The sequence below is a fragment of the Pseudomonas putida genome (assembly GCF_005080685.1).
Taxonomy (GTDB): domain Bacteria; phylum Pseudomonadota; class Gammaproteobacteria; order Pseudomonadales; family Pseudomonadaceae; genus Aquipseudomonas; species Aquipseudomonas putida_V.
In genome coordinates this window covers 2,183,449-2,298,791 of the sequence record NZ_CP039371.1, presented here as the reverse complement: position 1 = coordinate 2,298,791, position 115,343 = coordinate 2,183,449, and the positions used below count along the sequence as shown (strand labels likewise).

Annotated in this window: 96 protein-coding genes and 12 pseudogenes (2 of these 108 only partly in view); 63 read left to right on the top strand and 45 right to left on the bottom strand. The window is 64.6% G+C overall.

Features of this window, described 5'->3' with window-relative positions; all coding sequences use genetic code 11:
• Together E6B08_RS10595 and E6B08_RS10590 are read left to right on the top strand one after the other, a co-directional pair.
• Positions 1-2,150, top strand: the 3' portion of a protein-coding gene (locus E6B08_RS10595; RefSeq protein ID WP_136913948.1) for a TonB-dependent siderophore receptor. Its footprint begins 349 nt before the window's first position; the window shows 2,150 of its 2,499 coding nt (coding positions 350-2,499); its start codon lies beyond the left edge, outside the window; its stop codon occupies positions 2,148-2,150.
• Positions 2,151-2,285: 135 nt separating this feature from the next.
• A complete protein-coding gene (locus E6B08_RS10590) occupies positions 2,286-3,317 on the top strand; it encodes a LacI family DNA-binding transcriptional regulator (protein WP_136913947.1) in 1,032 nt (343 codons plus the stop codon).
• Positions 3,318-4,057: 740 nt separating this feature from the next.
• Here E6B08_RS10590 and E6B08_RS10585 read toward each other — a convergent pair.
• Entirely contained in the window at positions 4,058-5,212 is a 1,155-nt protein-coding gene (locus E6B08_RS10585) for an integrase core domain-containing protein (protein WP_136913946.1), read from the bottom strand.
• Between the two features lie 497 nt (positions 5,213-5,709).
• On the opposite strand from E6B08_RS10585, the pseudogene E6B08_RS10580 reads away from it, so the two are divergent.
• From E6B08_RS10580 to E6B08_RS10570, 3 genes and pseudogenes are all read left to right on the top strand, one after another.
• Positions 5,710-7,007: pseudogene (locus E6B08_RS10580) on the top strand (MFS transporter).
• Positions 7,008-7,040: 33 nt separating this feature from the next.
• The gene (locus tag E6B08_RS10575) at positions 7,041-8,201 is read left to right on the top strand and encodes an L-talarate/galactarate dehydratase (RefSeq protein WP_136913945.1); all 1,161 of its coding nucleotides are present in this window, start codon (positions 7,041-7,043) and stop codon (positions 8,199-8,201) included.
• 398 nt (positions 8,202-8,599) lie between these two features.
• Positions 8,600-9,928 (top strand): annotated as a pseudogene (locus E6B08_RS10570) (DUF3100 domain-containing protein).
• Between the two features lie 4 nt (positions 9,929-9,932).
• On the opposite strand, the gene E6B08_RS10565 reads toward E6B08_RS10570, so the two are convergent.
• From E6B08_RS10565 to E6B08_RS10540, 5 genes are all read right to left on the bottom strand, one after another.
• A complete protein-coding gene (locus E6B08_RS10565; RefSeq protein WP_136913944.1) occupies positions 9,933-10,859 on the bottom strand; it encodes an AEC family transporter in 927 nt (308 codons plus the stop codon).
• A gap of 104 nt (positions 10,860-10,963) precedes the next feature.
• Positions 10,964-11,839: a LysR family transcriptional regulator gene (locus tag E6B08_RS10560; protein WP_136913943.1), complete on the bottom strand. Its 876-nt coding sequence runs from the start codon at positions 11,837-11,839 to the stop codon at positions 10,964-10,966.
• Between the two features lie 279 nt (positions 11,840-12,118).
• Positions 12,119-13,276 carry a M20 aminoacylase family protein gene (locus E6B08_RS10550; RefSeq protein WP_136913942.1) on the bottom strand — a complete coding sequence of 386 codons (1,158 nt, stop codon included), beginning with the start codon at positions 13,274-13,276 and terminating at the stop codon, positions 12,119-12,121.
• 4 nt (positions 13,277-13,280) lie between these two features.
• The gene (locus tag E6B08_RS10545; protein ID WP_136913941.1) at positions 13,281-14,798 is read right to left on the bottom strand and encodes an aldehyde dehydrogenase family protein; all 1,518 of its coding nucleotides are present in this window, start codon (positions 14,796-14,798) and stop codon (positions 13,281-13,283) included.
• 3 nt (positions 14,799-14,801) lie between these two features.
• A complete protein-coding gene (locus E6B08_RS10540) occupies positions 14,802-15,692 on the bottom strand; it encodes an NAD(P)-dependent oxidoreductase (RefSeq protein WP_136913940.1) in 891 nt (296 codons plus the stop codon).
• Positions 15,693-15,809: 117 nt separating this feature from the next.
• On the opposite strand from E6B08_RS10540, the gene E6B08_RS10535 reads away from it, so the two are divergent.
• Positions 15,810-16,712, top strand: coding sequence for a LysR family transcriptional regulator (locus E6B08_RS10535; RefSeq protein ID WP_136913939.1), 903 nt, complete (start codon positions 15,810-15,812; stop codon positions 16,710-16,712).
• Position 16,713: 1 nt separating this feature from the next.
• Here E6B08_RS10535 and E6B08_RS10530 read toward each other — a convergent pair.
• The 3 genes and pseudogenes from E6B08_RS10530 to E6B08_RS31090 form a co-directional block, all read right to left on the bottom strand.
• Positions 16,714-18,191 (bottom strand): annotated as a pseudogene (locus E6B08_RS10530) (DASS family sodium-coupled anion symporter).
• A gap of 48 nt (positions 18,192-18,239) precedes the next feature.
• Positions 18,240-19,334: an NAD(P)-dependent alcohol dehydrogenase gene (locus E6B08_RS10525; protein WP_133331606.1), complete on the bottom strand. Its 1,095-nt coding sequence runs from the start codon at positions 19,332-19,334 to the stop codon at positions 18,240-18,242.
• A 226-nt stretch (positions 19,335-19,560) separates the two neighbouring features.
• A pseudogene (locus E6B08_RS31090) lies at positions 19,561-19,896 on the bottom strand (hypothetical protein); the annotation flags it as partial.
• Between E6B08_RS31090 and E6B08_RS31305 the strand changes: the two are divergent.
• Positions 19,826-20,149, top strand: coding sequence for a LysR substrate-binding domain-containing protein (locus E6B08_RS31305; protein ID WP_136913938.1), 324 nt, complete (start codon positions 19,826-19,828; stop codon positions 20,147-20,149). The pseudogene E6B08_RS31090 and the gene E6B08_RS31305 sit on opposite strands and share 71 nt — an antisense overlap.
• A gap of 7 nt (positions 20,150-20,156) precedes the next feature.
• Here E6B08_RS31305 and E6B08_RS10510 read toward each other — a convergent pair whose 3' ends face one another.
• Positions 20,157-20,360 carry a hypothetical protein gene (locus E6B08_RS10510; protein ID WP_136913937.1) on the bottom strand — a complete coding sequence of 68 codons (204 nt, stop codon included), beginning with the start codon at positions 20,358-20,360 and terminating at the stop codon, positions 20,157-20,159.
• A 585-nt stretch (positions 20,361-20,945) separates the two neighbouring features.
• Between E6B08_RS10510 and E6B08_RS10505 the strand changes: the two genes are divergently transcribed.
• Positions 20,946-21,173, top strand: coding sequence for a hypothetical protein (locus E6B08_RS10505; protein WP_136917373.1), 228 nt, complete (start codon positions 20,946-20,948; stop codon positions 21,171-21,173).
• A gap of 130 nt (positions 21,174-21,303) precedes the next feature.
• Here the strand turns inward: E6B08_RS10505 and E6B08_RS10500 are convergent, their stop codons facing one another.
• The 3 genes from E6B08_RS10500 to hpaA all read right to left on the bottom strand — a co-directional run bounded on the left by E6B08_RS10500 (position 21,304) and on the right by hpaA (position 24,135).
• Complete coding sequence (locus tag E6B08_RS10500) at positions 21,304-22,479, bottom strand: Bcr/CflA family multidrug efflux MFS transporter (RefSeq protein ID WP_238349306.1); 1,176 nt, start codon at positions 22,477-22,479, stop codon at positions 21,304-21,306.
• Positions 22,480-22,610: 131 nt separating this feature from the next.
• Positions 22,611-23,033, bottom strand: a complete 423-nt coding sequence (gene hpaR, locus E6B08_RS10495; RefSeq protein ID WP_136913936.1) for a homoprotocatechuate degradation operon regulator HpaR — start codon at positions 23,031-23,033, stop codon at positions 22,611-22,613.
• A gap of 169 nt (positions 23,034-23,202) precedes the next feature.
• Positions 23,203-24,135, bottom strand: coding sequence for a 4-hydroxyphenylacetate catabolism regulatory protein HpaA (gene hpaA / locus E6B08_RS10490; RefSeq protein WP_136913935.1), 933 nt, complete (start codon positions 24,133-24,135; stop codon positions 23,203-23,205).
• Between the two features lie 174 nt (positions 24,136-24,309).
• Here hpaA and E6B08_RS10485 point away from each other — a divergent pair, with 174 nt between their 5' ends.
• From E6B08_RS10485 to hpaI, 8 genes are all read left to right on the top strand, one after another.
• Positions 24,310-24,984, top strand: a complete 675-nt coding sequence (locus tag E6B08_RS10485) for a fumarylacetoacetate hydrolase family protein (protein ID WP_136913934.1) — start codon at positions 24,310-24,312, stop codon at positions 24,982-24,984.
• On the top strand, positions 24,981-25,748 hold the full coding sequence (locus E6B08_RS10480) for a fumarylacetoacetate hydrolase family protein (protein WP_136913933.1): 768 nt from the start codon (positions 24,981-24,983) through the stop codon (positions 25,746-25,748). The genes E6B08_RS10485 and E6B08_RS10480 overlap by 4 nt, the downstream gene beginning before the upstream one ends.
• A gap of 5 nt (positions 25,749-25,753) precedes the next feature.
• Positions 25,754-27,214, top strand: coding sequence for a 5-carboxymethyl-2-hydroxymuconate semialdehyde dehydrogenase (gene hpaE / locus E6B08_RS10475; protein ID WP_136917371.1), 1,461 nt, complete (start codon positions 25,754-25,756; stop codon positions 27,212-27,214).
• Positions 27,215-27,386: 172 nt separating this feature from the next.
• The gene (gene hpaD, locus E6B08_RS10470; protein WP_136913932.1) at positions 27,387-28,310 is read left to right on the top strand and encodes a 3,4-dihydroxyphenylacetate 2,3-dioxygenase; all 924 of its coding nucleotides are present in this window, start codon (positions 27,387-27,389) and stop codon (positions 28,308-28,310) included.
• Between the two features lie 50 nt (positions 28,311-28,360).
• On the top strand, positions 28,361-28,771 hold the full coding sequence (locus tag E6B08_RS10465; protein ID WP_136913931.1) for a 5-carboxymethyl-2-hydroxymuconate Delta-isomerase: 411 nt from the start codon (positions 28,361-28,363) through the stop codon (positions 28,769-28,771).
• 39 nt (positions 28,772-28,810) lie between these two features.
• Positions 28,811-30,118: an MFS transporter gene (locus E6B08_RS10460; RefSeq protein ID WP_136913930.1), complete on the top strand. Its 1,308-nt coding sequence runs from the start codon at positions 28,811-28,813 to the stop codon at positions 30,116-30,118.
• A gap of 18 nt (positions 30,119-30,136) precedes the next feature.
• Positions 30,137-30,940, top strand: a complete 804-nt coding sequence (hpaH, locus tag E6B08_RS10455) for a 2-oxo-hept-4-ene-1,7-dioate hydratase (protein ID WP_136913929.1) — start codon at positions 30,137-30,139, stop codon at positions 30,938-30,940.
• 10 nt (positions 30,941-30,950) lie between these two features.
• Complete coding sequence (hpaI, locus tag E6B08_RS10450; RefSeq protein WP_136913928.1) at positions 30,951-31,754, top strand: 4-hydroxy-2-oxoheptanedioate aldolase; 804 nt, start codon at positions 30,951-30,953, stop codon at positions 31,752-31,754.
• Positions 31,755-31,978: 224 nt separating this feature from the next.
• On the opposite strand, the gene E6B08_RS10445 is transcribed toward hpaI, so the two are convergent.
• From E6B08_RS10445 to hpaR (E6B08_RS10435), 3 genes are all read right to left on the bottom strand, one after another.
• Entirely contained in the window at positions 31,979-32,911 is a 933-nt protein-coding gene (locus E6B08_RS10445; protein WP_136913927.1) for a p-hydroxyphenylacetate 3-hydroxylase reductase component, read from the bottom strand.
• A 75-nt stretch (positions 32,912-32,986) separates the two neighbouring features.
• Entirely contained in the window at positions 32,987-34,156 is a 1,170-nt protein-coding gene (locus tag E6B08_RS10440) for a p-hydroxyphenylacetate 3-hydroxylase oxygenase component (RefSeq protein WP_136913926.1), read from the bottom strand.
• Between the two features lie 189 nt (positions 34,157-34,345).
• Complete coding sequence (gene hpaR / locus E6B08_RS10435; protein ID WP_136913925.1) at positions 34,346-34,768, bottom strand: homoprotocatechuate degradation operon regulator HpaR; 423 nt, start codon at positions 34,766-34,768, stop codon at positions 34,346-34,348.
• A gap of 236 nt (positions 34,769-35,004) precedes the next feature.
• Here hpaR (E6B08_RS10435) and E6B08_RS10430 point away from each other — a divergent pair, with 236 nt between their 5' ends.
• The gene (locus E6B08_RS10430; protein ID WP_136913924.1) at positions 35,005-36,303 is read left to right on the top strand and encodes an NAD(P)/FAD-dependent oxidoreductase; all 1,299 of its coding nucleotides are present in this window, start codon (positions 35,005-35,007) and stop codon (positions 36,301-36,303) included.
• A gap of 144 nt (positions 36,304-36,447) precedes the next feature.
• On the opposite strand, the gene feaR is transcribed toward E6B08_RS10430, so the two are convergent.
• From feaR to E6B08_RS10415, 3 genes are all read right to left on the bottom strand, one after another.
• Positions 36,448-37,389, bottom strand: coding sequence for a transcriptional regulator FeaR (feaR, locus tag E6B08_RS10425; RefSeq protein WP_136913923.1), 942 nt, complete (start codon positions 37,387-37,389; stop codon positions 36,448-36,450).
• 114 nt (positions 37,390-37,503) lie between these two features.
• Positions 37,504-38,088, bottom strand: a complete 585-nt coding sequence (locus E6B08_RS10420) for a DUF3156 family protein (protein WP_136913922.1) — start codon at positions 38,086-38,088, stop codon at positions 37,504-37,506.
• Positions 38,069-39,565: an APC family permease gene (locus tag E6B08_RS10415; RefSeq protein WP_136913921.1), complete on the bottom strand. Its 1,497-nt coding sequence runs from the start codon at positions 39,563-39,565 to the stop codon at positions 38,069-38,071. Before E6B08_RS10415 ends, E6B08_RS10420 begins: the two co-directional genes overlap by 20 nt.
• Positions 39,566-39,834: 269 nt before the next feature.
• Between E6B08_RS10415 and E6B08_RS10410 the strand changes: the two genes are divergently transcribed.
• The 8 genes and pseudogenes from E6B08_RS10410 to E6B08_RS10375 all read left to right on the top strand — a co-directional run bounded on the left by E6B08_RS10410 (position 39,835) and on the right by E6B08_RS10375 (position 49,464).
• On the top strand, positions 39,835-41,322 hold the full coding sequence (locus E6B08_RS10410) for an aldehyde dehydrogenase family protein (protein WP_136913920.1): 1,488 nt from the start codon (positions 39,835-39,837) through the stop codon (positions 41,320-41,322).
• Between the two features lie 182 nt (positions 41,323-41,504).
• Positions 41,505-42,776, top strand: coding sequence for an alginate export family protein (locus tag E6B08_RS10405; protein ID WP_238349349.1), 1,272 nt, complete (start codon positions 41,505-41,507; stop codon positions 42,774-42,776).
• Between the two features lie 327 nt (positions 42,777-43,103).
• Positions 43,104-44,243 (top strand): tyramine oxidase subunit B, encoded by a 1,140-nt coding sequence (locus E6B08_RS10400; protein ID WP_136913918.1) that lies wholly within the window; start codon positions 43,104-43,106, stop codon positions 44,241-44,243.
• Between the two features lie 29 nt (positions 44,244-44,272).
• Entirely contained in the window at positions 44,273-44,695 is a 423-nt protein-coding gene (locus tag E6B08_RS10395) for a RidA family protein (RefSeq protein WP_136913917.1), read from the top strand.
• 55 nt (positions 44,696-44,750) lie between these two features.
• Positions 44,751-46,045: pseudogene (locus E6B08_RS10390) on the top strand (NAD(P)/FAD-dependent oxidoreductase).
• Between the two features lie 277 nt (positions 46,046-46,322).
• The gene (locus E6B08_RS10385; protein ID WP_136913916.1) at positions 46,323-47,546 is read left to right on the top strand and encodes an MFS transporter; all 1,224 of its coding nucleotides are present in this window, start codon (positions 46,323-46,325) and stop codon (positions 47,544-47,546) included.
• 68 nt (positions 47,547-47,614) lie between these two features.
• Positions 47,615-48,649, top strand: a complete 1,035-nt coding sequence (locus E6B08_RS10380; protein ID WP_136913915.1) for a L,D-transpeptidase — start codon at positions 47,615-47,617, stop codon at positions 48,647-48,649.
• Positions 48,650-48,747: 98 nt separating this feature from the next.
• A complete protein-coding gene (locus tag E6B08_RS10375; protein ID WP_136913914.1) occupies positions 48,748-49,464 on the top strand; it encodes a murein L,D-transpeptidase catalytic domain family protein in 717 nt (238 codons plus the stop codon).
• Between the two features lie 6 nt (positions 49,465-49,470).
• Here the strand turns inward: E6B08_RS10375 and E6B08_RS10370 are convergent, their stop codons facing one another.
• Positions 49,471-50,325, bottom strand: coding sequence for a LysR substrate-binding domain-containing protein (locus tag E6B08_RS10370; RefSeq protein WP_136913913.1), 855 nt, complete (start codon positions 50,323-50,325; stop codon positions 49,471-49,473).
• Between the two features lie 85 nt (positions 50,326-50,410).
• Here E6B08_RS10370 and E6B08_RS10365 point away from each other — a divergent pair, with 85 nt between their 5' ends.
• The 4 genes from E6B08_RS10365 (at position 50,411) to E6B08_RS10350 (ending at position 52,777) form a co-directional block, all read left to right on the top strand.
• Positions 50,411-51,334 carry a DMT family transporter gene (locus E6B08_RS10365; protein WP_416194378.1) on the top strand — a complete coding sequence of 308 codons (924 nt, stop codon included), beginning with the start codon at positions 50,411-50,413 and terminating at the stop codon, positions 51,332-51,334.
• 318 nt (positions 51,335-51,652) lie between these two features.
• On the top strand, positions 51,653-51,895 hold the full coding sequence (locus E6B08_RS10360; RefSeq protein WP_136913911.1) for a hypothetical protein: 243 nt from the start codon (positions 51,653-51,655) through the stop codon (positions 51,893-51,895).
• Between the two features lie 157 nt (positions 51,896-52,052).
• Positions 52,053-52,334, top strand: coding sequence for a DUF3077 domain-containing protein (locus tag E6B08_RS10355; RefSeq protein WP_136913910.1), 282 nt, complete (start codon positions 52,053-52,055; stop codon positions 52,332-52,334).
• A 146-nt stretch (positions 52,335-52,480) separates the two neighbouring features.
• Positions 52,481-52,777, top strand: coding sequence for a DUF3077 domain-containing protein (locus E6B08_RS10350; protein ID WP_136913909.1), 297 nt, complete (start codon positions 52,481-52,483; stop codon positions 52,775-52,777).
• Positions 52,778-52,788: 11 nt separating this feature from the next.
• On the opposite strand, the gene E6B08_RS30815 is transcribed toward E6B08_RS10350, so the two are convergent.
• Positions 52,789-52,947 carry a hypothetical protein gene (locus tag E6B08_RS30815; RefSeq protein WP_192938639.1) on the bottom strand — a complete coding sequence of 53 codons (159 nt, stop codon included), beginning with the start codon at positions 52,945-52,947 and terminating at the stop codon, positions 52,789-52,791.
• Positions 52,948-52,996: 49 nt separating this feature from the next.
• The gene (locus tag E6B08_RS10345) at positions 52,997-53,914 is read right to left on the bottom strand and encodes a LysR family transcriptional regulator (RefSeq protein WP_192938638.1); all 918 of its coding nucleotides are present in this window, start codon (positions 53,912-53,914) and stop codon (positions 52,997-52,999) included.
• 331 nt (positions 53,915-54,245) lie between these two features.
• Between E6B08_RS10345 and E6B08_RS10340 the strand changes: the two genes are divergently transcribed.
• The 4 genes and pseudogenes from E6B08_RS10340 to E6B08_RS10325 all read left to right on the top strand — a co-directional run.
• The gene (locus E6B08_RS10340; RefSeq protein ID WP_136913907.1) at positions 54,246-56,441 is read left to right on the top strand and encodes a TonB-dependent receptor; all 2,196 of its coding nucleotides are present in this window, start codon (positions 54,246-54,248) and stop codon (positions 56,439-56,441) included.
• 47 nt (positions 56,442-56,488) lie between these two features.
• Entirely contained in the window at positions 56,489-57,313 is an 825-nt protein-coding gene (locus tag E6B08_RS10335; protein WP_136913906.1) for a TauD/TfdA dioxygenase family protein, read from the top strand.
• 133 nt (positions 57,314-57,446) lie between these two features.
• Entirely contained in the window at positions 57,447-58,370 is a 924-nt protein-coding gene (locus E6B08_RS10330) for an ABC transporter substrate-binding protein (protein WP_238349305.1), read from the top strand.
• A pseudogene (locus tag E6B08_RS10325) lies at positions 58,367-59,350 on the top strand (aldo/keto reductase); the annotation flags it as partial. The gene E6B08_RS10330 and the pseudogene E6B08_RS10325, both read left to right, overlap by 4 nt.
• Positions 59,351-59,435: 85 nt before the next feature.
• On the opposite strand, the gene paaX reads toward E6B08_RS10325, so the two are convergent.
• Positions 59,436-60,365 carry a phenylacetic acid degradation operon negative regulatory protein PaaX gene (gene paaX, locus E6B08_RS10320; RefSeq protein WP_192938637.1) on the bottom strand — a complete coding sequence of 310 codons (930 nt, stop codon included), beginning with the start codon at positions 60,363-60,365 and terminating at the stop codon, positions 59,436-59,438.
• 77 nt (positions 60,366-60,442) lie between these two features.
• On the bottom strand, positions 60,443-61,042 hold the full coding sequence (gene paaY, locus E6B08_RS10315) for a phenylacetic acid degradation protein PaaY (RefSeq protein ID WP_136913903.1): 600 nt from the start codon (positions 61,040-61,042) through the stop codon (positions 60,443-60,445).
• A 279-nt stretch (positions 61,043-61,321) separates the two neighbouring features.
• Between paaY and paaF the strand changes: the two genes are divergently transcribed.
• The 16 genes and pseudogenes from paaF to E6B08_RS10230 all read left to right on the top strand — a co-directional run bounded on the left by paaF (position 61,322) and on the right by E6B08_RS10230 (position 78,154).
• A complete protein-coding gene (gene paaF / locus E6B08_RS10310; RefSeq protein ID WP_136913902.1) occupies positions 61,322-62,095 on the top strand; it encodes a 2,3-dehydroadipyl-CoA hydratase PaaF in 774 nt (257 codons plus the stop codon).
• A 33-nt stretch (positions 62,096-62,128) separates the two neighbouring features.
• Positions 62,129-62,919, top strand: a pseudogene (paaG, locus tag E6B08_RS10305) (2-(1,2-epoxy-1,2-dihydrophenyl)acetyl-CoA isomerase PaaG).
• A gap of 2 nt (positions 62,920-62,921) precedes the next feature.
• Entirely contained in the window at positions 62,922-64,454 is a 1,533-nt protein-coding gene (gene paaH, locus E6B08_RS10300; RefSeq protein WP_136913901.1) for a 3-hydroxyacyl-CoA dehydrogenase PaaH, read from the top strand.
• Complete coding sequence (paaI, locus tag E6B08_RS10295; protein WP_136913900.1) at positions 64,451-64,906, top strand: hydroxyphenylacetyl-CoA thioesterase PaaI; 456 nt, start codon at positions 64,451-64,453, stop codon at positions 64,904-64,906. The genes paaH and paaI overlap by 4 nt, the downstream gene beginning before the upstream one ends.
• Positions 64,899-66,119 (top strand): 3-oxoadipyl-CoA thiolase, encoded by a 1,221-nt coding sequence (gene pcaF, locus E6B08_RS10290; protein ID WP_136913899.1) that lies wholly within the window; start codon positions 64,899-64,901, stop codon positions 66,117-66,119. Before paaI ends, pcaF begins: the two co-directional genes overlap by 8 nt.
• A gap of 113 nt (positions 66,120-66,232) precedes the next feature.
• The gene (paaK, locus tag E6B08_RS10285) at positions 66,233-67,552 is read left to right on the top strand and encodes a phenylacetate--CoA ligase PaaK (protein ID WP_136913898.1); all 1,320 of its coding nucleotides are present in this window, start codon (positions 66,233-66,235) and stop codon (positions 67,550-67,552) included.
• A 271-nt stretch (positions 67,553-67,823) separates the two neighbouring features.
• A complete protein-coding gene (paaA, locus tag E6B08_RS10275; RefSeq protein ID WP_136913896.1) occupies positions 67,824-68,813 on the top strand; it encodes a 1,2-phenylacetyl-CoA epoxidase subunit PaaA in 990 nt (329 codons plus the stop codon).
• 25 nt (positions 68,814-68,838) lie between these two features.
• A complete protein-coding gene (paaB, locus tag E6B08_RS10270; RefSeq protein WP_136913895.1) occupies positions 68,839-69,120 on the top strand; it encodes a 1,2-phenylacetyl-CoA epoxidase subunit PaaB in 282 nt (93 codons plus the stop codon).
• 8 nt (positions 69,121-69,128) lie between these two features.
• Positions 69,129-69,887, top strand: a complete 759-nt coding sequence (paaC, locus tag E6B08_RS10265) for a 1,2-phenylacetyl-CoA epoxidase subunit PaaC (RefSeq protein WP_136913894.1) — start codon at positions 69,129-69,131, stop codon at positions 69,885-69,887.
• Complete coding sequence (gene paaD, locus E6B08_RS10260) at positions 69,874-70,407, top strand: 1,2-phenylacetyl-CoA epoxidase subunit PaaD (protein WP_136913893.1); 534 nt, start codon at positions 69,874-69,876, stop codon at positions 70,405-70,407. The genes paaC and paaD overlap by 14 nt, the downstream gene beginning before the upstream one ends.
• A gap of 15 nt (positions 70,408-70,422) precedes the next feature.
• A complete protein-coding gene (paaE, locus tag E6B08_RS10255; protein WP_136913892.1) occupies positions 70,423-71,499 on the top strand; it encodes a 1,2-phenylacetyl-CoA epoxidase subunit PaaE in 1,077 nt (358 codons plus the stop codon).
• 185 nt (positions 71,500-71,684) lie between these two features.
• Positions 71,685-71,993 carry a DUF485 domain-containing protein gene (locus E6B08_RS10250; RefSeq protein ID WP_136913891.1) on the top strand — a complete coding sequence of 103 codons (309 nt, stop codon included), beginning with the start codon at positions 71,685-71,687 and terminating at the stop codon, positions 71,991-71,993.
• Positions 71,984-73,552, top strand: a pseudogene (locus tag E6B08_RS10245) (cation acetate symporter); the annotation flags it as partial. The gene E6B08_RS10250 and the pseudogene E6B08_RS10245, both read left to right, overlap by 10 nt.
• A 27-nt stretch (positions 73,553-73,579) precedes the next feature.
• Positions 73,580-74,812 carry an OprD family porin gene (locus tag E6B08_RS10240; protein WP_136913889.1) on the top strand — a complete coding sequence of 411 codons (1,233 nt, stop codon included), beginning with the start codon at positions 73,580-73,582 and terminating at the stop codon, positions 74,810-74,812.
• Between the two features lie 24 nt (positions 74,813-74,836).
• Positions 74,837-76,888, top strand: a complete 2,052-nt coding sequence (paaZ, locus tag E6B08_RS10235; protein WP_136913888.1) for a phenylacetic acid degradation bifunctional protein PaaZ — start codon at positions 74,837-74,839, stop codon at positions 76,886-76,888.
• Positions 76,889-77,116: 228 nt separating this feature from the next.
• The gene (locus E6B08_RS10230; RefSeq protein WP_136913887.1) at positions 77,117-78,154 is read left to right on the top strand and encodes an ABC transporter substrate-binding protein; all 1,038 of its coding nucleotides are present in this window, start codon (positions 77,117-77,119) and stop codon (positions 78,152-78,154) included.
• A gap of 127 nt (positions 78,155-78,281) precedes the next feature.
• Here E6B08_RS10230 and E6B08_RS10225 read toward each other — a convergent pair whose 3' ends face one another.
• Genes E6B08_RS10225 through E6B08_RS10215 form a run of 4 tightly spaced genes read right to left on the bottom strand, consistent with a single transcriptional unit; the run spans position 78,282 to position 82,399 of the window.
• Complete coding sequence (locus E6B08_RS10225) at positions 78,282-79,706, bottom strand: efflux transporter outer membrane subunit (RefSeq protein WP_136913886.1); 1,425 nt, start codon at positions 79,704-79,706, stop codon at positions 78,282-78,284.
• A complete protein-coding gene (locus E6B08_RS10220) occupies positions 79,703-81,283 on the bottom strand; it encodes a DHA2 family efflux MFS transporter permease subunit (RefSeq protein ID WP_136913885.1) in 1,581 nt (526 codons plus the stop codon). Before E6B08_RS10220 ends, E6B08_RS10225 begins: the two co-directional genes overlap by 4 nt.
• On the bottom strand, positions 81,276-81,524 hold the full coding sequence (locus tag E6B08_RS31080) for a hypothetical protein (RefSeq protein WP_238349304.1): 249 nt from the start codon (positions 81,522-81,524) through the stop codon (positions 81,276-81,278). Before E6B08_RS31080 ends, E6B08_RS10220 begins: the two co-directional genes overlap by 8 nt.
• Entirely contained in the window at positions 81,491-82,399 is a 909-nt protein-coding gene (locus E6B08_RS10215) for an HlyD family secretion protein (protein WP_238349303.1), read from the bottom strand. Before E6B08_RS10215 ends, E6B08_RS31080 begins: the two co-directional genes overlap by 34 nt.
• 102 nt (positions 82,400-82,501) lie before the next feature.
• On the opposite strand from E6B08_RS10215, the gene E6B08_RS10210 reads away from it, so the two are divergent.
• The 3 genes and pseudogenes from E6B08_RS10210 to E6B08_RS10200 all read left to right on the top strand — a co-directional run bounded on the left by E6B08_RS10210 (position 82,502) and on the right by E6B08_RS10200 (position 86,651).
• Positions 82,502-83,212 carry a CerR family C-terminal domain-containing protein gene (locus E6B08_RS10210; RefSeq protein WP_136913884.1) on the top strand — a complete coding sequence of 237 codons (711 nt, stop codon included), beginning with the start codon at positions 82,502-82,504 and terminating at the stop codon, positions 83,210-83,212.
• A gap of 128 nt (positions 83,213-83,340) precedes the next feature.
• Positions 83,341-85,157, top strand: a pseudogene (locus E6B08_RS10205) (phosphoethanolamine transferase CptA).
• A gap of 315 nt (positions 85,158-85,472) precedes the next feature.
• A complete protein-coding gene (locus E6B08_RS10200; protein WP_136913166.1) occupies positions 85,473-86,651 on the top strand; it encodes an integrase core domain-containing protein in 1,179 nt (392 codons plus the stop codon).
• 819 nt (positions 86,652-87,470) lie between these two features.
• Here E6B08_RS10200 and E6B08_RS10195 read toward each other — a convergent pair.
• From E6B08_RS10195 to E6B08_RS10155, 11 genes and pseudogenes are all read right to left on the bottom strand, one after another.
• Entirely contained in the window at positions 87,471-87,824 is a 354-nt protein-coding gene (locus E6B08_RS10195) for a RidA family protein (protein WP_136913883.1), read from the bottom strand.
• Positions 87,825-87,833: 9 nt separating this feature from the next.
• Positions 87,834-89,006 (bottom strand): NAD(P)/FAD-dependent oxidoreductase, encoded by a 1,173-nt coding sequence (locus E6B08_RS10190; protein WP_136913882.1) that lies wholly within the window; start codon positions 89,004-89,006, stop codon positions 87,834-87,836.
• The gene (locus E6B08_RS10185) at positions 88,999-90,171 is read right to left on the bottom strand and encodes an FAD-dependent oxidoreductase (RefSeq protein WP_265411741.1); all 1,173 of its coding nucleotides are present in this window, start codon (positions 90,169-90,171) and stop codon (positions 88,999-89,001) included. Before E6B08_RS10185 ends, E6B08_RS10190 begins: the two co-directional genes overlap by 8 nt.
• Positions 90,108-90,374, bottom strand: a complete 267-nt coding sequence (locus tag E6B08_RS31300; RefSeq protein ID WP_265411740.1) for an FAD-dependent oxidoreductase — start codon at positions 90,372-90,374, stop codon at positions 90,108-90,110. The genes E6B08_RS10185 and E6B08_RS31300 overlap by 64 nt, the downstream gene beginning before the upstream one ends.
• On the bottom strand, positions 90,371-90,724 hold the full coding sequence (locus tag E6B08_RS10180) for a (2Fe-2S)-binding protein (protein ID WP_136913881.1): 354 nt from the start codon (positions 90,722-90,724) through the stop codon (positions 90,371-90,373). Before E6B08_RS10180 ends, E6B08_RS31300 begins: the two co-directional genes overlap by 4 nt.
• Complete coding sequence (locus E6B08_RS10175; protein WP_136913880.1) at positions 90,714-91,847, bottom strand: NAD(P)/FAD-dependent oxidoreductase; 1,134 nt, start codon at positions 91,845-91,847, stop codon at positions 90,714-90,716. The genes E6B08_RS10180 and E6B08_RS10175 overlap by 11 nt, the downstream gene beginning before the upstream one ends.
• Complete coding sequence (locus E6B08_RS10170) at positions 91,844-92,641, bottom strand: ABC transporter permease (protein WP_136913879.1); 798 nt, start codon at positions 92,639-92,641, stop codon at positions 91,844-91,846. The genes E6B08_RS10175 and E6B08_RS10170 overlap by 4 nt, the downstream gene beginning before the upstream one ends.
• 6 nt (positions 92,642-92,647) lie before the next feature.
• The gene (locus E6B08_RS10165) at positions 92,648-93,520 is read right to left on the bottom strand and encodes an ABC transporter permease (RefSeq protein WP_136913878.1); all 873 of its coding nucleotides are present in this window, start codon (positions 93,518-93,520) and stop codon (positions 92,648-92,650) included.
• Positions 93,507-94,115: an ABC transporter ATP-binding protein gene (locus tag E6B08_RS31475; RefSeq protein ID WP_416194394.1), complete on the bottom strand. Its 609-nt coding sequence runs from the start codon at positions 94,113-94,115 to the stop codon at positions 93,507-93,509. The genes E6B08_RS10165 and E6B08_RS31475 overlap by 14 nt, the downstream gene beginning before the upstream one ends.
• A 42-nt stretch (positions 94,116-94,157) precedes the next feature.
• Positions 94,158-94,579, bottom strand: a pseudogene (locus tag E6B08_RS31470) (ABC transporter ATP-binding protein); the annotation flags it as partial.
• A gap of 68 nt (positions 94,580-94,647) precedes the next feature.
• Positions 94,648-95,568, bottom strand: a complete 921-nt coding sequence (locus tag E6B08_RS10155; RefSeq protein WP_238349302.1) for an ABC transporter substrate-binding protein — start codon at positions 95,566-95,568, stop codon at positions 94,648-94,650.
• A gap of 375 nt (positions 95,569-95,943) precedes the next feature.
• On the opposite strand from E6B08_RS10155, the gene E6B08_RS10150 reads away from it, so the two are divergent.
• The 3 genes and pseudogenes from E6B08_RS10150 (at position 95,944) to E6B08_RS10140 (ending at position 98,655) form a co-directional block, all read left to right on the top strand.
• Positions 95,944-96,879 (top strand): LysR substrate-binding domain-containing protein, encoded by a 936-nt coding sequence (locus E6B08_RS10150; RefSeq protein ID WP_136913877.1) that lies wholly within the window; start codon positions 95,944-95,946, stop codon positions 96,877-96,879.
• A 37-nt stretch (positions 96,880-96,916) separates the two neighbouring features.
• Positions 96,917-97,747, top strand: coding sequence for an alpha/beta fold hydrolase (locus tag E6B08_RS10145; protein WP_136913876.1), 831 nt, complete (start codon positions 96,917-96,919; stop codon positions 97,745-97,747).
• Positions 97,748-97,876: 129 nt separating this feature from the next.
• A pseudogene (locus E6B08_RS10140) lies at positions 97,877-98,655 on the top strand (TSUP family transporter).
• Here E6B08_RS10140 and E6B08_RS10135 read toward each other — a convergent pair.
• From E6B08_RS10135 to E6B08_RS10125, 3 genes are all read right to left on the bottom strand, one after another.
• The gene (locus E6B08_RS10135; protein ID WP_136913875.1) at positions 98,652-99,356 is read right to left on the bottom strand and encodes a ketol-acid reductoisomerase; all 705 of its coding nucleotides are present in this window, start codon (positions 99,354-99,356) and stop codon (positions 98,652-98,654) included. The pseudogene E6B08_RS10140 and the gene E6B08_RS10135 sit on opposite strands and share 4 nt — an antisense overlap.
• Positions 99,357-99,462: 106 nt before the next feature.
• Entirely contained in the window at positions 99,463-100,293 is an 831-nt protein-coding gene (gene nudC, locus E6B08_RS10130; protein ID WP_136913874.1) for an NAD(+) diphosphatase, read from the bottom strand.
• Positions 100,294-100,327: 34 nt separating this feature from the next.
• On the bottom strand, positions 100,328-101,140 hold the full coding sequence (locus tag E6B08_RS10125) for a crotonase/enoyl-CoA hydratase family protein (protein ID WP_136913873.1): 813 nt from the start codon (positions 101,138-101,140) through the stop codon (positions 100,328-100,330).
• 149 nt (positions 101,141-101,289) lie between these two features.
• Between E6B08_RS10125 and nhaB the strand changes: the two genes are divergently transcribed.
• From nhaB to E6B08_RS10110, 3 genes and pseudogenes are all read left to right on the top strand, one after another.
• Positions 101,290-102,792, top strand: a complete 1,503-nt coding sequence (gene nhaB / locus E6B08_RS10120) for a sodium/proton antiporter NhaB (protein WP_136913872.1) — start codon at positions 101,290-101,292, stop codon at positions 102,790-102,792.
• Between the two features lie 71 nt (positions 102,793-102,863).
• Complete coding sequence (locus E6B08_RS10115; protein ID WP_136913871.1) at positions 102,864-103,409, top strand: lipocalin family protein; 546 nt, start codon at positions 102,864-102,866, stop codon at positions 103,407-103,409.
• 56 nt (positions 103,410-103,465) lie between these two features.
• Positions 103,466-104,426, top strand: a pseudogene (locus E6B08_RS10110) (ribonuclease Z).
• Here E6B08_RS10110 and E6B08_RS10105 read toward each other — a convergent pair.
• From E6B08_RS10105 to gnd, 3 genes are all read right to left on the bottom strand, one after another.
• On the bottom strand, positions 104,423-106,228 hold the full coding sequence (locus E6B08_RS10105; protein WP_136913870.1) for a glycoside hydrolase family 15 protein: 1,806 nt from the start codon (positions 106,226-106,228) through the stop codon (positions 104,423-104,425). The pseudogene E6B08_RS10110 and the gene E6B08_RS10105 sit on opposite strands and share 4 nt — an antisense overlap.
• Positions 106,229-106,308: 80 nt before the next feature.
• A complete protein-coding gene (gene zwf, locus E6B08_RS10100; RefSeq protein WP_136913869.1) occupies positions 106,309-107,826 on the bottom strand; it encodes a glucose-6-phosphate dehydrogenase in 1,518 nt (505 codons plus the stop codon).
• Positions 107,823-108,824 carry a phosphogluconate dehydrogenase (NAD(+)-dependent, decarboxylating) gene (gnd, locus tag E6B08_RS10095; RefSeq protein WP_265411750.1) on the bottom strand — a complete coding sequence of 334 codons (1,002 nt, stop codon included), beginning with the start codon at positions 108,822-108,824 and terminating at the stop codon, positions 107,823-107,825. The genes zwf and gnd overlap by 4 nt, the downstream gene beginning before the upstream one ends.
• 188 nt (positions 108,825-109,012) lie before the next feature.
• Here gnd and E6B08_RS30810 point away from each other — a divergent pair, with 188 nt between their 5' ends.
• From E6B08_RS30810 to malQ, 5 genes are all read left to right on the top strand, one after another.
• Positions 109,013-109,180: a DUF6026 family protein gene (locus E6B08_RS30810; RefSeq protein WP_192938636.1), complete on the top strand. Its 168-nt coding sequence runs from the start codon at positions 109,013-109,015 to the stop codon at positions 109,178-109,180.
• A gap of 134 nt (positions 109,181-109,314) precedes the next feature.
• The gene (locus tag E6B08_RS10090; protein WP_238349301.1) at positions 109,315-110,154 is read left to right on the top strand and encodes an alpha/beta hydrolase; all 840 of its coding nucleotides are present in this window, start codon (positions 109,315-109,317) and stop codon (positions 110,152-110,154) included.
• Positions 110,155-110,888: 734 nt separating this feature from the next.
• Positions 110,889-112,448: a glycogen synthase GlgA gene (gene glgA, locus E6B08_RS10085; protein ID WP_136913867.1), complete on the top strand. Its 1,560-nt coding sequence runs from the start codon at positions 110,889-110,891 to the stop codon at positions 112,446-112,448.
• Positions 112,449-112,462: 14 nt separating this feature from the next.
• A complete protein-coding gene (gene treZ / locus E6B08_RS10080) occupies positions 112,463-114,205 on the top strand; it encodes a malto-oligosyltrehalose trehalohydrolase (RefSeq protein WP_136913866.1) in 1,743 nt (580 codons plus the stop codon).
• Positions 114,202-115,343: the 5' portion of a 4-alpha-glucanotransferase gene (gene malQ / locus E6B08_RS10075; protein WP_136913865.1), read on the top strand. It continues 928 nt past the right edge of the window; the window shows 1,142 of its 2,070 coding nt (coding positions 1-1,142); the start codon lies at positions 114,202-114,204; its stop codon lies off the right edge, out of view. Before treZ ends, malQ begins: the two co-directional genes overlap by 4 nt.

Here is a 115,343-nt window from a genome sequence, read left to right as displayed (position 1 = left end):
ACAACGTCTACGGCCTGGAGCCGCTGGCCGATGGTTCTGCCGCGCTGAATCTGGAGCCGTTGAACATCAACGGCCTGCAGGACGCCGCTACCACCGAGGGTTCGGGGAGCTACACCTCCAGTGCGGTGACCATCGGCAAGGGCACCCAACGCCTCAAGGACATCCCGCAATCGGTCAGCGTGGTCACCCGCAAGGCAATGGACGACCAGCGCCTCGACACCCTCGACCAGGTGCTGGAGAAGACCACAGGCATCACTACCTACCAGAGCCCGTCCGGCGGCAAGTACATCTACTCGCGCGGCTTCGAGGTGGAAACCATCCAGTACGACGGCGTGCCGCTCGACCGCCGCTACTACGCCATCGGCAGCAGCTTCACCTCCGACACCCTGCTGTACGACCGCGTCGAGATCCTGCGCGGCGCCACCGGCCTGCTGCAAGGCAGCGGCAACCCAGGCGCGGCGATCAACCTGGTACGCAAGCGGCCCAAGGCCGAGCCATCGCTGTCGCTGATGGCCAGTGCCGGTTCCTGGGACACCTATCGCCAGTCCATCGACGCCAGCGGCCCGTTGACCGAGGACGGCAAGCTGCGTGGTCGCCTGGTGGCCGGCCACGAGGACCGCGACTACTTCTACGATACCGCCGAAAGCCGCAAGAACGTGCTCTACGGCATCCTCGAGTACGACCTGACCGACGCCACCACCGTCGCCGCTGGCGCCAGTGTCGAAGACCTGCACTCCACACCGTTCTTCGGTGGCCTGCCACGCAACAAGGATGGCAGCGCCGTGAACGTCGGCCGCTCCACCTTCACCGGCGCCGACTGGAACAAGTGGAACAACAAGCAGACCACCTATTTCGCCGACATCACCCACGACTTCAACGAAGACTGGCGCCTGAAGGCCTCCGGTAGCTACATCCGCGAAACCAACGACATTCTCTACAGCTTCGGCCGTGGCGCGGTCGACCCGGCCACGGGCGATGGCATGCAATCGCGTGCCTACCTGTACGATTTCGAGAACATCAACACGGGCGCCGACATCAACCTCACTGGCAAATGGCGCGCCTTCGAACACGAGCACGAAGTGGTGGTTGGCGCCAACGCCAGCGACCTGCGCACCGACGACCTGCAAGGCGGCCTGCTCAACCTCGGCCCGATCAACATCTACGACCCGGTTTCGCCACGCGAGCCCACCGAGGAGGAGATGCTGAGCACCTCCTACGCAGGCAGGTCCAAGGCCAAGATTCGCCAGGATGGCATCTACGGCGTGGTGCGCTACAAGCTGACCGACCCATTGACCCTGGTACTGGGCGCACGGGTCAGCAACTTCGAGTACCACTATGACCTCGATCGCCTGGACACCCCCTCCCGGGCCAAGGAAAGCGGCGAAGTCACCCCATACGGCGGCCTGATCTACGCGCTGAACGAGCAGTGGTCGGCCTATGTCAGTTACGCCGACATCTTCAAGCCGCAGACGGTACTGACCGAAGACAGCGCCCCGCTCAAGCCCATCGAAGGCACCAACTACGAGATCGGCCTGAAAGGCGAGCTGCTCGATGGCCGGGTCAACACCAGCTTCGCGATCTTCCGCGTCGACCAGGAAAACCGTGCCCAGTACGACTACGCCTCGGAGTGCGGCCAGCTCGGCCTGGACAACTGCTACGTGGCCGGCGGCAAGGTGCGCGCCGAGGGCTTCGACGCGGAAATCAGCGGTGAAGTGCTAACCGGCCTGCAGCTGTTCGCAGGCTACACCTACACCTCCACCAAGTACCTCAACGACCCAGGCGATGACATCGGTTCTGCCTCCGGTTCCACCTTCAACACCTATACCCCGCGCCACCTGCTGCGCTTCTGGGGCGACTACAACCTGCCGGGCGAGCTGAACCCGTGGAGCGTGGGCGCCGGCGCCAACATCCAGAGCAAGAACTACAACAGCAACTTCGGCGGTACCGGTGGCGTGGGCGACATCGAGCAGGCGGGTTACGCCATCTGGAACGCGCGCCTGGCCTATCAGATCAACAAGAACTTCAACGTCGCGCTCAACGGCAACAACCTGTTCGACAAGAAGTACTACTCCTCCATCGGCTGGTTGAACGCTAGCAACCAGTACGGCGAACCCCGCAACTACACGGTGACCCTGCGCGCCGATTTCTGAGGCCATGCCAGGCGATGGCACCGGTGCCCTCGCCTGGCCGGTCGGTTCATCGCCCGCGTGCGCTCGGCACGGCGCTTTGGTAGATTCGTGCCCCACGTGGCAATACGTTGCCTCCCACACGCACGCGGAACCGGCATGGCAAAGAAACCTGGCGAATCGTCTTCCAACTCCCCTTCCAGCCCGACCTTGATCGATGTCGCCAAGGTCGCCGGGGTGTCGCCGATCACCGTCTCGCGTGCCTTGCACCGCCCGGAGGTGGTCAGCAAGGCGGCGCGGGAGAAGGTCATGGCCGCCGTGCGCGAGGTCGGCTACGTGTCCAACATGCTCGCCGGCAGCCTGGCCAGCAACAAGAGCCGCCTGGTGGCGATCCTGCTGCCGACCATCGCCAACTCGATCTTCGCCGACACCGTGCAGTCGCTGATGGACCGCCTTACCGCTGCCGGTTACCAGACCTTGCTGGGCCTGACCGGTTATTCGGCGGAGCAGGAAGAAAAGCTCATCGAAGCCCTGCTTGGCCGTCGCCCCGATGGCATCGTGCTGACCGGTACGCTACACACCGAGGCCAGCCGCCGGCGCCTGGCGCAGTCGGGTATCCCGGTGGTGGAATCGTGGGACCTGAGCGACGACCCGCTGGACATGCTCGTGGGCTTTTCCCACGAGGCCGTGGGCGAAGCCATCGCTCGCCATCTGTTGGGCAAGGGCTACCAGCGCTTTGCCGTGGTCAGCCTTGGCGATCCGCGAGGCCTGCGCCGCTGCAACAGCCTCGTCGCCGAACTGGGCCGACATGGTTGCACGGACATTCCCACGCAGATCCTCACCCCGCCGGCCACCCTCGAGGTAGGCCGTACCGGCTTGCGCCAACTGCTTGAAGACGGCCAGCAGCCGCAGGTGGTGGTATGCAGCTCCGACACCATCGCCCAGGGCGTGCTCGCCGAAGCCGCCAGCCGTGGCCTGCGCGTGCCCGAGGACCTGGCGGTGATGGGCTTTGGCGATCTGAGCAGTGCTGCCAACGTGCACCCGCCGCTGTCGACCGTGCGCGTCGATGGTACGCGTATCGGCGAGCAGATTGCACAGGCGCTGCTCGAACGCTTCCGTTATCCGGACGGCCGGGGTGAACCTGTGCGGGTTGACACCGGGTTTTCTCTTATCGATCGCCAGAGCACCTGATTTTTTGGTTCTTCACGGATTGTTGGGGAGTTGGATTGGATTGGATTGGCTTGGCTTGGCTTGGCTTGGCTTGGCTTGGCTTGGCTTGGCTTGGCTTGGCATTTAGATCGTGAGCTGATCCATTGTGTGTAGCGGCGCTACTGGCCCCTTCCGCCTTTACGGCGGGTCCCTTTTTTCTTGGAAAAAGGGACGCAAAACCGCACGCTCCTGCATCCGGCCCTCCGCTTCGCTACGGGTCCCCTCGCTACGGCGCCTTCCGGGCCCGCGCGGCCTACGACTTGCTCCGCAAGTCTACATCTCGCGCCTTCGGCTACGCCGAAGGGTGCTGCGCACCTGGCCCTACAGGCGCCTACGCTCGGCCTCCTGACGTCGCGAAGTTAGGGGCGGCGCCTGCAATGGCGTTATCTTCGAAAGAGACACCGCGCTATCCGCTACAACACAAAGCGATAGGTAAACCGCGAGAGCGCAGCGATTCGCCTGCCGTTGCTCTGGCTGTTGCTGTTGATCTTGCTCTTGATCTTGATCTACCCGCGACCTCAGGAGGCCGAGCGTAGGCGGCTGGAGGGCCAGGTGCGCAGCACCCTCCGGCGTAGCCGGAGGCGCGAGATGTAGACTTGCGCAGCAAGTCGTAGGCCGCGCGGGCCCGCAAGCCGCCGAAGCGAGGGAACCCCGAAGCGCAGCGTAGGGGCCGTATGTGGGAGCATGTACGGGTCACCCTCATGGGTTACACAAAAGTTCGTTCACATAGGTGACAACACCTGAAGTCTTACATAACCATCATCGGCTTCTCGCTCATCGACCCTGCCGAGAATGATTGGGCCGAAAATAACATCCCACACCCCATCCCCGACCCGCTCCAGCCCAATGGTCTGGTGCTTGAGCACATAACCTACATAGATCCTCAAACCCCGGCGGTTGACGATGCCACTACAATCAGCTTGCAGGCTCTCGATATGACTGGGGTAAGTCATTTCGGGTAGTTGCTCCGGAAACGGGCGTGGCGAAGGCTGATAACAGGACGCCGGCGTTTTCTGCTTCAGCGCTTCGTGCAATCGCTCGTAATTGTAGTGTTGCCGAAAGCGGTCGAAGTGCCGCTGTTGAGCCTCCCAAGCCACTGCAGGCGGGGATGGAAGCGTACTTTTGAGTGTCCGGTGCATACGCTCGTGCCGACCATTTTGCTCCGGCCTGCCAGGCGCAATACGTTCAGGAATGATGCCCAGGCGCAGCCACCAAATGGACAGCTGGGAGAGGCCTGCGCGTCCTTTACTCGCAAACGGCACGCCGTTATCGGTTCGGATACGTTCAGGTAGCCCGTTTTCGCGAAAGACCTCAGCGAACACAGCCTGTGTCTCCAGGAAGTTCGTGTTGGCCATGCTGTGGCACGCAAGCAAGAAGCGACTGGCGTGATCCATGATCGTCAACGGATAGCACCAGACCCCTGCTCCTGTCAGAAACTGGCCTTTGTAGTCCGCAGTGAATAGCTGATTGGGCGACTCCGCTTTCTCCAATGGCTTGGGATAGACCGCTACACGCTGACGCAGGCGTCGCGGTTTGATCAGCTCGGCCTTCTTGAGGATGTTGTAGATCGTGGTCTTGGAGGGAGGCGCCTGGTCGGGAAAACGCGCCTGCAATGCTGCCTGGATCTTCTTGGGTCCAGGCTCCGTCTGGCCTTGACCACGCAGCTCGATGATGGCCTCGCGAACGGCGACGGGTACAACCCAGTCTTGTGTCAGCCGGCGACGACTGCGCTCCTCCAGGCCCGCCGGGCCCTCTTTCTCGTACCGCTCGACCCATTTGTATCCGGTCTTTCGACTGATCTCGTAGGCCTCGCAGAGGGCGCTGAAGCTAGGCGGACCCTGCAGGTAATCCGCGATGAAAAGCGTTTTCATGTCCATAGGTTTCAGCTCTCACCAAGGCATGGTCAGATCCTCGAAAAACCGACCCTGCCAGTTAAAAACTGTTACCTATGTGCGTGAACTGATTTGTAACCCATGTGGGTGAGTCATACCAGCAAGCGGTTTTGCGTCCCTTTTTCCAAGAAAAAAGGGACCCGCCGTAAAGGCGGAAGGGGCCAGTAGCGCCGCTACATCCCTCGGACCAGCCACCTAATCCCAACGCCCAAACCCCAGCCCCCACTAATCCATGAAGAACCATTTTTTCACCGACACAACGAATGCCCCTTGAATGATTGCGCAATCATTGTAAGATCAAACCCACGGCCCTCTCCCTCCCATGAGCGAATGGCCGTTTTTTCGAAACGGAAATGATTGCGCAATCATCAACGTGATCGCTGCAGTTTCCAACCGTGCCGAACATCACAACAAGGAAAACAACAGTGATCACAGCAACCCCCGAGGTACGCCGGACCAACGTCCGCTACCTGATCCTGGCGATGATTTTCATCGTCACCGTGTTCAACTACGTCGACCGCGCCACCCTGTCGATCGCCGCGCCTGCCATGCGCACCGACCTGGGCTTCGATGCGGTCACCATGGGCATCGCCTTTTCCGCATTCGGCTGGGCCTATACCAGCATGCAATTGCCGGGCGGCGTAATCCTCGATCGCTTCGGCTCGCGCCTGGTACTGGGCCTGAGCCTGATCATCTGGTCGACCTTCACCTTCCTGCAGGGCTTCGTCGACCTGTTCAGCTCGGCGTTCCTGGCCCTGTTCGTGCTGCGCTTCATGATGGGCGTGGCCGAATCGCCGGCCTTTCCGGCCAACAACCGCCTGACCGTGATGTGGTTACCCGCCACGAGCGCGGTTTGGCGACGGCGATCTTCCAGTCCGCACAGTATTTCGCCCTGGCCGCGTTCACACCGTTGATGGTGCTGCTGCTAAACAGCTTCGGCTGGCAACACGTGTTCTTCTGGACCGGCGGCGCCGGCATCTTCATCGGCCTGCTGTGGTTCAAGTTCGTGCATGAGCCGCGCCGCGACAAGCGCGTCAACCAGGCCGAACTGGACTACATCGAAGCCGGAGGCGGCCTGCCCGACATGGGCGAGATCAAGACGCCGTTCAGTTGGGCGCGCCTGCGGGCGATCTCCGCCAACCGCATGATGGTCGGCATCTACCTGGGGCAGTTCTGCCTCACCTCCATCACCTGGTTCTTCCTCACCTGGTTCCCTACCTACCTGATCGAGGCCAAGGGCATGACCTTGCTCAAGGTCGGCCTGGTGGCGGCCATTCCACCTATCGCCGGCTGCTTGGGTGGCATGATTGGCGGCGTGTGGTCGGACTGGATGCTGAAAAAGGGCTTCAGCCTCACCGCCGCACGCAAGACCCCGATCATCTGCGGGCTGCTGCTGTCGAGCAGCATCGTGGTCGCCAACTACACCCAGTCGATCGCCCTGGTGATCCTGGTGATGTCCATCGCATTCTTCGCCAAGGGCGTCGGCAACCTCGGCTGGTGCATCGTCGGTGACGTGTCGCCGAAGCATGCAATGGGCACCAGCGGTGCGATGTTCAACTTCTGCGGCAACATCGCCAGCATCGTCACACCAATCGCCATCGGCTTGCTGGTCAAGCAGGCATCGTTCGATGCCGCGTTGATCTATGTCGGCGCCATGGGCCTGCTCGGCGCCTTCGCCTACCTGGTCATCGTCGGCCCGCTCAAGCGTCTGGACGTCGATGCCGGCGACCAGCCGATAGCCACGACGCACACCTCCCCCACTTCCGATCCAGTTCGCTGAACCTTCACCCACTCGCCCATCAGGAGAGCCCTCATGCTCGCACAAGAACAACAACGCCCATCCGCCGACGGCGACCGCATTGCCCACGTCAAAGTGTCCTCGGTCTTCCTGCCACTGGCCAATCCGATCAGCGACGCCAAGGTGCTGACCGGCAGGCAGAAGCCGATGACCGAGATCGCCATCCTGTTCGCCGAAATCCACACCGAGGATGGCCACAAGGGCCTGGGCTTCAGCTATTCCAAGCGTGCAGGTGGCCCGGGCCAGTTCGCCCACGCCCAGGAAATCGCCCCGGCGCTGCTCGGCGAGAACCCCAGCGACATCGCCAAACTGTGGACCAAGCTGTGCTGGGCCGGGGCCTCGGTGGGCCGCAGCGGCTTGTCGACACAAGCCATCGGCGCCTTCGACGTGGCGTTGTGGGACTTGAAAGCCAAACGTGCCAACTTGTCGTTGGCCCGACTGCTGGGCGCCCAACGCGATTCGGTACGCTGCTACAACACCTCCGGCGGCTTCCTGCATACGCCCCTGGACCAGTTGCTGAAAAACACCGACCTGTCCCGCGAGAAAGGCATCGGCGGCATCAAGCTCAAGGTTGGCCAGCCTGATTGTGCGATCGACCTGCACCGCGTCAGCACCGTGCGCGAGCACCTGGGCGAGAGCTTCCCCCTGATGGTCGACGCCAACCAGCAATGGGACCGGCCGACCGCGCAACGCATGTGTCGGCGCTTCGAGGCGTTCAACCTGGTGTGGATCGAGGAACCGCTGGACTGCTACGACGCCGAAGGCCACGCGGCCTTGGCCCAGCAGTTCGACACGCCGATCGCCACCGGCGAGATGCTCACCAGCGTTGCCGAGCATGCCGAGTTCATCAAGTTGCGTGGCGCTGATTACCTGATGCCCGATGCGCCGCGAGTAGGCGGCATCACGCCCTACCTCAAGGTAGCGGCCATGGCCGAGCAGGCCGGGGTGATGATCGCGCCGCACTTTGCCATGGAGTTGCATGTGCATCTGGCGGCGACCTACCCGACCGAACCTTGGGTTGAACATTTCGAGTGGTTGGAGCCGCTGTTCAACGAACGCCTGGAGACCCGTGACGGGCGCATGCTGGTGCCGACACGGCCGGGGCTGGGGTTGTCGTTGAGCGAGCGGGTGCGTGGCTGGACCGCGCAGGTGGCGGAGTTCGGCAAGCGGCCGTGAACTGAGCCATACATCCCAGTTACCTGGTCCGGCCTCTTCGCGGCAGTTCGGCGCGAAGAGGCCGGACCCAATCCCCTCCCCCTGTTGTACCCTTTGTCATCACGCCAATTGTGCGTTCACCCAAACGCAACGATAAATAAAATCCGTGATATTGGTTCGTTGCCTGGAGCAGCCGATACTCAGGTCACGCCGACTCAGTCACCCCGCAAGGGACTGAACGATGGCGCAACAGAACAGTGGACGAACGCCCGACAAGACGTTGCCAAACACTGCATGTGCGCTCTCGACGCTTCCATCGGTACGGTGGCTTTCGAATCTGCCCTGGGTGTCTTCGACACCCCCTGAAAAACAACAACTCTTGAAGGTCGCCATGACCTTCAGCAGGCCAGGGGAATCACATGCAACATATCCAAGCTGCGTCTTTCGCTGAACACCGAGCGGTGTCGGCCACCGTGAAGCTGTATGTATGGGCCGCCATCATCCTCATCCTCGCCGAACTCATCGGCTCCATCAGTATTCCCGTCGGCCCCGGCAAGGTGGTGTTGCTGCCCATGGTCTGGGCATTGATCCTGGGCGCTGCAGTCGGCATCGCCAGCAAGCGCATGCCCGGCACCATCGGCGTCGATACCCGCGCCCAGGTACGCTCGGCGTCGATCCTGCAACCGGCACTGCTGATATTCATCGCCAAGCTCGGCCTGGTGGTCGGGGGCTCGCTGCCAGTGGTATTCGCCTCTGGCTGGGCCCTGGTGTTCCAGGAGTTCGGTCACTTCGTCGGCACCGTGCTGCTGGGCCTGCCCGTGGCGTTGTTGCTCGGCATCAAGCGCGAGGCCGTGGGCGCGACGTTCTCGGTCGGCCGTGAGCCAAGCCTGGCGATCATCGGCGAACGCTACGGCATGGATTCGCCCGAAGGCCGTGGGGTACTTGCCGAATACCTGACTGGGACGCTGTTCGGCGCGCTGTTCATCGCCATCGTCGCCGGTTTCATCACCAGCCTGAACATCTTCCACCCCAACTCCTTGGCCATGGGCTCGGGCATCGGTTCGGGCAGCATGATGGCCGCGGCCGCCGGCGCCATCGCCGCGCAGCAAACACCGGAAGTCGCGAAGGAGGTGATGACCCTGGCCGCTGCGGCCAACCTGATCACCACCACCATCGGCACCTACTTCACCCTGTTCATCTCGCTGCCGCTGGCGGTATGGGGCTATCGCGTGCTCGAGCCGCTGATCGGCCGCACCACCAAGGCCTCGAACGTGGCCCATGGCCCAAGCCACGACGAAGTGTCGCTGGAAACCATCGAGCTGGGCTGGGCCGGCAAGATCAGCGCCTGGGTCGCCGCCAGCGCTCTGGCGCTGATCGCCAACTACGTCGGCTACAAGACCTTGTCGGGCGATGCGTTCGCCGGCATGGGCATCATGATCTTCGCGGTGTTCGTCGGCGAAGGCCTGTGCGCGCTGTTCAAGCGCAAGCTGCCGGCGGTGTGAATGGTGTCGGTGGTGGCGATGTTCCTCACCTCCCCCGCCTGCCCCTGGGCTGCGGAGATCACCCGCCTGAGCAACTCGGTGAACATGCTCGCGGTGATCACGCCGATGCTGACCTTCGCCGGGCTGTCCGTGGCCAAGGACCTGCCAGCCTTCCGCCGCCTGGGCTGGCGCATCGTGCTGGTGTCGTTCCTGGCCAACCTGGGTACCTTCATCGGCGCGGTACTGATCGCCGAGTTCTTCCACTGACCGTTCAGATGAAGGGCGTCAGGGCGATGACCGCCACCGGTAGCGCAACCGCCGCCAGCACGGTCTGACAGGCGATGATACCGGCCATCAATGGCGCGTCGCCGCCCAGTTGACGCGCCATGATGTACGACGATGAGGCCGTCGGCAGCGCCTGGAACAGCAGCGCGGCGATGGCGGCCTTGCCGTCCAGCCCGAACAGGTGGCACGCGTACAGGGTGACCACCGGCATGACCAGAAACTTCACCACCGACGCATAGCCCACCGGGCGCAGCCACTGACGCACGCTGCCAAGCTCGAGAGCAGCCCCCACGCACAGCAGGCCCAGCGGCAACGAAGCCTGCCCGAGGGCCTTGAGCACCGGCTCGATACCTGCCGGCAGCCCGGTCCCCAGCGCTTGCAAGGCAATCCCGGCAAAGCACGCCACGACCAACGGGTTGAGTGCCACTTGCCGCAGCACCTTGCCGAGCGGCATGCGCCCCGCCGATCCGTACCAGGCGAACACCAGCACGCAAAGGATATTCACGGTAGGCACGATCGCCGCGTTGGCGACCGCCGCCAGGGCGATGCCCTGCGCGCCGAACAAGCCAGCCGCCGCCGACACGCCCACATAATTGTTGAAGCGCACGCCGCCCTGGAATACCGAGGTGAACGCCGCGTCATCGCCCTTGACCAGCGCCCGTGAAACCACCACCAGAATCGCCACCGCCACGGTCGAGAGCACCAGCGCCGAGATCATGCCCTGCACGGGTACCCCGTCGAGCTTGGCGGTGGCCAGGCCATGGAAAAACAGTGAAGGCAACAGCACGTAGTAACCGAGCCGCTCTGCCTGCGGCCAGAAGCTGTCGGCCACGAAGGCACGGTGCTTGAGCCAGGCGCCAAGGGCGATCAGCAGCGCGATCGGCAGCAGCGCCATGAGCAGCGCGTAGGTCATCGGTTACCCTCGGTGCGGTCGGTGAAGGCTTCACCATACGGGGGGCAACCTACGAATAAAATCGATTTAAACTTTCGTGATCAATGAGTTTTTCTGATGAGTGATCAGTGCGGCGCATGCGCCTGGACTGCCTGCGCCAACGCTGCCGCCAGCTTGCGCATCGGTCGGTCCTCGCGTTCGAGCAACACCAGGCGGCGCGTCTTCTGGGGCGTGCCGAAGGGCTGCGCAGCCAGTTGTGGCAGACTTGCCAGGCGCTCCCTGGCCATGGGCACCACTGACACCCCAAGGCCGTTACCGACCATCTGGATGATCGCTTCCTGGCTGTCGAGCTCCATGCTCGTCTGCACCCGCAGGCGCATCTTGCGCAGCTCTCGCTCGATGGTGCGCCCAGCCCAGGCCCGACGTTCGAAGCGGATGAAGGGTTGCGACTGCAGCAGCGGCTGCAGGTCCTGCCCGGTGTAGCTCGCAGGCGCGATGATCCAGAAGCCGTCTTCGTACAGCACGGTACTGACCAAGCCGTAGGGGTGTGGCCGGACGGGCTCGGTGGTGATGGCTACGTCGAGTTCGCCGGCCTCCACACGCGTGGACAGTTCGGCGGACATGCCGGCGCTGACGGTGAGGCGCAAGTTCGGGTGCTCCCTGCCAAGGGCTGCGAGTGCTGCGGGCAGTGCCCCGGCCAGCACGGTCGGCACCGCGCCGATGCGCAGGCGACCGCGCAGTTCGGTGTCGCCGCCGATTTCGCCAGCGATGCCGTCGTACAGGCTGAGGATTTCGCGGGCACGCTCCACGGCGATATGCCCGGCGTCGGTCAGGACTGGAAGGCGACGGGAACGGTCGAACAATGTGGCGTTGAAATCCTCTTCCAGCGCACGCACCTGCAGGCTGACGGCGGACTGGGTGAGGTGCACGGCCTCTGCGGCACGGACGAACGAGCCGTGCTGGGCGATGGCGAGCAGCGTGCGGAGGGCGCGCAGGGACATGGCAGGTTATCCGGAGGGCAGTGAGCTGAAGCTTACCAGCCAGTCGGGCTCAGAGGCGTGCCGTTATTGCACCTGCTGGGCAACCTGCCCGCCGGCGAACACGGGCCAAGCCCGTGCCATAGACCGCGCCGTATTCTTCGCGGGCAAGCCCGCTCCCACCGGACCTTCACGGATGCCAGGGCCGGCGCCGTATCTGTAGGAGCGGCGGTGCGGCGGTCCGATTTACCCGCGAACACCGGCCTGCCGGTGCCATCCGTCGCGGTGTGGAGGTAGCGGGCTTCAGGCCGCCGGCAACAGCTGCTCCACCAACCGGCTCCACACTGCCACCCCAGGCTCGATCACCTGGTCGTTGAAGTCATAATACGGATTGTGCAGCGCCGCAGACGGCTGCTCCCCGTCCACGCCCAACCACACATAGGCCCCCGGACACGCCTGCAGCATGAACGAAAAGTCCTCCGATGCCATGGACGGGTTGCAGCCCCACAGCACGTTCTCCTCGCCGACCGCCGCCACCGCCGCACGTCGTACCTGCGCCGCCGCCTCGGGGTCGTTCTCGGTGACCGGATAACCCACGTTGTAGGTCAACACCCCCTCGACCCCGAACGCCACCGGCAACTGTTCGACGAACTCGCCGATCAGCCCTTGCACCTTGGCACGCACCGGCGTCTGCAGGCAGCGCACCGTGCCCTTGAGCACCGCCGATTCCGGGATCACGTTGATCGCCTCGCCCGCCTGGATCTGGGTCACGCTGACCACTGCCGAATCCAGCGGCGACAAGCGCCGCGACACGATCGACTGCAAGCCCAGCACCAACTCGGCGGCAGCGACGATCGGATCGGCGCCCTTCTCTGGCATCGCGGCGTGGCAACCCTTGCCAGTCAGACGGATCTCGAAGGTATCCAGCGAGGCCATCATCGGCCCTGGGTTGATCACCACCTGGCCGGCCGGATAGCCCGGCCAGTTGTGCAGGCCATAGATCGCATCCATGGGGAACAGCTCGAACAACCCGTCCTCGATCATCTTCTGGGCACCGGCAAGGTTTTCCTCGGCCGGCTGGAAGACGAAGTGCACGGTGCCGCTGAAATTGCGCGTCACGCTCAAATGCTGGGCGGTGGCCAGCAGGATCGCGGTATGGCCGTCATGCCCGCAGGCATGCATGCAGCCGGCATGCCCCGACTTGTGCTGCGGCTCCCCCAATTCCTGGATCGGCAGGGCATCCATGTCGGCACGAATGCCGATGGTCGGGCCGTTGCCGGTGCGCAACGTTCCCACCACGCCAGTGCCGCCCAGACCTCGGTGCACGTCGATCCCGAAGCCCTCCAACAACTCGGCGACACGTTGCGACGTGCGGTGTTCCTGATAACCCAGTTCGGGCTGGGCGTGGAACGCCCGCCGCCAGGCCTGGGCGTCTTCGACAAGGGCTTTCGAGATCTTCATGCAGTTACTCCAGGTTGGCGCCGTAGCCGAAGTTGGCCGCAGGCTTGGCGGCCGTTTCGACCCATACGCTCTTCACTTCGCTGTACTCGCGCAGCGCGTCCAGGCCCGACGAGCGTCCGTAACCGCTTTCGCCGTAGCCGCCAAACGGCGAGCTGACGTGGATGGTCTTGTAGCCATTGACCCAGAAGGTGCCGGCGCGTACCTGCCGCGCCACGCGATGGGCCCGGCCCACGTCGCGGGTCCACACTCCCCCGGCCAGGCCGAAGCGGCTGTCGTTGGCGATACGGATGGCTTCTTCTTCATCCTCGAATGGAATTGCGACCACGACAGGGCCGAAAATTTCCTCCTGGGCGCAGTACATCTGGTTGTTGCCAGCCAGCACGGTCGGGTTGACGTAGTAACCGGCAACGTCCGGCAGCGGCACGCTGTTTTCTCCGACCAGGCGCGCACCGTCGGCCAGGGCGCCTTCGACCATGCGTCTGACGTGGGCGTACTGCTTGGGGTTGTTGATCGGGCCGATCTGGGTTTCCGGGTCGGCCGGGTCACCGATCTTGAATTGCTTGGCGGCCTCGGCCAACGCCTGGGTGAACTTGTCGAAGATCGACGCCTGCACCAACAGCCGCGAGCCGGAGACGCAGCTCTGCCCTGCCCCGGCGAAGATCGCCGCTTGCGCACCCCGCAATGCGACATCCAGGTCGGCGTCGGCGAAGACGATGTTGGCCGACTTGCCGCCGAGCTCGAGCACTGCGGGAATGCAGCGCTGGGCCGCCGCCACGGCGATGTGGCGGCCAGTGGCCGGGGAGCCAACGAACACCACCTTGCGGATGTCGGCTTCGGCGATCAGGCGCTGGCCGATGGTGTGACCGTAGCCGGCGATGACGTTGACCAGGCCTTTCGGCGCACCGGCACGCTCGACCAGCACCCCCACCGCCAGCGAACTCAACGGCGTCAGCTCGGAGGGCTTGAGGATGACCGCGTTGCCCGCTGCGATCGCCGGGGCGATCTGCCAGCCGCAGGTGAAGATCGGGGCGTTCCACGGGGTGATCTGCAGTACGCTGCCCAGCGGCTCGTAGGTCACGTAGTTCAGGTGCGAAGTCGGCACCGGGATCACTTCGCCATGCAGCTTGTCGGCCCAACCGGCGTAGTACTCGAACATCTCCGCGACCTTGGCCACCTCGACGCGGGCATCGCGGATCGGCTTGTTGGCCGTGGCCGATTCCACCTGGGCCAAGGCCTCGGCGTGCTCACGCACCAGCGCGCCAACCTGGTACATGACCCGGCCACGGGCCTGGGCGGTCATCGCCCACCATTGCCGCTGGGCCTGCTTGGCAGCCCTGTCGGCCCTGGCCACCAGGCTGTCGTCGGCGTCGGCGTAGGTCATCAGCAGCGAGTCGTCATGGGCGTTGCGCACCTCGATGGCAGCGCCCTGCCCGACGACGAACTCGCCGCCGACGTAGCTGCCGACGGTGCTGGCATCACCCCAGAACGGGCTCATCAAATCCAGAATATTGGCGGTGCTCATCGATTATTCTCCACGGCCGAACAGTTGGGCATTGGTGCGCTGGACGATCGCGCAGAAGTCTTCGTTGTCGGCCAGGGTCTCGGCGCTGGCCTTCCACAGCTGGGCAACGGTGCGCGACAGCGGCAGATCGAGGTCCATGGCGTTGCACAGGTCGCTGGCCAGGCCCACGTCCTTGCGCATCAGGCCCATGGTGAAGCCCGAGTCGTAGGCCTTGTTGAGCACCCAGGTGGGAAACATCACCTGGCTGGCACCACTGCGCCCGGAACCTGCGTTCAGGCCTTCGATCAGTTTCGCGGGATCGACGCCGGCCTTGGCGGCCATGTTCACCGCCTCGGCGGTGCTGATCAGGTGGCAGGCTGCGAGCATGTTGTTGGCGATCTTGGCGACGTTGCCGGCGCCGACGCCACCGACATGGGTACGCACCCCGCTCATGCCCTCGAGCACCGGCAGGGCTCGCGCCAGGTCGGCATCGTCGGCGCCGATGACCATCGACATGGTGCCGCTGGCCGCGCCTTTCGGGCCGCCCGACACTGGCGCGTCGATGAAGGCGATGCCCTTGGCCCGCAGCTCGGCGGCGACCTTGCGGCTGGCCTCCGGCGTGGAGGTGGTGGTGTCGACGACGATCAGCCCGGCGTTGCCCAGTTGCAGCACGCCCTGCTCGCCCAGGCACACAGCCTCGACATGCTCTGCCTTGGGCAGCGACAGGATCAGCACCTGTACGCTGCGGATAAGCTCGCCACGGTCCTTGACCGGGTTGACGCCCTTGGCCTGCGCCGCGGCCAACGCGCTGTCGGAAAGGTCGAAACCGCTGACCTCGAAGCCCTTGCCTGCCAACGTGGCAGCCATACCGCCACCCATGTTGCCAAGGCCGATTACGCCCACTTTGATAGCCATGTTGTTTTCCTGAGAATGCCATCCGAACCCATGGGTCGAGTATGGACAGCCCACAAGTTCACCAGCAATAATCCAAAAATCAGAATTTTGTTGCGATAAGCGCAACACAGGATAACCATGAGCCTGGTACAAGATCGTCGGATACTGTATTTCTTCGAAGCGGTGAGGCTGGGTAGCGTCAGGGCCGCAGCGGATGCACTGGATGTGGCGCCCTCGGCGGTGAGCCGGCATATCTCGCAGCTCGAACAGGAGCTCAGTGCACCGTTGATGGAGCGCCATCGGCGCGGCGTGAAGCCGACCGAAGCCGGTGAGCGAGTGCTGGACTACTACCGCCAGCGCCTGACCCAACAGGAAATCCTGCTCGACTCGCTGCAGGCGCTACGGGGCTTGCAGTCCGGCAGCATCGTGCTTTCGGTGGGCGAAGGCTTCATCGAAGGCCTGTCGAACGTGCTCACGCAGTTCTCCAGCCAGTACCCGAAGATCGAGATCCTGATAAACGTGTGCGGCAGCAACGAGGTGATTCGCCAGGTAGTCGAGGACGAATCGCACATCGGCCTGGTGTTCAACCCGGCCAACGACCCGAAGATCCGCGCGCACATCCGCCGCCGACAGCCGGTCAGGGTGGTGGTCAACGCCGAGCACCCGCTGGCCGCCTCGAAGAACCCCATCCCACTGGTGGGGCTGGACAAGTACCGGTTGGCACTGCCCAACGTCTCCTATGGCATCCGCCAGATCCTCACCCTCGCCGAGCACCAACTGGGCGTGGCGCTGACACCGACGCTGACCTGCGGCACCATCGCCATGCTCAAGCGCTACGCGATGCAGGGCGGGGTCACCCTGCTGCCGCAATTCGTCGTCGAGGAAGAGCTGGCCCGCGGGCAACTGGTCGCCCTGCCCCTGCACCATGACGTGTTCAGCCAACCCGAGGCGCAACTGATCACCCGCCTGGGCCGTCAACTCGGCGTGGGTGCGAGCCGACTGCTGGCCATGCTGCAGGAGATGACCGCATTCAAGGGATGATTCAGATCCAGCCCAGCCAGCGCCACCAGGTGGCAGCGAACAGCAGCATCAGCAGGTAGCCCACCAGGGTCAGCCAGATGCCGGTGCGCAGGAACTGCTTGGAAGTGAACGTCTCGGTGCCGATGCACACCATGTTTTGCGGGGCATTGATCGGCAGCAGGAAGCCGAAGCTGACCACGTAGCCGAGCAGCATGCTCATGCCCAGCGGATTGATTTCGCCGCCAAGCTGCTGCAACAACGCGATCATGATCGGCAGCATCGCCGAGGTCAGCGCCGTGGCACTGGCGAACCCAAGGTGGATGACGATCAGGAAGCCCCCCAACAGGGCAAACACCCACAGCGGCGACAGCGCTTCGAGCCCCAGGTGGGTCACCAGCAGCTTGGCCAGCCAACCGCCGGCACCGGTGGCCAGCACTGCGCCGCCCAGGCTGATGCCGACGCCGAACACCACCACCGTGCCCCAGGGGATGCGCGGTTGGGCCTGCTTCCAGGTCATTACGCCAAGGCCCGGCAGCATCAGCAAGGCAAGGCCGGCAATGGTCGTGGACGCGGTGTCGAAACTGTGCAGCTTGCCCTCGGTGGACCAGAACGCCAGCAACAGCAGCGACACGCACAGTAGCTTGCGCTCGCTGAGGGTCATCGGGCCGAGCTCGGCCAGGGCTTTGCGCACCGCCTCCTTGCCACCCTCGATGCGATCGGTTTCCGGCGGCATGACCTTGACGATCACCGCATAGAGCACCAACGACATGAGGATGCTCCACGGCGCGCCGGCGATCAGCCAGTCCAGCCAGGTCACCGACTGCCCCAGCAGCTTGTGCATGAAGCCTGCGGTCAGCAGGTTCTGCGCTGCCGAAGTCTGGATACCGACGTTCCAGATACTGGTCGCCTGGGCTACCAGGATCATCAAGCCCCCGCGAACGACGAACGCTTGTCGACCCCGAACGCCGCGATCACGCCCATGATGATCGGCACCACGCACGCCACACGTGCAGTGGCACTGGGCACGATGAAGCTGAGCAGGATGGTCACCACGGTGGCACCGATCAGCACCCGTCGGGTGCTGGCACCGACCTTGGACAGGGTGTACAGCGCGATGCGCTTCTCCAGGCCGGTATGGGTCATGGCCGCAGCGATGAACAACGCCGAAGCCACCAGGGCCAACGCCGAATTGGCGAAGCCGCCCAGGGCCATGGCCAGGGCGTCCTTGGTGCCTATCAACTGCTCGGGATGGGCCAGGCTGGGCGCACTGCCGAGCAGAAATGCCATGAACGCGAGAATCAGGATGGCGCTGACCTCGTAGGACACCGATTCGCTGATCCAGACGATCACCGCGAACACCAGGATGCCCAGCATGCGCTGGCCGGCGACGGGCAAGCCAGGTTGCTCGGGCAGCATCAATACCGCAATGCAGGCCAGCAATCCGAGCAACAGCCCCCAGGGCACGCTGAAACCTTCCGTGCTTCCGACATCCTGCGCCATGCGCCCTCCCTGCCGGGCAGCCATGCCCGGCACGCGACCCTTCGTTGACTATGGCTTGATAGCGATCTTCAGCACACCGTCGCGCTGATGCGCGAACAGGTCATAGGCCTCGACGATGTTATCGAGCGCGTAGTGATGGGTGACCAACGAGCCGAAGTCGGCGCGGTTCGACTCGATCACGCTCATCAACCGGCGCATGCGCTCCTTGCCGCCCGGACACAGCGCGGTGTTGATCTTGTGGTCGCCCAGCCCGGCGGCGAAGGCCGCCAGCGGAATCTTCACGTCACTGGAATAGACGCCAAGGCTGGAGAACGTGCCGCCCGGCTTGAGCACCTTGATCGCCTGCTCGAAGGTGCTGGGCAGGCCCAGGCACTCGATGGACGAGTCCGCGCCCCTGCCCTTGGTGAGCTTCATGATCTCGTCGACCACGTCGCATTGGTTGAAATTCAAGGTGATGTCGGCGCCCATGCTGCGTGAGATGCCCAGCCGGTGGTCGTTGCCATCCACCGCGATGATGGTCGATGCCCCCAGCAACCGCGCCCCGGCGGTGGCGCACAGACCGATCGGGCCCTGGGCGAAGACGACCACGGTATCGCCAATGCGGATGTTGGCGTTTTCCGCGCCCTTGAAGCCGGTGGACATGATGTCCGGGCACATCAGCACCTGTTCGTCGGTCAGGCCATCGGGAATCGGCGCCAGGTTGCCCTCGGCGTCCGGTACCAGCACGTACTCGGCCTGGGTGCCGTCGATCAGGTTGCCAAAACGCCAACCCGCGGTGGCCTTGTAGCCATGGCAGCCGCACAGGCCGCGCTCGATCAGGTAGCTGCCGTCCTGCGAGGGCACGCCGTCCTGGGCGGCATAGGAATTGAAGTTGGGGCAGATCGCCCCGGCGATCACCCGCTGACCCTCGGTGTAGCCCTTGACCGCGCTGCCGAGCTTCTCGATCACCCCCACCGGCTCATGGCCGACGGTGAGGCCCTTGGCGACCGGGTATTCGCCCTTGAGGATATGCACATCGGTGCCACAGATGGTGGTCGTGGTCAGCCGGATGAGCGCGTCGGTCGGGCCGACCTCGGGGATGGGTTTGTCTGCCAGTTCGATTCGACCTGGCTCCACGAAAACCGCTGCCTTCATCGTTGCCATGTTCGTAGCTCCTGAATGAATAGCTGTCCTGTGTCGCGTGGCCCAACCCGCTGAACACTCACCGGGGGCACGGCAGGGCTGTCGCAGACGCCTCAACGAGCTTAGGCCATCTCGCGAAATGCGCTATGCGACCGTGCGTCGCCCTCCCGGGCTTCTTCGCGGGCAAGCCCGCTCCCACAGGAACAGCGCCGCGCTTTGGTTCGGCGTTGATCCTGTAGGAGCGGGTTTACCCGCGAAGAGGCCCGCCAAGCCTCTGCATAACCCGGATGCGCTCAACGCAACCCGCGCTTCGCAGCCCACAGCCCCACGCCAACCCCCACCAGCGCGATCCCGCCCCAGCCACCACGATCCCACCCCGCCCCGCACTCGCGTAAAGCCAAGCCGCCAACACCGATCCCCCCGCCCCACCCAGGAAATAACAGGTCATGTACCCCGCGTTAAGCCGATTTCGCGCCTGCGGTCGCAACGCATAGATCGCATTCTGGTTACTCATGTGCACCAGTTGCACGGCCAGGTCGAGCACCAGCACCCCGATTACCAGCGCACCCAGCGAGCGCGCAGCCGCAGGCCTCGCTCATCAGGTACGCTTCGAGGTGAACCACGTGGAGCTGATGGCCGACTTCGTCATGCGCGGCCTGGCAGCCGGGCTGGTGCCGGAATCGGTGGCGGCGAACGTGCGGGGGGTCGTGGCGATCCCGGTGCAGGACGCGCCACGGCGCATCCTCTATGCCGCCTGGCCCAAGGCTGCGTCGCCTGCGGCGAGCGCTTTCGTGGCATTGCTGCGTGAAGGCATGGACAACAGCCTCGGCAATTGACCCTGTATCACGCCGGCAACGGCCTGCGCAGATAGACGCCCACCACCACCGCTGCCAGCAGCCCCGCCAACCCAGCCACCAGCAGCACCTGGCCGAACCCACTGACGAACGCAGCTTCGGCCAATTGCCCAACCTGCTCGCGCAACGCCGCAGGCACCGGGCTCATCGCCCCCGCGCTGTCACCCCCATCGAAGTACCCCAGAAAGCCCACGCCCTGGCCCGCTCTTTTTCCTCCTGGAAGCAATGGCCGATGCATGCCAGCGCCGAAGTCAGCAGCAGCGCAGCGGGCACTGACCACCCATTCGATGTCCGTCAGGCTGGCGCCAAGCGAATAACCTCCCCTCGGTTGTAGCTGCGATAAAACTTCGTGACAGTAAACCAAGGCTATCTACGCTTGCGACATGAGTGCCTAGAAGATAGAGTCATCGGCGTCGCAGCAAATTCTGCGGCTGGGTTTGGCGACCCGGATAACTTGGCGCAACAGCGCCCCCACACGACTGCAGGCGCTTTTTTTGTGCTCGCAGCCTCGTGCCATGGCGGCTGTGCGTGGGAGGCCTTCGGGCCTGCCGGGTTCCAAGTTCCCGGTTCGCCAACCTACGTACAGCTGCCACCCAATTGTTTGGCGACGATACGTGGCGGCTCCAACCTAAACTTGGAGTTTCATGCATGCCTATCTTCAGTCTTGCCCGGATCCTCGCATTCGTTCGCCGCCGCACCACGGCTGCTCCCAAACCTCACCGTTTTTATCCAATTCACACTGACTCCACTTGCGGCATCAAGGCCGAGCAGGTGCGTCATGACTGATGCGGAGCGACTGGACCTGATTCAAAACTACGCCTGGACGCTTGAACTGCTAGGCGAAGCCCTGGTGCAGCACGATGAGGTGCTGGAATGTGAACATAATCCCCGCCTGAGTTTCCGTAACACTGCAGGAATCCATCAGGCGATTCGTATCATCAGTCGCCTGACGAGTGAGCAGTGTGGACAATTGGAAGCGTTGAAGGAGAACTTTGGCTCCGATTGATGATGGGGTCAGAGGGTATCTCTTGCAGCTTTAGCCGCGATGAATATGATGCGGTGCCTGGCACCGGCTGCGCCGGTGTTCGCGGCTAAAGCCGCTCCTACAGGACAGCCAGTGTCCACAGGGGCAGGTTCTACTTGCCACGCCCCCGCAACCACAGGTAGCACAGCGCAGCCCCCAGCCCCGCGCCCGCGATCACCAGGCACATCGGCCTTGGCGAGCCGTCGGCCAGGCCACCGACCAGCGCGCTGAACCCCGCGCCCATGGCGAATTGGGTCGACACCGCCAGGCCAGCGGCAGCCCCGGCATTGCAGGGGAACAGCTTCAACAAACTGGCCACGCAATTGGCCCCCATCAGGCCCGTGACACTGACATACAGCACCACCAGCGCGACGATTCCACCCAGCCCAAGCAGCCCCAGCCCACCGAAAATACCCAAGCCCAATGCCGCCAACGTGACGATCGCCGCACCCACGCCAAGCATCGCCAACGGGCCGAGCTTGCCGACCAGCCGCGCATTGAGCAGCGTCACCACGATCACCCCGGCGATGTTCAGCGCGAACAGCCAGCCATAGCCATGGGGCGAAACGCCGAAGTATTCGATGTACACATACGGCGATGCGGTGATGAAGGCGAACATGCCGCCAAAGGACAACCCCATGCACAGGATGAACGCCAATGCCTGGCCGTTGCGTGCGATGTGCCAATAACCGGCCAGCGCCGCACCGAGCGAACCTGTGCGTTTGTCGGCCGGATGGGTCTCGGGAATGCACCACACGCTGGCCACCAGGCAGATCGTGGCGAAGCAGAACAGCCCGGCGAAGATCGTGCGCCAACCGTGCAGCAACATCAGGAAGCTGCCAGCCAGTGGCGCGACCAGGGTAGCGAGCATGGTCACCAGGTGCATCAGCGAGAGAATCCGCGCCGCCTCGTTCAACGGGAACAGGTCACGCACGATGGTTCGGGCCAACACTGCGGCAGCCGCGCCCCCCACTCCTTGCAGGAAGCGCCAGGCAATCAGTTGCTCGATACTGCCCGCCAGCAGGCAGCCGATGGTCGCACCCAGGTACAACAACATGCCCCACAGCAGCACTGGCCGGCGCCCGTAGCGGTCGGCGCTCGGCCCATGGAACAGCATGCCCAGGCACAGCCCGGCGAGGAACACACCGATGGTCAACTGCACCCCGGTGGCATCGGCGGCCAGGTCCTGGGCAATGGCAGGCAGGCTCGGCAAGTAGGTATCGATCGACAAAGGGGCGAACGCTACCAGCCCGGCCAACAGGACGATCAGGCGACTAGGATTGCTCAAGCGCGGTGCTCCTCGGATCAGTTCGATAACATCTTAACATTCGTGGCCGACCGAGCCAAAATAGTTAACACTTGAATGAATTGATCGATAGGGTCGTCAGCTCGGTGCAGCTACGAATGACTCGCCGGCGTCTAGGGAGCGATGCGCTTGAGGTCGTTCAGCAACACCATGAGCTGTTCCAGCTTGTCTTCGCCGAACTGCGCCTGGATCTTGCGGTAGTTGGCCTCCATGCCCTCGCGCATCGCCGCGAAGCAGTCCTGGCCACTCTCGGTCAGGGTCACGAACACCCGCCGCTGATCTTCGGGAGACTTGCGCCGGCTGACCATGCCGTCGCGTTCCAGGCGCCCGAGCACACCGGTCATGCTCGGCTTGAGAATGCATGCCAGGTGCGCCAGTTGGTGGCTTTCCAGTTCACCCTGCTGATGCAGGATGCGGATCACCCGCCATTGCTGCTCGGTGAGGTCATGCTCGTTGAGCAGCGGCCTGAAAAATGCCATCGCGGCCTCTCGCGCCTGCAACAGGCTGAGGGTGAGCGAAGGTTGCGTCCGGGTCATCGGTAAAGCCTGTGCAGGTGGGTACGACTGCCAAGATTAGGCGCAACCGCCCCCGGCAGCAACCACCCCGGTACCCTGCCCCGGCCATGGAAAGTGCAAGCTGATCCACGGAAAACCCATTCAAGCCCAGCGGGCAAGGTGCGAGCATCGTCGGCAAACAATCACAACGCTAGCCAGGTGCCCCAACGTGGCCACTCTCCTGCAATTGCCCCTGCCGCTGCCGGTACTCACCCGGCGTGAGATTGGCATAACGGTTGAAGAACCGGCTGAAATAGGCCGGGTCCTTGAAGCCGAGCTGGTAGCAGATCTCGTTCACCGAGCTTGCCGAAAACAGCAGCAGGCGCTTGGCCTCCTGCATCAGCCGTTCCAGCACCAGGCGCTTGGACGGCAGGTCGGCGATGCGCCGGCAGACATCGTTGAGCCGCGCCTCGGTCACACCGATCTGCTGGGCATAGCGCGCCAGCGGCCAGTGCTCGAGGTAATGCGCCTCGATCAGGGCATTGAAGCGGTGGAATATCTTGAGGTCTTCGTGCCGGGCCGGCGTGGCTTCCTGCGAGTTGGGGCACAGCCGCAGCAGGCTGATCATGATCAGCCTGGTCAACGATTGCAGCGCCGCATCGCGCCCCGGATGAGGGCTGGCAAATTCCTCGCTGAGCGCCTCCAGCCAATGTTCCAGGCGCCGCGCCTCGGCCTGGTCGGCGGCGGGCACCTTGGCCAGGGCCACACAGGCCGGACGCACCTGCAGCCCCGGCGGCAGCAGGCTCGCATCGGCCTCGATCAACTGCCACACCAATTGCTGACGCACCGTCAGCACATGCCCGTCACTGTCGGACTCGGTCACGAAGGAGTGCGGCACCGTCGGCGGCGTGAGGAAGAACATCGGGCCCGACTCGATGAACTGCTGGTCGTCCAGATAAACCCGCACCGTGCCCGACTTCACGTAATGCACCTGGAAGAAGCGATCGTGACGGTGCACCGGCATGTTGCGCCCAAAGAACCCGGCCAGGTTGCCGAGCCGGTCGTAATGCACCTCGCTGTCGCTATAGCGCTGGTCGTAGACCTGACCGATGTTGATGTTCGGGATGGGGTGCCGATCGCTCATCACTGCTTGCTCGCTAATCGCTTGACCGAGTTGACCTGGCTCCATGTTGCACCCGCCACGCGACGGAAGCCACAGCCGGGAGCCTTGACGTTCGTTAACATCTTAATTATAACGTTAACACATTAACAATATGACTGGGCAGCGCCTGCTACCCACCACTGTCAGGAGAAAAGCATGAGCCATGCCTTGCATGACGTTGCGAACGGCACCTTGTTCGGCGTTGCGCTGAACTACAACGGTCTGCTGCAGCAACGTCTGGCCGAGTTCGAACAGCCACCGTACAAACAGGCCCCGGTCAAGCCGGTGCTGTTCATCAAGACGCCGAACACCCGTAACGCCCATGGTGCGGATGTGATCTACCCCGCCGGTGTCGAACGCCTGCAGCCAGGCCCTGCCCTGGGCGTGGTGATCGGCAAGGACGCCAGCCGGGTGAGCGCCGCCGATGCCCTGGAGTACGTGGCCGGCTACACCATCGTCAACGAATACAGCCTGCCCGAAGACAGCTACTACCGCCCGGCGGTCAAGGCCAAGTGCCGCGACGGCTTCTGCGCCATCGGCCCGGAACTGGTACCTGTGGCGCAGATCGCCGACCCGCACCAATTGACCTTGAAGCTCTACGTCAACGGCGCCGTGGTACAGGAAAACACCACCGCCAACATGGTCCGCAGCATCGCGCAACTGATCGCCGAACTCAGCGAATTCATGACCCTGCACGCCGGCGACGTACTCATCACCGGCACCCCGGAGGGGCGCGTCGACGTCAAGCCCGGCGATCACGTCGAAGTCGAGATCACAGGCCTTGGCCGCCTGGCCAACACCATCGTCGCCGAGTCGGAGAACCAGGCATGAAGCACGCACGCATCCGTTATGAGGGCAGCGTCCATGCCGTCACCGTCGAGGCCGACAACGCCGTGCGCCTGGCCGATGGCCGCCTGCTGGCCGAGCATCAGGTCGAGTGGCTGCCACCGGCAGGCGGCAGCATGTTCGCCCTGGGCCTGAACTACGCCGACCACGCCCGCGAACTGGCTTTCACCCCCCCCACCGAGCCGCTGGCCTTCATCAAGTCGCCGGGCACCTACACCGGCCACAACCAAGTGACCTGGCGCCCGGACAACGTCGAGTACATGCACTACGAGTGCGAGCTGGTCGCGGTCATCGGCAAACCGGCGAAGAACGTCAAGCGCGAGGACGCCCTGCAGTACGTCGCCGGCTACACCGTGTGCAACGACTACGCCATCCGCGACTACCTGGAAAACTACTACCGCCCCAACCTGCGGGTGAAGAACCGCGACGCCACCACCCCGGTCGGCCCGTGGATCGTCGATGCCGCCGAGGTGCCGGACGTGAGCGACCTGAAGCTGCGCACCTGGATCAACGGTGAGCTCAAGCAGGAAGGCACCACCGCGGACATGATCTTCGACATCCCATTCCTGATCGAATACTTCTCCAGCTTCATGACCCTGCAACCGGGCGACATGATCGCCACCGGCACGCCGGAAGGCCTGGCCGACGTGGTGCCGGGCGACGAAGTGGTGGTGGAAGTGGAAGGTGTGGGTCGACTGGTCAACCGAATCGTCAGCGAAGCTGATTTCTTCAAGAACAACAAGGCATGAGCAGCATGATCAAGCACTGGATCAACGGCCGTGAGGTCGAAAGCAAAGACACCTTCGTCAACTACAACCCGGCCACCGGCGATGCCATTTGCGAAGTCGCCAGCGGTGGTGCCGAGGAAGTCGCCCAGGCCGTGGCCGCGGCCAAGGACGCCTTCCCGAAATGGGCCAACACCCCGGCCAAGGAACGCGCCCGCCTGATGCGCAAGCTGGGTGAACTGATCGACCAGAACGTGCCGAAGCTTGCCGAGCTGGAGACCCTCGACACCGGCCTGCCGATTCACCAGACCAAGAACGTGCTGATCCCGCGCGCTTCGCACAACTTCGACTTCTTCGCCGAAGTCTGCACGCGCATGGACGGCCACACCTACCCGGTCGACGACCAGATGCTCAACTACACCCTGTACCAGCCGGTCGGTGTGTGTGGCCTGGTGTCGCCGTGGAACGTGCCGTTCATGACTGCCACCTGGAAGACCGCGCCGTGCCTGGCGCTGGGCAACACCGCGGTGCTGAAGATGAGCGAACTGTCACCGCTGACCGCCAACGAACTGGGCCGCCTGGCCGTCGAGGCCGGCATCCCCAATGGCGTGCTCAACGTGATCCAGGGTTACGGCGCCACCGCTGGCGACGCCCTGGTGCGCCACCCCGACGTACGTGCCATTTCCTTCACCGGCGGCACTGCCACCGGTCGCAAGATCATGCAGACCGCCGGTTTGAAGAAATACTCGATGGAGCTGGGTGGCAAGTCGCCGGTGCTGATCTTCGAGGACGCCGACCTCGAGCGCGCCCTGGACGCCGCGCTGTTCACCATCTTCTCGCTCAACGGCGAACGCTGCACTGCCGGCAGCCGCATCTTCATCCAGGAAAGCGTGTACCCGCAGTTCGTCGCCGAGTTCGCCGCCCGCGCCAAGCGCCTGATCGTGGGTGATCCTACCGATCCGAAGACCCAGGTCGGCTCGATGATCACCCAGCAGCACTACGACAAGGTCACCGGCTACATCCGCATCGGCATCGAGGAAGGTGCACGCCTGGTCGCCGGTGGCCTGGAGCGCCCGGCCAACCTGCCGGCCCACCTGGCAAAGGGGCAGTTCATCCAGCCGACCGTGTTCGCCGACGTGAACAACAAGATGCGCATCGCCCAGGAAGAGATCTTCGGCCCGGTGGTCTGCCTGATCCCGTTCAAGGACGAAGCCGAGGCGCTGCAACTGGCCAACGACACCGAGTACGGCCTGGCCTCGTACATCTGGACCCAGGACATCGGCAAGGCCCACCGCCTGGCCCGCGGCATCGAAGCCGGCATGGTCTTCATCAACAGCCAGAACGTGCGCGATTTGCGCCAGCCGTTCGGCGGCGTGAAGGGCTCCGGTACCGGCCGTGAAGGCGGCCAGTACAGCTTCGAAGTGTTCGCCGAGATCAAGAACGTGTGCATTTCCATGGGCAGCCATCACATCCCGCGCTGGGGCGTGTGACCCGATCGCGGCATGGATCCTGTAGGAGCGGCCTCGCGCCGCGATGGGGCGCGAAGCGGCCCCGGCAATATCGGCAACGAAGCTGGAATTTGGGGGCCGCTGCGCGCCCCATCGCGGCACGAGGCCGCTCCTACAGCCCCAAAACAACAACAGCGTCTTACCGGAGATTCCCATGGGCAAACTCGCTCTCGCTGCCAAGATTACCCATGTACCGTCCATGTACCTGTCCGAACTGCCAAGCCCGCGCCAGGGCTTTCGCCAGGCAGCCATCGATGGGCATTACGAGATCAGCCGCCGCTGCCGTGAACTGGGCGTGGACACCATCGTCGTGTTCGATACCCATTGGTTGGTCAATGCCAACTACCACATCCTCTGCGGCGAGCACTTCGAGGGGGTCTACACCTCCAACGAGCTGCCGCACTTCATCAGCAACATGCCCTACGCCTTCCCCGGCAACAAGGAACTGGGGCTGATCCTGGGCGAAGCGTGCAATGCCTTCGGCGTCGAGACCATGGCCCACCACGCCACCACCCTGGGCCCGGAATACGGCACCCTGGTGCCGATGCGCTACATGAACCAGGACCAGCACTTCAAGGTGATCTCGGTCTCGGCGCTGTGCACCTCGCATTACCTGGCCGACAGCGCCCGCCTCGGCTGGGCCATGCGCAAAGCCGTGGAAGACCACTACGACGGCACCGTCGCGTTCCTGGCCAGCGGCTCGCTGTCGCACCGCTTCGCGCAGAATGGCCAGGCTCCGGACTTCGCCACCAAGGTCTGGAGCCCGTTCCTGGAAACCCTCGACCACCGCGTGGTGCAGATGTGGGAGAACGCCGAGTGGGATGCGTTCTGCGGGATGCTCCCGGAGTACGCCGCCAAAGGCCACGGTGAAGGCTTCATGCACGACACCGCGATGCTGCTCGGCGCCCTGGGCTGGTCGAAGTACGACGGCAAGGCCGAGGTGGTCACCCCTTACTTCGGCTCCTCGGGCACCGGCCAGATCAACGCGATCTTCCCGGTCACCCCACAGGATGGCTCGACCATCCCCGCCGCGCAGGCCGCCAACCCGGCCAATGTGGTATCCACCAGCCGCCTGTAATCCGCACCCGCCCGGGCGACCGGGCGGCCGCCCTGACGAGGACTCCCGTCATGCCCCACCTGGTTCTGCTCTACACACCCGACCTGGAACGCGATGCCGACATTTCCGGCCTGTGCCGCGCTCTCGCAGACAGCATGCTCGAACAGCGCGACGAAGCCGGCAAGGCCGTGTTCCCCACCGGAGGCACCCGCGTGCTGGCTTACCCGGCCGCACACTGCACGGTGGCCGACGGCAAGGGCGAGTACGGCTTTCTGTACGCCAACCTGCGCATGGGGAGCGGCCGCAGCGCCGCCGTGCACAAGGCAGTCGGCGACAACCTGCTGCAGGTGCTCAAGGCCCGCCTGCACGGGCTGCTGCAACAACGCCCGATCGGCTTGACGCTGCAGATCGACGAAAGCACCCAGCAGGTCTACGACGCCAAGCACAGCACCTTGCACCCGCTGTTCAATCGCCCGGCCTGATGCCGCCCGCTGCCTCATCACACAACAAGTACAAAAACCATGAGCACACTCGAACATGCCTCGCCGGCTCCAACCCAGGCCGAACTGGCCGACGCTACCCATCGCGCAGTCACTTGGCGGTTAATGCCGCTGCTGTTGGTCTGTTATCTGTTCGCTCACCTCGATCGCATCAACATCGGCTTTGCCAAGATGCAGATGAGCCAAGACCTGCAACTGTCCGACACAGTCTATGGCCTAGGCGCGGGCCTGTTCTTCATCGCCTATGCGCTGTTCGGTGTACCGAGCAATCTGATACTCGAGCGCATCGGCCCGCGTCGGTGGATAGCCACGCTGATGGTCGTGTGGGGCGCGCTGTCCACCAGCATGCTGATGATTGAAAGCAGCAGCGCGTTCTACCTGCTGCGCTTTGCCTTGGGTGCTGCCGAAGCCGGCTTCTTCCCCGGCATCCTGGTCTACCTGAACCGTTGGTACCCTGCCGGGCGCCGGGGTCAGGTCACCGCACTATTTGCCATCGCCGTGCCGTTGGCCGGGGTAGTCGGCGGACCGCTGTCGGGGGCGATCCTGGCATTCATGCATGACACCGGCGGGCTTCGCGGGTGGCAATGGATGTTCCTGCTCGAAGGCGCACCGGTCATGGTGCTGGGGCTGGTGGTACTGGCTGCACTGCCAGAGCGCTTCGAGCACGTCCATTGGCTCGACGAACGACAAAAGGCCACGCTGCGTGCGCAGTTCGCCACCGAAGAGCAACGCAAGACCGTAACGTCGCTGGGCGGGATCATCACCAGCCGGGCCATCTGGCTACTGGTGGCGGTGTACTGCGCGGTGATGCTGGCGGTCAATACCTTGGCCTTCTGGATGCCTAGCCTGATCCATGGTGCGGGCATCGGCAGCGACGCCAGCGTTGGCCTTCTCAGCGCGCTGCCCTACCTGGCCGGCTGCGCGTTCATGCTCACCTGCGGGCGCTCCAGCGACCGCCAGCGCGAGCGCCGCTGGCACCTGTGCGTGCCTTTGCTGATGGCCGCCACCGGCATCGCCATCACGGGCCTGGCACCTGCGCAACCCTGGCCGGTACTGGCCGGGCTGGTGCTGGCAGGCATGGGTGCCAGCGCTGCATTGCCGATGTTCTGGCAACTGCCGCCGGCGTTCCTCAATGCCCGCACCCAGGCCGCCGGGATTGCCCTGATCAGTTCACTGGGCAGCATTGCGTCGTTCGCCGCCCCCTACTTCATCGGCTGGGTCCGTGACACCACACAAAGCGCAAGTCTCGCGCTCTACACCCTGGCCGTCTTCATCAGCCTCGGTGGCCTGCTGGTGCTGCGCACCCGGGCCGCCATCGTCAATCCTTGAACGAAGAGAATCCTTGTCATGCTCGATAACGCTTTCATCCAGCAAGCCGCCGACCGTCTCGACCAAGCCGAGCGTTCGCGCGAGCAAGTCCGTCAATTTTCCCTTGAGCAGCCGACCATCACCATCGAGGACGCCTACGCCATCCAGCGCGCCTGGGTCGCAAAGAAGATCGCGTCTGGGCGCAAGCTGGTCGGCCACAAGATCGGTTTGACTTCGCGGGCCATGCAGGTCTCCTCGAACATCACCGAACCCGACTACGGTGCCCTGCTCGACGACATGCTGTTCGACGAGGGCACCGACATCCCCTTCGAGCGCTTCATCGTGCCGCGTGTCGAGGTCGAGCTCGCCTTCATTCTCGGCAAGCCGCTCAAAGGCCCCAATGTCACCGTGTTCGATGTCCTGGACGCCACTGAATGGGTGATCCCGGCACTGGAGATCATCGACGCCCGTATCCAGCAGGTCGACCCCGTCACTCAGGTCACGCGCAAAGTGTTCGACACCATTTCCGACAACGCCGCCAACGCCGGCGTGGTCATGGGCGGGCGCGCCGTGCGCCCTACCGAGATCGACCTGCGCAAGGTGCCAGCGGTGCTCTACCGCAATGGCGTGATCGAGGAGTCCGGCGTCAGCGCCGCAGTCCTCAACCACCCGGCCAAGGGCGTTGCCTGGCTGGCCAACAAACTGGCCCCGTACGACATCACCCTGGAGCCTGGCCAGATCATCCTTGGCGGCTCGTTCACCCGCCCAGTGGCCGCGCGTCCGGGCGACACCTTCCACGTCGACTACGACATGCTCGGCTCGATCGCCTGCCGGTTCGTTTGAGGACTTTGCCATGGACATGCCCATCAACACCTTCAAGCAACGCCTGCGCAGCGGCCAGGCGCAGATCGGCCTGTGGCTCGGCCTGGCCGACGCCTATTGCGCGGAGCTTGCCGCCAACGCAGGCTTCGACTGGCTGCTGATCGATGGCGAACACGCGCCGAATGATCTGCGCGGCATGCTCGCGCAACTGCAGGCGGTGGCGCCCTACCCTGGCCAGCCAGTGATCCGCCCGGTGATCGGCGATACCGCGCTGATCAAGCAGGTACTGGATATCGGCGCGCAGACGCTGCTGGTACCGATGGTCGAGAGCGCCGAACAGGCCCGCCAGCTGGTCAAGGCCGTGCACTACCCGCCCAAGGGCGTGCGTGGCGTAGGCAGTGCGCTGGCGCGTGCTTCGCGCTGGAACAGCATCCCCGGCTACCTCGACCAGGCCGACGCGCAGATGTGCCTGTTGGTGCAGATCGAGAACAACGAAGGCCTGGCCAACCTGGACGCGATCGTCGCGGTCGAAGGCGTCGATGGCGTGTTCATCGGCCCGGCCGACCTCAGCGCGGCCATGGGCCATCGAGGAGACCCTGGGCACCCCGAGGTGCAGGCGGCCATCGAGGACGCCATCGTACGCATCGGCAAGGCCGGCAAGGCAGCGGGGATTCTCAGCGCCGACGAGAAGCTGGCACGCCGCTACATCGAACTGGGTGCGGCGTTCGTCGCGGTCGGGGTCGATACCACGGTACTGATGCGGGGGTTGCAGACGCTGGCGGGCAAGTTCAAGGATGTTCCGGTTGCTGCAGGTGCGGGCAGCAGCGTCTATTGAGTGACTGCCCAGGAACGAGAACGGCGCCTGATGGCGCCGTTTTTGTTGGGGTTGCTTTTACCTTGCTCCAATCCAAGCACCTGACACTTGTGTCGCGATGGGCCGCATAGCGGCACCGGCAGATCAAGTAGCTCCGCCAAACGCGGGGCCGCTATGCGGCCCATCGCGACACAAGGCCGCTCCCACAGGGGCTGGGTCGCCCAGCCTTGCCAAACACGCGGCCCTCACATCTGGATGACCGCCTTGAGCACGGTCTTGAAGGTCTCGAGCTGCTCGGCGCTGAACTGCTCGAACACCTTGTCCTGCTGTTCCTGGGCGATGGTCCACAATGCCTCGGTTTCATCCACGCCCTTGACCGACAATCGCACCCGGCCCTCGTCGTCGGCGATCAGGCCCTTGCGCTTGAGGTTGGCCACTGCCTCCTCGATCTCACGGGCCGGCATCGCCACTTCACGTTGCAGGTCGTTCAGGCTCAGCCCGGCATCGTTTTCCAGCACCATCAACATGCGTGCCTCACTGGTGCGCAGACCGGTGCACAGCTGACGCGGCTGGTAGTCGGCCTGGTAGGCACGCAGGGCCTGGGTCATCAGGTAGTACAGATTGTGCTGCAGGCGGCCCTGGAAGTGACTGCTCGGTGCCTGGCCCTCGCTGCGCTGGGTCATGCGGGTATGCGGCAGCACCATCGAGTAGGCGCCCTGGTGGTACAGCAGCGGCGAGCGACCGAAGTCATCGAAGGCCACCACCTTGCCGACCAGGATCCAGTGGTCGCCACCGTCCAGTTGCTGGTACTTCTCGCACTCAAAGCGCGCCGAGCAGTCGGCGAACAGCGGCGCGCCACCGGCGCCCTGCTCGTATTCGATGCCAGCGAAACGGTCTTCCTTGGGCCGGGCGAAGTTGTTGGAAAGGTCGATCTGGTCGGCGGCCAGGATGTTCACCGCAAAGTGCGACGCTTGCTCGAACACCTCGAGGCTGGTGGAGCGCTTGTCGATGCTCCAAAGGATCAGCGCCGGGTCCAGCGATACCGAGTTGAAGCTGTTGGCGGTCACGCCGACCTTGCGGCCACGGGGCTCGGCGGCGGTGACCACGGTCACGCCGGTGGCGAAATTGCCCAGGGCGCGGCGCAAGGCACGGGTATCGAAATCGGTTGGATTGGACATGCAAGACTCCCAGGCAGGCCCTGCGGCCTGCCCTCATCGTTATTGTGGTTGTGTCGGGATCGGCCAGAACGTGGCTCAGACCATCGCTGGATCGGGCTCCAGGCCCATCAGCTCGCGGCCAAGGATTTGCGCGCAGACGTCGTAGTCGGTGTAGGCGTGGGCACCGGTCATGTGCGCGTCACGGAACAGGCGCTGCAGCTCGTTGCTCTCGAACCAGGCGCCGCCACCGGCCGCCTCCATCAAACGATCGACTGCCTGGATACACATCTTCACCGCGTAGCCCTGGTTGGTGCGCCAGAACGCCAGGGTGCCGCGCGACGGGTATTGGTGGCGCTCGCTGTACTCGGCGATCTCGTCCCAGCTCTTTTCCAGCAGCGCTCGCGCCGCGGCTACCTGATGGGTCGACTCGGCCAGGCGCATCAGCGCCGGGGTGGCAGCACCGACGGCGGCACCGGTGTACGCCCGCACGCGGTTGCGGGTCTTCTCGCGGAACACCTCCAGCATGCGCTCGGCGATGCCGAGGCTGACGGTGGAAAAACCACTGGCGAAGTACGGACGGTACGGAGCGAAGAAGATCTTGCTGTCCGGGTACAGACCGAACCCTGCCGACTTGCCTTCCATCATGTCCTTGGCTTTCTGGATGCGGTGCTCGGGCACGAATGCATCCTTGACGATCAGCGTCTTGCTGCCGCTGCCGCTCATGCCGACTGCGTACCAGTCGTCACGGATTTCGTAGTCGCTGCGCGGCAGCACGGCGAAGCAGTAGTCCTGGGTACCTTCTGCGTTGGGCCGGCGGAAACCGAGGATGGCCCACTCGGCATGGTCGCAACCGGAGCTCCAGCCCATCTCGCCGCTGAAGCTCACCCCGCCCTCGACCTCAGCAGTCCGACCGAACGGCGCGATGCTGCTGCTGGCGGTGGCGTCAGGGTTGCTGCCCCAGACGTCCTGCTGCAGCTTGGGCGAGAACATCGCCATCTGGTGGCTATGGGTGCACAGCAGGCTCATGGCCCAGGCCGTGCTGGCGCACGCACCGGCCAACAGGGCGATGCACTGGGCGAACTCAGGCAGCGAGATTTCCAGGCCACCGAACTGCTTGGGCAGAAACGCGCGGTGCAGGCCGATGCTCTTGAGCAAGGCGATGTTCTCTGCCGGCACGCAGCGTTCCTGCTCCGCCCGGAACGCATTGGCGGCGATGGTCGGCAGGAGGGCTTTGAGATCTTCCAGCAGGGGATTTGGCTTTTTCATGAACGGTCTCTTTATTATTGGATAGTCAGCGCGCAGGCCCAGCACAGCACCAGGCAGCCGAGAACTCTTGATGACGCGTTCAGTATGTGGCGATGAATGAGGCCGAGAAATGCACGTTACGGGGGTAAAATTGCACTTTCCATGCCTTGCTCGAAAGGCCCGCCGCAGGCGTTTCTGGCGCCGAGCGCTTCAGGGCTTGATCTTCTTCATCTCGTCGAGCAGCTGCATCAACTGCTGCAGCTTGTCCTCGCCGAACTGGCCGAGGATGCGGTCGTAGTTGCGGCCCATTTCCTCGCTCATCGCCAGAAACGCCTGCTGCCCCTTTACCGTCAGGCTGATGAACACACGCCGCTGGTCTTCCGGCGACTTGCGCCGGGCAACCACGCCGTCGCGCTCCAGGCGCTTGAGCACACCGCTCATGCTGGGCTTGAGAATGCACGCCAGCTCGGCCAATTGGTGGCTTTCCAGCTCGCCGTTCTGGCGTAGGATGCGAATCACCCGCCATTGCTGTTCGGTCAGGTCATGGGCGTTGAGCGCAGGGCGGAAGAACGCCATGGTGGCCTCGCGCGCCTGCAGCAAGGTGAGCGTCAGGGAAGGTCTTGGTGTGGTCATGCTGGCTCATGAATCGTGATGGAATGCGTGCTGGCGAGTATGCCAGCACGTTCTCATTAATACATTAACCAATTTAACGCAGTGCCTCCCTGGGGGCACGCTGGTTACACTCATTGGCAGGCTCGGGCAAGACGCCAACCGCTCGTCAGGCGCTCAATGAATCCAAGTGCAAGCGCCATCGACAAAGGCGCCATCAACAACGGGTCTATTACAACTCCATTCCAGCAGGCTGCGTCATGATTACCCTCGAGACCCCGACCTACTACTCGGCGACGAAGAAATACAACCTGAGCTTTCCCACGCTGGAGAGCGACATCGAAGCGGATGTCGTGGTCATCGGCGGCGGCTTCTCGGGGATCAACACTGCCTTGGAACTGGCAGAGAAAGGCATCACCAATATCGTCGTGCTCGAGGCCCGCTACCTGGGTTTCGGGGGCACCGGGCGCAACGGTGGGCAGATCATGGCGGGCATCGGCCACGACCTGGAGAAGATCAGACGCAGTGTCGGCGACCAAGGCCTGAAGCAGATCTTCGAAATCAGCGAACTCGGCGCCGGCATCATCAAGGAGCGCATCGCGCGCTACGCCATCGATGCCGATTTTTGCCACGGCTACGGCTACATGGGCTTCAACCGTCGTCAGGAACAAACCTTGCGGGCCTGGGAAAAGGACTTCAAGGCCATCAACGACCGTGACGAAATCCGCTTCCTGGCTGGCGTGGAAGTACGCCAGATCATCGGCAGCGACGCTTACAGCAGCGCCCTGCTGCACATGGGCGGCGGCCACGTGCATTCGCTCAACCTGTTGCTGGGCGAAGCCCAGGCCCTGGTCGGCCACGGCGCCCGCATCTTCGAGCACAGCCCGGCGCTGGAGGTGACCTACGGCGAGCGCATCAAGGTGCGTACAGGTCGAGGCTCGGTGCGTGCCAGCAAGTTGTTGTGGGCCTGCGACAGCTTCCTCAACAAGCTGGAGCCGCAACTGCATGCACGCACCATCAACACCTACGCGTTCCAGTTGATGACCGAGCCGCTGCCGGAGCAACTGATCCAGCGCATCAGCCCGATTCGCGGTGCCTACAGCGACATCCGTCCGGTCATCGACTACTACCGGGTAACGCGCGAGAACCGACTGCTGTTCGGGGCCGCCACACCCTTCGTCGAGCACATTCCACTGGACTTGAAGGCGTGGAATCGCGCACTGATGCTGAAGATATTCCCGTACCTGAAGGATGTGCGCATCGACCTCGCCTGGGGTGGCCCGATGGCCACCAGCGCCAACCTGTTCCCACAGATCGGCACCTTGAGCGAGCGGCCCAATGCGTTCTACGTCCAAGGCTATTCCGGCTTTGGTGTCACGCCCAGCCACATCATTTGCAAGATTCTCGCGCAAGGGATGCACGAGGGGTCGTCGCGCTACGACCTGATCAGCTCGGTCAAGCATGCGCGAATCTTCGGCAAGGACCATTTGCGCCCACTGCTGCTCACCGTCGGCAAAACCGTGCACCAGCTCTCGGGCTATTTCAATGGCCGCCGCTGAGCCTGCGACACGACACAAGACCTGTGGGAGCGGGCTTGCCCGCTGCCTCAGGTACGGCGCAGTGGCTGTGGCCGGGTTATGCCTGGGAGGGCCTATTCGCGGGGCAAACCCACAGCGGCCCGTTCTTCACCCCCGGCCGCTACATCAAACCATCGCCTGCGCCCTGAAATCCTTCGGCGAGCGCTCGAACTGCTTCTTGAACGACCGGCTGAAATGCGCCGAGTCAGTGAAGCCCCACTTGTAGGCGATCGAGGTGATCGATTCGCTGCGATAAAACGGGTTGGCCAGATCGTCAGCGCTGCGTTGCAAGCGAGCCCGCTGGATGTAGCGACACACGCTGTCCCCCTGCTCCTCGAACAGGCGGTACAGGTGCCGCACGGAAATGTTCAGGCGCCCCGCCAGGCTCGCCGGGGTCAGCCCCGGCTGCGACAGGGACTCGTCGATCACCTGCTGCACGTAGTTGCGCAGATGGGCGCCACTGAGGCTGGCAAAGTTGCAGGCACTGGCACCGCCGCGCTCGAAACCAGGTTCGAGCAACGCAATGAAGGCGCTCTGCAAGGCTTCGCCAGTGGCCCCGTCATCACCCGCGCTGCCTTCCTTGCACAGCTGGTCCATCAGCATATGCAGCATGCGACCGCAGGCATTGGTCGAGGAAATCTTGCCGAACATCACGCCATTGCCCTGCACATGCTTGCGCACCTGCTCACGTGGCAAGGCCAGCGAGACATGCTCGATCAGGCCACTGGGGTTGATTTCGCATTGCCCGACCGAGTCCATCAGCAACAGCTCACCAGGCGCCAGGCTCACACTGGCGCCGCCTTGGGCGACGCTGGAATGCCCGGCGCGCTGGAATACCAGAAAGCAGTGCTGGTCATCGTCGAGGGCGGGGTTTTCCCCCAGGCGACGGATCTTGCCGGCGTTGGTACGCAGGTTGGCCACCGGCAGGCCAGCGCGCAGGCCTGCCGACACTTCACCGATGAACAACGAATGATTGGAGGCCAACTGGGTCTCGAAACGGCCACAGATCTGCTGCATGGCCAGGGTCCAGCTTTCCAGTCCATTGCGGTCGGATTGTTGTTGATGCATGGCTGCCCTCGACGCGAATTTTTTTGTTATGGGCGCATTGATAACATGTTAACTATGCGCACACAACTGTCATATTTGGTCGAAAGCAGTAGCAAGGGAAATGCCAGAAAAGCGTCAGATTCGTTGCAGCGCCTCATTCAGCTGGCCCAGGCTGGCGAGCAAGTGTTCACGCTGCTCGGCACTGACCTTGATGTAGCGACGAAACGCCGGCATGCGGTTAACCACTTCGCTGCCGCCCATATGCTCGAGGGCCAGGTGCCATTGGCCGTCACGGCATTCCAGGGTCAGGCGCTTGAAGTCCAGCGGCATCAGCGCTGCCAGCAACGCCTGATGATTCATCAAATGCTCACGCACTTGGGCGAACCGCTGCCTGTCGCCATCGCGGTAGACCACCGCAACGCCAGTACGACGAATCGCACCACTATGGCGCAGTTCCAGGCGCACATCGCCCCCTTGCAGGGCTGGCACGCAAAGCTGGAATTCACAGGTCACCACGTGCATCAGCAGGTGCGCCTGAACGCACTCGCGCACTACCGCGCGCCAGCCCTGCCCGACGCCTTGGAGCACACCGAGCGCCGGTTCCGGCCGCGCCATCGGCAGCGGCCCGAGGTTACGCGCCAGGTGCCCGAGGGTGACCCCAGGCCGGTAGCCTGCCGGCGCACGTGGCGCCAGCAGTCGCTCACGCAAACGTCTGATCATGCTGCAGCTGCTCCACCACATGGCCAGGCTCGGCGGCGAATTCCTTTTCCAGCACGTCCTCGACCCGCGCCGGCTTGAATGGATTGACCTTCTGCACCACCAGCGTCCAGAACAACGCATAGCCAGCAGTGCCGCCAAGCATGATGGCGAACGGCACGTAGATATCGGCCGGATCCATCCCCGGTGGGGTGATGAAGGCCATGCCGATGAGAATACCGACACTCGACACCACCTGCGGCAACGGGAACAGCGGCGAGCGATAAGCGCGAGGCAGATCGGGGCGACGGATACGCAGGATCACCACCGACAGGGTCACCAACAGGTAGGCCGTACTCCAGGCGCACACCGCCGCCAGCACCAGGTGCAGGATGTTGTCCGGGTTGCCGCCCAGGTACCAGGCGTGCAGGCACGGGATCAGCGCCACCACCAGAATGCACACCAGCGGCGTCTTGAAGCGCGGATGCAGGTAGGCGAACACCTTGGGCAGCGCCCCGTCCACGGCCATGCCATAGAGAATCCGCGGCACGCCGGCCATCAGGGTATTGATGGTGGCGGCGCCGGCGAACAGGAAGCCGATGCCGAGCCACACCGGGCCGATGTCGCCCATGACCTGTTCGGCGAAGCGCGGAATGGCCATGGGCGTATCGAGCAGGTGCACGCCGGTGGCGGCATCGAGCACGACGTTTTCCACCTGGCGCTTCATCGCCGCGCCATAGATGAACATGCAGCTGGCCACGCCGAACAGGCCCAGCGCCATCGCCCGCGGCAGCACCCAGGCCGAACGGCGCAACTCGGGAGCCAGGGGCGTGACGAACTCGCAACCGACGAACATGAACATGGCCATGCCGATCAGCGAGAGGATGGTCATCAGGTCGGTGCCCACCAGCGAGACACCGAACGGCCCGTCCAACTCGACCGCCGGAGCGGCGATCAGGCCCAGTACGCCGAACACCATCAAGGTGGTCCACATGCCGAAGGTCAGGATCACCTCGGCGCGGCTGAAAGCACTGACACCAAACGCGTTGAGCACCGCGAACGCCAACACGAAGGCCACGCCCAGCAGCCATGAGCCACCGGCGGACTCGGCCAGGGTATTGAGGTGTTCGAAGTTCACCAGGGCCATCACCCCGGACAGGATCGTCTCGGCGGTGCCGGCGAACACATGCACGATCAGGTACGCCGACAGCGTTCCGGTGATGGCGAAGAAGCGGCCCATGCCGCAGTTGATGTAGTCGTAGACCGAGCCTGTGGTCGGCAGGATCGACGCCGCCTCGGCGAAGGTGGTCGACTGCGCCAGCATCATCAGCGCCGCGATGACCATGGCGATGGCGAAGGCGCTGCCACCGATACCGAAGCCCATGGTCGCGGTGAGGATCACCGGGCTGGCCATGATCAGCCCGACGGTGCTGGCCAGCGCGGTGGGGAAACCGACACTGCCCCGGTTGAGATGCTCGGTGAGCTTGTTGTTGAGTGACATCGTTATGCCCCGGCTGGTTGTTATGGCGTTGACGCGGCAAGCGAACCTGCACGCACGGCTGTTGCTTGCCTCCCTGCCGGGTAACTGTGCGCCGCCCGCGCTACAGCGTCTTGCCCATGGCTGCCGCCCGCCTTGTTGCTGCCTGCCAGGCCGCCTGGCACACAGAGTCATGCCGCTGTCACGGGGACGCAAGACCGGCGCTTGCCGGCCCCCTATGCTCCGAGGCCTTGGCGGCTTGCCGGCCGCTCATCACCTGCCCTGGAGTGACCATGAGCGACATTACCCTTCTTCCCTCCGTCAGCGCCTTCCTCGCTCGTGAGCATGGCCTGTACATCGATGGCGGCAACGTGGCCAGCCACGGCAGCGCGAAAATCGCCGTGGTCAATCCGGCCAACGGCCAGGCCATCGCCCAGATCAGCGACGCCACCCAGGCCGATGTCGACCAGGCCGTAGCCTCGGCGCGCCAGGGCTTCGCCAGCTGGTCGCGCACCAGCCCCGCCGCCCGCGCCGCCGTGCTGTTCAAGCTCGCCGACCTGCTGGAAGCCAACCGCGAGGAGCTGGCGCAACTGGAGACCCTGCAGTCGGGCAAGCTGATCGGTATCTCCCGCGCCTTCGAGGTGGAGCAGGCGGCGCATTTTCTGCGCTACTACGCCGGCTGGGCCACCAAGATCACCGGCCAGACCATCACCCCGTCCCTGCCCTCGTTCGCCGGCGAACGCTACAGCGCCTATACCCTGCGCGAACCGATCGGCGTGGTGGTCGGCATCGTGCCATGGAATTTCGCCACCATGATCGCCATCTGGAAGCTGGCTTCGGCCCTGACCACCGGTTGCAGCACCATTATCAAGCCTAGCGAGTTCACGCCACTGACGCTGCTGCGCATCGCCGAACTTGCCAGTGAGGCCGGCCTGCCGGCGGGCGCGCTGAACGTGCTGACCGGCAGCGGCCCGGTGGGCAAGGCACTGATCGAGCACCCCGGCACCGACAAGGTCTCGTTCACCGGGTCCGTGCCGACCGGCATCGCCGTCGGCCAGGCGGCCATGGGTGCCAAGCTCACCCGCGCGACGCTGGAACTGGGGGGGAAGAACGCGGTGGCGTTCCTGGCCGATGTCGGCATCGACAAGGCCGTGGACGGCATCATCGAAGCCGGCTTCCTTCACTCGGGACAGATCTGCGCCGCCGGCGAGCGGTTCTACGTGCACCGCTCGCGCATCGAGCCGTTGCTCGAGGCGCTGTCGCAGCGTCTGGGCCAATTGAAGATCGGCTCGCCGCTGGACGAGTCGACCCAATTCGGCCCGGTGGCCAACAAGCCGCACCAGCAGAAGCTCGCCGAACTGTTCGCCATCGCCCGCCGCGAGGGCAGCCAGATCATTCACGGTGGGCACATCGGCGAAGGCCCTGGTTGCTTCGTCGAACCCACGGTGATTCTCGCCGACTCGGCCAACGACACCCTGCTCACCCAGGAAACCTTCGGCCCGGTAGCGACCTTTCTGCCGTACGACAGCGAGGAAGAGCTGCTGCACCTGATGAACGCCTCGCCCTACGGCCTGAGCGCCAGCCTGTGGACCAACGACCTGGGCAAGGCCATGCGCCTGATCCCGGAAATCCAGGCCGGTACCTTGTGGGTCAACGTGCATACCCTGCTCGACCCGGCGGTGCCCTTCGGTGGCGTCAAGGCCTCGGGCATCGGTCGGGAATTCGGCTCGGCGTTCATCGACGATTTCACCGAGTTGAAGTCGGTGATGATGCGTTATTGAAGCCCATTGGCCAGGTCGTGCAAACGCCTTGGCAGCCACGGACAAGACCCTGCCCTCCCCGACACGCGCTAATAGGCCGTCGCAGCCAACCGCGACGGCCCCGCCACATCGGGGTGCCCACGAACAACAACGAGGGATGTGCAATGGTCAAACCGCAAACGCTGTCCACCCTGGCCCTGGCGATGTTGCTCGCCAGCCAGGCCGTACCGGCCTATGAGCTCTATGCCGACGATGACAGCCACCTGAACGCCGACATGCTCGCCGTCTGGGGCATGTTCAACAGCCGCAAGAACTACGATGGCACCAGCGGCGGCTCGACCTGGCGCGAGGGTTTCATCAAGTACGGCCTGAGCGGCGATCAAGGCCTGGCCGGCAACGGCACGCTGTATGGTGCGCTGAACTGGGTGAGCTCGGCGACCTGGGGCGATGGCGACGCGGGCGGCTTCACCGACGGCTCCGAACGCACGACCAAGATCGAGGATGCCTACCTGGGCTGGCGCTCGGGGGACCTGTTCCCGGTGCTGGGCAAGGACGGCGTCGACGTCTCTGGCGGTCGCCAGGTCGTGCGCCTGGGCAGTGGCTTCCTGATCAACGACGACGGCCCGAACCTGGGCAATGGCGTGGCCGACGGTGCGCTGGACCGGGGCGGCGCATACTATCTGGCTGCTCGCCACGCCTTCGACCGCACCGCGGTGCTACGCCTCAGCGGCCAGGAGGGGCTGCATGGCAGCCTGTTGTGGCTCAAGTCCGACAACCGCGCCCAGGCCGAAACCGAACTGGCCGCCGGCACCCTGGACTACACCCACGCCCTGGGTACCTTGGGCCTGACCTGGATCCACGGCATCGACGTCACCGACCAGTGGGCCAGCGAATTCCAGAAGGCTCGCGAGGGCATGGACGTCTACAGCGTGCGCGGCGAAGGCAGTGCCGGCATCGAGAATGCCAGCTTCGCCTTCGAATACGCCTGGCAGGACAAGCACGATGGGCCGGAGCAGGCCTGGTACCTGCAGGCTGGCTACACCTTTGCCGACCTGCCGTGGGCACCGCAGGTAACCTACCGCTATACCCGGTATTCCGCGGGTTGGGATTCGCTGTTCAGCGGGCTTTCCAGTGGCTACGGCACCTGGTTCCAAGGTGAGGTGGCGGCTAACTATGCCGGGCCGTTCAACAGCAATACCGGCATCCATCATGTCGGCGTGAAGGCCACACCGCTGGATAACCTCACTGTTGGCGCCCTGTATTTCGACTTCGACACCGTGCGCACCCGCGATGCGCTGAACCTCGACGCACGGGAGCTGGATTTCTATGTGGAGTGGGCGGTCAACGAGCACCTGATCATCAGCCCGTTGGTGGGGTTGTATCAGCCGCGCAAGGACGAGAGCAATGGCGGGAATCAGGTGGGAGGCAACGGCACCAATGTGTACAGCCAGGTGACGGTGGCTGTGCCGTTTTGATGAGGGTTTGCGCTTGAGCCTTGTGGTGGCGCTCGATTTGTGCGGCGCTGCACCGCTCCAGAGCACGCTTCGCGATGCGCCGCGCCGGCGGCGCTCGATTTCATGACCGCCAAAAATGTCATGGCGAGCACCAGCAGCCCCCAGAAAACCATCCCCCATGTCACGCAGCGACAACCCCTCTGGCAGCCTCGCACAAGCTTACCTACCGGTCGTTAGCGACACTGCACATCAGCTTCCCCCACCCGTTAGACCCGCTCTTGCCGGCGAAGCACAACAACACCCGATCACGGCGGTGCCTGGCGCACCGCCCGCGCAGTGAGATCCGCCATGACCTTCGACACCCGCATCGACTTCATCTACCTCTCCGAACAAGACATGATCCGCGCCGGGGTCACCGACATGCCCGCCTGCGTCGACGCCATGGAAGAAATGTTCGGCCTGCTGTACCAGGGCGACTACCGCATGGCCGGCCCGAACAGCGACTCGCACGGCGCCATGATCACCTTCCCGGAAGACTCGCCGTTCCCGCACATGCCCAAGCCCACCGCGGACCGCCGCATGATGGCCATGCCCGCCTACCTCGGCGGCAGCTTCCGCACTGCAGGCGCCAAATGGTACGGCTCGAACATCGCCAACCGCGAAAAAGGCCTGCCGCGCTCGATCCTGATGTTCACCCTCAACGACGCCGACACCGGCGCGCCGCTGGCGCACATGTCGGCCAACCTGCTCTCGGCCTACCGCACTGGCGCGATCCCAGGCGTCGGCGCGCGTCACCTGGCTCGCAAGGACGCCAAGGTCATCGGCCTGGCCGGCCCCGGCGTGATGGGCAAGACCACCGTGGCCGCGTTCATGGCCGTGTGCCCCCTGGTCGACACCATCAAGATCAAAGGCCGTGGCCAAAAGAACCTCGATGAGTTCGTCAGCTGGGTGAAGCAGAGCTATCCGCAGATCGCCACCATCGAAGTGGTGCAAACCCTGGAAGAAGTGGTGCGCGGCTCGGACCTGGTCACCTACTGCAGCTCCGGTGAAGTCGGCGCCCCCTCCAAGTACCCGCTGGTGCGCCGTGAATGGGTGAAACCGGGCGCGTTCCTGGCCATGCCCGCCCCGTGCAGCATCGACGCGGGCATGGAACAGCACGACGTGCGCAAGGTGGTGGACAACACCGGCCTGTACGAAGCCTGGTTCGATGAACTGCCCAAGCCTGCCCACAACCACGTGCCGCTGGTAGGGGTGCGCTTCATGGACATGATCGCCGAAGGCACGCTCGACGCGGCGCAGATCGAGGACATCGGCAAGATCATCAGCGGCGATGCGCCGGGTCGCCTCAACGACGAGGAAATCATCCTCATGTCGGTCGGTGGCATGCCGGTGGAAGACGTCGCCTGGGGCACCGTGGTCTACCGCAACGCCCTCGAACGCGGCATCGGCGTGAAGCTCAACCTCTGGGAAACCCCAGTTCTCTGCTAATCCCGCACACGTATTCACGAGGAACGCACATGACCCAGATCACCAAACTCAAGACCGGTTCCAAGTTCGAAGACATGGCCAGCTACTCCCGCCTGGTGGCGGTGGACAACTGGATCTACGTCTCCAACACCGCCGGGCGCAACCCGCAGACCCAGCAGATCGCCGACGACGTCATCGAGCAACTGCAGCAGGTGTTCGCCAACATCGAGACCGCGCTTGCCGCGGTCGACTCCACCCTGGCCGATGTCATCTGCTCGCGGGTGTTCATCCAGGAGCCGGCCGACGTGCCGCGCGTGATGGAAGCGATCGGCGCGAAATTCCGCGGCATCGACCCGGCCACCACGGTCACCTGCCCGCCGCTCGGCTCGACCCTCTACAAGGTCGAGCTGGAGGTCACCGCCTACCGTGGCGCCTCGCGCGCCGAGGTATCGCTGGTCCGCCTCGGCCAGTGACCGCCCGCGCCGTCACCGTGCAACCGCCTGTTCCATTTGCCACCTGAGTGAAGCCATGTCTCCTGTGATCGACCCTGTACAGACCGCTACCCGCCACCCGGACGCCACCACCGTGGTGATCATCGGCGGCGGCATCATCGGCCTCACCGCCGCACTGACGCTCGCCGAGCGCAACATCCCGGTGGTGGTGCTGGAAAAGGGTCGCATCGCCGGCGAGCAGTCGTCGCGCAACCTCGGCTGGGTACGCAAGACCAACCGCCATGCCCCCGACATCCCGCTGGCACTGGCCGCCGACCGGCTGTGGGCAGACATGCCGCAGCGAGTAGGCTGCGACGTGGGTTACCGGCAGGCCGGGATCATGTTCGTCGGTCGCAACGAGGCGCAGATGAGCCAGCACGAAGGCTGGCTGAAAAGCGTCGAACACCTGGACCTGGACTCGCGCCTGCTGAGCAACCGCGAGATCGCCCAGCTGGTACCTGGTGGGCGTGGCGACTGGGCGGGCGGCCTGTACACGCCTTCGGACGCACGCGCCGAACCGACTCTGGCCTCGAGCGCGATTGCCCGCGCCGCCATGGCCAAGGGCGCGGTGATCGTCGAGCACTGTGCGGTGCGCACGCTGGTGACGGCCGCGGCCGGGTAAGCGGCGTGGTCACCGAGCAAGGCGAGATCCGCTGTGACCAGGTGCTGCTGGCTGGCGGGCTGTGGTCGCGCAAGTTCCTCGGCAACCTCAAGATCGACCTGCCTACCTTGCCGCTGACCTGTTCGGTGCTGCGGACCGAACCGATGGAGGGGCCGACCGACATCGCCGTCGGCGCGCCGGATTTTTCTTTCCGCAAGCACAAGGATGGCGGTTTCATCATCACCCAGCGCGGCAAGCTCGATGCCTTCCTGACCTTGGACCACGTGCTGCTGGGCACCCGCTTCCTGCCGCAACTGCGTGCCCAGCGCGATTTCCTGAAGATCAGCCTGGGCAGGTATTTCTTCAAGGACCTGGCCCTGGCGCGCCGCTGGAATGCCTCGCAGGTGTCGCCGTTCGAGCGGGTCAGGGTTCAGGACCCCGCCGCCAACGCGAGCTTGAACGAAGATGCCCTGCGCAACCTGCGGGCTGCCTGGCCGGTGTTCGAGCAGGCGCGCATCGCCTCGGCATGGGCTGGCACCCTCGACGTGACGCCGGACTCCAACCCTATCATCGGCCCGGTGGCGAGCGTGCCGGGGCTGACCTTGGCCACCGGGTTCTCCGGGCATGGCTTCGGCACCTCACCGGCGGCGGGGCAATTGGCGGCGGACCTGGTGTCGCAGCAGGCGCCGTTGATCGACCCTAGTCCTTATCGGTTCGAGCGGTTTGCTTGAGGGGCTCGGCGGGAGAGATTTTCCGCCCATGAGATCGAGCACCGCGCGGGCTGCGCTCGATCTCATGGGCGGAAAAAATGCCATGACGACCACTCTCTGCTCCACCTCCTCACCTGTAACCCTCCGCCCCACACCCACCCGCTCTCATCGATACCGCTGATGATTACTATCAAAGCGCTCGTCTGCGCCTTCGCCAACACGCCTCATATAATCCCCCGACATTCTCCCCGCTCCACTCGCCTGCCCACAGGCGCCATCCCCCTTGGAACCCGATACCATGCCAAGCCCCGACCAGGCCCATCGCCTCCCCGATCCACAACAACGCAGCGTCGCACAGCAATGGCTGGCGATTCTCTCGGTCGCCGTCGGTGCCTTCGCCCTGGTGACCAGTGAATTTCTCCCGGTAGGCGTGCTCAACGATGTCGCCGCCGACCTGGGTATCAGTGCCGGCCACGCCGGCCTGATGGTGACCCTGCCCGGCATCATGGCCGCGCTCGCCGCGCCCCTGCTGTCGGTGGGCATCGGTGCGTTGGACCGCCGCTACCTGCTGGTCGGCCTGACGCTGATCATGATCATCGCCAACGCCGTCGTGGCCTATGCCAGCGACTTCAACCTGCTGCTGTTCGGCCGCGTATTGCTGGGCATCAGCATCGGTGGCTTCTGGGCCACGGCCATCGCCCTGAGCGGTCGGCTGGCGCCCAAGGGCGTGGGCGTGGCGCAAGCCACCTCGATCATCATGGTCGGCGTGACCCTGGCCACCGTGCTCGGCGTGCCCGTCGGCACCTGGTTGAGCGGCCTGATGGGCTGGCGCATGACCTTCCTGGTCACTGCCGCGCTGGGCATCCCGGTGCTGTTGGCGCAGGTGTTCCTGCTGCCACGGCTGAACCCGGACAAGGCCATTCGTATCAGCGACCTGCCGGCCTTGTTCATCAATCCGCAAGCGCGGGTCGGCCTGATCGCCGTGCTGCTGATCGGCCTGGCGCACTTTGCCGCGTACACCTATGTCGCGCCGTTCTTCAAGGAACGCGCAGGCTTCGATGGCCCGACCATCGGCTCGCTGCTGTTGCTGTATGGCGTGGCGGGGGTGCTGGGTAACGTGTTCGCAGGCTTTGCTGCCAACCGCAGCGTGCGCCATACCCTGCTGCTGGTCGCGCTGATGATCGCCACCAGCACCGCGCTGTTCCCCTACTTCGCCACCGGCATGACCGGCGCAGCGATGCTGATCGCGCTCTGGGGCTTCGCCTTCGGCGCCTTCCCGGCCTGCGCCAGCATCTGGATGTTCGTCGTCGCGCCCAAGGACGTGGAACGCGGCATGCCGCTGTTCGTGGCGATGTTCCAGGTGATCATCGCGCTGGGGTCGTTCTTCGGTGGGCGGATCGTCGACCAACTGGGCAGCTCGGTGTTGCTGAGCCTGGCCACGGCACTGGTCGGTTGCGGGATCGTCACGGTGCTGGTGCTGGGGCGTAACGTCAGCAACAGCCTGGCGGCCCAGCCCGGCTGACGCGCGGGTTTGCCCGATGACGAACGTTCCGACTAAGCTGGCCACAGGGCTCAAGGAGGAACGATTGGATGTCGCATATACCGCTCGCAATGGCACTGCTGCTTGCCGCCGCTTCTGTCGAGGCTGCCCCGCTGCACGTACCCAGCCCGGCCGAACTGAAGACCCAGCTCGAAAAACTCAAGCCCGGCCAGTTTCTCTGGTACCCACAGGTCTCCCCTGTGGGGCCGGTGACCGTGGTGGTCAGCCTCACCGAGCAGCGTGCCTACGTCTATCGCAATGGCATCGCCATCGGCGTCAGTACCGTGAGCAGCGGCAAGCCAGGCCGGGAAACCCCAACCGGGGTGTTCAGCATCCTGCAGAAAAAAGTCGAGCATAAATCCAGCCTCTACAACAGCGCACCGATGCCCTACATGGAGCGGCTGACGTGGGACGGCATCGCCCTGCACGCCGGCCATCTGCCGGGCTACCCCGCCTCCCATGGTTGCGTGCGCCTGCCGCTGGAGTTCGCCAAGAAGCTGTACGAGGTCACCGGTTTCAGCTCGACCACCGTCATCGTTTCCGATACCCATAGCGCACCGGTGGAGGTCACCCACCCCGGGGTGCTGGCGCCCACCGTCAGCGACGGCAAGGCCCAAGGCCCGCTGGTGTTGAGCAATCAGCAGTTCTGGAACGATCCGGACCCAACGTCGGGACCGCTGTCGATCCTGATCAGCCGCGCCGATCTGCGCGCCTACGTGTATCGCGGCGGTCAGTTGGTCGGTTCGGCGCCGGCGCTGTCGCTGGAAAACAGCCGCCGACGCAGCGGCATGGCGGTGTACTCCCTGCTGCAGAAGCCCTCCGCCTTGCCCGTCGAAGCTGCGCTACCGTTACGCTGGTCGGCGGTCGCGGTGAGCAACCCGGAGTACGGGGACACGCCGTATGAGCAACTGGGGGAGCTGAACATGAACCCGGAATTTCGCAGTCATCTACGTGAAGCGATGGACGTCGGCACCATGCTGGTGATCACCGATTGGGCGTCCACACGGGATACCCGCAGCAACGGAAAATTCACGGTGATAGCCACCGATGACAGTGAAGAACCTAAACCATTGGTCAAAAAGTGATCGGCAACTTCATAAAAATCAAGCAAAGTAGCGGCCTTTCGCCTGCAATCTGCTGACCTTCAGCACAGCCCACAGGCGGTTTTTAAATGGGGTAATTCATGTCGTTGTTCGAACCCTTGTGGGGGGCCATGCGGCTCTCAGCGGCCAGTATCGGCCTGTTTTTTCTCGGTGCCTGGCATACCGCCCACGCACAAACCTTGCCTAGCGCCGCCGATCTTCAGCAATTGGCGCCCAATGCCAGCCTTTCGGCCCTGACGCTAGCGCTCACTGCCTACGAGTGCGCCAGCCAAAGCGACGGGGACAAGCTGCTGACGGTAATCGACTACTCCAAGGCCTCGCGGGACAAACGCCTGTGGGTGTTCGACTTGCAAGCCCGGAAACTGTTGTTCGAAGAGTGGGTGGCCCACGGCAAGAACAGCGGCGCCGATGTGCCGACCGCGTTCTCCAACACCCCGAACAGCTACCAATCCTCCATCGGCCTGTACGAAACCGGCCAAACCTACAGCGGCAAGCACGGCCGCTCGCTGCGCCTGCAAGGGTTGGAACCGGGCTTCAACGACAACAGCATGTCCCGGGCAATCGTCATGCATGCCGCCGCGTATGCCGATCCCAAGGTCGTGCCTGGTCTCGGTCGCCTGGGTCGCAGCCAAGGCTGCCCTGCCGTTCGACCGGCCATTGCCGGCAAGCTGATCGATACGCTGCGACGCGGCAGCTACGTGTTCGCCTACTACCCGCAGCAGGACTGGCTGAAAAAGTCCCAGTTCCTCAATGCCCAGAGCTGCCCGGCGGCGAATCAGACGGTCGCCAGCAAATAGCGGGCGTCAGAGCCTGAAGCGTTGCCCGATGATCTGCCCCAGCAGTTGCAGCAGATCATCCGGGCCGCCCCGGCTGGACTTGATGAAAACGATCTCGTGCTGCGCAATCGCTGGCAACCCTTCCAGGATGACCATCCGCTCGCTCACCCTCGCGCGGTCCATCAAGGTGATCGCCATGCCAGTTTCAACGCACGCCCTCACAGCCTGGCTTGAAGGGCTTTCCAGTACCAGGCGCCAGCGGCGGCCACTGGCCTGCAGCGCGCCAAGCATGACCTCCCGGTATGGGCACGCCGCTGCGTAGACCGCCAGAGGCAGTGGATCGTCATGTATCGCCGGCCCGTTCGCCGCACCACTCCAGACGGGCGTAGTGCGTGCCAGCACTTGCTGCCCATCGGCTGGCTGGTCACAGGGAACGACCGCGACGGCAACGTGCAAGCGGCCCCGGCGAACCTGCTCGCGCAGGGTCAGGCTCGGCCCCGTCTTCACCTCCAGCACCACGTTCGGCCGTTGCTCGGCGAACGCGGGCAAGATGTCGCGGATGACATGATCGGCGTACTCGTCTGGCACGCCCAGGCGAATCCGCCCCGCCACTGCGCCGCCCTGCAACTCGGCCAACACCCGGTCGTGGGCACGCAGCAGTTCGCGGGTAGACGCCAACACGCGCGTGCCCAGGGCGGTGAGCATTACCGACTGGTTGTCACGCTCGAACAGCCGCCCACCGACCAAGCCTTCCAGGCGCTGGATGTGCGTACTGATGGCCGCCGGGCTCTTGTGCAGTTGCTCGGCTGCCGCCTTGAACCGCCCGCTACGGGCCACGGCGTGGAACGTGAGCAACAGTTCGATATCCAGAATGGCGCTCATGATTCAATAAACATGAATTACTGTTTCTGGTAATTTTGATTTAACAGATTAGTCGATCCTCCTAACCTGTGCGCATGTACTTGCATTGGACGCCATCATGAGCCTGTCTTCGGTACGCAGCGTCACAACTTGGTCCATACCTCTGGTGCTGCTTGAGCTTGGGCTGGTGTTCGCCTGGAGTTCGGGCTTCGTAGGCGCACGCTTTGCTCTCGACCAGGCGCCACCGATGCTGGTGGTGTTCTGGCGTTCGCTGGTGGTCCTCGCGGTGCTGGCGCCATTCGCCTGGCAACCCCTGCTGCGCGCCCCGCCCCGCACTTTGTGGCACACCGCGGGCAGCGGTCTGCTGGCCATGGCGGGTTATCTTGCGGGCGTCGTGCAAGGCATCGCGCTCGGGGTTCCGGCCGGCCTCGCCGCGTTGCTCGCGGACCTGCTGCCTTTAGGGGTCGCGGTGCTTTCCACCTGTTTGCCCGGGCGCAGACTCGCGCGCGGCACCTGGGCCGGCCTTGCGCTTGGCCTCGGCGGAGTGCTGCTGGTCACCGCCGATGTGCTGAGCCTTGGGTGGGCGCCTTGGTGGGCGTACGGGCTGCCGCTGCTCGGCATGCTGTCGCTGGCCATCGCCACGTTATGGCAGAAACAGTCGCGGGCGGCTGCCAGCCTTGGGCTGCTGCCCACCCTCTGGATGCATTGTTTTGCCTCCAGCTTGGTGTTCGCTGCCCTGGCGGCGATGGAAGGTGGCTTGAGCCCGATGCCCACCAGCGGTTTCGCCATCAGCGTGCTGTGGACCGCGCTGCTGTCGAGCCTGGGTGGCTATGGGCTGTACTGGGCGTGCCTGAAACGCTCCTCGGCCACTCGGGTTGCCAGCGTGTTGTACCTGAGCCCTGCGGTGACATTGGGGTGGGCCTGGGCGATGTTTGGTGATCCGCTGTCCTGGCAGATTGCGCTCGGCACGTTGGTTTCATTAGGAGGGGTGTGGCTGGTAATCCGTGCTGAAGCACGTGTTCATGTTTAAGTAAAAGTCGAGAAAGTGTAAACAGAATCGGATTTAAGCTCTTTTCCGTAGGACATTTCCCAAAGATACTGTTGCGGCCTATTTCCCGTTGCGGCCTGGCCGAGATGCGTTTTAGTCTCGGGGTGTCGTTGCACATCAACGACCGGCTTTGACAGGCCGCGACGGTTTAAGCATATGGCTACCTTCAATGGCGGCTGTACGTGGGGCACGCTTGCGTGCGCCGGGACTTGCTTATTCCACCGGTCTGTCAACCCACGTACAGCTGCCACCCTTCTGTTTGACAGCAGCCAGGTGGCGGCATCATGAAGGTAATAAGCAATGTTGAAGATAGTCCCCGACCCACCGAACAATCCCCACTCTCTCGAAGACACGCTGACGCTGGCCTCCAACTATGCGCTGTGCGCAGAAGCCGTTGCGCAGCAGGCAGCCCTGATGCAACCCAGATCGCCAGTTACGTTACTGATCATGACAGTGATGCATGAACTTGGAAGTCTGAGAAAGTTGATCGAATCAGCTTTGGCCCAAGTCCAGATGCGATCTGATCAGCAGCCTCGCCACTAAGCCATATCACGTTACGCCTGGCCTGGCCTGATCGCGAGCAACCTTGCCTTACATCTCCACCACTCCCTTCCCCTGGTTTTGACAGGTGGGCGTGTAGGAGCCGGCTTGCCGGCGATAAGGCCAGCCCAGGCACCCAAAACTTCAGGGAGATAAAACCATGCCCACGGACGATACCAGCCGCAACTTCACAGTTGGCAAAACCAAGTTCTACCAAGGTGAAAACCAGACCCAGCCCTTGTTCTGCATCGAGCCCGGCATTCCTTGCCACTACGCTCGGGAACAAGCCTCCGAATTGATGGGCTGCGCCCGCGACATGAGCATCGCCGGCGTAATGGACGACAAACCTCAATGCGTGTGGGCTGCGCACTACCTCAGCGCCCTGGCCAAGGCCCTGTTGGATGATGCCGAGTTGGGCATGAAGCGGCGAGATGTGTACTGACTGAGTCGGCCTCTTCGCGGGACAAGCCCGCTCCCACAAGTACAGCGTCGAGCCCAACAGCTGCACGGATGCTGTGGGAGCGGGCTTGTCCCGCGAACACGGGCGCAGCCCGTGCCATCCCCCACCAAACCCGAGGACAAACCACCATGCCACCCTGCAAACCATCCCGAATCCCGCCCCCCGAAGACCCAATACCGCTGCCAACCTTTCGCCCCTGCCAATCCATCTTCACCGTGACGCCCACCACCACCCTCTCCTACGCCCAGGCAGAGGCACAGAAATTGATGGAATGTGCCCGTTACCTGAACCAGACCGGTGTACTGATGGGGGATCGGCGCATGACCGAGGCGTCCTACCACATCAGCGCCATGGTCAAGACGCTGTTGGATGAAATCGAGCAGGGGATGCTGCCTTCGAGGTTGCGGGGCCAATACTACGCCTGACTTCCAGGCAGCTAAAGCGCCTCCCCATCATCCTCGATATCCTGCTCCGCCTCCGCTGCATCCGTGGCATCGGCATCGTTCAACGGAGGTGAAGTAGGTTTGAGCGGGTCGTTGACGAATGGCACCTTGCTTGGACCTTGTTCTTCGAGACCTTCTGTTTCCGGCTGCATGACATTTCCTCCTGTGATGTAGCTTGGAGGTGCTGCAGCGAGTAGCCGTTCAGTTCAGTTGCGGGCCGCTATCCACCTCGCTGATCGCAGCGATCAGCGCCTGGCCATGTGCCGACAAACTGCGACCCGCCCGATAGACCACGCCGAAACAGGTTCCGCCGATGGCCAGCCCCTCGGGCGCGTCACTGAACTCCAGCCGCGCGACCTCGCCCCGGCGTAGCAGGTGCTCGACCACATCCTCCGGCGCGATGCCGATCAGATCCGAGGTCATGACCATCTGCACCAAGACATCGTTGTGCCGGCTCTCGACATTGACCGGTAACGCTCGCCGCCCAGCTCGTTCTGCCAGCAGGACGCGCAACTCCGCCGGCAGCGCGGTGCATCCCAGTGGGTAGTCCGCCAGGGCTGTGAACGTCACCGCATCGGCGAGCAATGGATGCCCGCTACGGCAAAACACCTGAAAGCGCCGCGGCCGCAGGGCTTGTGACACATAGCCCTTGCTGGTCTCGATATGCCGCAGATCAGCCACCAGGAACTCGATCTCGCCATTATCCAGGTGCTGCTTCAACTCGTCCGGAGGCGCCACCTTGAGGTCGACCAGGGTGTCGCTGTGGCGAGTGAGAAAGCGCCCCAGCGCAACCGGCACCAGCCGCGATGCCGGTAGCGGGCCGCAGCCGAACGCGAGGGTTGGCGCTGCCATCTGGTCCAGGCCGACGATGTCCTCGCGCAGGCTGGATACCCCTTCAATGATGGCCCTGGCCCGCTGGTGCATCGCCTTGCCCCGCGGCGTGAGGCGGATACCACGCCCACCTGCCGCGCGCTCGACCAGCGAACAGCCGAGCTGATGCTCCAGCCCCTGGATGCTGCGGCTGAACGCCGACTGGGTAATGAACGACGCCTCGGCGGCGCGGGTGAAACTGCCGTGCTCGGCCAACGCTACGAAGTGGCGCAGTTGATGTAGATCCACAGCCAGTCCCGCAGTCAATGAAAGGGATGCAGACGATGCATATCAACGGGTTCGAAACCTGCAGGCTTCATGAACCTCCTGCCCCAAGGCTACATTAATAACTTTTAGATATTTATATTTTATTTTTATAACAATATCACCAACATCACCCAGACGCCGCGCGCATGGCGCACATGCACTTTTCGGCTTTTACAGCCCGCGCCGCGCATTGCTAAAAACTGCAGCGACACCCCGCAACGGGTGCTGCCTTGCACTGACCCGATCACGGGAAGGCCAGAACAGCCGGAGCACCGGCGTGTTGCAACTGCCAACCCACACCAGGATCGGATCGATGAAGTCTGTAACCAACGCCCTCGGCCTCGGGGCCGTACTTGGCCTGCTGTACCTGCCCGCCGCCCAGGCGGCTGAGCCGGAGACCACCGGCGATAGCGCCAGCCAAGCGGCTCCGGCGCTGAAGAAGATCACCGTGACCGCCACACGTCGCGAAGAGTCGCTGCAAAAAGTGCCCGTGGCAGTGACCGTGGTCGACGGTGAACAACTCGAACGCGAGGGGCGCGCGAATATCTCGACAATCGTTCAGGAAATCCCCACGCTGAACTACCGCAGCAGTTCCTCGAACAAGGACAGCTCGCTGTTCGTGCGCGGCATCGGTACCATTTCCACCTCGCCCGGCGTCGAGCCCAGCGTCGCCACGGTGGTCGACGGCGTAGTCTTCGCCCGCCCCGGGCAATCGACGCTGGACCTGCTCGACGTCGATCGCATCGAAGTGCTGCGCGGCCCCCAGGGCACACTGTTTGGCAAGAACGCTTCGGCCGGCGTGCTGAACATCGTCACCCGGGATATCGACGACACGACCCACGGCTTCGCCGAGTATTCGTACTATGGCGGCAACGAGAACCGCCTGCGCTTCGGCATCGGCGGACGTCTCAGTGAAACGCTGAAGGGCTCGCTCACCACCTCGTGGGGCGATTACGCCGGCAACGTCGAAAACGTCGCCAACGGTCACGATGTCAATGGCTACGACCGCAAAGGTGTACGCGGCAAGTTGCAATTCGACCCCAGCGACACACTCAAGCTGACGCTGATCGGCGACTATAGCGACGGCGAGGACGACACCACCTCGACCTTGGTCATCCCCAGTGCTGCAGTAGCCGCAGCCCTCGGGCCGGTCAACCCAAGCAAGCACAACCGCAAGCTCGACAGCGACTACCGCACCTACGTCGAGGACCGCAACCGCGGCCTATCGCTGCAGGCAGATTGGACCGTGGCCGACTATACCCTGACCTCGATCAGTGCCTGGCGCGGCTGGAATAACGCCCAGTACCAGGACAACGACAGCCTCTCGGCCCTGCCGGTAACCGCCGTACACGACAAGGGCCTGGTCGACTTCGACCAGTACAGCCAGGAGTTTCGCCTGGCCTCGCCCAAGGGTCAGTTCGCCGAATACGTGCTCGGCACCTACCTGTTCCATGGCAAGTCGAAAGAGACCTACCGTCGCCTGAGTGTCAACGACTCGGTGCCAACCACTGGCCGAGCCGACTACAGTGCCACCAACGACAGCTACGCGGTGTTCGGCGAAAGCACCTTCAATCTGCGCAGCGACCTGCGCGTCATTTTCGGCCTGCGCTGGACCCTCGACCAGATCGAATATGACCACCGCCGTATCTCCTCCTCCACCACTGCAGTCAACTCGATCCGCCCTGGCTTTGCCAGCAGCGGCTCGCATCAGGACTCGGGCGTTTCCGGCCGTCTGGGCCTGCAGTACGACATCAACGACAGCCTCACCTCCTACGCTACCTACTCGCGGGGCTACAAGGGGCCGGCCTACAACGTCTACTTCAACATGCAGGCCATCGACGTCGAGCCACTCGATCCGGAAACCTCCGACACCTATGAAATTGGCCTGAAGAGCACGGCCTGGGACAATCGCCTGACCGCCAACCTGGCGCTGTTCCACTCCAAGTACGACAACTACCAGGCCAACGCCTACGACGTGGTGGGAACTTCAGTGGTAACGCGCCTGATCAACGCCGGCAGCGTGATCAGCCAAGGTGCCGAACTGGACTGGGCGCTGCAGGCCACCCGCCAGCTGAAGCTGTCCGGTGCGCTGGCCTACACTCGAGCCCGCATCGACACGTTCGCCTGCCCACCCGGCGCCGTGGCCAACTGCAACATCGATGGCAAGCCGCTGCCGTTCACCCCGGACTGGAAGAGCTACGTGCGCGCCGACTACAGCATCCCTCTGGACAATGGCTGGGATGTCGAGCTGGGCACCGACTACACCTGGCAAAGCGAAGTGCAGTACAGCCTCGACCAGAACCCGACCACCAAGCAGGGTGCCTACGGCATCTGGAACGCCAGCGTGGCGCTGGCCGATTACAACGAAGGCTGGCGCGTCGCGCTGCTGGCCAAGAACCTCACCGACAAGTCCTATTCGCCGTCGCTCTCGGCCGGTGCCAGCACCAGCCGCATCGTTCCCCGCGACGATGGCCGCTACTTCGGCGTGCAACTGCGCAAGGATTTTTGACCCGACGGCGCCCGCCATCGGGCGCCCTTTTTTGCCTGGAGCTTCCCATGAGCCTGCAAGTCCAACCCGTGCACCCCCTCCTCGGAGCCCGCATCAGCGGCGTCGACCTGGCCTGCGTGGACGACGCCACCCTCGCGCAGATCGAGGCGGCGATCGTCGAACACAAGGTGGTGTTTCTCGAAGACCAGCACTGGAGCGCCGCACAGCAGAAGCACTTCGCCGAGCGGCTGGGCGAGCTGCATGTACACCCGGTGTTCGAAGCCGACCCTGGGGTGCGTGAACTGGTGGTGTTCGCCTACGACGACAAGCGCAAGGGCGCCAACGACACCTGGCATGCCGACGTGACCTTCGCCGAGCGCCCGTTGAAATACGGCATCCTGTTCGCCGAGGAAATCCCGCCGCTTGGCGGCGACACCCTGTGGGTCGATACCGAGGCTGCCTGGCAAGCGCTATCCACCCCGCTCAAGCAAACCCTCGAACAGCTCAGCGCGGTGCATACCTTCCATAATTCCTTCAGCCCCGACGATGATGCCGGCATCGAGCGTCTGGAGCGCTCGCGCAGCCTGATGCCCCGGCCCACCCGCCACCCGGTGGTGCGCACTCACCCGGTGTCCGGGCGCAAGTCGATCTACATCAACCGCGCCTTCACCTCGCATATCTGCGATGTCTCGCGAGTCGAGTCCGAGCACCTGCTGGCGTTGCTGTTGCAGCACCTGCAAATCCCCGAGTTCCAGATGCGCTGGGCCTGGAAGACCAACACCGTGGCGATCTGGGATAACCGCAGCACCCAGCACCTGGCCGTGGCCGACTACTTTCCCAACCGCCGCCGCGTACGCCGCGCCGCCGTACTCGAAGAGGCAAGGCCGGTATGAGATCGCTCTTTCGCAAACTCCTGCTGGCCCTGCCCCCGGCCCTCCTCGCCGTGTCCGTGCAGGCCGCCGACGTCACCTTGCGCATCGCCGCCCCGACCTCAGCGCCGGCCCCAAACCCAGCGCCGGGCCGCTGGTGGATGTGCTGCACAGCCGCCAGGTCCTCGAGCAGGCACTGGCCGACCAAGGCGTGGCGGTGAAGTGGTATTTCTTCAAGGGAGCTGGCCCGCTGATCAACGAGGCCATGTCCAACGGCCAGCTCGACGCCGCCTTCCTCGGCGACCTCGCCTCGATCATCGGCCGCGCCAGCGGCGTGCAGACCCGCCTGGTAATGGCCACCGGTCGTGGCATCAACGGCTACCTGGGGGTGACGCCAAGCTCGGGCATCAACACCGTCGCCGACCTCAAGGGCAAGCGCATCGGCATGTTGCGCGGCACCGCCGACCACCTTGCGTTGATCGACGTACTGGCCAGCGCCGGGTTGAGCGAACGCGACGTGCGCGTCATCAACCTGGACTTCAACGCCGTCAATGCCGCACTCGCGGCCGGCCAGATCGACGCCAGCTGGGCGCCGTCGCGGCTGTTCGCCCTGCGTGACAAGGGCGTCATCCAGATCCCGTTGGGCAGCCCCCAGCTGGGCGGCAAGGGCGCGGGCCAGGGCGGCTTGCTGTTCACCCAGGCATTCATCGATGCCCATCCACAAGCGGTGGTCGATGCCGCTGCAGCGGTCGCCAAGGCGCTGGACTGGTTGTCCCGCGAGGAAAACCGCCAAGCCCAGATCGACCTCAGCGCCGAACAATCGGCCTACCCACCCAAGGTCCTTGCCGACAGCCTGAAGGGCGCCGATCTGCGTTTCATCTATTCGCCACTGCTCGACCCCTATTACCTAGGCACGTTGCGCAAGGACGTCAAACTCGCCCATGACGCACGGCTGATTCGCGCCACCTTCGATGTCGACCAGTGGGCGGCCTCGGACATTCTCAGCCGTGCCCTCAAGCAAGCCAACCTGGGCAGCGCCTGGCAACCCACCGACAGCTACCGCTGGAGCACCGCCCCATGAGCCAACCACTGACACCCTACACCCCGGCCTCCGATCGCTATGCCGGCCGCCACTACCGCCGCGCCGGAGCCAGCGGCCTGACGCTGCCGCCCCTGTCGCTGGGCCTTTGGCACAACTTCGGTGACGACATGCCACTGGCCCGGCAACGCGAGATCCTGCGCACAGCTTTCGATCATGGCATCACCCACTTCGACCTGGCCAACAACTATGGCGCGCCCTACGGCAGTGCGGAACGCAACCTCGGCCAATTGCTGCGCCAGGACTTCGCCCCGCATCGCGACGAGTTGATCATTTCCACCAAGGCCGGCTGGGACATGTGGCCCGGCCCGTACGGCCAGGGCGGCAGCTCGCGCAAGTACCTGCTGGCAAGCCTGGACCAGAGCCTGCAACGGCTCGGTCTGGACTACGTGGATATCTTCTACTCGCACCGCTTCGATCCCGACACGCCGCTGGAAGAAACCGCCGACGCGCTGGCCAGCATCGTGCGCCAGGGCAAGGCGTTGTATGTGGGGATTTCCTCGTACAGCGCGGCGCAGGCTGCGCAGATCGCCGAGCTGCTGAGCGCCCGGCAGGTGCCATTGACCTTGCAGCAACCGGTGTACAACCTGCTGGAGCGGGACATCGAGAGCAACGGCGTGCTGGCCGAGGCTGCCGAGCGTGGTGCAGGTGTGGTGACCTATTCGCCGCTGGCGCAGGGGGTGTTGTCGGGCAAGTATGCCCAAGGAGTGCCAGCGGATTCGCGGATCGGCCGGGGAAGCAAGTACCTGCAGCACAGCGCCTTGAACGAGGCGCTGCAGGTACGCATTGCAGATTTCGAGGCGGTGGCGCGCAAGCGCGGGCAATCGCTTTCGCAACTGGCGTTGGCCTGGGCGCTGCGTGATTCGCGGGTGACCTCGGTGTTGGTTGGGGTCAGCAGTCGCGAGCAGTTGCTGGAGAACCTGAAGGCGCTGGAGCAGCTGGGGTTCACCGAGGAGGAACTGGGGTTGCTGGGGTCTGTTTAGGTTGGACTTCGACCGGTTTCGTCTGTGCCGAACCGCCGCGAAGGGGACGGCACAGGCACCCCACTCAATCCAGCTTCAACCCACCAAAGCGCCGATAAAAACTCTCGTTCACATCCGGCAACGGCCCATCCGCCGTCTCCAGCGCACTGCCCAGATACGCCTCCGCCTTGGCGCACACCAACCGATACAGATTCCGGCACAACTGCCGCGCCGCCCGGCCCTCCCAATCCCCGGGCAATAACTCCTCGGGCAACTGCGGATCGCGCAACAACAACCGCCGGTATTCATGAATCAGCAGGGTACGCGCCAGGAAGCAGTCCTGGGCATCGAGTTCGGCCTGCTCTTTCAAACCCTGCCACAACGGCCGGAACAACTGGATGAACTCGCTGTACTGCTGCCCCAATTCGTCGATACGCCAGCTCTCGCGCACCTGCGCGCGCATGGCCTTGGACGCCAGCACCTCCTGGGTGTGGGTTTCGAAGACGATGCTGTCCTCGCTGGCCTCCAGCTCGCGCAGGGTCGCAGCGAGGTCGGTGCGGTCGGCGCGTGGGCAACCCAGCAGGTTGGGCGCCATCGCGCCGAAGCCCTGCCACTCCAGCTCCTCGCGCACCGCCTTGCGCTTGGCGGCATCGAGCTGCGACAGCAGCACCAAGGTCCAGGCGCCATCCCAAGCCGGCTGACTGGGGCTGTAGACACGCTTGAAGGCCTTTTCGAAACGCCGCCGACCGGTGCCGGTAAGGCTGTAGTAGCTGCGCCGGCCAACCTTGTCGGCAGTCAGCCAGCCTTCCTTGGTCAGGCGGAAGATGGACGTGCGGATCAGCCGTTCGTTGATGCCGATCGGCTCCAGCAGGTTGATCAGGCTGCCCAGCCACACCGTGCCGCCGTGGGGTTCGATGGCATCACCATAGAGGGTGATGATCAGCGAACTGGCGCGGATCGGGGTCTGCTCCTGGAAGCGGGTGATCAGGTTATTCAGCGGGGCGAGGTTGCTCATGGAGGAACTGTGCGCGGAGAAAGCCCCGACTATACCTGTGCGGCGGGTCGCCTGGCCATGGCGCGACGCAAGCAGGTTCATGCGCCCGCCTCGCCCTTGGGCCTAAAGCCCCCGTCTCCCATGCGCGGGCGCTGCGCTTCGGCCTCGGCCAGCGGCGGGCATTCGACCATGCTGGCCATGCAGCGCTCGCTCAGGCGCTGGTACTCGGCGGTGCCGCGCTGCTTCCAGCTCAACTCCTGCTCGCTCAGCGGGCGCTTGACCTGGGCCGGGGAGCCCATCACCAGGCTTTGCTCCGGGCACTCGAAGCCGGCCTTGACGAAGGCCGTCGCGCCCACGATGCAGCGTGGCGCGATATGGGCGCCATCCATCACCACCGCGTTCATGCCAATCAGGGCATCCTCACCCACCCGGCAGCCGTGCAAAACCGCGCCGTGACCGACGTGGCCGTTGCGCTCGATCACCGTGTCGCCGCCTGGGAAACCGTGCATCACGCAGGTGTCCTGCAGGTTCGCGCCCTCCTCCAGGACGATCCGCCCGAAGTCACCCCGCAACGAGGCCAACGGGCCTACGTAACAACGTGGACCGACGATCACATCGCCGATCAGGACGGCGCTCGGGTGCACGTAGGCGCTGGGGTGGACGACCGGGGTCAGGCCATCGAGTCGGTAGCAAGGCATGGTCAATCTCCGGAAATGATTTGTAATTTATGGCGATCTTGTATCGCAACATCACCCGCCGTCAATCCAGCCAAAGCCCTTAATTTCACTGATCCACTCAAATAACCCTGAGCTACCTTTCGGCATTAGAGATACATTTTATCTTGGTCGATATTGATTTTGTGTATCACATAGTGCTTATACTGATCCCACCTGGGCACGCTCGGCGCTGCCCCTGCAGACAAGTCCAAGAAAAGCCGGCCAACCCTTGTGCCGTGCGTGCAGCCAGAGGAACCCGACATGCCTCGTTTCATCGCAGTGCAGGCGCCCGAACACGGCGTTCGCCTGATCACCCTGCAACGGCCGGAAGCGCTCAACGCTCTGTGCACCGAACTGCTGGCCGAACTCGCCGCCGAACTGAGCGCCGCCCAAGACTGCGAACACACCCGCGCCGTGGTCGTCACCGGCAGCCGCAAGGCCTTCGCCGCCGGGGCCGACATCCGTGAGATGGCCGAGCGCGACCTGGTCGGCATCCTCAACGACCCCCGCGTCGCCCATTGGCAGCGCATCGCCGCCTTCGCCAAGCCGCTGATCGCCGCCGTGAACGGCTATGCCCTGGGTGGCGGCTGCGAACTGGTGATGTGCGCCGACATCGTGATCGCGGGCACCGACGCCCGCTTCGGCCAGCCGGAAATCAACCTGGGCATCATCCCAGGTGCCGGCGGCACCCAGCGCCTGCTACGCGCCGTGGGCAAGCCGCTGGCCATGCAGATGGTCCTCAGCGGCGAAGCCATTACCGCCCGGCATGCCCTGCAGGCCGGCCTGGTGAGCGAAACCACCGAGCCCGAATTCACCGTCGAGCGCGCCCTCGAAGTGGCCCGCGCCATTGCCGCCAAGGCGCCGCTGGCCGTACGCCTGGCCAAGGAGGCACTGCTCAAGGCCGGCGACACCGACCTTGCCAGCGGCCTGCGCTTCGAGCGCCACGCCTTCACCCTGCTGGCCGGCACCGCCGACCGCGACGAAGGCATCCGCGCCTTCCAGGAAAAACGCCCGGCGCACTTCAAAGGTTGCTGAGCCCCTCCCATCGACTGACCGAGCGAGCCCGCCATGACTTTCGAGCACATTCTGTTTTCCATCGAGGACGGCGTCGCCCTCCTCTCGCTGAATCGCCCCGAGCAACTCAACAGCTTCAACACGCAGATGCACCTGGAAGTGCGTGAGGCCCTCAAGCAGGTGCGCCAGAGCAACGAAGCCCGCGTGCTGCTGTTGACCGGCGAAGGCCGCGGCTTCTGCGCAGGCCAGGACCTGTCCGACCGCAATGTGGCGCCGGGTGCCGACATGCCTGACCTGGGCGAGTCCATCGACAAGTTCTACAACCCGTTGGTGCGCACCCTGCGCGACCTGCCGCTACCGGTCATCTGCGCCGTCAACGGCGTGGCTGCCGGGGCAGGGCCAACATCCCGCTGGCCTGCGACCTGGTGCTGGCGGCCCGCTCGGCGAGCTTCATCCAGGCGTTCTGCAAGATCGGCCTGGTGCCGGACTCCGGCGGCACCTGGCTGCTGCCACGCCTGGTCGGCATGGCGCGAGCCAAGGCCCTGGCCATGCTCGGCGAGCGCCTGAGCGCCGAGCAGGCCGAACGCTGGGGGCTGATCCATCGGGTGGTCGACGATGCCGCGTTGCGCGACGAGGCACTCGCCCTGGCTCGCCACTTGGCCAGCCAGCCGACCTACGGCCTGGCCCTGATCAAGCGCAGCCTCAACGCAAGCTTCGACAACGGCTTCGATGAGCAACTGGAACTGGAGCGCGACCTGCAGCGCCTGGCCGGGCGCAGCGAGGACTACCGCGAAGGCGTGAGCGCCTTCATGAACAAACGCACACCCGCCTTCAAGGGCCGCTGACCATGAATGCACTCGACAGCAATGCCCAGGTCGCCGTGATCGGCGCTGGCGCCATGGGCGCTGGCATCGCCCAGGTCGCCGCGCAAGCCGGCCACCCGGTGAAGCTCTACGACAACCGCCCCGGCGCCGCGGCGCAGGCCATTGCCGGCATCGATCGCCAACTCGGCCGCCTGGTGGAAAAAGGCAAGCTGCAGGCCGAGGCACGCGAAGCGATCGTCGCCCGCCTGGAGCCGGTGGAAGCCATCGACGCCCTGGCCGATGCCCGCCTGGTCATCGAGGCCATCGTCGAGAACCTGCAGGTCAAGCAAGACCTGCTGCGCCAGCTCGAGAACCTGTGCGCAGCGGACTGCATCCTCGCCAGCAATACCTCGTCGCTGTCGATCACCAGCCTGGCCGCCGGCCTGCAACGGCCGCAGCAGGTGATCGGCATGCACTTCTTCAACCCGGCGCCGCTGATGGCCCTGGTGGAAATCGTCTCGGGCCTGGCCACCGCGCCCGCGTTGGCGCACACGCTGTACGAAACCGCCAAGGCCTGGGGCAAGAAGCCGGTGCACGCCCGCTCCACGCCAGGCTTCATCGTCAACCGCGTGGCCCGGCCGTTCTACGCCGAAAGCCTGCGCCTGCTGCAAGAAGGCGCAGCCGACTGCGCGACCCTCGACGCACTGCTGCGCGACGCCGGTGGCTTTCGCATGGGCGCCTTCGAACTGACCGACCTGATCGGCCACGACGTCAACTATGCGGTCACCTGTTCGGTGTTCGAGGCCTTCTATGGCGACTTTCGCTTCCAGCCGTCGCTGGTGCAGAAGGAGCTGGTCGACGCCGGACGCCTGGGGCGCAAGAGCGGCCAAGGCTTCTATCGCTACAGCGACGACGCCGAACGCCCAGTGGCTGGCGAAATGCATAGCCAGGCGCACGCTGGAGCCTGCGTGATCGAAGGCCACCTGGGTGTCATGCAGCCGCTGGTGCAGCGCCTGAAGGACAGCGGCGTAGCCGTTACCGAGCGCGCCGGTAGTGGCCTGATCCGCGTCGGCGACGCCACCTTGGCGCTGTCCGATGGCCGCCTGGCCAGCCAGCGCGCCGTCGAGGACGGCTTGCGCAACCTGGTGCTGCTCGACCTGGCCCTGGATTACCAGGGCGCCTCGCGCATGGCCATCAGTTGGTCTGCAGACACCACCGCCGACGCTCGCGATCAGGCAGTGGCGTTGTTGCAACAGGCAGGCCTGAAGGTGACGGGCGTCGCCGACTTGCCCGGGCTGGTGGTGCTGCGCACAGTGGCCATGCTCGCCAACGAAGCGGCCGACGCCGTGCTGCAAGGCGTCGGCAGTGCCGCCGACATCGACCTGGCCATGTGCGCCGGGGTCAATTACCCGCGCGGCCCGCTGGCCTGGGCCGAACAGATCGGCATCGGCTACAGCCTGCGCGTGCTGGACAACCTGCAACGCAGCTACGGCGAAAGCCGCTACCGCCCATCCGTTCTGCTGCGCCGCCTGCACGCCGAGGGCGCCGCGACCGTCACCGGGAGTTCGAAGCCATGACCGACCTGCAACGCACCCCCGAGGCGCTGGCCCAGGCCTGCGCCGACGCCCTGTTCACCCGCGACCGCGCCACCCAGGCGCTGGGCATCCGCCTGCTGGAGGCTGGCCCTGGCCATGCGCGCCTGAGCATGCCGGTGCGCGCCGACATGATCCAGGGCCACGGCACCTGCCACGGCGGCTTTCTGTTCGCCCTGGCCGACTCGGCCTTCGCCTTTGCCTGCAACAGCCACGACAAGGCCACGGTCGCCCAAGGCTGCAGCATCGACTACCTGGCCCCGGCACTGCGCGATGACGTGCTTTGCGCCAGCGCCGTCGAGCTCAGCCGCAAAGGCCGTACCGGGCTCTACGACGTACGCATCGAAAACCAGCGTGGCGAACTGATCGCGCTGTTCCGGGGCAAATCCTACCAAGTGCGCGGCACAGTGCTCGCGCAGGAGAACGCAGATGAGTGACCACAAGCCTTTCGACGCCCTGATCATCGATGCCGTGCGCACGCCGATCGGCCGCTACGGCGGCGCCCTGAGCCGCGTACGCCCGGATGACCTCGCCGCCGTGCCGATCAAGGCGCTGGTCGAGCGCCACCCGGAACTGGACTGGCAAGCGATCGACGACGTGATCCTCGGCTGCGCCAACCAGGCCGGCGAAGACAACCGCAACGTTGCGCGCATGGCGAGCCTGCTGGCCGGGCTGCCGACCAGCGTGCCAGGCACCACGCTCAACCGCCTGTGCGGCTCGGGCCTGGACGCCATCGGCATCGCCGCCCGCGCCCTGCGCTGCGGCGAGGCCGGGCTGATGCTGGCCGGCGGCGTCGAGTCGATGTCGCGGGCGCCGTTCGTCATGGGCAAGGCGGAGCAGGCCTTCGGCCGCAGCGCCGAACTGTTCGACACGACCATCGGCTGGCGCTTCGTCAACCCACTGATGCAGGCCGAATACGGCATCGACTCGATGCCGGAAACCGCCGAGAACGTCGCCGAGCAGTTCGCCATCTCGCGCGCCGACCAGGACGCCTTCGCCCTGCGCAGCCAGCACAAGGCCGACGCTGCCCAGGCCAGTGGCCGCTTGGCCCAGGAAATCGTGGCGGTGGAAATTGCGCAGCGCAAAGGCCCGGCCATTCGCGTCGAACACGACGAGCACCCACGCGCCGACACCACCCTCGAACAGCTGGCCAAGCTCGGCACGCCGTTCCGCCAGGGCGGCAGCATCACCGCCGGCAACGCCTCCGGAGTCAACGACGGTGCCTGCGCGCTGTTGCTGGCCAGCAGCGAGGCCGCCCGCCGCCATGGCCTCAAGGCCCGCGGTCGGGTGGTCGGCATGGCGGTGGCCGGGGTCGAACCACGGATCATGGGCATCGGCCCGGTGCCGGCCACGCGCAAGGTGCTGGAACTGACCGGACTGTCGCTGGCGGACATGGACGTCATCGAACTCAACGAAGCCTTCGCCGCCCAGGGCCTGGCGGTGTTGCGCGAGCTCGGCCTGGCCGACGACGACCCTCGGGTCAACCCCAACGGCGGCGCCATAGCCCTGGGTCACCCACTGGGCATGAGCGGTGCGCGCCTGGTCACCACGGCCCTGCATCAACTGGAAGAAACCGCCGGCCGCTATGCCCTGTGCACCATGTGCATCGGCGTTGGCCAAGGCATCGCCATGGTCATCGAACGCCTCTGACCAACGGCCTGTTACTGAACGCGACGCCGCCGGTTATGCTGCGTCCATGACACTCACGATAAGCCGCCTGGGACATCAGACGGCCGACGTACAAGAACAATTCGAGTGAAGCCATGAACATGTACCATGATGCCGATCGTGCCCTGCTGGACCCGATGGAAACCGCCAGTATCGACGCCCTGCGCCAGCACCAGCTGGAGCGTCTGCGCTGGAGCCTGAAACACGCCTACGACAACGTGCCGCTGTACCGCAAGCGCTTCGACGAGTGCGGCGCACATCCCGACGACCTGAAATCCCTCGACGACCTGGCGAAGTTCCCCTTCACCGGCAAGAACGACCTGCGCGACAACTACCCCTACGGCATGTTCGCCGTGCCCCAACAGGAAGTGGTGCGCCTGCATGCCTCCAGCGGCACCACCGGCAAGCCGACCGTGGTCGGCTACACCCAGAACGACATCGACACCTGGGCCAACGTGGTGGCCCGCTCGATCCGCGCCGCGGGTGGGCGCAAGGGTGACAAGGTGCATGTGTCGTACGGCTATGGCCTGTTCACCGGCGGCCTGGGCGCCCACTACGGCGCCGAACGCCTCGGCTGCACGGTGATTCCGATGTCGGGCGGACAGACCGAGAAGCAGGTCCAGCTGATTCGCGACTTCCAGCCCGACATCATCATGGTCACGCCGTCCTATATGCTCAACCTGGCCGACGAGATCGAACGCCAGGGCATCGCCCCGCAAGACCTCAAGCTGCGCCTGGGCATCTTCGGTGCCGAGCCGTGGACCGACGAGCTGCGCCGTTCCATCGAACAGCGCCTGGGCATCGACGCCCTGGACATCTATGGCCTGTCGGAAATCATGGGGCCAGGCGTGGCCATGGAGTGCATCGAAACCAAGGATGGCCCGACCATCTGGGAAGACCACTTCTACCCCGAGATCATCGACCCGGTGACCGGCGCGGTGCTGCCGGACGGGCAACTGGGCGAGCTGGTGTTCACTTCGCTGAGCAAGGAGGCGCTGCCGATGGTGCGCTACCGCACCCGCGACCTGACCCGCCTGCTGCCGGGCACGGCGCGACCGATGCGGCGCATCGGCAAGATCACCGGGCGCAGCGACGACATGCTGATCATCCGCGGGGTGAACGTGTTCCCGACGCAGATCGAAGAGCAGGTGCTTAAAATCAAACAGCTTTCCGAGCTCTATGAGATCCATCTGTATCGCAATGGCAACCTGGACAGCGTCGAGGTGCACGTGGAACTGCGTGGTGAATGCCGAAACCTCGACGAAGCGCAGTGCAAGCTGCTGACCGGTGAATTGACCAAGCAAATCAAGACCTACATCGGCATCAGCACCCAGGTGCGCCTGCAGCCTTGCGGCACGCTGAAGCGTTCCGAGGGCAAGGCGTGCCATGTGTTCGACAAGCGGTTGGCTGGCTGATTCGTCGGCTGCCTGTGTGCCCCGGCCTGGTCCGGGGCTTTTTTTTGCCTGCGAGGTGGCGGGGGCGCTTTGCGCCCCAATCGCGACACAAGGCCGCTCCCACAGGAGATCGCATTTCCTTGTGGGAGCGGCCTTGTGTCGCGATTGGGCTGCACAGCAGCCCCCTTTGGCGCCAAAGCGATACACAAATTTTATCCGATACACATAATTATGTTTGACGTTTAATTTTGTATCGCTTACAAATGACTCATGCCTTAGCAGGAGTCGGAACATGTACGCACAGCTAGTGGAAACCGGAGTCAAGCGCGTCAAGTCGCTGGAAGAGATGTCGTTTGAGGAGCGCAACTTCCAGGAAAAGATCGACGCCGAAATCAAGATCGAAGCCAAGAACTGGATGCCCGAGGCCTACCGCCAGACCCTGATCCGGCAGATCTCCCAGCACGCCCATTCGGAAATCGTCGGCATGCTGCCCGAAGGCAACTGGGTCACCCGCGCCCCGAGCCTCAAGCGCAAGCTGCAACTGATGGCCAAGATCCAGGACGAAGCCGGCCACGGCCTGTACCTGTACAGCGCCATGGAAACCCTCGGCGCCGACCGCGACGAAGAAGTCGCCAAGCTGCACAGCGGCAAGGCCAAGTATTCGAGCATCTTCAACTACCCGACCCTGAGCTGGGCCGACATGGGCGCAGTGGGCTGGCTGGTCGACGGCGCCGCCATCGTCAACCAGGTGGTGCTGCAGCGCACCTCGTACGGCCCTTACGCCCGGGCGATGATCCGTATCTGCAAGGAAGAGAGCTTCCACCAGCGCCAGGGTTACGAAATTCTCCTGACCATGATGCGCCACGGCACCCAGGCGCAGAAGGACATGGTCCAGGACGCCATCAACCGCCTGTGGTGGCCCTCGCTGATGATGTTCGGCCCCAGCGACGAACATTCGCCCAACAGCGCCCAGTCGATGGCCTGGAAGATCAAGCGTCAGACCAACGACGAACTGCGCCAGCGCTTCATCGACCAGACCGTGCCGCAACTGGAACTGCTCGGCTGCACCGCGCCGGACCCGGAGCTCAAGTGGAACGCCGAACGCGGCCACTACGATTTCGGCGACATCCAGTGGGACGAGTTCTACGAAGTCATCAAGGGCAACGGCCCGTGCAACCAGGAGCGCGTCGCCACCCGGCGTCAGGCCATCGAGGATGGCGCCTGGGTACGCGAGGCGGCCGTGGCCTATGCACGCAAGCAACAGAACAAGAACGCCGCCTGAACGGCGATTGATGCGGAGATCGAGTATGTCAACCTGGACCCTCTACGAAGTGTTCGTGCGCAGCAAGCACGGCCTGAACCACAAGCACGTCGGCAGCGTGCATGCCGCCGACGCCGCCATGGCCATCGAGAATGCCCGTGAGCTGTACACCCGCCGCAGCGAGGGTGTGAGCCTGTGGGTAGTGCCTTCGGCACTGATCACCGCCTCCTCGCCCGACGAGAAAGACCCGCTGTTCGTCCCCTCGGACGACAAGGTCTATCGCCACGCCAGCTTCTACGAACTGCCCGACGAAGTCGGACACATGTGAGGTTGGCCATGCACAAGCACGATCTGATCCCCTACCTCCTGCTGCTCGGTGACAGCGCCCTGATCCAGGGCCAGCGCCTGTGCGAATGGTGCGGCCACGCCCCGGCGCTGGAGGAAGAACTGGCACTGATGAACGTCGGCCTCGACCTGGTTGGCCAGGCGCGCAACTGGCTGGAATACGCCGCCGAGCTGCTCGATGACGGCCGCGATGCCGACGCCCTGGCATTTCGCCGCGACGAGCGGGCGTTTCGCAACCTGCTGCTGGTCGAGCAACCCAATGGCGACTTCGCCGTGACCATGACCAAGCAGTTCTTCTACGACGCCTGGCATTTGGCCGTGCTCCAGGGCTTGAGCGAGTCCCGCGACGAGCGCATCGCCGGTATCGCCGCCAAGGCCCTGAAGGAAGTCACCTACCACCTGCGCCGCTCCAGCGAGTGGGTGCAACGCCTGGGTGGCGGCACCGACGAAAGCCGTCGGCGCATGCTCGCCGCCATCCCGGCGCTGTGGCGCTTTACCGTCGAACTCACGGCCGGCAGCGACAACGAAGTGCAACTGGCCAACGCCGGCCTCGGCGCCGATCCGGCTGTGGTCGGCGCTGCCTGGCTCAAACAGGTCACGGCGATTTTCGACTCGGTCGAGCTGCCCCTGCCCAAGGCCGCCAGCCACTTCTACCTGAGCGGCCGCCAGGGCCTGCACACCGAGCACCTGGGCCTGCTGCTGGCCGAGATGCAGTTCCTGCCAAGGGCCTACCCCGATGCAACCTGGTGAACTGATCGCCGGGGACCGCGGCGCCCGTGCAGCCCGCGGCGACGACCTCGCTCGGGCCTGGGCAGTGCTGGGCGAAGTCATGGACCCGGAAGTGCCGGTAGTCAGCGTGGTGGACCTGGGGATCGTGCGCGACGTCGACTGGCGCGCCGGCCACCTGCACCTCGTCGTTACCCCGACCTACTCCGGCTGCCCGGCCACCGAGGTGATCGAGGGCGACATCCGCCAGGCGCTGGAACAAGCCGGCTTCGCCGCCCCGGACCTCGAGCGCCGGCTGACGCCGGCCTGGAGCACCGATTGGATCAGCGCCCAAGGCCGTGAACGCCTGCGCGCCTATGGCATCGCTCCGCCGCAAGGCAGCGCCAGCAAGCGCAGCCTGCTCGGCGAAGCCCCCGAGGTGTGCTGCCCGCAATGCGGCAGCGCCCACACCGAACTGCTCAGCCAGTTCGGCTCCACGGCCTGCAAGGCGCTGTACCGCTGCCGCGAGTGCCTGGAGCCGTTCGACTATTTCAAATGCATTTGAGCCGTGGAGATCACCATGAGCCAGTTTCATAGCCTGACCATCAAGCAAGTGCGCAACGAGACCCGCGATGCCGTGTCGATCGCCTTCGACGTGCCTGAGCACCTGCAGCAGACCTTCCGCTTCACCCAGGGCCAGTACCTGGTGATGCGCACCCAGCTGGACGACGAGGAAATCCGTCGTTCCTATTCCATCTGCAGCGCGGTGCAGGACGGCGAACTGCGCGTAGCGGTCAAGCGCGTGCCGGGCGGGCGTTTCTCGGCCTTCGCCAACGAAGTATTGAAGGCCGGCCAGCAACTGGAAGTGATGCCTCCTTCGGGCAGCTTCTTCGTGCCGCTCGACCCGGCGCGCCAGGGCAACTACCTGGGCGTGGCTGCCGGCAGCGGCATCACCCCGATCCTGTCGATCGTCGCCAGCACCTTGGCCAGCGAGCCGCACAGCCGCTTCACCCTGCTGTACGGCAACCGCTCGAGCTCCGGCGCACTGTTTCGCGACAAGCTCGAAGACCTTAAAAACCGCTATCTCGACCGCCTGAACCTGATCTTCGTGTTCAGCCGCGAGCAGCAGGACGTCGACCTGTACAACGGCCGCATCGATGCCGACAAGTGCGGCCAGCTGTTCTCCCGCTGGCTGGACGTGCCAGGCCTCGACGCCGCGTTCATCTGCGGCCCCCAGGCGATGACCGAAACCGTGCGCGACAGCCTGCAGGCCAACGGCATGGCCAAGGCGCGCATTCATTTCGAACTGTTCGCCGCCGCCGACAACACCGCCCGCCGCGAGGCACGTGAAGCGGCGCGCCAGGTGGACTCGGCGCTGAGCCACATCACCGTGATCAGCGACGGGCGGGCATTGAGCTTCGACCTGCCACGCAACAGCCAGAACATCCTCGATGCCGGCAACGCCATCGGTGCCGAACTGCCCTATTCGTGCAAGGCCGGCGTCTGCTCGACCTGCAAGTGCCGGGTGATCGAGGGCGAGGTGGAAATGGACAGCAACCATGCCCTGGAAGACTACGAAGTGGCCGCCGGTTATGTGCTGTCGTGCCAGACCTACCCGGTGAGCGACAAGGTGGTCCTGGACTTCGACCAGCTGTGATTGTGGGAGCGGCCTTGCGTCGCGAAAGGGCTGCGCAGCAGCCCCAGGGATTTCGGCCAAACCATGGATCCAGGGGCTGCTGCGCAGCCCTTTCGCGACGCAAGGCCGCTCCCACAACGACCGTTCACACCGCAATACCCGCGTGACCTCACCAAAACAATTACAACACCCCGAGATCGCAACCCATGACCCCCGAACGCATAGAAAGCATCGCCAACCACCCCGACTTCCAACACTTGGTCCGGCGCAAACGCCGCCTCAACGGCAGCCTGACCCTGGCCATGCTGGTCAGCTACTACGGCTTCGTGCTGCTGGTGGCCTTCTCGCCCAGCACCCTCGGCCAGTCGCTCAGCGGCGGCGTGACCACCGTCGGCATGCTGGTCGGCGTGCTCATGGTGCTGCTGTCCTTCGCCCTCACCGGCCTCTACGTGTACCGCGCCAACAACGTGCTCGACCCGCTCAACGACAAGGTCAAGCAGGAGTGCGCGCAATGAACTGGACCGCCATCTCGATGTTCATGGTGTTCGTCTGCTTCACCCTGCTGGTGACCCGCTGGGCCGCCCTGCGCACCCGCTCGGCCAGCGACTTCTACACCGCCGGCGGCGGCCTGACCGGCATGCAGAATGGCCTGGCGATCGCCGGCGACATGATCAGCGCCGCGTCCTTCCTGGGCATCTCGGCGATGATGTTCATGAACGGCTACGACGGCCTGCTGTATGCCCTGGGCGTACTGGCCGGCTGGCCGATCATCCTGTTCCTGATCGCCGAGCGCCTGCGCAACCTGGGCAAGTACACCTTCGCCGACGTGGTCTCCTACCGCCTGGCGCAGACCCCGGTGCGCCTGAGTTCGGCCTTCGGCACCCTGGCCGTGGCGCTGATGTACCTGGTGGCGCAGATGGTCGGAGCCGGCAAGCTGATCGAACTGCTGTTCGGCATCGACTACCTGTATGCAGTGATGCTGGTCGGCGTGCTGATGGTCGCCTACGTGACCTTCGGCGGCATGCTCGCCACCACCTGGGTGCAGATCATCAAGGCGGTGATGCTGCTCTCGGGCACCACCTTCATGGCCTTCATGGTGCTCAAGCACTTCGGCTTCAGCACCGAGGCGATGTTCGCCAATGCCGTGGCGGTGCATGCCAAGGGCCAGGCGATCATGGCGCCGGGCGGCTTGCTGTCCAATCCGGTGGATGCGATTTCCCTGGGCCTGGGCATGATGTTCGGCACCGCCGGCCTGCCGCACATCCTGATGCGCTTCTTCACCGTCAGCGACGCCAAGGAAGCGCGCAAGAGCGTGTTCTACGCCACCGGTTTCATCGGCTACTTCTACCTGCTGCTGATCGTCATCGGCTTCGGCGCCATCGTCATGGTCGGCACCGAACCGGCCTACCGCGATGCCAGCGGCGCGATCATCGGCGGCGGCAACATGGTCGCGGTGCACCTGGCCCAAGCGGTGGGCGGCAACCTGTTCCTCGGCTTCATCTCGGCCGTGGCCTTCGCCACGATCCTGGCTGTGGTGGCCGGCCTGGCGCTGTCTGGCGCCTCGGCGGTGTCCCACGATCTGTATGCCTGCGTGATGCGCAAGGGCCAGGCCAGCGAGCGCGAGGAAATGCGCGTATCGCGTATCGCCACCCTGGTGATCGGCCTGCTTGCGGTGGTGCTGGGCCTGGTCTTCGAGTCGCAGAACATCGCCTTCCTGTCCGGCCTGGTGCTGGCGGTGGCCGCCTCGGTCAACTTCCCGGTGCTGCTGCTCTCGATGTTCTGGAAGGGCCTGACCACCCGCGGCGCGGTGTGCGGCAGCATGGCCGGGCTGGCCTCGGCGATCGTGCTGGTAGTGCTGGGCCCTGCGGTGTGGGTCAACGTGCTGCATAACGAAACGGCGCTGTTCCCCTACAGCAACCCGGCGCTGTTCTCCATGAGCCTGGCGTTCATCGGCGCGTGGGTGTTCTCGGTCACCGATGGCTCGGCGCGCGCGGCCGAAGAACGGGGCCGCTACCTGGCCCAGTTCATCCGCTCCATGACCGGTATCGGCGCCGCCGGCGCCAGCAAGCACTGATCCATGAACCTGTCGGGTATAACAACAATGAACCGCACGCACTTCACATCGGCCGCCTGCCTGGCCACCCTCGCCCTGCCCTTGTCGGCCTCGGCGGACTTCATCGATGACAGCCACGCCAAGCTGGAACTGCGCAACCACTACATCAACCGCGACTTCCGCCAGAGCAACGCACCACAAGCCAAGGCCGAGGAATGGGGCCAGGGCTTCACCGTCAAGCTCGAGTCGGGCTTCACCGACGGCCCGCTGGGGGTGGGCGTGGATGCCCTTGGCCAGTTGGGCATCAAGCTCGACTCCAGCCGTGACCGGCGCAACACCGGCCTGCTGCCGTTCGGCCCGAACAGCCACGAGCCGGTCGACGACTACAGCGAGCTGGGCCTGACCGGCAAGCTGCGCCTGGCCCAGAGCACCCTGCGCCTGGGTACCCTGCAACCGAGCCTGCCGGTGGTGATGTACAACGATACCCGCCTGCTGGCCTCGACCTTCCAGGGCGGCCTGCTGACCAGCCAGGACATCGACGGCCTGACCTTCAACGCCGGGCGCCTGAGCCGGGCCAACCTGCGTGACTCGTCCGGGCGCGACGACATGGGCTACGGCGCCGCCGTCAGCGACCACCTCGACTTCGGCGGCGGCAGCTACGCCCTGACCGCCGAAACCAGCGTCAGCTACTACTACGCCAAGCTGCAGGACATCTACCGCCAGCAGTTCGTCGGCCTGGTCGATACCCGCACGCTGGGCGAAGGCCTGAGCCTGCGCAGCGACCTGCGCTATTTCGACAGCCGCGAAGATGGCGCCGAACGTGCCGGCACCATCGACAACCGCAACTTCAACGCCATGTTCACCCTCGGCGTGCGCGCCCACAAGTTCACTGCCGCCTGGCAACAGCAGTCCGGCGACAGTGCCTTCCCATTCGTCAATGGCGGTGACCCGTTCACCGTCAACCTGGTGACCTTCAACACCTTCACCCGTGCCGGGCTGGATTCCTGGCAGCTGCGCTACGACTACTCGTTCGCCGCTCTCGGCATCCCCGGCCTGACCTTCATGACCCGCTACACCGACGGCCGCCACGCCGAAACCGCGACCGTCAGCAACGGCCGCGAACGCGAGCGCGACACCGACCTGACCTACGTCATCCAGAGCGGCCCGTTCAAGGACATCAGCCTGCGCTGGCGCAACGTCACCTTCCGTTCCGGCAATGGCCTGACCAACGCCGTGGACGAAAACCGCCTGATCATCGGCTACACCGTGGCGCTGTGGTAACAGCGCCCCCTGGAGGAGAATCACATGTCTATCGCCCCCACCCTGCAGAGCTTCATCGCCGGCCGCTGGCTCGGCCAACACGGCGCGCAAGCGCTGCGCAGCGCCCTGGACGGCCATGTCCTGGCCTATAGCCACGAAGAGCGCCCGGACTTCGCCGAGGCCGTCGACTTCGCCCGCGCCCGCGGCCTGGCCGAGCTGCTGGCCATGGACTTCCAGCAGCGCGCCCAGCGGCTCAAGGCCCTGGCGCTGTACTTGGCCGAGCGCAAGGAGCAGCTGTACGCCCTGTCCCATCACAGCGGCGCCACCCGCGCCGACAGCTGGATCGACATCGAGGGCGGCAACGCCACCTTGTTCGCCTATGCCGGCATCGGCAGCCGCGAACTGCCCTCGGGCAACCTGGTGCACGAAGGCCCGGCCATCGCGCTGGGCAAGCAAGGCAAGTTCGCCGGCAGCCATATCCTGGTGCCACGCGCAGGCGTCGCGGTGCACATCAACGCTTTCAACTTCCCGATCTGGGGCATGCTCGAGAAATTCGCCCCGACCTTCCTCGCCGGCATGCCATGCATCGTCAAGCCGGCCACCTCGACCAGCTACCTGACCGAAGCCGTGGTTCGCCTGATGGACGAATCGGGGCTGCTGCCGGCTGGCAGCCTGCAACTGGTGGTCGGCAGCACCGGTGACCTGCTCGACCGTCTGCAGGGCCAGGACGTAGTGACCTTCACCGGCTCCGCCGACACCGCCGCCAAACTGCGCGTCACGCCCAACCTGATCCGCAACTCGGTGCCGTTCACCGCCGAGGCCGACTCGCTCAACTGCGCCATCCTCGGCCCGGACGTGACCCCGGACAGCCCGGAGTTCGACCTGTACATCAAGGAGGTGGTGCGCGAGATGACCACCAAGGCCGGGCAGAAATGCACCGCCATCCGCCGCGCCATCGTGCCAGCCAAGCATATCGACGCCGTGGCCACCCGCCTGCGCGAGCGCCTGAGCAAGGTGGTGGTCGGTGATCCATCGGTCGAAGGCGTGCGCATGGGCGCCCTGGCTTCCCATGATCAGCAGCGCGACGTCGGCGAGCGCGTGCGTAGCCTGCTGCACAGTTGCGACCAGGTGTTCGGTGCCAGCGATGGCTTCGCTCCGCGTGGCGAAGGCGTGGCCGAGGGTGCGTTCTTCGCCCCGACCCTGCTCCAGGCCCGTGACCCGCATGCCGAAGGCGGCGCCCACGACATCGAGGCGTTCGGCCCGGTCAGCACGCTGATGGCCTACGACGACCTTGACGAAGCGCTGGCCCTGGCCGCCCGCGGCAAGGGCAGCCTGGTGGCGTCCCTGGTCACCGCCGACCGCGCGGTAGCGGCCAAGGCCATCCCGGTCGCCGCCGCCTGGCACGGCCGCCTGCTGGTACTCGACAGCGAAGCCGCGCAGGAATCGACCGGCCACGGTTCGCCCCTGCCGCAACTCAAGCACGGCGGCCCTGGGCGTGCCGGTGGCGGTGAGGAGCTGGGCGGCCTGCGTGCGGTCAAGCATTACCTGCAACGTGCAGCGGTACAGGGATCGCCGAGCATGCTCAGCGCCGTGACCGGTGAATACGTGCGTGGCGCGCAAGTGATCGAGACCGAGGTGCACCCGTTCCGCCGCTACTTCGAGGAGCTGCGCATCGGCGAGTCGCTGCTGACCCACCGCCGCACCGTGACCGAAGCCGACCTGGTCAACTTCGGCTGCCTGTCGGGCGACCATTTCTACATGCACTTCGACGAGATCGCGGCCAAGGAGTCGCAGTTCGGCAAGCGCATCGCCCATGGCTACTTCGTGCTGTCGGCGGCTGCCGGGCTGTTCGTTTCGCCGGGCGCAGGGCCGGTGCTGGCCAACTACGGGCTCGATACCCTGCGCTTCATCAACCCGGTGGGCATCGGCGACACCATCCAGGCGCGGCTGACCTGCAAGCGCAAGATCGACCAAGGCAAGACCAGCCCCCTGGGGCAACCGCAGGGCGTGGTGGCCTGGGACGTGGAGGTGACCAACCAGCTAGGGGAAATCGTTGCCAGCTACGACATCCTGACGTTGGTGTTGAAGAAGGGGTGACCTGCGGGTCGTATGCGAGGGCCGCTTTGCGGCCCATCGCCGGCAAGCCGTCTGCTACGGATTGCCTCATATGCATATGCGAAAAAGGTATTTAAAATCGTTTTTTAAGATTGCTAGTGTTCGCACGCGTACCTGCTGACCAATCAGCGCGCCGCACTCACCTCCAGACCGGGCTCCCCGGCTTCTCGGTATCACGCGCCTGACCTTTGCGTTCGCAGGAATCTTCCAATGCCCCGTTCCGTTGCCCATTCAAGCACCCCAGCAAAACCCCGTCGCCTTGCCACCGCAGTTGCCCTGCTCTGTGGGCTGGCGTCGTCCACGGCCGCCTTCGCCGAGGGCAAGATCAGCATCGCCCAGCAATTCGGTATCGGCTACCTGCTGTTGCATGTGGTCAAGGACCAGCACCTGATCGAGAAACACGCCAAGGCCAATGGCCTGGATGACATCGAGGTCGAATGGCGCACCATCTCCGGGGCCACGGCGATGAACGAAGCGCTGCTGGCCGGCGCAATCGATGTGGTCTCTGCCGGGGTACCGCCGATGCTCACCGTGTGGGATCGCAGCCTGGGCAAGCAGAACGTCAAGGCCGTGGCATCGCTTGGATCGCTGCCCAACTACCTGCTGAGCAATCGTGCCGAGGTGAAGACGCTGCAGGACCTGTCCGAGCGCGACCGGATCGCCGTGCCCGCGGCGGGTGTGGGCTTCCAGTCACGCACCTTGCAGATCGAAACCGCCAAGCTCTATGGCAACGCCGACTTCCAGCACTTCGACAAGATTTCCGTCAGCCTGCCGCACCCGGACGCCACCGCTGCGCTGATCAGTGGCGGCTCGGAAATCACCGCGCATTTCTCCAGCCCGCCATTCCAGTATCAGGCGCTGGAAAACCCCAAGGTGCACAAGCTGATCAGCAGCTACGACATTCTCGGCGGGCAGAGCACCTTCAACGTGCTGTATGCCACGCAGAAATTCCACGACCAGAACCCCAAGACGTACAGGGCCTTCTACGACGCCCTGCGTGAAGCCGAGCAGATCGTCAAGGCCGACAGCGGCAAGGCGGCCGAGACATATATCCGCGTGGAGAACTCCAAGCTGCCACTGGCCTTCGTCAAGAAGATCATCGACGACCCGGAGAACGACTTCACGGTTTCTCCGCAGCGCACCTATATCTATGCCGAGAAACTGCATGAGCTTGGGGTGCTGAAGAACCAGGCAGCCTCTTGGAAAGATTATTTCTTCGAAGAGGCGCAGGCTTATCCTGGCAGTTGAGGTTTGGCTGTGCGGGCCTCTTCGCGGGACAAGCCCGCTCCTACAGGGGTATCACCGTTCCTGAGAACAGCGGGGTACCTGTAGGAGCGGGCTTGTCCCGCGAAGGGGCCCGCACAGACACCCGCAGCTACCCCTCCCACCCCAGCCCCAATGACTTGTGTAACGCCGCAAAGTCCCTCAACAACTGCGCATCCCCCGACACCCGGTTCTGCTGGGCATCGAAGCGGGTGCGCTCGGCGTCCAGCCAATCCAGGGTGCTGGCGGTACCGGCGCGATAGCGCTGGCGGGTCAGCTCGGCAGCACGCTCGGCACTGGCCTGGATACCGCGCAACAGCACCACGTTCTCCCGCTGATGGCCATATCGGGCCAGCGCGCTGTCGGCATCGCGCAGCGCGTCGAGCACGGTGTGGCGATACTGCGCCAAGGCCACGTCACGCCCAGCCTCGGCACCTTCCACCGAAGCCTTGACGCGGCCGAAGTCCAGGGCGTTCCAGGTCAGGCGCGGCACCACCAGCCAGGTGGCGTTATCCTTGCGCGCCAGATGCCCCGGGTCGCCGGCACTGAAACCCAGGTCGCCATACAGGCTCAGTTTGGGAAACCAGTCCGCGGTCTTCTCGCCGATCTGGGCATTGGCCGAGGCCAGTTGACGCTCCGCCGCGCGCACGTCCGGGCGCGCCTTGAGCAGCGCCGCAGGGTCGACCAACGGCACCTGGGCCGGTACGCTCGGTAGCGCGTCAGGCGCTTGCAGGCGAGCGTCGAGCGCGCCTGGCTCAAGGCCACACAGCAGGGCCAACTGGTCGAGCGACTCGACGATCTGCGCCTGCAACGGCAGGCGCTGGGAGCGCGTGGTGTCGGCCTGGGTGATCACCTGTTCGAGCTGCAACTCGCTGGCCACGCCACGGCTGCGCCGCTGCCGGGTCAACTCCAGCACCTGCTGCTCCAGCTCGCTCGAGGCATCGACCAGGGCCAGGCGCTGCTGGCGGTCGCGCAGGTCGACATAGGCCTGCACCACTTCGGCAGCCAATTGCACCTGGGCATCGGCCAACTGCGCGGCGCTGGCGCCAGCACTGGCATCGGCCGCCTCGATGGCCCGCCGGGTGCCGCCGAACAGGTCGACTTCCCAGCTGGCGTCGAAGTCGGCCAGGTACAGGCTCAAAGGCCCACGCCCTCCTCCGCCCTCGCCACCGGTGAACTGCGACACATCTGGCGAGCGCATGCGCAACATCGTCGCATTGGCCGACATTTTCGGGCGCCCGGCGGCCTGCTCGCTGGCAAGGCCGGCACGTGACTGGCGCAGGCGTGCCTGGGCTTCGGCCAGGGTCGGGCTGTCGGCCAGGGCCTGGCTCACCAGCGCATCCAGCCGGGCATCGCCAAGGCCATGCCACCACTGCGCAACGGCAGGTGCGGCAGGCTCGGTGCGGGCGTCATGGGCCAAACGGCTGGCCGCCAGGCTCTTGCCCGCGACTTCGGGCGCGCCCTGATAATCGGGGCCCACCGTGCAGCCGGTGATCGCGGCCAGCACCAGGGTGGCCAGCAGAGTCTTTTGAATCATCGTGCAGCACCTTGCAATTTGCGCGACTTCAGCAGCAGCGCCAGGGGAATGCAGGCCAGCAAGGCCAAGCCCAGCAACAGGAAGGCTTCGCCATAGGTCATCACCAGCGCCTCGCGGGCGATGGTCTGGGCCAGTTGTTCGAGCGATTGCATCTGCGCGTGGACCATGTCGCCGCTCTGGGCGAAAAACGCGGCGGTGCGGCTGGCCATCTGGTCCTGGACCAGCGTGGCGTTGGCGTTGACCGACTCACGCAGCACCGCATCGTGGTAATGCTCGCGGCGGTCGACCAGCACCCCGATCAGCGCCAGGCCAATCGAGCCACCGAGGTTGCGCGCCATGTTGTAGAGGCCGGCTGCGTCGCCGGCTTCGTCGGTCTTGACCGCCGCCATCGAGGCCTGGTTGAGCGGCATCATCGCCAGGATCTGGGCGAACCCGCGAATGATCTGCGAACCCGAGAAATCATGGCCGACGCTGTCAGCGGTGAGCGCCACGTCGAGCAGGCAACTGATGCAGAACAGCGCCAGGCCGATGCTCACCAACCAGCGTGCCTCATAGCGCGCCAGCAGCTTGGGCAGCAGCGGCATCAGCAAGAATGCCGGCACCCCCGATAGCAACATGATCGAACCGGCCTGCTGGGCGTTGTAGCCCGACACGTTGCCGAGAAACTGCGGCAACAGGTAGGAAATGCCATAGATCCCTGCGCCCACCACCGAGACGATCAAAATCACGCTGGCGTAGTTGGCGTTGCGCATCAGGCTCAGGCGAATGATCGGCCGCTTGGCTGTCCACTGGCCGACGGCGATCAGCACGAAGCCGACCACGATCAACGCGGTCAGCCAGAGGATCATCTGCGATTCGAACCAGCGTTCGCGTTGCCCCTCCTCCAGCACCACAGTCAGCGAACTCAGGCCGACGGCAAGCCCGACGATGCCCAACCAGTCGGCTTTGAAAAACTGCTGCAGGTCGAGCTTGTCGGGCTTCAGGCCCGTCCACAACAAGGTCACCAGGGCGATACTCACCGGCAGGTTGAGGAAGAAACACCAGCGCCAACTGGCGTTCTCGGTCAGCCAACCGCCCACCACCGGCCCCATCAACGGCCCCAGCAGCACGGTCAGGCCGAACACGCTCATGCCGATGGGCAACTGGTGTTGCGGCAGGCGGGTGCGGATGATGGTCTGCGCGGTCGGGATCATCGCACCGCCGGCAAAACCCTGGCCGATGCGCCCGGCGATCATGCCGGCAAGGCTGTCGGACATGCCGCAGTACATCGAGAACAGGGTGAACAGCACGGCCATGCTCATCAGGAACCGGCGCAGGCCGAACACCCGCGTCAGCCAGGCGGCGAGCGGGATCATGACGATCTCGGACATCAAATAGCCGGTGCTGATCCAGGTGCCTTCGGTACCGGTGGCGCCGATCTGGCCCTGGATCTGCGGCAGCGCCGAGTTGGTGATGGAAATGTCCAGGGTCGCCAGCAAGGCGCCGAGCGAGCCGGCGGCAACGGCGATCCAGTCGGTCAGCGAGGCATTGCCGGCACGGGCCGGGGCGTCGCCTGCAGTGAGGGTCGCCTCAGCCATGCTTGGCGTCCGGCCCGGTGCGGGTATCGACGTCGACGGTCACCGACAGGCCCGGCACCAGCGCAGGGCGCACGGCCTCGGGAATGTCCAGGACGATACGCACCGGCACCCGCTGGACGATCTTGGTGAAGTTGCCGGTGGCGTTGGAGGGTGGCAGCAACGCGAACTGCGCACCGGTGCCTGGCGAAATGCTCTGCACATGGCCACTCAGTGCCTGGCCCGGCAAGGCGTCGACATGCACGCTGACGGTCTGCCCGGGCGCATGGCGCCAATCTGGGTTTCCTTGAAGTTGGCTGTGAGGTACAGCGACTGCACCGGGACGATGGTCATCAAGCGAGTGCCGGGCTGGGCGAACTGGCCGACCCGCACGCTGCGATCGGCGACGCGACCGGCGATCGGGCTGGTCAGCACGGTATCCTGCAGGTCCAGGTCCGACTGGCGGGCGCTGGCCTGGGACACCGCCAGTTGCGCCTGGGCCTGCTGCAACTGCGCCTTGAGCGTACCGACACGCACCTGCGCGGCGCGCAGCGCGGCCTGCTTGGCGGTGAGCATGGCGCTGTCGCGGGCCAGTTCGTTGTTCAAGGTGGCCAGGCGCTCTTCGGTTTCGGCGCCAGAGCGGGCCAGCGGCGCGTAACGCTGGACCTGGCCGCGGGCATGGCGCAGGTCGGCCTCGGCCCCGGCCACTTCCGCCTGGGCCTGGGCGATGCTGGCGTCCTGCAGGGCGAGTTCGGCTTCGGCGCGGGCGACATCGGCCTGGCGCGCCTTGACCGTGGCGGTCGATTGGTCCGCTGCGGCCTGGTAGTTACCATAGTCCAGCCGGGCAAGCGCCTGGCCGGCGGCGACCTGCTGGTTATCGGCCACCAGCACCTCGGCGATGTAGCCGCCGACCTTGGGCGCGACGGTCATGCTGTCGGCCTGCAGGTAGGCATCGTCGGTGGTTTCGATGAAGCGCCCCACCCAGTACCAGTGCCCGGCCCACGCCAGCGCGGCCAGAGCGGCGAGCGCCCCCAGGCCGAGCAGTACGGTTTTCGGGCTGCGGCGTTTTTCGCCTGGTAGGTCAGGGGCCTTTGCAGGTTGCAGATGGTCTTGCTGACCAAGGGGGCGTTCGGAAGACATGCCGACGGGATTCCAAAATTATTCCAGTTGTAAAAAAATGTATCTCCCGCAGCTTTATGTCAAGTGGTATATTTTCCTACATCATTGTCAGTAGGTGCCCGCATGGCTCGACACAAACCCACTGCCGAAGGCGGCTATCAACGTGGCGAAGAAACCCGCGCGCGCATCGTCGACAGCGCTTTGCGGCTGTTTGGCGAGCGCGGCTTCGAAGGCGCCTCGACCCGAGAAATCGCTACCGATGCCGGCGTCAACGCACCTGCCCTGCAGTACTACTTCGACAACAAGGAAGGCGTTTACCTGGCCTGCGTCGAGCACCTCATCGACCGCATCTGGGAACAACTGGCCGCGCCGGTCGAACAAGTCGAACAGGTACTGGCCGAGCCGCAGTGCAGCGACGAACAGTTGATCGAGGTCTACCTGACGCTGATCGGCGGCTTCATCGCCTTCATTCACGACAGCCCGTCGGCCCGCGACTGGCGCCTGTTCATGGCCCGCGAACAGGCCGGCCTCGGCCCACCGGGCACCCCGCAACTGATGGACGAACGCCTGCACCGGCGCATCGGCCGCGTCACCAGCACCGTGGTCGGACGCCTCACCGGGCTGCCTGCCGACGATGAGCGCACCCTCATCCGCACCTTCGCGATCAACAGCCAGGGCATGGTGTTCCGGGTGCTGCGGCGCCAAGTGCTGGGAGTGCTGGGCTGGGACAGCATCGATCGCCAGCGCATGGAGACGGTGCGCGAAGTGCTGCTCGGGCAGACGCGCCTGACCCTGCAGGCCCTGGTACAGGAACGCCTGGCCGGACGACTCTGAAGCGCCGACGCAGACGATCTCTGTACGCATTTTTGACGGTTTCATCACAATTCGATTGCTAGCTTTGCCCCCCTCGGCCGCAAGCGCCTTTTTGCGCACCACCGCGGCCCTCTGGATATGGGTAAAACGTGTCGACTTCCTCCCCTTCCCGCCGCAAGGTGGACTGGGCCGGCCTGGGCTGGCTGCTACTGTTCTTCTGGTACTTCTCTGGCGTCACCCAGGCGCTGATCCTGTTCAGTGGCACCAGCGGCTTCGCCGGCTTTCGCGACGCCTTCTTCCTCAGCAGCCTGTGGCTGGCCCCGGCACTGCTGCTGCCGCGCTTCACCCGTGGCCTGGCGGCGCTGATCGGCCTGGTGCTGTGGGCAGCCTCGCTGGTGGGCCTGAGCTACTTCGGCATCTACCGCCAGGAGTTCTCGCAGAGCGTCATTTTCGTGATGTTTGAATCCAACAGCGCCGAAGCCGGGGAGTATTTCAGCCAGTACTTCAGCCTGGGGCTGTGCCTGGCCCTGCTGCTCTACAGCGTGGTGGCGGTGCTGCTGTGGCGCCGCGTCCGGCCCTGCACATGCCGGCGCTGCCGCGTGTGGCGCTGGCCGTGCTGCTGGTGGCGGCCAACCTGGTGTACCCGTTCTACAAGCAGATGGTCGGCCAGGAGCGTAACTTCGCCGATGCCCTGGAGAAGGTCCAGCAACGCATGGAACCGGCAGTGCCCTGGCAGTTGGCGGTCGGCTACGCGCAATACCGCCAGCAACTGGGCAACATGCAGAAGCTGCTCGACCAGAATGCCGCCCTGCCGCCGCTGAACGACCTCAAGGACAGCAGCGGCGCGGCGCCGCGCACCTTGGTGCTGGTGCTGGGCGAATCGACCACCCGCGAGCACATGCACCTCTACGGGTATGGACGCCAGACCACGCCCAACCTCGATGCCCTGGCCGCCGCCGACCACAACCTCACGGTGTTCCAGGACGTGGTGTCGCCGCGCCCTTACACCATCGAAGTGATGCAGCAGATCCTCACCTTTGGCGATGAACAGCACCCCGACCGCTTCCTCGATTCGCCATCGCTGATCAACCTGATGAAGCAGGCTGGCTACAAGACCTTCTGGATCACCAACCAGCAGACGATGACCAAGCGCAACACCATGCTCACCACCTTCTCGCAACAGACGGACGAGCAGTACTACCTGAACAACCAGCGCAACCAGAACGCCCGCCAGTACGATGACGTGGTCCTGGCGCCGTTCGACAAGGTGCTGGCCGACCCTGCGCCGAAGAAGTTGATCATCGTCCACCTGCTGGGCACCCACATGGACTACCGCTACCGGTATCCCGCAGAGCTTGCCCAGTTCAAGGACCGCCAAGGCGTGCCGCCGAGCCTGTCCGACGACCAGGTGGAAACCTACAACGCGTACGACAATGCCGTGCTGCACAACGACCTGGTGGTCTCGAACCTGATCAAGCACTACGCCGCGACCACGCCCAACGGCTTCCTGGTGTACTTGTCCGACCATGGCGAAGAGGTCTACAGCAGCGGCAAGCATGACCGCCTGGGGCGCAACGAGGGCGCGCCGACCCGGCCGATGTACACGATTCCGTTCCTGGTCTGGACGTCGCCGAGCTGGCAGCAGGCCCACCCGCGGGACTTGCAGGCGGTCAGCCAGCGGCCCTACAGCAGCTCGCACCTGATTCACACCCTGTCAGACCTTGCCGGCCTGAGCTACGACGGTTTCGAGCCTAGCAAGAGCCTGGTGGGCGAGCAGTTCGTGGCCATGCCCCGTTGGATCGGCGACCCTTATGCCAAGAACGGGCTGCACGAGTTCGACCAGTTGCCGGTAGGTAATGGGCAGCGAGCGCAGCAGTTGGCCAAGGGCAACAAGGCGCCAGGTACTGCGGCCACGCGGGCGTTGAAACCACAAGGACACCCGTCACAGGTGCAAGGCCGAAGCTGAGAGGGGACGACCAAGTGGTGTAGGCGATGACGCCCGCCGTTTGTTTTGGGGTTCCTCACGGATTAGTGGGGGCCGGGCGTTGGCTTGGCTTGGCTTGGCTTGGCTTGGCTTGGCTTGGCATTTAGATCGTGAGCTGATCCATTGTGTGTAGCGGCGCTACTGGCCCCTTCCGCCTTTACGGCGGGTCCCTTTTTTCTTGGAAAAAGGGACGCAAAACCGCTCGCTGGTATGACTCACCCACATGGGTTACAAATCAGTTCACGCACATAGGTAACAGTTTTTAACTGGCAGGGTCGGTTTTTCGAGGATCTGACCATGCCTTGGCGAGAGCTGAAACCTATGGACATGAAAACGCTTTTCATCGCGGATTACCTGCAGGGTCCGCCTAGCTTCAGCGCCCTCTGCGAGGCCTACGAGATCAGTCGAAAGACCGGATACAAATGGGTCGAGCGGTACGAGAAAGAGGGCCCGGCGGGCCTGGAGGAGCGCAATCGTCGCCGGCTGACACAAGACTGGGTTGTACCCGTCGCCGTTCGCGAGGCCATCATCGAGCTGCGTGGTCAAGGCCAGACGGAGCCTGGACCCAAGAAGATCCAGGCAGCATTGCAGGCGCGTTTTCCCGACCAGGCGCCTCCCTCCAAGACCACGATCTACAACATCCTCAAGAAGGCCGAGCTGATCAAACCGCGACGCCTGCGTCAGCGTGTAGCGGTCTATCCCAAGCCATTGGAGAAAGCGGAGTCGCCCAATCAGCTATTCACTGCGGACTACAAAGGCCAGTTTCTGACAGGAGCAGGGGTCTGGTGCTATCCGTTGACGATCATGGATCACGCCAGTCGCTTCTTGCTTGCGTGCCACAGCATGGCCAACACGAACTTCCTGGAGACACAGGCTGTGTTCGCTGAGGTCTTTCGCGAAAACGGGCTACCTGAACGTATCCGAACCGATAACGGCGTGCCGTTTGCGAGTAAAGGACGCGCAGGCCTCTCCCAGCTGTCCATTTGGTGGCTGCGCCTGGGCATTATTCCTGAACGTATTGCGCCTGGCAGGCCGGAGCAAAATGGTCGGCACGAGCGTATGCACCGGACACTCAAAAGTACGCTTCCATCCCCGCCTGCAGTGGCTTGGGAGGCTCAACAGCGGCACTTCGACCGCTTTCGGCAACACTACAATTACGAGCGATTGCACGAAGCGCTGAAGCAGAAAACGCCGGCGTCCTGTTATCAGCCTTCGCCACGCCCGTTTCCGGAGCAACTACCCGAAATGACTTACCCCAGTCATATCGAGAGCCTGCAAGCTGATTGTAGTGGCATCGTCAACCGCCGGGGTTTGAGGATCTATGTAGGTTATGTGCTCAAGCACCAGACCATTGGGCTGGAGCGGGTCGGGGATGGGGTGTGGGATGTTATTTTCGGCCCAATCATTCTCGGCAGGGTCGATGAGCGAGAAGCCGATGATGGTTATGTAAGACTTCAGGTGTTGTCACCTATGTGAACGAACTTTTGTGTAACCCATGAGGGTGACCCGTACACGCTCCTGCATCCGGCCCTCCGCTTCGCTACGGGTCCCCTCGCTGCGGCGCCTTCCGGGCCCGCGCGGCCTACGACTTGCTCCGCAAGTCTACATCTCGCGCCTTCGGCTACGCCGAAGGGTGCTGCGCACCTGGCCCTACAGGCGCCTACGCTCGGCCTCCTGACGTCGCGAAGTTAGGGGCGGCGCCTGCACTGGCGTTATCTTCGAAAGAGACACCGCGCTATCCGCTGCAACACAAAGCGATAGGTAAAGGTAAGCGAGAGCGCAGCGATTCGCCTGCCGTTGCTCTGGCTTTTGATCTGGCTTTTGATCTTGATCTACCCGCGACCTCAGGAGGCCGAGCGTAGGCGGCTGGAGGGCCAGGTGCGCAGCACCCTTCGGCGTAGCCGAAGGCGCGAGATGTAGACTTGCGGAGCAAGTCGTAGGCCGCGCGGGCCCGCAAGCCGCCGGAGCGAGGGAACCCCGAAGCGCAGCGTAGGGGCCGTATGTGGGAGCAAGCGGTTTTGAGCAACTTTTTCCAAGAAAAAAGTTGCCCGCCGTAAAGGCGGAAGGGGCCAGTAGCGCCGCTACACAAAATGGACCGTTCCCAGCCTCACTGCCAAACCAAACCAGCTCCCCACACCCCGTGAAGAACCTTTCTGGCACATCAGCCAGCGGTCAGAGGGGGGGACTTTCCCAGTAGCGAATCCGCCCTAACACACAAAGGCCTTGGCAGCCTGCTTTGCACAGCCTGCCAAGGCCTCGTTCACATCAATGACAACCGTTACAGCGCGCTCGCGATCAACCCGCCGCGACCACGGTGATCTCCACCAGCAGATCGGGGGATGCCAGGCGCGACTCGACCGTCGCCCGCGCTGGCGCATGCCCCTCCGGCGCCCAGGCATCCCAGACCTCGTTCATGCCGGCGAAATTGGCCGCGATGTCCGACAGCCAGACCTGGGCGGTAAGAATGCGGGTCTTGTCCAGGCCGGCCTTGGCCAGGTAGTTGTCGATCTTTTCCAGCACCTGCGCAGTCTGGCCCTTGATGTCCAGGCTGCGGTCGGTGGCGGTCTGGCCGCCAAGGAAGGTGAAGCCGTTGCACTGCACCACGCGGCTCATGCGCTGATTGGTTTCGATACGGGTAATGTCGAGCATGGAATCTCCTCAATGTTGCACGATGGATGGAGCGGGTTGAATGATCGGGGCCGGCGTGGCCCTGGTGAATCGGTCGATGGCGAACGCCTCAAGGTCTATGTCGGAGTGCTCGCCCAGGATGAGCTGGGCCAGGCGTTTGCCGGTGCCAGGGCCCATCTGGAAGCCACTGCCGCAAAAGCCGAAGGAATAGCTCAGGTTGCTCGCCTTGCGACTGCTGCCGATCACCGGCAGGTCGTCGGCGGTGAACGCTTCCACGCCTGCCCAGACGCGGTTGACGGCCAGGTGGCGCAAATGCGGGAACAGGTCGGTGACGGTGCGCGCGCTGGTACCCAACCGGGCCATGTCGACTTCGCCGTGGCGGGCGGGAAAGTCCAGCGAGCCGATTAGCTTGCCGCCAATCACCAGGGTGCCATTGGCGAACTGCTTGAACGACAGCGCCCGGCCAGTGGCGCCCAGCACGGGCTGGCAAAACGGCGCGACACGGTGGGTGACCATCAGCATCAGGCCCTCGGGGTGCAGCGGCACCGCTTCGCCCACCTGGGTTGCCAGGTCCGCTGCCCAGGCACCTGCCGTGACCACCAGGTGTTCGGCGCAGAAGCGCCCTGCCGGGGTGCTGACCTGCCACTGGTTGCCGACCTGCTCGATACCTTGTGCAGGCGTGCCTTCATGGATGTGGACCCCCACGTTCTGCGCAGCCAGGCGAAATGCCGTGACGGCCTTGAAGGGTTGCGCGTAGCCGTCGCCCTCGACCCAGATACCGCCGGTCACATGCCGGGCCATGGCCGGCAGCCGTTCGCGCACCTGCTGCTGGTCGAGCAATTGTTCGTGGTGAAAGCCCAGGGCTTGCAACTGCAATACCCGCTGCCGGCACGCCTGCAGTTCGTCCAGGTTCTCGGCCACCTTGAGCTGCCCGCTGGGCACGAAGCTGGCGTCGTCCCCCAACAGCGCCGGCAACTCATGCCACAGCGCACTCGACGACAACGACAACGGGATCTCGGGTATATGCCGGCCCAGCGTCCGCACACCACCGGCATTCACTCCGGAGGCATGCCGCCCGCAGTACTCGGCCTCGAGCAGGGTCACCTTGACCCCGGCCCGAGCCAGGTGCAGCGCCGTGCTCAGGCCATGGATGCCACCGCCTATCACCAGGACGTCGGCTTGGCGCGATGTCGATTCAATCACCGGCCAGCTCCCCCAAGGTGATGGGTTTGATGGGCGGACGGATACGGTAGTAGCCGACCTCGGCCGCCGAAACGCCGCGGGCATCGGCGATGACTTCCGTCACCGTCAGCCCGCACAGGCGCCCCTGGCACGGGCCCATGCCACAGCGCCCGAACGACTTGGCCTGGTTCGGCCCTGTGCAACCAAGGCCGACGAACCCTCGCAACTGGCCGGCCGTGATTTCCTCGCAGCGGCACACCAGCACGTCGTCGGCGGGGATACGGTTGGCGGGCTTGGGCTGGTAGAGCGCATCGAGAAACGGCCGGATGCGCAGGTTGGCGTCCAACTGGTCGCGCAGCGGCTGGGCGTGGCGGTCTCGTTCGGCCTCCTCGAGCTTGCCCAGTCGGGCAGCGATGCCCAATGCCGTGAGTTGCCCCTGCAGCGCCGCCGCCTGGGCACCACCGATACCAGCACCATCGCCCGCGACGTAGACACCCGGTACATCGAGTTCGCCCCAACCGTCGGTGACCGGGCGGAAACACAACTGCTCGCCGTCCCAGGCATGCCCTGCCCGCAGCGACTGGCTGAACTGGATGTTCGGCACCACGCCCTGATGCAGCAGCACGCAGCGCGTATCGATGCGCCGCGCCTGGCCGGCCGCCGTGAACGTCAGGGCTTGCGCCGCCTCCTCGCCCACGATTGCCAGGTGCTCGGCGCCTTTGTAATGGGCGATGCCTGCACTGCGTAGGCTGCGCATCAAATCCAGGCCCTTGCGCAGGTAGGGCCAGGCACGCAACGCGGCGAACAGGTGACGGCGCGCCCGCCAGTAGTCCTCGGCGCGGGTGGTGTCGACCAGTGCCTTGATCTGCACCCCGGCGCGCAGGTACTGCCAGCCCAGCAGGTACAGCAGTGGTCCGCAGCCCGCCAGCACCACCGGCTCGCTTGGCGCCAGCCCCGCGCTTTTCAGGAGGATCTGCGCAGCGCCTGCGGTCATCACCCCCGGCAGTGTCCAACCACTGATCGGGAACGGCCTTTCCATGGCACCGGTCGCCAGTACCACCGCCCTGGCTTGCAGGGTCCGCATGCTGCCGCCCTGCAGGTAGCTGACCTGGTGCTCACGGGTCACCTGCCATACCGCCGCGCCCTGCTCGACGCACACCCGCGAAGCCGCCAGTGCCTGCGCCAAAGCGTTGCCCTGGGCATAGTCGGGGCCAGCAGATCGCGCCGCGACAACGGCGCCAGGGTGATACCGCGATAGATCTGCCCGCCCGCGCTGCCCTGCTCGTCCAGCAACACCACTTGCATGCCCAGGTCGGCCATGCGGGTAGCCGCCGCCATGCCGGCTGGGCCGGCTCCGATCACCACGACATCGACGTTCCGAGGGTTCATGGCTGCACCTCCACGGCCGGCACGCTTGCCGGTTGATAGATCAGGTCGCGGGCACCTTCTTGCGAGCGGATGCGCATGCCCTCCTGCACTTCGATCAAGCAACTCTGGCGATTGGGCACGCCATCGATTTCCACCAGGCACTCGAAGCACACGCCCATCATGCAATACGCAGCGCGTGGCGATTCGCTGACGGGCGTGGCACGAAACCGCCGGACCCCGGCCATCAGCATCGCGGCGGCCACGCTCATGCCTGCGGGAACGCTCAAGGGTTGGTCATTGAAGCTCAGGCTCACCGAACGCGGCGTGCCGGCTTCGCTGATGACGGGTTTGAACAGTGGATCAGTGAGCATGGGAAAACACCTTGTCTTCGAGGAAGCGCTCGCCTGCGAACGCCTGCAGTTCTTCGGGTCTGGTCGCGCCCATGATCCACGGCGCGATGCGCAAGGCATGGGCGGCGGCCAGGGTCACACCGCTGTGGCAGGTGACCACGAACGCGCCTGGGTGGCTTGCCGACTGCTGGTAGATCGGATAACCATCCGGGCTCAGCACGCGCAATGCCCCCCAGGCCCGGACCAGGCGCACATCGCGCAGCAACGGAAAGGTCGCGATGCCGCGTCGGGCGATCGCCGCGAGCACCTCGCTGCTGGTGCTGTCGTCGAAGCCAACCTCCTCCATGGAGTCGCCCAGCTGCACGGTGCCTTCGTCGGTCTGGCGGACATTGATGGTCGGGTAATCGAGAAATGGCTGCAGCCGCTCGCTGATCAGCACCTGGCCGCGGTTCGGCGCCACCGGGGCATGCAAGCCCACGTGCCGGGCCAGGATGGCATTGCCCAGCCCCGCCGCGAGCACCACGCGAGGTGCGACGAAGCGTCCCTGGCGGCTGACCACGCGAAACTCGCCAGGCGCACTGTCGATCCGCTCGACCTGAACCCCGCTGCGCACCACCACACCCTTGGCCTGTGCCGCGGTGTGCAAGGCACGCAGAAGTTTCAGCGGATTCACGTGGCCGTCCTGGGGCGTGTAGCTGGCGCCCACCACGGCTGGCCCAATCAACGGCAAGCGGGCCTTGAGCTCAGCTGCATCGAGCATCTGGAACGGGTAGTCGCCCACGGTTCGCTGCAGGGTTTGCAAGCGTGCCTGGCGTTCCAGCAGCTCTTCGTCGCTGAAACACATATGAAAGCCGCCGGGCTGACGCAGGTGCACGTCGACACCGCTGTCGGCCAGCAGGGACTGGGCGAAGGCTGGCCAGCGCGTTGCCGAAGAGCGGGTCCAGCGCGCGTATTCGGGCAGGTCATGGCCCTTGCCCTGGACCCAGACCAGGCCGAAGTTGCCTCGCGATGCGCGAAACGCATCATCGCCCTGGTCCAGCACCCGCACCGCAGCGCCACGGCAAGCCAGGCCATAGGCCACGGCCATGCCCACCAGGCCACCGCCGATCACGATCACATCCTGCTGCTGCAGATCCTGGTTCATTTGCCTTCTCCGATCAGCACCCGGTCGAGCCCGACCAGCCGGTCCAGGACCAGCATCAGCAGAACAGTGCCGACGATCAGCACTGCCGACACGGCGGTGATCAACGGGTCGATGGTCTGGGAAATCTGGTTGTACATGGCCACCGGCAGTGTGGTGGTGCCGGGGGTGGCAACGAAAACGGTCATGGTCAGTTCGTCGAAGCTCTGGATGAACGCCAGCATCCAGCCGCCCATCACGCCGGTGCGGATGCGCGGCAGCACCACCCGGTAGAACGCCGTCCAGCGGCGTGCGCCGAGCGACAGCGCGGCGTGCTCGATGTCGCGCTCGAGGCCGATGGTCGATGCCAGGGTCAGGCGCAGCGCATAAGGCAGCACGACGATCACGTGGGTCAGGGCCAGCGTCCACAACGACCCGCCGATCTGCGCCACCGAAAAGAAGCGCAGGAACGCGATGCCCAGCACCACGGACGGAATCATCAGCGGTGACAACAGGAACCCGGTAATGGCGCCCCGCCCCGGAAACGCATAGCGACTGATCGCCAGCGCCGCAGGTATCGCCAGCAGCGTGGCCAGCGTGGCCGAGACCAGCCCGAGCTTGAGCGACAGGTAGAATGCGTCGAGCATTTCCTGGTTCTCCAGCAGCGTGCGGAACCAGCGCAACGACAAGCCATCGGTCGGCAGTGACAGGTAGCCCTTGTCGGTGAATGCCATGGCCATCACCACCACCAGCGGGGCGGCGATGAAGGTGACGAAGGCGATGTGGAACAGCAGCGAGAAAAATCCGTTCTTGTGCATGGCGGCTTACTCGAAGACTTGCTTGAAGCGGCGCTCGGCCAGCTTGCTGCAACCGAGGATGATGACCAGGTTGGCCACCAGCAGAAGCATCGCGATGGCGGCGCCAAGGGGCCAGTTGAGTGTCCCGAGGAACTCGTCGTAGGCCGCTGTCGCCACCACTTTCAGGCGCCGCCCGCCGATGATCGCGGGGGTGGCGAAGGCCGAGGCAGCCAGGGCGAAGACGATGATCGAGCCGGACAGGATGCCGGGCATGATCTGCGGCAGGATGATGCGGCGGAACACGGTCACGCGCGATGCCCCGAGCGACAGGCCGGCCCATTCGACCTGCAGGTCGAGGCGCTGCAAGGTGGCCCACACGGCAATGACCATGAACGGCACCAGCACGTGGGTCAGCGCAATGATCACGCCCACCTGGGTGAACATCATCCGCACCGGTTGCTCGGTGATGCCCAGGGCCTGCAAGGCGTCGTTGATCAGGCCGTTGTTGCCCAGCAGGATCGCCCAACCCAGGGTCCGCACCACCACCGAGATCAGCAGCGGCCCCAGCACCACCAGCAGGAACAACGATCGCCAGCGCGGCGCCATGCGCGCGATGATGATGGTCTCCGGCACGCCGGTCAGCACGCACAGGGCCGTGACCGCCAGCGCCATGGCGCCGGTGCGCAGGAAGATCTCGTGGAAGTACTCGTCCTTGAACACCTCCAGGTAGTTGCCGAGGCTGTAGCTGGGCAAGACCTCGCCGGCCTCGCTGAACAGGTTGAGCGAAAGCAACCCGGTCAACAGCAGCGGTACCAGCAGCAGCGCGACGAACACCAGCAGCGCCGGGCCGCTGAGCATCCACGGCGCGGCGCCGACGTGCTCGGCATCATACCTGGCCATGGGCGACCTCCCGGTCCAGCAGCCGCAGATCGTCGTCGGACCAGTCCAGGCCGACCTCGCTGTGCTCCTCGGGCGGTGGCGCGCCGAGGTTGGGCTGGGTCATGTGGACCACGCCGAAGTGGCTTTCCACGGCGATCAGCCACAGGTTGCCGAGGAACACGCGCAAGCGGATCCGGCCGTTCATGCGGCCCTTGCCCGCCTCGGTCAGGCGGATCTTCTCCGGGCGGATGTAGACGTTCACCTCATCGCCCAGCGAGCGGTCCTCGTGGGGCACGTGCAGCAGCGTGTCCTTGACCTGCACATGGCAGCAGCGCGCATTGCGCGTTTGCACGGCGCCAGCGAAAGCGTTGGTCTTGCCCAGAAATGCCGAGGCGAAGGGCGAATGCGGGCGTTCGTAGGCCTCGAAAGGCGTGTCGATCTGCACGATCCGGCCCCTCTGCATCACGGCGATGCGGTCGCTCATGGTCATCGCCTCGACCTGGTCGTGAGTGACCAGGATCGTGGTGATGCCCAGGTCGCGCTGAATCGCCCGCAGTTCGATGTGCATCTCCTCGCGCAGCTTGGCATCGAGGTTGGACATCGGTTCGTCGAGCAATAGCAGGTTCGGCCTGATCGCCAGCGCCCGGGCAATGGCCACGCGCTGGCGTTGGCCACCGGACAGCGCCTTGGGATACCGCTCCCCAGCCCGGCAAGGCGCACCAGGTCGAGCGCTTCGGTAATGCGCTTGCCGCGCTCGGCCTTGGCCACGCCGCGCATCTCCAGACCGAAGCTGATGTTCTGCGCCACGGTCATGTGCGGGAACAGCGCATAGCTTTGAAAAACGATGCCAAGGCCGCGCTGTTCGGGACGCACATGGGTGATGTCGCGCCCGTCCAGGACGATGCGTCCTTCGGTTGGCTGCACGAAGCCGGCGATGGACTGCAAGGTGGTGGTCTTGCCGCAGCCGGAGGGTCCGAGCAAGGAAATGAACTCGCCGTGCCGGACTTCCAGGTTCAACCCGTCGATGGCGCGGAAGCTGCCATAGGTCTTGACGATACCTTCGAGCGATAGAAATGCCATAGGCTTGCCACGCAGGCCGGGCCTGCGTCTCCAGAAAGTGGTCGGGAAGGGTCGGGAACGGTGCGGCGCTAGCGCTCGACCGTGCGATTCCAGCGCGTCGTCCACTCGCTGCGCTGTTGATTGATCGTCTCCCAGTCGACCTTGATCAAGGCGTTGATCTTGTCCGGACCATAGGGCATGCGGGCAGCGACCTCGGGCGTGAGGGAGACGGTCTGGTTGACCGGCGCGTAGCCGTTCTGCTGCGCCTGGATGGCCTGCACCTCGGGCGACAGCACGTGCTGGATGAACAACTGCGACAGTTCGGGCTGCGCATTGGGGGTGACGGCGCAGGCGGCGATCTGCAGGGCGACGGCGCCCTCCTTGGGGTAGATGAACTTGAGCGGGAAACCGGTGCCTTGCAACGCCACCGCGCGGCCGCTGCCATACACCGCCATGACCACGTCGCCGTTCTGCATCATGCCGTCCATCTCACCCGGCGCCGACACCCAGGCCAGGACGTTGGGGCCGATTTCGTCCTTGAGCGCCTTGAAGCCTGGGTCGATGTCTTTCTCCCCACCGCCGCGCAGGCGAGCCATTTCCACCAGCGTGTGCAAGCCGTAGGTGTTGGTCACCGGCGGCATGCCGAGCAATTGCCTGTAGCGTGGGTCGGTGAGGTTTTCCCAGGAGTCCGGTGGCGTCCAGCCGCGCTTCTTGAAGGCTTCCTCGTTGTAGCCGATGCCGGTGGCGACCACGCCGACACCGGTCGCCTGCGGGCTGATCCGTGCCAGCGGATAGAGGTCCTTGTAGACCGGGGCGTCGTCAAGCTTCTCGCACAGGCCCATCTGCAGCGCCTGGTACATCGGCCCATCGTCCATCAGCGCCACGTTGATCTGCTGGCGGCCTTTCTGCGCCTGGAGCTTGGCCAGGGTCTCGGTCGAGTTGCCGGCGACGTAGACCACCTTGACGTCGTGCTCCTTCTCGAATGTGGGAATGACCTTGGTCTTGTACATCTGTTCGGTGGAACCCCGACACCCGCCACGTACAGCGTTGGCTGCGCATGGGCCATGGCGCTGCCGAGCCCGACGAAAGCCAGGGCGACAGCGTGGGCGAGACGGGTGAGCGGGTGCAATGACGGCGTTGCGAGGTGCGTTTTATAGTTATTCACAGACTATCTCCGAAGTGCATGGGGCAGATCGAACAATGCGTCAGTTGCTTCGGCGTCAATCGAAGCCATGCAGCGGGCTGCATGTTCCCGGGCGAACATCCCGGGATGGCGCATCTTGGCGTGCGCTGTATTGCTGTACTGGAGTATTACGAGGCACCATCCATAGGGTCAAATCACAGTATCCGGGTTAGCTATTCATATTTGATATGCAAGGGTGACCATGAACCTCAGGCAGATAGAGGCATTTCGCAGTGTCATGCGCCTCGGCTCGATGACCGCCGCGGCCGAAGCGCTGTATACCTCGCAACCCAATGTCAGCCGGCTCATCTCGCAACTGGAGCTGAGCACGGGCCTGACCTTGTTCAAGCGTGCCGGCGTACGCCTGATCCCGACCCAGGAGGGCCAGGCGTTCTTTCACGAAGTGGAGCGGGCCTATGTTGGCCTGGACAGCCTCAAGCACTCGGCGAAGAACATCCGCAACCTGGGCACCGGGCGCTTGCGTGTGGCAGGCGTGCCCTCCACCGGCCTGAGCGTGCTGCCGGCGGTGCTCAAGGCGTTCATCGCCTCGCGCCCGGAGTTGACGGTGTCGCTGCACGTCAACTCCTCGCCGACGGTCGAGCAATGGGTGAAGTCGCAGTTCTGCGACATCGGCATCGTCGTGCACCCCGGCGACGTCAGCAGCCATCAGGTCGAGTTGCTCGCGCAAGTGGCCGCCGTGTGCGTCCTGCCCCGGGCTCACCCGCTTGCCGAACGTGCGCATATCACCTTCGCCGACCTCGAAGGCCAACCCTTTATTTCCCTGTGCCATGGTGACGGCACCCGTGCCCAGGTCGATGGCCTTTTCGAGCAGGCCGGGGTCGAGCGGGTGATGGCGGTCGAGGCTCAATACAGCGCGATCAGTTGTGAAATGGTCGCGCTCGGGATGGGGGTGACCCTGGCCCACCCGCTGGTCGCCAGGGACTTTCGCCATCGCGACATCGTGATCAAGCCGTTCAAGCCAGACATTCTCTTCCCCACTTATGTCATCTGGCCCCAGGCTCAGGCCCGAACGCTACTGGCAGAAGAGTTCGTCGACACCTTGAAATCCTATTACCGAAACGCGACGCGCGGTCATGGCGCCGCGCACGATTTGCCAAATACCTCCTATTCTCAATAGCTCGTCGCCACTACCCCCTGTACAGAGGAGCAGGATCATGAGCTACGTGACTACGAAGGATGGGGTGCAGATCTTCTACAAAGATTGGGGCCCGCGTGATGCGCAGGTCATCCATTTCCACCATGGCTGGCCATTGAGCGCCGACGATTGGGACGCGCAGATGCTGTTCTTCCTCGGCCAGGGTTTTCGCGTGGTGGCCCACGACCGCCGCGGCCACGGGCGTTCCAGCCAGGTCTGGGACGGCCACGACATGGACCACTACGCCGATGACGTGGCGGCGGTGGTCGAGCACCTGGGCATCCAGGGTGCGGTGCATGTCGGGCATTCGACCGGCGGTGGCGAGGTGGTGCGCTACATGGCCCGCTACCCTGGCGACAAGGTGGCCAAGGCGGTACTGATCGCCGCGGTGCCACCGCTGATGGTACAGACGCCGGGCAACCCCGGCGGGCTGCCAAAGTCGGTGTTCGACGGCTTCCAAGCCCAGGTCGCCAGCAACCGTGCGCAGTTCTACCGCGATGTCCCCAGCGGGCCGTTCTACGGCTACAACAAGCCGGGCGCCACGCCCTCGGAAGGCGTGATCGGCAACTGGTGGCGCCAGGGCATGATCGGTAGCGCCAAGGCCCATTACGACGGTATTGTCGCGTTCTCGCAGACCGATTTCACCGACGACCTCAAGGGCATCAGCCAACCGGTGCTGGTGATGCATGGCGATGCCGACCAGATCGTGCCCTACGAGAACTCAGGGCCGCTGTCGGCCAAGCTGCTGCCCAACGGCACGCTGAAGACCTATGCCGGCTACCCGCACGGCATGCCGACCACCCATGCCGACGTGATCAACGCCGACCTGCTGGCGTTCATCCGTAGTTGATAGTACTGGCCGCATCGCCGGCATGCCGGCGATGCGGCCAGTACTGGTAACCCATCCGCCCCAGGATTACCATGTAGCGCTTCAGCCCGGCCCTTTGCCGCGCCCCCTCCTCCTGCCCTCCTGAACCCCATGCCTTTCGAACTCACCGTAGAACCGCTTACCTTACTGATCCTCGCCCTGGTCGCCTTCGTGGCAGGTTTCATCGACGCCATCGCCGGCGGGGGCGGCCTGCTTACCACGCCCGCACTGCTGACCGCCGGCATGCCGCCGCACCTGGTGCTGGGCACCAACAAGCTCAGCTCGACCTTCGGCTCGGCCACCGCTGGCTTCACCTACTACAAGCGCAAGCTGTTCCACCCGGCGCAATGGCGCCCGGCGCTGTTCGGCACCCTGGCCGGCGCGCTGATCGGCGCGGTGGTCGCGCACTACCTGCCTGCCGAATGGCTGAACAAGATGCTGCCGGTGGTGGTCTTCGCCTGCGGTCTCTACCTGCTGTTCGGCGGCACGCCCAAGGCGCCGCTGGATGCCGATGCCCCGATCAAGAAGAAGTGGCAGGCACCGCAGGGCTTCACCCTGGGCTTCTACGATGGCGTGGCGGGCCCGGTACCGGCGCGTTCTGGACGGTCAGCACACTGCTGCTCTACCCCATCGACCTGGTCCGTGCCAGCGGCGTGGCGCGCAGCATGAACTTCGTCAGCAACATCGCCGCGCTCACCGTGTTCATCGCCTCAGGCCAGGTGGACTACATCGTCGGCCTGTGCATGGGCCTGTCGGTGATGGTCGGGGCGTTCTTCGGCGCACGCACGGCCATCAGCGGCGGCAGCAAGTTCATCCGCCCGGTGTTCATCACCGTGGTGCTGGCGCTGACCGTGCGCCTGGCCTGGCAGCATTGGTTCGGCCAGGCCTAATGCCACGCCTCACGAGGTGCCCGTGGGCTTTCGTCGACCCGTTGCACGTAGCGGCACAAAGCCTGTAGCAACTGGGCAAAGCGCTTGGCCATCGGCCCATCCTCGGATGGCCGCAGCCAGGTGCTACTGACTTGCAGCTGAATCGACGGCACACCGTGGGCCGAGGCTAAACGGGTTATGGCGTCGCTGCGGCTGGCGTCCAGGTGATTGTCCGAAAGCGCCGGAATACCTTGCTCGTGCAATTCTCCGATCAAGGCCTCCCTGAGCATCTCCCGTCCGTGCAGGGAGGCACCGTTTTGGGTCCTCAGGTCGACGTCATACGGCCGTAAATCGTGACTGGCCTGCAGATCGAGCAACAGCGCTGGCCGGCGCAGCGCGATCAGCCAGGCCAGCAACGCCTTGAAGTCGTCATCGTCGTCGTGCCCTGGGTCCGACCGGTTGCGGTACTGGGTGTAGATCGCAGTCACGCCGCACAGGCTGTGGAGCATGTGCGCCAGGGCTGCGGTGCCCGCCCCGTCCGACACGCGATAGCGCCCTTCGCGCAAGGTCTCGGTTGCATAGGGCGCGGTGACGATGACCGACGCGGTGCCTTCGAGCACTTGCACGCAGGACGCCCCGCGCGGTGCATCCTGCGCTTTCTGCGCATCGATCCTGCGTTCGACCTGCAGCGCCTCGCGCACTACCAGTGGGTCGATGACCATGCAACCTCCTCGCCGTGTGGATCACGGTCTCTGCCTTGTCCAGAGCGGATTCTAGGCAGGGTGAGGCAAGCTTCCTACTGGCAGAAATATCAGGCATGGCGCTTGGCTAGCGCGGCAACTGCGGCTCCGGTTGGCCCAGGCGACGCGCGACGTAAAGGTCGATCAGGTAGCGCGCGATAGAGCGCCCCGCCGGCAACGGCGGCAGTTCACGCACGTTGAACCACCTGGCATCCTCGATCTCGTCCGGCTGCATGACGATCTCGCCACCGGCATATTCGGCATGAAAGCCCAGCATCATCGAATGCGGGAACGGCCAGCATTGGCTGCCGACGTACTGTATGTTGCGCACCTCGACCGCCACTTCTTCGCGCACCTCGCGCACCAGGCAGTCCTCGGCGGACTCGCCGGGCTCTGCGAACCCCGCCAGGGTGCTGTACACACCCGTGACGAAGCGTGGCGACCGGGCCAGGAGGATCTCGTCGCCACGGGTGATCAGCACGATCATGCTCGGTGAGATGCGCGGGTAGCTGCGCAGGTCGCAGGGCTGGCAATACATTGCCCGCTCCCAATGGATCTGGCTCATGGCCTGGCCGCAACTGCCACAGAAGCGGTGCTCGCGTGCCCAGGTGCCGATCTGCGCGGCATAGCCCAGCACTTTATAGGTGTCGAAGTCGCCTTCGAGCATGAACGTACGCAGCCCACGCCAGCTGCAGCCCGGCACCTCGGCGCCAGCGCGCAGCTCGAGCAGGAACACCGGCTCGCCGTCGAAATGGCCGATGCCGTGCTCGCACACCACGTCCAGGTCCCTGCCCTTGAGCCAGTCGCGCGGGAACAGCGCGCCCTCGTCCCCCACCAAGAACCCCGCAGGGCTGCGGGCAACGGCCAGGCCGCCGGGGGTTTGCGGGTCGAGTACTGCGGTAGTCCAACGTGCTGACATAAAGCGGCTTCCTGACTGCGCGTCCGCCGCGCGGTCAGTCGGCGAACGTCGGTTTCTGTTTGCTCATGTGCGCTGCCACGGCCACGCGCAGGTCTTCGGACTGCAGCATCGCGGCGTTCCAGGTGGCGATGTAATCCAGGCCATCGTCGATGCGATGGTCACGCATGTAGCTGAGCATCTGCTTGGTGCCGGCCACGGCAATCGGTGATTTTGCGGCAATCTCGCGAGCGATGGCAAAGACCCCATCGAGCAGCGCGGCCTGATCATCATAGACCCGGTTGACCAGGCCGATGCGCAAGGCCTCGTCGGCTGCCACCTGGCGACCGGTGAAGGCCAGCTCCCGCATCATGCCGTCGCCGATGATACGTGGCAAACGTTGCAAGGTACCGACATCGGCGGCCATGCCCATGTCGACTTCCTTGATCGAGAACTGCGCATCGCTGCTGCAGTAGCGCATGTCGCAGGCCGAGACGAGGTCGATGGCGCCACCGATGCAATGACCCTGGATGGCTGCAAGCACCGGCTTGCGGCACTTGTCCACCGCGGTGAACGACGCCTGCAGGCGCAGGATGGTACTGCGCAGCAGGCGCGCGTTACGGCCCACGTCCTTGCCCATCTGCCCGGCCAGGGAGGCCAGCATCGCCAGGTCGATGCCCGAAGAGAAATGCTTGCCGGCACCGCTGAGCACCACGGCGCGGACCGCATCGGTATCGTCGACCCACTGGAAGATGGCGACGATCTCCTCCCAGAAGGCAGCGTTCATCGAATTGATCTTGTCCGGGCGGTTGATCTGCACATGGGCGATGTTGTCGATCAGCTCTACCTTGAACGCACTGTAGTCGGACACGGGCGGCACTCCTGTGGGGAAGATGGTCTGCAGGGGATGTTAACCCAGCCGGCAGGCCGCGCTTGTGCCAAAAACGGGACTGCCAGCCTTGCCTAAGGCCAGGCGATCGGGCACCGTGCGGCAACGCTGAATCATAAGGATACAACTTCATGTCCCCCTCCCTGCCTGGCGCCCTGGCCCAAGGATTCCTGGGTCAGTCGCCCCGCTGGTACAAGGCGCTCATCGTCCTGTTCCTGATACTCAACCCATTGTTGCTCACGGGCGTCGGCCCGGTGGCTGCGGGCTGGGCGCTGGTGATCGAGTTCATCTTCTGCCTGGGCATGGCGCTCAAGTGCTACCCGCTGATGCCCGGCGGCCTGCTGCTGATCGAAGCACTGCTGCTGGAGATGACCTCGCCGCAGGCGCTGTACGAGGAACTGCAGCACAATTTCCCGGTGATCCTGCTGCTGATGTTCATGGTCGCCGGTATCCACTTCATGAAGGAACTGCTGCTGTTCGTGTTTTCGCGAATACTGCTCGGGGTGCGCAGCAAGGCGGCGCTGGCGCTGTTGTTCTGCGTGCTGTCGGCATTCCTGTCGGCGTTTCTCGATGCGCTGACCGTGACCGCGGTGATCATCAGCGCCGCGGTAGGCTTCTATGCGGTGTACCACCGCGTCGCATCGGGCGCCAACCCACGCGAGGACAGCGCCCTGGACAGCGACCATGGCATCCCGGCGCTGCAACGTGAGGACCTCGACCAGTTCCGCGCTTTCTTGCGCAGCCTGCTCATGCACGGTGCCGTCGGCACTGCATTGGGTGGAGTCTGCACCCTGGTAGGCGAGCCGCAAAACTTGCTGATCGGTCATGAGATGGGTTGGCACTTCGCCGATTTCTTCTTCAAGGTGGCGCCGGTGTCGTTGCCGGTGCTGGCTGCCGGCCTGACTACCTGCGTGCTGCTGGAGCGCTTTGCCCTGTTTGGCTACGGCGCGCGGCTGCCGGAGACGGTGCGACAGGTGCTGGCAGGTTGTGCGGCCGAGGACGATGCGGCGCGTACGCAGGCGCAGCGCCTGGCGTTGTGGGTGCAGGGCCTGGCGGCAGTGATCCTGATCGTTTGCCTGGGCCTGCATGTGGCCGAAGTGGGCCTGATCGGCCTGATGGTCATCGTACTGATTACCGCCTTCACCGGAATCACCGACGAGCACCGCCTGGGCCGCGCCTTCCAGGACGCCATGCCGTTCACCGCACTGCTCGTGGTGTTTTTCGCGGTGGTGGCGGTGATCCATCAGCAGCAACTGTTCAGCCCGCTGATCCACTGGGTGCTGTCCCTGCCGAGCGAGCAGCAACCGGGCATGTTGTACCTGGCCAACGGCCTGCTGTCGGCCATCAGCGACAACGTGTTCGTCGCCACCATCTACATCACCGAGGTCAAGCGCGCCTTCCTCGAGGGCGGCATGACCCAGGCGCATTTCGAAACCCTGGCAGTGGCGATCAACACCGGTACCAACCTGCCCAGCGTGGCCACGCCCAATGGCCAGGCGGCGTTCCTGTTCCTGCTGACCTCGGCGATCGCGCCGCTGGTGCGGTTGTCGTACGGGCGCATGGTGTGGATGGCCCTGCCGTATACCCTGGTGATGGGCGGGCTGGGCTGGTGGGCGGTGACCTACTGGCTGTAAACGGCAGCCGCACTTTTGCCGGCCGTGCGCGGTCGAACCTCACGAGAACCCTGCCTTCAAGGAGCTTCATCATGGCACTGCGCACTGCTCTGCTTCTGTCCTGCATGACCCTGGCACTGGCCGGTTGCGCAGGCTCGGCCGATGACCACAACCCGCCAGCGACCCAGCAGGTCGACCTCGAACGCTACCAGGGCACCTGGTACGAGCTGGCGCGGCTGCCGATGTTCTTCCAGCGCAACTGCGTGCAGTCCCAAGCGCACTACGCCCTGCGCGAAGATGGGCGTATCGATGTGACCAACGTCTGCAAGGAGAAGGACGGCCAGACCAACGCGGCGCACGGCACCGCCGAGGCCCAGCAAGCCGGCAAGACCGACAAGCTCTGGGTACGCTTCGACAACTGGTTCAGCCGCCTGGCGCCTAACCTGACCAAGGGCGAGTATTGGGTGCTGTACCATGATGCGGACTATCGCGTGGCGCTGGTCGGTCACCCCAACCGCGAATACCTGTGGCTGCTGTCGCGCACCGAGGCGGTCAGCGACCAGACCCGCCAACAACTGCTGGACATCGCCCGTCAACAAGGCTACGACACCAGCAAGTTGATCTGGCGCCAGCAGTGAGCCCCTGAGGGGCCATTGGCTTACAATGCCCCCTTCATGCGCCAAGGAATCCTCTCATGGACCTGCAGTTCCTGGGCACGTCGGCCGGCGTGCCCACCAAGGCCCGCAATGTCAGCGCCACCGCCGTCATCGAGGCCAGCGGGCGCCGCTGGTACCTGGTCGATTGCGGCGAAGGCACCCAGCATCGTTTGTTGCATTCGCCGCTGTCGCTGCGCGATCTGGCCGGCATCTTCATCACCCATGTGCACGGCGACCACTGCTTCGGCCTACCGGGGCTACTGGCCAGCGCCGGGGTGGCCGGGCGCAGCGAGCCGCTCGACTTGATCCTGCCCGCTGCCTTGCATGAATGGCTGCGGCTGAGCCTCACGGCAAGCGACACCCACCTGCCGTTCGAGCTGCACCTGCACGCGGTGGAGGGCTTCGCCGGCTGGCGTAATGCGGCGCTGCAGGTGCAGATCGTGCAGCTGTCGCACCGGGTGCCCAGCGTCGGCTACGTGTTCACCGAGCTGAACCCGGAACCGCGCCTGGATATCCAGCGCCTGGAGGCCGACCGTGTACCGCGTGGGCCGCTCTGGGGTGAACTGGCCCGGGGGCTGAGCGTGACTCACGAAGACCGAACCTTGCACGCTGAGCACTACCTGCGCGCCTCACGTCCGCCGCGACGGGTGATCGTCTGTGGCGACAACGACCGCCCGGAACTGCTCGCCGAGGTCGCCCAGGGTGTGGACGTGCTGGTGCACGAGGCCACCTTCACCGAGCCGGTCGTCGAGCGCTCCGGCCTGACCTGGGGCCACAGCACAGGCCCAGGTGGCACGTTTCGCCGAAGCCGTCGGCGTACGCAACCTGGTGCTGACCCACTTCAGCGCCCGCTACCAGGGCGATCCGAGTCGCAGCCCGTGCCTGGACGACATTCGCCAGGAAGCGCTGGCGCATTACCAAGGCTGCCTGACCCTGGCCCGGGACCTGCAGCGCTATCATCTGGACCGCGACGGTCACCTGGTCGCGGCCCAGGGTTAGTCGGCTCGGCCGGAGCTTGCCCGATCACGCACGGGGCACTGCGCTCGGTGCAGGTTCAACGCCGTGTTGATGATGCCGATATGGCTGAACGCCTGGGGATAGTTCCCCAGCATCCGCTTTCCGGCTGGATCGTACTGCTCGGCCAATAGCCCCACGTCGTTGCACAGCGCCAGCAACCGCTCGTACAACGCCTGGGCCTCGGCCTGCCGGCCGAGCAGCACGTAGACATCCGCCAGCCAGAACGAACAGACCAGGAAGGTGCCTTCGCCTGGGGTGAGGCCATCGCTGCAACTGTCGCTGTCGTAGCGCAGCAACAGGCCGTTCTTCAGCAGCCGCCGCTCGATCTGCGCCAAGGTTTGCACGAAGCGCGGGTCGTCCGCCGGCAGGAAGCCGGTCAGGGCGATCTGCAACAAACTGGCGTCGATTTCTTCCGAGCCATAGGCCTGCACGAAAAACCGGCCGCTGGCATCCAGCCCCTGGCTACAGACTTCATGGTGGATCTGCTCAGCCACCTGGCGGTAGTGCCGCCCTCGCTCGCGGTCCTCTTCGGTGGTTTCGGCCAGGCCTGCAGCACGATCGAAGGCGACCCAGGCCATGACTTTCGAATGCACGAATTGCTGGCGGCCCCCGCGCACCTCCCAGATGCCTTCGTCCGGCTCGCGCCAGATGCCCTCCAGATACGGCAGGATCAACCGGGCGATCGCCGCACTGCGAGGATGGCGCGGCAGGCCGCCCCTGATCGCCTGGCTCATGGCGTCGGCCAGTTCACCGAAGATGTCCAGTTGCAACTGCTGGGCAGCGGCGTCCCCCACGCGCACCGGTTGCGAATGCTCGTAGCCGGCCAACCAGGGCAGGTCGAACTCCTGCAGGTCGCGCTCCCCGGCCAGGCCATACATGATCTGCATCTGCTCAGGGTTGCCGGCCACCGAACGCAGCAGCCATTCGCGCCAGGCCTGGGCTTCGTCGAAGTAACCCAGGTTCATGAAGGCCAGCAAGGTCATGGTGGCGTCGCGCAGCCAGCAGAAGCGGTAGTCCCAGTTGCGTTCGCCACCCACTCGCTCGGGCAACGAAGTGGTCACGGCGGCGACGATGCCCCCGGTGGGTGCGTAGGTCATGGCCTTGAGGGTCAGCAACGAGCGCCGCACCCTGTCACTGTATGGCCCGACATCCGGGCAACGGGCGGCGAAGGCCTGCCATTGGGCGATGGTCTGCTCCAGCGCGCGCTCGATGTCGCAATCTGGCTGCACCGGCAGATGTGACGGCTGATGGCGCAGGCTGAACACCTGGCGCTCACCGGCACCTACGCGAAAGCGTGCGACGGTGTGATGATCGCGGCCATGGGCCGCCACCGTGCTGCACAGCAACAGGCGGTCGGGGCCGGCAACGGCGCTGAGGGTGAGCGGGTCGAGCTTTTCCACCCAGGGCACGGTGCGGCCGTAGTCGAAGCGCAGCACCAGGTCCATCTCGAAGTTGGTTTCGCCGGCCAGGCCCTCGACGATGCGCACCACCGAATTGACCTCGCCCAGCGGCATCAGGTCGAGCACCCGGGCGCGGCCGCTGGCGGTGGTCCAGGTGGTTTCCAGCACCAGGGTGTCGTCCAGGTAGCGGCGTGAGCTGCTGTCGATGGGGTCGCTGGGGGCCAGGCGCCAGCGGCCATTTTCCTCGTTGCCCAGCAGCGCTGCGAATACCGCAGGCGCGTCGAAGCGCGGTAGGCACAGCCAGTCGAGGGAGCCGTCGCGGCTGACCAGGGCGGCGCTGCGGCAGTTTCCGAGCAGGGCGTAGTCTTCGATTGGGGCGGGCATCGGGTCTCCTTGGTTGGATCGTTGCCGCCGGTACCGGTTTCATCGCCGGCAAGCCGGCGCCTACAGCAGGCGCGCCAGGGTCATGTTCGTTTGCGGCCCAATGGTTGCCACTCGCGCTTGTCCTTAGCCAGAAGGTCGTCGGCTGCCTTGGGCCCGTCCTGGCCGGCGGGGTATTGATGCACTTCGCTGTCCTTGGCCCAGGCGTCGAGAAACGGCTGCACCGCACGCCAGCCGTTCTCGATATTGTCGGCCCGCTGGAACAAGGTCTGGTCGCCGGTCAGGCAGTCGTAGATCAGCGTCTCGTAGCCGGTGGCCGGGGTCATGTTGAAGTAGTCCTTGTAGGCGAACCCCAGCTCGACGTTTTCCACCACCAGCTCGGGCCCTGGGCGCTTGGCCTGCAGGGCGAAGGCCATGCCTTCGTCGGGCTGGATCTGAATCCTCAGGTAGTTGGGCTTGGGCCGCTCCAGCGCCGACTGGCGGAACTGCGCATAGGGCGCCGGCTTGAAGCAGATGACGATCTCGGTGTCGCGCACGCTCATGCGCTTGCCGGTGCGCAGGTAGAACGGCACCCCGGCCCAGCGCCAGTTGTCGATCATCACCTTGATCGCCACATAGGTTTCGGTCTGGCTGTCGGCGGCTACTTTGGGTTCCTGACGGTAACCGGGCAGGCGCTTGCGCCCCTGCTTGCCGGCGCTGTACTGGCCGCGTACGGAGTTTTTCAGGGCCAAGGCTTGCGACCAGGGACGCACGGCGCCAATCACCTTGGCCTTTTCACTGCGCACGGCATCGGCGGCGAAGGCTGCCGGTGGCTCCATGGCGACCATCGCCAGCAACTGGAACAGATGGTTGGGCACCATGTCACGCAGCGCGCCGGTGCTGTCGTAGAACGCACCGCGGGTCTCGACGCCGACGGTTTCGGCAGCGGTGATCTGCACGTGGTCGATGTAGTGGTTGTTCCAGAACGACTCGAACAGGCCATTGGAGAACCGGCTGACCAGGATGTTCTGCACCGTTTCCTTGCCCAGGTAATGGTCGATGCGGTAGATCTGCCGCTCGCCCATGACGTTCAGCAGACAGGCATTGAGCGCCTCGGCGCTGGCCAGGTCGGTGCCAAACGGCTTTTCCACCACCACCCGGCGAAAGCCGCCAGCGGACTCATCGAGCAGGCCCGCCTGGCCCAACTGCTGGGCCACTTCGGGGAAGAAGCGCGGCGCGGTGGCCAGGTAGAAGATCGCGTTGCCATGGCGGGTGGCTTCGATGCGCCTGGCGAGGGCGGCATAGGTCGCGGGGTCGAGGAAATCGCCGGTCTGGTAGTCCAGGCGCTTGGCCAGGCGCGCCCAGCGTTTTTCGTCCAGGCACTTGCCGGCGCAGTCGCCACCCTGGTCACGCTCGCGCATGAAGCCGTACAAGTGCTCGACGAAACCCTCGCGGCCCAACGCATTGTGATCGACGCCGACGATACGCAGGTTGCGGTCCAGCAGCCCATCGCGGCTGAGGTTGTAGAGCGCCGGCATCAGCAGGCGCTTGACCAGGTCGCCGCTGGCGCCGAACAGGAACAGCGTGCACGGCGGCGCGGCTGGAGGCTTCTGTGGAATCATTCGGGTTTCTTCTCGACGTGTCCTCCAAAGCCCAGGCGCATGGCCGACAACACCTTGTCACCGTAGGTGCCCTGCTGCTGGCGCGAGCGGAAGCGGGCGAACAGCGCGCTGGACAATACCGGCACCGGCACGGCCTGCTCGACTGCCGCATCGATGGTCCAGCGCCCTTCGCCGCTGTCGGACACCGAGCCACTGAACTGCGACAACTGCGGGTCGGCCACCAACGCATCGGCGGTGAGGTCGAGCAACCACGAGGTGACCACGCTGCCACGGCGCCAGACTTCAGCGATTTCGGCCACGTTGAGGTCGAAGCGCTGGTCTTCCGGCAGTTCCTCGCCACCTTTGCTGCGCAGCAGGTCGAAGCCTTCGGCGTAGGCCTGCATCAGGCCATACTCGATACCGTTGTGCACCATCTTCACATAGTGCCCGGCACCGGGCGGACCGGCATGGATGTAGCCGTGCTCGGCGCGCTGGTGCTCGCCTTCGCGGCCATGGGTGCGAGGAATGTCGCCAACACCGGGGGCCAGGGTCTTGAACAATGGCTCGAGGCGTTCGAACACGTCCTTTTCGCCGCCGATCATCATGCAATAGCCCCGCTCCAGGCCCCACACCCCACCCGAGGTGCCGACATCCAGGTAGTGCAGGCCACGCTTGGACAGTTCGCTGGCTCGGCGCACATCGTCCTTGTAGAAGGTGTTGCCGCCATCGATGATCGCATCGCCCGGCTCCAGCAGTTCGGCCAGTTGCGCGATGGTCTGCTCGGTCGGCTCGCCCGCCGGCAGCATTACCCACACCGCGCGCGGCGCCTTGAGTTTCTGTACCAGGGCACCCAGGTCGTGCGCGCCCTGGGCGCCCTCGCCCTCCAGCGCCGTCACCGCGTCGCGGCTGCGGTCGTGCACCACGGTGCGGTGGCCGGCGCGCATCAGGCGCCTTGCGATATTGCCGCCCATGCGGCCCAGCCCGACGATTCCCAGTTGCATGAGCCGATGCTCCCCTATGACGAAATTGGATGACAACACAGTTCAGATTGTCAGGTTAGTCCAGCGTACCGTCCGAGGGTTCAGCGACGAACGGCGCGACAACCATAAACAAAAAAGTTCCCATCGCCTTGGAAAGAATTCACAATGCGCGCCGCGTGGAGCGTCTAAGCTTCAATTGTCACCAGCCAAAACCGCGAGGTGTACTCATGGGTACCTACATGCCTGCCACTCCAGCCCAGACCCTTTACGTCTCCGTGCGTCGCGATGAGTTGCGCCAGTTGAAGGACGAGCGTGACCAGTTGCGCCTGCAGGTCGCCCAGCTGAACATGCTGCTCGAACAAAAGCGTTCCGACGACAAGTCCCTCAGCCTGTAAGCTTCGACCCTCCTTCGTGGGAGCTGTCCTGGCTCCCACATAGCCGCCCCGGCATCACCCCTGCAGCAATAAATTTGAACTGAGAACGATTCGCGACTATGGTGCGCGCGTGCTCATTCTTGCCGGGATTTTCGATGATGACTCTACGCCGCCTGTCGACCGGGCTTTTCGCCTTGCTGCTCGCCGCCCTCGCCCACGCCGACCCAGTGCCGCTGGACGGTACCGAACAGTGGCTGATGAAAAGCGCCGAGGGCCGCGATTATCGGATCATGGTCAGCCTGCCGGAGGGCGATGTGCCTTGGACCGGCGGTTACCCGGTGATCTACCTGCTCGACGGCAACGCCTATTTCCCGGCGTTCCATGCCGCCAAACGGGCGCAGGAGCGCTGGAAGGGTGTGATCCTGGTCGCCATCGGCTACCCCAGCGACACCCCATTGGACTTCGAACGCCGGGCTTTCGACCTGTCGCCACCGCAGCCGCCTGAGCGCAACACGCCGCCGCAGGGTGGCCAGGACCTGTTCCTCGATTTCATCGAGAAGCGCCTGATGCCCAAGGTCAACGAGCGCTTCAAGGTCGACCAGGACCAGCGCAGCCTGGTCGGGCATTCGTTTGGCGGCATGTTCGGGGTGTATACCCTGTTCACCCGGCCACAGTTGTTCCAGCATGTGATTGCCATCAGCCCTAGCCTGTGGTGGCACGACCGCTATCTTCTGGCGCCGGAGCGGGCTTTTGCCCAACGCGCCATCGACGGCAAGGTGGACCTGACCCACAGCAGCCTGACGCTGCTGGTGGGCGATCGCGAGATGCCCCAGGAAATCCAGGATGCCCGCGCGCTGCAGCATCGGCTTGAGGGGTTGTCGCAGTATGGGCTGCGCAGTGATTTCCAGGTCGAGCCGGGGGAGGATCATATGTCCATGCCGTTTCGGGTGGTGCCGCGGGTGATGGAAGAGGTGACCACTACTCGGCGGTTTTGAGGGGTGGGTTTTGGAGGGGTGCGCTGGAGAGGTGCAGCGCCGCGTAAATCGAGCGCCGCCCGCGCGGCGCTTCGCGGGACAAGCCCGCTCCCACATTTGTTGCAACGTGCCTATGTCTGATAGGCCATGGTTGTCAGCCTTGTGGGCCCGGCGCGATTTTTGTGTTGGCGCCAGGGCGCACCACGATATTCCGCGGTGCGCCAAAGGCGAGCAACCATGGCCTGACAGACATAGGCACGTTGCAACAAATGTGGGAGCGGGCTTGTCCCGCGAAGCGCCGCGCGGGCGGCGCTCGATATCGGCGGCGCTGCAAAACCCAAGCGAACACCTCGCGAACCAACTCCCCGTCACCAAACAATCACAAACGCCAACGTTTGCGTCATAACCAAAGTGACCAGCGGGTCACTTTTTTATCTCATCCTCTCCTACACTCAAGGTTCTGCCCTACCTCCGTTCGGAAAACGCGACAAAAAATAGTCGAAACTTTCCGCATCCAAGGCGGGTCAGGAACTAAGTAGGCCAAACGCAAGGGGCTTCCCTTTTCCGGGCTGCCCCGCATTCGGTCGACCCATCCCATTCAGTCCAATCGCTTACGGCTGGAACGCCAAGCGCGCGGTGCTTGCGCGCACGACTCAGGGGCATGGATAGCACTTGCTGTTACAGATCAGAGAGAACCAACACGAGATGAAACGACGGGTGCCAGCACCCGACCAAGCATAGGGACGGAAAGAAGTATGATCAGTGCCGCTGTCGAACCTAACGCAACAACCTTTCACCCGGACAACCGCGAACCGCTCACCCCGGACTTCGCCACGACAGCCAAGGCACCCGGCGCGCAGCGCCAGCAAAATCCCAACAAACGCAAGATTCTCTTCGTCACCTCGGAAATCGCCGACCTGGTCAAGACCGGTGGGCTGGGCGATGTGTCCGCGGCGCTGCCTCGCGCCCTCGCCCATCTGCATGATGTGCGGGTGCTGATTCCCGGCTACCGCCAGGTCATGGAAAGCGACAACCCGATCCATATCGTCGGCGAACTCGGCGGCCATGCGGCGCTGCCACCGTGCAAGATCGGCCGCATGGACCTGGCCGATGGCCTGGTCATCTATGTGTTGATCTGCCCGGAACTGTACCAGCGCGACGGCACTCCCTACGGCGCCAACAACGGCCGGGACTGGCCCGACAACCATATCCGCTTCGCCCGCCTGGGCCTGGCGGCGGCGGAAATCGCCGCAGGCGAAGGCATGATCCACTGGAAGCCGGAAGTGGTTCACGCCCACGACTGGCCGGCAGGCCTGGCGCCCGCCTACATGCACTGGCGCGGCCTGGATACCCCGACCCTGTTCACCATTCACAACCTGGCCTATCAGGGCGTCTACAGCCGCGGCTGCAGCCCGGAGCTGGCGATTCCCGAGCATGCCATGCAGCAGGAAGGCATGGAGTTCTACGGCAAGTTGTCGTTCCTCAAGGCCGGGCTTGCGTACTCCAGCCATATCACCACGGTCAGCGCCACCTACGCCCAGGAAATCACCACCCCGGAATTCGGCTGCGGACTGCATGGCTTTCTAGCCAGCAAGGCCCAGCAAGGCCTGCTCGGCGGCATCCCCAACGGCATCGATGAAAGCTGGGACTCGGCCACCGACAAGCACCTGCAGCACAACTTCAGCATCAACGACTGGGAAGGCAAGGCACGCAACGCCGCGGCGGTGCGTGAGCTGTTCGAACTCGATGCCTCCGAAGGGCCGCTGTTCGCCGTGGTCTCGCGCCTGGTCTACCAGAAGGGCCTCGACCTGACCCTCGGCGTTGCCGACTACATCGTCGAGCAAGGCGGCCAGATCGCGATCATCGGCCGCGGCGAGCCGGAAGAAGAACAGGCCATGCGCGAACTCGCCCTGCGCCACCCCGGTCGCATCGGCGTGCGCATCGGCTTCAACGAGACCGACGCCCGCCGCATGTTCGCTGGCAGCGATTTCCTGCTGATGCCTTCGCGCTACGAGCCGTGCGGCCTGAGCCAGATGTATGCGCAGCGCTTCGGCTCGCTGCCGGTGGCGCGCAACACCGGTGGCCTGGCCGACACCATCGAGAACGGTGTCACCGGCTTCCTGTTCGACGAGTCGACGGTGGACAGCTACCGCGAAGCCTTGAGCCGGGCGTTCTACGTCTATGAAAAGCCAGACCTGCTCAACGCCATGCGCTGCCTGTCGATGACCCAACCGTTCAACTGGTGCCAGGCGGTGGAACCCTATGCCCGCCTTTACGAGGACCTCGTCAAGCAGACCCACCTGGCCCACTACTGACCGGAGAGCTGAAGATGCAAAGGCATGGCGCACACTTGCTGGACGCCACGTCGGCGCGCTTCGCCCTCTGGGCGCCGGATGCGCGCAGCGTGAGCTTGGAAATCCAGGGGCAGCCGGCCATAGAGCTGCTGCCCGATGCCGATGGCTGGTTCAGCGGGGTCGCCCCGTGCCAGCCAGGGGCACGTTATCACTACCGTATCGACGGGCAACTGCAGGTCGCCGACCCGGCTTCGCGCTACCAACCAGACGGCGTGCACGGGCCGAGCCAGGTCGTCGACCTGGCCAGCCATGCCTGGAAACACCCCTGGCAAGGCCGGCCCTGGCACGAAGCGGTGATCCAGGAACTGCACGTCGGCGTGCTCGGCGGCTATGCCGGGGTTGCGCAACAACTGCCACGCCTGGCCGAGGTCGGCATCACGGCCATCGAACTGATGCCGCTGGGGCAGTTTCCCGGCAACCGCAACTGGGGCTATGACGGCGTGCTGCCCTACGCCGCGCAGCACAGCTATGGTCGCCCTGAGCAGCTCTGCGCGCTGATCGACCAGGCCCATGGGCATGGCCTGATGGTGATGCTCGATGTGGTCTACAACCACTTCGGCCCCGATGGCAACTACCTGCACCAGTACGCCAGCGGCTTCTTCCGTGAAGATCGGCAGACGCCGTGGGGCGCCGCCATCGATTTTCGCCGCCCCGAGGTACGCGAATACTTCATCCAGAATGCCTTGATGTGGCTGTGCGACTATCGCTTCGATGGCCTGCGCCTGGACGCCGTGCATGCCATCGACCAACCGGATTTCCTGGTCGAACTGGCGCAGCGGGTACGGGCGGCAGTGGAGCCCGGGCGCCACGTCTGGCTGGTGCTGGAAAACGAGCACAACCAGGCTTTCTTGCTCGAACAGGGCTTCGATGCCCAGTGGAACGACGACGGCCACAATGCCCTGCACGTGCTGCTGACCGGTGAAACCGAAGGTTACTACCAGGACTACCAGGCCGACCCCATCGGCAAGCTGGCACGCTGCCTGAGCGAGGGTTTCGTCTACCAAGGCCAACCCAACCGGCATGGCGACCCCCGCGGCGAACCCAGTGGACATCTGCCACCCAGCGCCTTCGTGCTGTTCTTGCAGAACCACGACCAGATCGGCAATCGCGCCCTGGGCGAGCGCCTGTCGCGGCTCTGCCCGCCGACAGCGTTGCGTGCGGCCACCGGCCTGTTGCTGCTGGCGCCGATGATCCCGCTGTTGTTCATGGGCGACGATGACGGCAGCCGTACACCGTTTCTGTTTTTCACCGATTTCCATGACGAACTTGCCGATGCGGTGCGCGAGGGCCGCCGTGGAGAGTTCGCCCACTTCGCGGCGTTCAACGACCCCGAGCAGCGTGAACGCATTCCCGACCCCAACGCCCAGGCCACCTTCACCGCCTCGCAGCCCAACAGCCACGAAGTGTTGGCGGGCTGGCACGGGTTGTACCAGCAACTGCTGAACCTGCGCCGCACCCACATCGCCCCGCACCTGCCGGGCAGCCGGGCCTTGGGCGCCGAAGTCCTCGGCGAAAAAGCCCTGTCTGCGCGCTGGCGGCTGGGCAATGGCAGCACCCTGCGCATCGACCTCAACCTTGCCACCGAGGCCCAGGCCGTGACCTTGCCCAGCCCCGCGGTGCGCCTGTTCGACAGCAGCGACAACGCCCATCCGGACTCGAGCCTGGCACCGCACAGTTGTGTGGTCAGCCTGATTCCCCCTGGCCAGGAGGCTGCATGAGCGAAAACCTTCTTCACCAACTGGCGGCGCGGGTCGGCCTGGCCCGCGACTGGCTGGACGCCAACAACCGTCCGCAGCAGGTCAGTGACGACGTGCTGCGGCGGATACTCGAGGCGCTTGGCCACCCGGCCGACGACGAGCACGCCCTGCACGCCAGCCTCAAGCAACTGGATCAGGAGGATGACAGCGAACACCTGCCGCCCCTGCTGACCGTGCAGGCCGGCACGCCGCTGGAGCTGCAACGCTACTTCAGCCCCGCCAGCCCCGTGCGCTGCACCCTCGAGGATGGCAGCCAACGCACACTGGCACTCGACGCACAGGCACGCCTGCCCGGTGACCTGCCGGTCGGCTATCACCTGATCCACATCGACGGTCGCGACTTCACCGTTGCCGTTGCCCCGCGCCATTGCCACAGCCTGCATGCGGCAGTCGAACAACCGCCTGCGCGCTGCTGGGGCCTAGCCGTGCAGCTCTACAGCCTGCGCCGGCCCGGTGATGGCGGCTATGGCGACTGCCTGGCCCTGGAGCAGCTGGCGCGCAGCGCCGCCGAACGCGGAGCCGACGCCTTGGCGATCAGCCCGGTCCACGCCCTGTCGGCATACGATCAGGCGCACTACAGCCCCTATTCGCCATCCAGCCGCCTGTTGCTCAACGCTCTCTATGCCAGCCCTGCCAGCGTGCTCGGCGAGCGCGCCGTGCGCATGGCCGTCGAAGCCTGCGGCCTGGAACAGACGCTCGAGGAGCTGGAACAACTGCCCTTGGTCGATTGGCCGCGCGCCGCCGCGGCACGCACCCGCCTGCTACAGGCGCTGTACCAGGACTTCAGCCAGGGTGACCACCCCCAGCGCGGTGATTTCGAGAGTTTCCGCGAAGCGGCCGGCGAAGCGCTGGAGCACCATTGCCGCTTCGAGGTGTTGCAAGCCGAAGCCGTCGATCGTGGCCTGGGCGCCGACTGGCGGGCCTGGCCCGAGGCCTGGCGCGACCCCTATCATCCCGAGGTACAGGCCTTCGCCGCCACGTATCCGGCGCGGGTCGAGTACCACGCCTTCTGCCAGTGGCTGGTCGAACGCAGCTTGCAACGGGCCCAGGAGGCCGCGCGCGGCAACGGCATGGCGATCGGCCTGATCGCCGACCTCGC

Bases quoted from the DNA above. Each gene is read 5' to 3' on its own strand.
- E6B08_RS10590 (WP_136913947.1), top strand. From the start codon at position 2,286: ATGGCAAAGAAACCTGGCGAATCGTCTTCCAACTCCCCTTCCAGCCCG.
- E6B08_RS10585 (WP_136913946.1), bottom strand. From the start codon at position 5,212: ATGGACATGAAAACGCTTTTCATCGCGGATTACCTGCAGGGTCCGCCT.
- E6B08_RS10575 (WP_136913945.1), top strand. From the start codon at position 7,041: ATGCTCGCACAAGAACAACAACGCCCATCCGCCGACGGCGACCGCATT.
- E6B08_RS10565 (WP_136913944.1), bottom strand. From the start codon at position 10,859: ATGACCTACGCGCTGCTCATGGCGCTGCTGCCGATCGCGCTGCTGATC.
- E6B08_RS10560 (WP_136913943.1), bottom strand. From the start codon at position 11,839: ATGTCCCTGCGCGCCCTCCGCACGCTGCTCGCCATCGCCCAGCACGGC.
- E6B08_RS10550 (WP_136913942.1), bottom strand. From the start codon at position 13,276: ATGAAGATCTCGAAAGCCCTTGTCGAAGACGCCCAGGCCTGGCGGCGG.
- E6B08_RS10545 (WP_136913941.1), bottom strand. From the start codon at position 14,798: ATGAGCACCGCCAATATTCTGGATTTGATGAGCCCGTTCTGGGGTGAT.
- E6B08_RS10540 (WP_136913940.1), bottom strand. From the start codon at position 15,692: ATGGCTATCAAAGTGGGCGTAATCGGCCTTGGCAACATGGGTGGCGGT.
- E6B08_RS10535 (WP_136913939.1), top strand. From the start codon at position 15,810: ATGAGCCTGGTACAAGATCGTCGGATACTGTATTTCTTCGAAGCGGTG.
- E6B08_RS10525 (WP_133331606.1), bottom strand. From the start codon at position 19,334: ATGGCAACGATGAAGGCAGCGGTTTTCGTGGAGCCAGGTCGAATCGAA.
- E6B08_RS31305 (WP_136913938.1), top strand. From the start codon at position 19,826: ATGTGCACCAGTTGCACGGCCAGGTCGAGCACCAGCACCCCGATTACC.
- E6B08_RS10505 (WP_136917373.1), top strand. From the start codon at position 20,946: ATGACTGATGCGGAGCGACTGGACCTGATTCAAAACTACGCCTGGACG.
- hpaR (WP_136913936.1), bottom strand. From the start codon at position 23,033: ATGACCCGGACGCAACCTTCGCTCACCCTCAGCCTGTTGCAGGCGCGA.
- hpaA (WP_136913935.1), bottom strand. From the start codon at position 24,135: ATGAGCGATCGGCACCCCATCCCGAACATCAACATCGGTCAGGTCTAC.
- E6B08_RS10485 (WP_136913934.1), top strand. From the start codon at position 24,310: ATGAGCCATGCCTTGCATGACGTTGCGAACGGCACCTTGTTCGGCGTT.
- E6B08_RS10480 (WP_136913933.1), top strand. From the start codon at position 24,981: ATGAAGCACGCACGCATCCGTTATGAGGGCAGCGTCCATGCCGTCACC.
- hpaE (WP_136917371.1), top strand. From the start codon at position 25,754: ATGATCAAGCACTGGATCAACGGCCGTGAGGTCGAAAGCAAAGACACC.
- hpaD (WP_136913932.1), top strand. From the start codon at position 27,387: ATGGGCAAACTCGCTCTCGCTGCCAAGATTACCCATGTACCGTCCATG.
- E6B08_RS10465 (WP_136913931.1), top strand. From the start codon at position 28,361: ATGCCCCACCTGGTTCTGCTCTACACACCCGACCTGGAACGCGATGCC.
- E6B08_RS10460 (WP_136913930.1), top strand. From the start codon at position 28,811: ATGAGCACACTCGAACATGCCTCGCCGGCTCCAACCCAGGCCGAACTG.
- hpaH (WP_136913929.1), top strand. From the start codon at position 30,137: ATGCTCGATAACGCTTTCATCCAGCAAGCCGCCGACCGTCTCGACCAA.
- hpaI (WP_136913928.1), top strand. From the start codon at position 30,951: ATGGACATGCCCATCAACACCTTCAAGCAACGCCTGCGCAGCGGCCAG.
- E6B08_RS10445 (WP_136913927.1), bottom strand. From the start codon at position 32,911: ATGTCCAATCCAACCGATTTCGATACCCGTGCCTTGCGCCGCGCCCTG.
- E6B08_RS10440 (WP_136913926.1), bottom strand. From the start codon at position 34,156: ATGAAAAAGCCAAATCCCCTGCTGGAAGATCTCAAAGCCCTCCTGCCG.
- hpaR (WP_136913925.1), bottom strand. From the start codon at position 34,768: ATGACCACACCAAGACCTTCCCTGACGCTCACCTTGCTGCAGGCGCGC.
- E6B08_RS10430 (WP_136913924.1), top strand. From the start codon at position 35,005: ATGATTACCCTCGAGACCCCGACCTACTACTCGGCGACGAAGAAATAC.
- feaR (WP_136913923.1), bottom strand. From the start codon at position 37,389: ATGCATCAACAACAATCCGACCGCAATGGACTGGAAAGCTGGACCCTG.
- E6B08_RS10420 (WP_136913922.1), bottom strand. From the start codon at position 38,088: ATGATCAGACGTTTGCGTGAGCGACTGCTGGCGCCACGTGCGCCGGCA.
- E6B08_RS10415 (WP_136913921.1), bottom strand. From the start codon at position 39,565: ATGTCACTCAACAACAAGCTCACCGAGCATCTCAACCGGGGCAGTGTC.
- E6B08_RS10410 (WP_136913920.1), top strand. From the start codon at position 39,835: ATGAGCGACATTACCCTTCTTCCCTCCGTCAGCGCCTTCCTCGCTCGT.
- E6B08_RS10405 (WP_238349349.1), top strand. From the start codon at position 41,505: ATGTTGCTCGCCAGCCAGGCCGTACCGGCCTATGAGCTCTATGCCGAC.
- E6B08_RS10400 (WP_136913918.1), top strand. From the start codon at position 43,104: ATGACCTTCGACACCCGCATCGACTTCATCTACCTCTCCGAACAAGAC.
- E6B08_RS10395 (WP_136913917.1), top strand. From the start codon at position 44,273: ATGACCCAGATCACCAAACTCAAGACCGGTTCCAAGTTCGAAGACATG.
- E6B08_RS10385 (WP_136913916.1), top strand. From the start codon at position 46,323: ATGCCAAGCCCCGACCAGGCCCATCGCCTCCCCGATCCACAACAACGC.
- E6B08_RS10380 (WP_136913915.1), top strand. From the start codon at position 47,615: ATGTCGCATATACCGCTCGCAATGGCACTGCTGCTTGCCGCCGCTTCT.
- E6B08_RS10375 (WP_136913914.1), top strand. From the start codon at position 48,748: ATGTCGTTGTTCGAACCCTTGTGGGGGGCCATGCGGCTCTCAGCGGCC.
- E6B08_RS10370 (WP_136913913.1), bottom strand. From the start codon at position 50,325: ATGAGCGCCATTCTGGATATCGAACTGTTGCTCACGTTCCACGCCGTG.
- E6B08_RS10360 (WP_136913911.1), top strand. From the start codon at position 51,653: ATGTTGAAGATAGTCCCCGACCCACCGAACAATCCCCACTCTCTCGAA.
- E6B08_RS10355 (WP_136913910.1), top strand. From the start codon at position 52,053: ATGCCCACGGACGATACCAGCCGCAACTTCACAGTTGGCAAAACCAAG.
- E6B08_RS10350 (WP_136913909.1), top strand. From the start codon at position 52,481: ATGCCACCCTGCAAACCATCCCGAATCCCGCCCCCCGAAGACCCAATA.
- E6B08_RS30815 (WP_192938639.1), bottom strand. From the start codon at position 52,947: ATGCAGCCGGAAACAGAAGGTCTCGAAGAACAAGGTCCAAGCAAGGTG.
- E6B08_RS10340 (WP_136913907.1), top strand. From the start codon at position 54,246: ATGAAGTCTGTAACCAACGCCCTCGGCCTCGGGGCCGTACTTGGCCTG.
- E6B08_RS10335 (WP_136913906.1), top strand. From the start codon at position 56,489: ATGAGCCTGCAAGTCCAACCCGTGCACCCCCTCCTCGGAGCCCGCATC.
- paaX (WP_192938637.1), bottom strand. From the start codon at position 60,365: ATGAGCAACCTCGCCCCGCTGAATAACCTGATCACCCGCTTCCAGGAG.
- paaY (WP_136913903.1), bottom strand. From the start codon at position 61,042: ATGCCTTGCTACCGACTCGATGGCCTGACCCCGGTCGTCCACCCCAGC.
- paaF (WP_136913902.1), top strand. From the start codon at position 61,322: ATGCCTCGTTTCATCGCAGTGCAGGCGCCCGAACACGGCGTTCGCCTG.
- paaH (WP_136913901.1), top strand. From the start codon at position 62,922: ATGAATGCACTCGACAGCAATGCCCAGGTCGCCGTGATCGGCGCTGGC.
- paaI (WP_136913900.1), top strand. From the start codon at position 64,451: ATGACCGACCTGCAACGCACCCCCGAGGCGCTGGCCCAGGCCTGCGCC.
- pcaF (WP_136913899.1), top strand. From the start codon at position 64,899: ATGAGTGACCACAAGCCTTTCGACGCCCTGATCATCGATGCCGTGCGC.
- paaK (WP_136913898.1), top strand. From the start codon at position 66,233: ATGAACATGTACCATGATGCCGATCGTGCCCTGCTGGACCCGATGGAA.
- paaA (WP_136913896.1), top strand. From the start codon at position 67,824: ATGTACGCACAGCTAGTGGAAACCGGAGTCAAGCGCGTCAAGTCGCTG.
- paaB (WP_136913895.1), top strand. From the start codon at position 68,839: ATGTCAACCTGGACCCTCTACGAAGTGTTCGTGCGCAGCAAGCACGGC.
- paaC (WP_136913894.1), top strand. From the start codon at position 69,129: ATGCACAAGCACGATCTGATCCCCTACCTCCTGCTGCTCGGTGACAGC.
- paaD (WP_136913893.1), top strand. From the start codon at position 69,874: ATGCAACCTGGTGAACTGATCGCCGGGGACCGCGGCGCCCGTGCAGCC.
- paaE (WP_136913892.1), top strand. From the start codon at position 70,423: ATGAGCCAGTTTCATAGCCTGACCATCAAGCAAGTGCGCAACGAGACC.
- E6B08_RS10250 (WP_136913891.1), top strand. From the start codon at position 71,685: ATGACCCCCGAACGCATAGAAAGCATCGCCAACCACCCCGACTTCCAA.
- E6B08_RS10240 (WP_136913889.1), top strand. From the start codon at position 73,580: ATGAACCGCACGCACTTCACATCGGCCGCCTGCCTGGCCACCCTCGCC.
- paaZ (WP_136913888.1), top strand. From the start codon at position 74,837: ATGTCTATCGCCCCCACCCTGCAGAGCTTCATCGCCGGCCGCTGGCTC.
- E6B08_RS10230 (WP_136913887.1), top strand. From the start codon at position 77,117: ATGCCCCGTTCCGTTGCCCATTCAAGCACCCCAGCAAAACCCCGTCGC.
- E6B08_RS10225 (WP_136913886.1), bottom strand. From the start codon at position 79,706: ATGATTCAAAAGACTCTGCTGGCCACCCTGGTGCTGGCCGCGATCACC.
- E6B08_RS10220 (WP_136913885.1), bottom strand. From the start codon at position 81,283: ATGGCTGAGGCGACCCTCACTGCAGGCGACGCCCCGGCCCGTGCCGGC.
- E6B08_RS10215 (WP_238349303.1), bottom strand. From the start codon at position 82,399: ATGTCTTCCGAACGCCCCCTTGGTCAGCAAGACCATCTGCAACCTGCA.
- E6B08_RS10210 (WP_136913884.1), top strand. From the start codon at position 82,502: ATGGCTCGACACAAACCCACTGCCGAAGGCGGCTATCAACGTGGCGAA.
- E6B08_RS10200 (WP_136913166.1), top strand. From the start codon at position 85,473: ATGCCTTGGCGAGAGCTGAAACCTATGGACATGAAAACGCTTTTCATC.
- E6B08_RS10195 (WP_136913883.1), bottom strand. From the start codon at position 87,824: ATGCTCGACATTACCCGTATCGAAACCAATCAGCGCATGAGCCGCGTG.
- E6B08_RS31300 (WP_265411740.1), bottom strand. From the start codon at position 90,374: ATGAACCCTCGGAACGTCGATGTCGTGGTGATCGGAGCCGGCCCAGCC.
- E6B08_RS10180 (WP_136913881.1), bottom strand. From the start codon at position 90,724: ATGCTCACTGATCCACTGTTCAAACCCGTCATCAGCGAAGCCGGCACG.
- E6B08_RS10175 (WP_136913880.1), bottom strand. From the start codon at position 91,847: ATGAACCAGGATCTGCAGCAGCAGGATGTGATCGTGATCGGCGGTGGC.
- E6B08_RS10170 (WP_136913879.1), bottom strand. From the start codon at position 92,641: ATGCACAAGAACGGATTTTTCTCGCTGCTGTTCCACATCGCCTTCGTC.
- E6B08_RS10165 (WP_136913878.1), bottom strand. From the start codon at position 93,520: ATGGCCAGGTATGATGCCGAGCACGTCGGCGCCGCGCCGTGGATGCTC.
- E6B08_RS10155 (WP_238349302.1), bottom strand. From the start codon at position 95,568: ATGTACAAGACCAAGGTCATTCCCACATTCGAGAAGGAGCACGACGTC.
- E6B08_RS10150 (WP_136913877.1), top strand. From the start codon at position 95,944: ATGAACCTCAGGCAGATAGAGGCATTTCGCAGTGTCATGCGCCTCGGC.
- E6B08_RS10145 (WP_136913876.1), top strand. From the start codon at position 96,917: ATGAGCTACGTGACTACGAAGGATGGGGTGCAGATCTTCTACAAAGAT.
- E6B08_RS10135 (WP_136913875.1), bottom strand. From the start codon at position 99,356: ATGGTCATCGACCCACTGGTAGTGCGCGAGGCGCTGCAGGTCGAACGC.
- nudC (WP_136913874.1), bottom strand. From the start codon at position 100,293: ATGTCAGCACGTTGGACTACCGCAGTACTCGACCCGCAAACCCCCGGC.
- nhaB (WP_136913872.1), top strand. From the start codon at position 101,290: ATGTCCCCCTCCCTGCCTGGCGCCCTGGCCCAAGGATTCCTGGGTCAG.
- E6B08_RS10115 (WP_136913871.1), top strand. From the start codon at position 102,864: ATGGCACTGCGCACTGCTCTGCTTCTGTCCTGCATGACCCTGGCACTG.
- E6B08_RS10105 (WP_136913870.1), bottom strand. From the start codon at position 106,228: ATGCCCGCCCCAATCGAAGACTACGCCCTGCTCGGAAACTGCCGCAGC.
- zwf (WP_136913869.1), bottom strand. From the start codon at position 107,826: ATGATTCCACAGAAGCCTCCAGCCGCGCCGCCGTGCACGCTGTTCCTG.
- E6B08_RS30810 (WP_192938636.1), top strand. From the start codon at position 109,013: ATGGGTACCTACATGCCTGCCACTCCAGCCCAGACCCTTTACGTCTCC.
- E6B08_RS10090 (WP_238349301.1), top strand. From the start codon at position 109,315: ATGATGACTCTACGCCGCCTGTCGACCGGGCTTTTCGCCTTGCTGCTC.
- glgA (WP_136913867.1), top strand. From the start codon at position 110,889: ATGATCAGTGCCGCTGTCGAACCTAACGCAACAACCTTTCACCCGGAC.
- treZ (WP_136913866.1), top strand. From the start codon at position 112,463: ATGCAAAGGCATGGCGCACACTTGCTGGACGCCACGTCGGCGCGCTTC.